This is a genomic window from Kribbella sp. NPDC051936, from assembly GCF_040680955.1.
In the GTDB taxonomy this organism is placed as follows: domain Bacteria; phylum Actinomycetota; class Actinomycetes; order Propionibacteriales; family Kribbellaceae; genus Kribbella.
In genome coordinates this window covers 220,810-333,104 of sequence record NZ_JBFAXS010000001.1, presented here as the reverse complement: position 1 = coordinate 333,104, position 112,295 = coordinate 220,810, and the positions used below count along the sequence as shown (strand labels likewise).

110 protein-coding genes and 1 pseudogene (1 of these 111 running past the window's edge) are annotated in these 112,295 nt (G+C 68.9%); 56 read left to right on the top strand and 55 right to left on the bottom strand.

What is annotated here, in order from left to right:
- Positions 1-2,150, bottom strand: the 5' portion of a protein-coding gene (gene gyrA, locus AB0L64_RS01720) for a DNA gyrase subunit A (RefSeq protein ID WP_359934921.1). It extends 508 nt beyond the left edge of the window; 2,150 of the gene's 2,658 nt are visible here — the first part of the coding sequence; it begins with the start codon at positions 2,148-2,150; its stop codon lies beyond the left edge, outside the window.
- A gap of 45 nt (positions 2,151-2,195) precedes the next feature.
- The gene (gene gyrB / locus AB0L64_RS01715) at positions 2,196-4,247 is read right to left on the bottom strand and encodes a DNA topoisomerase (ATP-hydrolyzing) subunit B (RefSeq protein WP_363706655.1); all 2,052 of its coding nucleotides are present in this window, start codon (positions 4,245-4,247) and stop codon (positions 2,196-2,198) included.
- A gap of 342 nt (positions 4,248-4,589) precedes the next feature.
- On the opposite strand from gyrB, the gene AB0L64_RS01710 reads away from it, so the two are divergent.
- The 3 genes from AB0L64_RS01710 to AB0L64_RS01700 are packed head-to-tail and all read left to right on the top strand — an operon-like array spanning position 4,590 to position 6,387.
- Positions 4,590-5,228 (top strand): hypothetical protein, encoded by a 639-nt coding sequence (locus AB0L64_RS01710; protein WP_363706653.1) that lies wholly within the window; start codon positions 4,590-4,592, stop codon positions 5,226-5,228.
- On the top strand, positions 5,225-5,833 hold the full coding sequence (locus AB0L64_RS01705) for a hypothetical protein (protein ID WP_363706651.1): 609 nt from the start codon (positions 5,225-5,227) through the stop codon (positions 5,831-5,833). The genes AB0L64_RS01710 and AB0L64_RS01705 overlap by 4 nt, the downstream gene beginning before the upstream one ends.
- Positions 5,830-6,387 carry a hypothetical protein gene (locus tag AB0L64_RS01700; RefSeq protein ID WP_363706649.1) on the top strand — a complete coding sequence of 186 codons (558 nt, stop codon included), beginning with the start codon at positions 5,830-5,832 and terminating at the stop codon, positions 6,385-6,387. The genes AB0L64_RS01705 and AB0L64_RS01700 overlap by 4 nt, the downstream gene beginning before the upstream one ends.
- A gap of 10 nt (positions 6,388-6,397) precedes the next feature.
- Here the strand turns inward: AB0L64_RS01700 and AB0L64_RS01695 are convergent, their stop codons facing one another.
- From AB0L64_RS01695 to dnaA, 6 genes are all read right to left on the bottom strand, one after another.
- Positions 6,398-7,744, bottom strand: coding sequence for a hypothetical protein (locus tag AB0L64_RS01695; RefSeq protein ID WP_363706647.1), 1,347 nt, complete (start codon positions 7,742-7,744; stop codon positions 6,398-6,400).
- A 48-nt stretch (positions 7,745-7,792) separates the two neighbouring features.
- Positions 7,793-8,341: a DciA family protein gene (locus AB0L64_RS01690; protein WP_355693690.1), complete on the bottom strand. Its 549-nt coding sequence runs from the start codon at positions 8,339-8,341 to the stop codon at positions 7,793-7,795.
- Positions 8,334-9,473 (bottom strand): DNA replication/repair protein RecF, encoded by a 1,140-nt coding sequence (gene recF / locus AB0L64_RS01685; protein ID WP_363706644.1) that lies wholly within the window; start codon positions 9,471-9,473, stop codon positions 8,334-8,336. The genes AB0L64_RS01690 and recF overlap by 8 nt, the downstream gene beginning before the upstream one ends.
- A 1-nt stretch (position 9,474) precedes the next feature.
- Positions 9,475-10,395, bottom strand: a complete 921-nt coding sequence (gene gnd / locus AB0L64_RS01680; protein WP_355475611.1) for a phosphogluconate dehydrogenase (NAD(+)-dependent, decarboxylating) — start codon at positions 10,393-10,395, stop codon at positions 9,475-9,477.
- Positions 10,396-10,421: 26 nt separating this feature from the next.
- Positions 10,422-11,567 (bottom strand): DNA polymerase III subunit beta, encoded by a 1,146-nt coding sequence (gene dnaN / locus AB0L64_RS01675; protein WP_363706641.1) that lies wholly within the window; start codon positions 11,565-11,567, stop codon positions 10,422-10,424.
- 451 nt (positions 11,568-12,018) lie between these two features.
- Positions 12,019-13,719 (bottom strand): chromosomal replication initiator protein DnaA, encoded by a 1,701-nt coding sequence (dnaA, locus tag AB0L64_RS01670; RefSeq protein ID WP_363706639.1) that lies wholly within the window; start codon positions 13,717-13,719, stop codon positions 12,019-12,021.
- Between dnaA and AB0L64_RS01665 the strand changes: the two genes are divergently transcribed.
- From AB0L64_RS01665 to AB0L64_RS01610, 12 genes and pseudogenes are all read left to right on the top strand, one after another.
- The gene (locus tag AB0L64_RS01665) at positions 13,714-13,935 is read left to right on the top strand and encodes a hypothetical protein (RefSeq protein WP_363706637.1); all 222 of its coding nucleotides are present in this window, start codon (positions 13,714-13,716) and stop codon (positions 13,933-13,935) included. The genes dnaA and AB0L64_RS01665 overlap by 6 nt on opposite strands.
- Positions 13,936-13,947: 12 nt before the next feature.
- Entirely contained in the window at positions 13,948-14,148 is a 201-nt protein-coding gene (locus AB0L64_RS01660; RefSeq protein WP_363706635.1) for a hypothetical protein, read from the top strand.
- Between the two features lie 9 nt (positions 14,149-14,157).
- Positions 14,158-14,442: a hypothetical protein gene (locus AB0L64_RS01655; RefSeq protein WP_363706633.1), complete on the top strand. Its 285-nt coding sequence runs from the start codon at positions 14,158-14,160 to the stop codon at positions 14,440-14,442.
- Between the two features lie 1,132 nt (positions 14,443-15,574).
- A complete protein-coding gene (gene rpmH, locus AB0L64_RS01650) occupies positions 15,575-15,712 on the top strand; it encodes a 50S ribosomal protein L34 (protein ID WP_130386492.1) in 138 nt (45 codons plus the stop codon).
- 26 nt (positions 15,713-15,738) lie between these two features.
- Complete coding sequence (gene rnpA / locus AB0L64_RS01645) at positions 15,739-16,089, top strand: ribonuclease P protein component (RefSeq protein ID WP_363706631.1); 351 nt, start codon at positions 15,739-15,741, stop codon at positions 16,087-16,089.
- Positions 16,086-16,400: a membrane protein insertion efficiency factor YidD gene (yidD, locus tag AB0L64_RS01640; RefSeq protein ID WP_359934942.1), complete on the top strand. Its 315-nt coding sequence runs from the start codon at positions 16,086-16,088 to the stop codon at positions 16,398-16,400. Before rnpA ends, yidD begins: the two co-directional genes overlap by 4 nt.
- A gap of 9 nt (positions 16,401-16,409) precedes the next feature.
- Positions 16,410-17,390, top strand: a pseudogene (gene yidC / locus AB0L64_RS01635) (membrane protein insertase YidC); the annotation flags it as partial.
- A 312-nt stretch (positions 17,391-17,702) separates the two neighbouring features.
- A complete protein-coding gene (locus AB0L64_RS01630; RefSeq protein WP_363708074.1) occupies positions 17,703-18,212 on the top strand; it encodes a R3H domain-containing nucleic acid-binding protein in 510 nt (169 codons plus the stop codon).
- A 10-nt stretch (positions 18,213-18,222) separates the two neighbouring features.
- Positions 18,223-18,894 (top strand): 16S rRNA (guanine(527)-N(7))-methyltransferase RsmG, encoded by a 672-nt coding sequence (rsmG, locus tag AB0L64_RS01625; RefSeq protein ID WP_363706628.1) that lies wholly within the window; start codon positions 18,223-18,225, stop codon positions 18,892-18,894.
- Positions 18,895-19,412: 518 nt separating this feature from the next.
- Positions 19,413-20,348 carry an AAA family ATPase gene (locus AB0L64_RS01620; protein ID WP_363706626.1) on the top strand — a complete coding sequence of 312 codons (936 nt, stop codon included), beginning with the start codon at positions 19,413-19,415 and terminating at the stop codon, positions 20,346-20,348.
- Positions 20,349-20,505: 157 nt separating this feature from the next.
- Positions 20,506-21,480: a ParB/RepB/Spo0J family partition protein gene (locus tag AB0L64_RS01615; RefSeq protein ID WP_363706624.1), complete on the top strand. Its 975-nt coding sequence runs from the start codon at positions 20,506-20,508 to the stop codon at positions 21,478-21,480.
- Positions 21,481-21,564: 84 nt separating this feature from the next.
- A complete protein-coding gene (locus AB0L64_RS01610; RefSeq protein WP_363706622.1) occupies positions 21,565-22,326 on the top strand; it encodes a RibD family protein in 762 nt (253 codons plus the stop codon).
- A 183-nt stretch (positions 22,327-22,509) separates the two neighbouring features.
- On the opposite strand, the gene AB0L64_RS01605 is transcribed toward AB0L64_RS01610, so the two are convergent.
- From AB0L64_RS01605 to AB0L64_RS01590, 4 genes are all read right to left on the bottom strand, one after another.
- Complete coding sequence (locus AB0L64_RS01605; protein ID WP_363706620.1) at positions 22,510-22,866, bottom strand: DUF3817 domain-containing protein; 357 nt, start codon at positions 22,864-22,866, stop codon at positions 22,510-22,512.
- A complete protein-coding gene (locus tag AB0L64_RS01600) occupies positions 22,863-23,687 on the bottom strand; it encodes an SURF1 family protein (protein ID WP_363706618.1) in 825 nt (274 codons plus the stop codon). The genes AB0L64_RS01605 and AB0L64_RS01600 overlap by 4 nt, the downstream gene beginning before the upstream one ends.
- 15 nt (positions 23,688-23,702) lie before the next feature.
- Positions 23,703-24,650 (bottom strand): D-alanine--D-alanine ligase, encoded by a 948-nt coding sequence (locus tag AB0L64_RS01595; RefSeq protein ID WP_359934954.1) that lies wholly within the window; start codon positions 24,648-24,650, stop codon positions 23,703-23,705.
- 144 nt (positions 24,651-24,794) lie between these two features.
- The gene (locus AB0L64_RS01590; protein WP_359934956.1) at positions 24,795-26,105 is read right to left on the bottom strand and encodes a PLP-dependent aminotransferase family protein; all 1,311 of its coding nucleotides are present in this window, start codon (positions 26,103-26,105) and stop codon (positions 24,795-24,797) included.
- Positions 26,106-26,300: 195 nt separating this feature from the next.
- On the opposite strand from AB0L64_RS01590, the gene AB0L64_RS01585 reads away from it, so the two are divergent.
- The 4 genes from AB0L64_RS01585 to AB0L64_RS01570 are packed head-to-tail and all read left to right on the top strand — an operon-like array spanning position 26,301 to position 28,265.
- Positions 26,301-26,501, top strand: coding sequence for a hypothetical protein (locus tag AB0L64_RS01585; RefSeq protein WP_363706616.1), 201 nt, complete (start codon positions 26,301-26,303; stop codon positions 26,499-26,501).
- Between the two features lie 47 nt (positions 26,502-26,548).
- A complete protein-coding gene (locus tag AB0L64_RS01580) occupies positions 26,549-27,202 on the top strand; it encodes a GNAT family N-acetyltransferase (protein WP_363706614.1) in 654 nt (217 codons plus the stop codon).
- Between the two features lie 2 nt (positions 27,203-27,204).
- Positions 27,205-27,597, top strand: coding sequence for a DUF2784 domain-containing protein (locus AB0L64_RS01575; RefSeq protein WP_363706612.1), 393 nt, complete (start codon positions 27,205-27,207; stop codon positions 27,595-27,597).
- A 29-nt stretch (positions 27,598-27,626) separates the two neighbouring features.
- Positions 27,627-28,265: a permease prefix domain 1-containing protein gene (locus tag AB0L64_RS01570; RefSeq protein ID WP_363706610.1), complete on the top strand. Its 639-nt coding sequence runs from the start codon at positions 27,627-27,629 to the stop codon at positions 28,263-28,265.
- On the opposite strand, the gene AB0L64_RS01565 is transcribed toward AB0L64_RS01570, so the two are convergent.
- Positions 28,245-28,571 (bottom strand): helix-turn-helix transcriptional regulator, encoded by a 327-nt coding sequence (locus AB0L64_RS01565; RefSeq protein WP_363706608.1) that lies wholly within the window; start codon positions 28,569-28,571, stop codon positions 28,245-28,247. The two genes, AB0L64_RS01570 and AB0L64_RS01565, sit on opposite strands and share 21 nt — an antisense overlap.
- A 73-nt stretch (positions 28,572-28,644) precedes the next feature.
- Between AB0L64_RS01565 and AB0L64_RS01560 the strand changes: the two genes are divergently transcribed.
- A complete protein-coding gene (locus AB0L64_RS01560; protein ID WP_363706606.1) occupies positions 28,645-30,774 on the top strand; it encodes an MMPL family transporter in 2,130 nt (709 codons plus the stop codon).
- Here the strand turns inward: AB0L64_RS01560 and AB0L64_RS01555 are convergent.
- The 10 genes from AB0L64_RS01555 to AB0L64_RS01510 all read right to left on the bottom strand — a co-directional run bounded on the left by AB0L64_RS01555 (position 30,752) and on the right by AB0L64_RS01510 (position 41,502).
- Positions 30,752-31,207: a type II toxin-antitoxin system VapC family toxin gene (locus AB0L64_RS01555; RefSeq protein WP_363706604.1), complete on the bottom strand. Its 456-nt coding sequence runs from the start codon at positions 31,205-31,207 to the stop codon at positions 30,752-30,754. The genes AB0L64_RS01560 and AB0L64_RS01555 overlap by 23 nt on opposite strands.
- Positions 31,204-31,458: a type II toxin-antitoxin system prevent-host-death family antitoxin gene (locus tag AB0L64_RS01550; RefSeq protein ID WP_363706602.1), complete on the bottom strand. Its 255-nt coding sequence runs from the start codon at positions 31,456-31,458 to the stop codon at positions 31,204-31,206. Before AB0L64_RS01550 ends, AB0L64_RS01555 begins: the two co-directional genes overlap by 4 nt.
- Positions 31,459-31,543: 85 nt before the next feature.
- On the bottom strand, positions 31,544-32,668 hold the full coding sequence (locus AB0L64_RS01545; protein ID WP_355693729.1) for an N-acetylmuramoyl-L-alanine amidase: 1,125 nt from the start codon (positions 32,666-32,668) through the stop codon (positions 31,544-31,546).
- A gap of 43 nt (positions 32,669-32,711) precedes the next feature.
- Positions 32,712-33,029, bottom strand: a complete 318-nt coding sequence (gene trxA / locus AB0L64_RS01540; protein WP_355475881.1) for a thioredoxin — start codon at positions 33,027-33,029, stop codon at positions 32,712-32,714.
- Positions 33,030-33,076: 47 nt separating this feature from the next.
- Complete coding sequence (gene trxB, locus AB0L64_RS01535) at positions 33,077-34,066, bottom strand: thioredoxin-disulfide reductase (RefSeq protein ID WP_363706599.1); 990 nt, start codon at positions 34,064-34,066, stop codon at positions 33,077-33,079.
- 118 nt (positions 34,067-34,184) lie between these two features.
- Positions 34,185-34,946: a hypothetical protein gene (locus tag AB0L64_RS01530; RefSeq protein WP_363706597.1), complete on the bottom strand. Its 762-nt coding sequence runs from the start codon at positions 34,944-34,946 to the stop codon at positions 34,185-34,187.
- Between the two features lie 124 nt (positions 34,947-35,070).
- Positions 35,071-35,799, bottom strand: coding sequence for an RNA polymerase sigma factor SigM (gene sigM, locus AB0L64_RS01525; RefSeq protein ID WP_363706595.1), 729 nt, complete (start codon positions 35,797-35,799; stop codon positions 35,071-35,073).
- A complete protein-coding gene (locus AB0L64_RS01520) occupies positions 35,796-37,463 on the bottom strand; it encodes a protein kinase family protein (RefSeq protein WP_363706593.1) in 1,668 nt (555 codons plus the stop codon). The genes sigM and AB0L64_RS01520 overlap by 4 nt, the downstream gene beginning before the upstream one ends.
- Before the next feature lie 102 nt (positions 37,464-37,565).
- Positions 37,566-39,212 carry a murein biosynthesis integral membrane protein MurJ gene (murJ, locus tag AB0L64_RS01515; RefSeq protein WP_363706591.1) on the bottom strand — a complete coding sequence of 549 codons (1,647 nt, stop codon included), beginning with the start codon at positions 39,210-39,212 and terminating at the stop codon, positions 37,566-37,568.
- Positions 39,205-41,502 carry a hypothetical protein gene (locus AB0L64_RS01510; RefSeq protein ID WP_363706589.1) on the bottom strand — a complete coding sequence of 766 codons (2,298 nt, stop codon included), beginning with the start codon at positions 41,500-41,502 and terminating at the stop codon, positions 39,205-39,207. Before AB0L64_RS01510 ends, murJ begins: the two co-directional genes overlap by 8 nt.
- Before the next feature lie 63 nt (positions 41,503-41,565).
- Between AB0L64_RS01510 and AB0L64_RS01505 the strand changes: the two genes are divergently transcribed.
- Positions 41,566-42,987: a CCA tRNA nucleotidyltransferase gene (locus tag AB0L64_RS01505; protein ID WP_363706587.1), complete on the top strand. Its 1,422-nt coding sequence runs from the start codon at positions 41,566-41,568 to the stop codon at positions 42,985-42,987.
- Here the strand turns inward: AB0L64_RS01505 and AB0L64_RS01500 are convergent.
- Positions 42,962-43,756: an aminotransferase class IV gene (locus tag AB0L64_RS01500; protein ID WP_363706585.1), complete on the bottom strand. Its 795-nt coding sequence runs from the start codon at positions 43,754-43,756 to the stop codon at positions 42,962-42,964. The two genes, AB0L64_RS01505 and AB0L64_RS01500, sit on opposite strands and share 26 nt — an antisense overlap.
- A gap of 18 nt (positions 43,757-43,774) precedes the next feature.
- On the opposite strand from AB0L64_RS01500, the gene AB0L64_RS01495 reads away from it, so the two are divergent.
- Entirely contained in the window at positions 43,775-44,386 is a 612-nt protein-coding gene (locus AB0L64_RS01495; protein WP_363706583.1) for a hypothetical protein, read from the top strand.
- On the opposite strand, the gene AB0L64_RS01490 is transcribed toward AB0L64_RS01495, so the two are convergent.
- Positions 44,383-44,832, bottom strand: coding sequence for a GNAT family N-acetyltransferase (locus AB0L64_RS01490; RefSeq protein ID WP_363706581.1), 450 nt, complete (start codon positions 44,830-44,832; stop codon positions 44,383-44,385). The genes AB0L64_RS01495 and AB0L64_RS01490 overlap by 4 nt on opposite strands.
- 68 nt (positions 44,833-44,900) lie before the next feature.
- On the opposite strand from AB0L64_RS01490, the gene AB0L64_RS01485 reads away from it, so the two are divergent.
- Positions 44,901-46,130: an amidase gene (locus AB0L64_RS01485; protein ID WP_363706579.1), complete on the top strand. Its 1,230-nt coding sequence runs from the start codon at positions 44,901-44,903 to the stop codon at positions 46,128-46,130.
- On the opposite strand, the gene AB0L64_RS01480 is transcribed toward AB0L64_RS01485, so the two are convergent.
- Positions 46,121-48,016, bottom strand: coding sequence for a discoidin domain-containing protein (locus AB0L64_RS01480; RefSeq protein ID WP_363706576.1), 1,896 nt, complete (start codon positions 48,014-48,016; stop codon positions 46,121-46,123). The genes AB0L64_RS01485 and AB0L64_RS01480 overlap by 10 nt on opposite strands.
- A 113-nt stretch (positions 48,017-48,129) precedes the next feature.
- Between AB0L64_RS01480 and AB0L64_RS01475 the strand changes: the two genes are divergently transcribed.
- The 3 genes from AB0L64_RS01475 to AB0L64_RS01465 all read left to right on the top strand — a co-directional run bounded on the left by AB0L64_RS01475 (position 48,130) and on the right by AB0L64_RS01465 (position 53,336).
- On the top strand, positions 48,130-49,152 hold the full coding sequence (locus tag AB0L64_RS01475) for a LacI family DNA-binding transcriptional regulator (RefSeq protein WP_363706574.1): 1,023 nt from the start codon (positions 48,130-48,132) through the stop codon (positions 49,150-49,152).
- Positions 49,153-49,216: 64 nt separating this feature from the next.
- Positions 49,217-50,668: a M81 family metallopeptidase gene (locus AB0L64_RS01470; RefSeq protein WP_363706572.1), complete on the top strand. Its 1,452-nt coding sequence runs from the start codon at positions 49,217-49,219 to the stop codon at positions 50,666-50,668.
- A gap of 736 nt (positions 50,669-51,404) precedes the next feature.
- Positions 51,405-53,336: a hypothetical protein gene (locus AB0L64_RS01465; RefSeq protein WP_363706570.1), complete on the top strand. Its 1,932-nt coding sequence runs from the start codon at positions 51,405-51,407 to the stop codon at positions 53,334-53,336.
- A 38-nt stretch (positions 53,337-53,374) separates the two neighbouring features.
- Here AB0L64_RS01465 and AB0L64_RS01460 read toward each other — a convergent pair whose 3' ends face one another.
- The gene (locus AB0L64_RS01460; protein WP_363706568.1) at positions 53,375-53,962 is read right to left on the bottom strand and encodes a TetR/AcrR family transcriptional regulator; all 588 of its coding nucleotides are present in this window, start codon (positions 53,960-53,962) and stop codon (positions 53,375-53,377) included.
- Positions 53,963-54,018: 56 nt separating this feature from the next.
- Here AB0L64_RS01460 and AB0L64_RS01455 point away from each other — a divergent pair, with 56 nt between their 5' ends.
- The 6 genes from AB0L64_RS01455 to AB0L64_RS01430 are packed head-to-tail and all read left to right on the top strand — an operon-like array spanning position 54,019 to position 59,469.
- A complete protein-coding gene (locus tag AB0L64_RS01455; protein WP_363706566.1) occupies positions 54,019-55,260 on the top strand; it encodes an acyl-CoA dehydrogenase family protein in 1,242 nt (413 codons plus the stop codon).
- Positions 55,257-56,060 (top strand): SDR family NAD(P)-dependent oxidoreductase, encoded by an 804-nt coding sequence (locus AB0L64_RS01450; RefSeq protein WP_363706565.1) that lies wholly within the window; start codon positions 55,257-55,259, stop codon positions 56,058-56,060. The genes AB0L64_RS01455 and AB0L64_RS01450 overlap by 4 nt, the downstream gene beginning before the upstream one ends.
- Positions 56,057-57,115 (top strand): phosphotransferase family protein, encoded by a 1,059-nt coding sequence (locus tag AB0L64_RS01445; RefSeq protein WP_363706563.1) that lies wholly within the window; start codon positions 56,057-56,059, stop codon positions 57,113-57,115. The genes AB0L64_RS01450 and AB0L64_RS01445 overlap by 4 nt, the downstream gene beginning before the upstream one ends.
- On the top strand, positions 57,116-57,769 hold the full coding sequence (locus AB0L64_RS01440; RefSeq protein ID WP_363706561.1) for a histidine phosphatase family protein: 654 nt from the start codon (positions 57,116-57,118) through the stop codon (positions 57,767-57,769).
- An 8-nt stretch (positions 57,770-57,777) separates the two neighbouring features.
- Positions 57,778-58,521: an SDR family oxidoreductase gene (locus AB0L64_RS01435; RefSeq protein WP_363706559.1), complete on the top strand. Its 744-nt coding sequence runs from the start codon at positions 57,778-57,780 to the stop codon at positions 58,519-58,521.
- On the top strand, positions 58,522-59,469 hold the full coding sequence (locus tag AB0L64_RS01430) for an LLM class F420-dependent oxidoreductase (protein WP_363706557.1): 948 nt from the start codon (positions 58,522-58,524) through the stop codon (positions 59,467-59,469).
- Between the two features lie 14 nt (positions 59,470-59,483).
- Here the strand turns inward: AB0L64_RS01430 and AB0L64_RS01425 are convergent, their stop codons facing one another.
- From AB0L64_RS01425 to AB0L64_RS01415, 3 genes are all read right to left on the bottom strand, one after another.
- Positions 59,484-59,906, bottom strand: a complete 423-nt coding sequence (locus tag AB0L64_RS01425) for an MmcQ/YjbR family DNA-binding protein (RefSeq protein WP_363706555.1) — start codon at positions 59,904-59,906, stop codon at positions 59,484-59,486.
- Positions 59,907-59,993: 87 nt separating this feature from the next.
- Complete coding sequence (locus AB0L64_RS01420; protein ID WP_363706553.1) at positions 59,994-61,883, bottom strand: HAMP domain-containing sensor histidine kinase; 1,890 nt, start codon at positions 61,881-61,883, stop codon at positions 59,994-59,996.
- A complete protein-coding gene (locus tag AB0L64_RS01415) occupies positions 61,873-62,571 on the bottom strand; it encodes a response regulator transcription factor (protein ID WP_355475692.1) in 699 nt (232 codons plus the stop codon). Before AB0L64_RS01415 ends, AB0L64_RS01420 begins: the two co-directional genes overlap by 11 nt.
- 113 nt (positions 62,572-62,684) lie before the next feature.
- Here AB0L64_RS01415 and AB0L64_RS01410 point away from each other — a divergent pair, with 113 nt between their 5' ends.
- From AB0L64_RS01410 to AB0L64_RS01395, 4 genes are all read left to right on the top strand, one after another.
- Positions 62,685-63,731: a hypothetical protein gene (locus tag AB0L64_RS01410; protein ID WP_363706550.1), complete on the top strand. Its 1,047-nt coding sequence runs from the start codon at positions 62,685-62,687 to the stop codon at positions 63,729-63,731.
- On the top strand, positions 63,728-65,023 hold the full coding sequence (locus AB0L64_RS01405; protein WP_363706548.1) for a peptidoglycan-binding protein: 1,296 nt from the start codon (positions 63,728-63,730) through the stop codon (positions 65,021-65,023). Before AB0L64_RS01410 ends, AB0L64_RS01405 begins: the two co-directional genes overlap by 4 nt.
- Positions 65,020-65,709: an ABC transporter ATP-binding protein gene (locus tag AB0L64_RS01400; protein ID WP_363706546.1), complete on the top strand. Its 690-nt coding sequence runs from the start codon at positions 65,020-65,022 to the stop codon at positions 65,707-65,709. Before AB0L64_RS01405 ends, AB0L64_RS01400 begins: the two co-directional genes overlap by 4 nt.
- Before the next feature lie 164 nt (positions 65,710-65,873).
- On the top strand, positions 65,874-67,061 hold the full coding sequence (locus AB0L64_RS01395) for an ABC transporter permease (RefSeq protein WP_363706545.1): 1,188 nt from the start codon (positions 65,874-65,876) through the stop codon (positions 67,059-67,061).
- Here AB0L64_RS01395 and AB0L64_RS01390 read toward each other — a convergent pair.
- Positions 66,963-68,300 (bottom strand): MFS transporter, encoded by a 1,338-nt coding sequence (locus AB0L64_RS01390; protein WP_363706543.1) that lies wholly within the window; start codon positions 68,298-68,300, stop codon positions 66,963-66,965. The genes AB0L64_RS01395 and AB0L64_RS01390 overlap by 99 nt on opposite strands.
- Positions 68,301-68,313: 13 nt before the next feature.
- Positions 68,314-68,793, bottom strand: coding sequence for a DUF4188 domain-containing protein (locus tag AB0L64_RS01385; RefSeq protein WP_363706541.1), 480 nt, complete (start codon positions 68,791-68,793; stop codon positions 68,314-68,316).
- A gap of 186 nt (positions 68,794-68,979) precedes the next feature.
- Here AB0L64_RS01385 and AB0L64_RS01380 point away from each other — a divergent pair, with 186 nt between their 5' ends.
- The 3 genes from AB0L64_RS01380 to AB0L64_RS01370 are packed head-to-tail and all read left to right on the top strand — an operon-like array spanning position 68,980 to position 71,359.
- Positions 68,980-69,825, top strand: coding sequence for an SAM-dependent methyltransferase (locus tag AB0L64_RS01380; protein WP_363706539.1), 846 nt, complete (start codon positions 68,980-68,982; stop codon positions 69,823-69,825).
- Positions 69,822-70,238, top strand: a complete 417-nt coding sequence (locus AB0L64_RS01375) for a thioesterase family protein (protein WP_363706537.1) — start codon at positions 69,822-69,824, stop codon at positions 70,236-70,238. Before AB0L64_RS01380 ends, AB0L64_RS01375 begins: the two co-directional genes overlap by 4 nt.
- A complete protein-coding gene (locus AB0L64_RS01370) occupies positions 70,235-71,359 on the top strand; it encodes a zinc-dependent alcohol dehydrogenase family protein (RefSeq protein ID WP_363706535.1) in 1,125 nt (374 codons plus the stop codon). Before AB0L64_RS01375 ends, AB0L64_RS01370 begins: the two co-directional genes overlap by 4 nt.
- Here AB0L64_RS01370 and AB0L64_RS01365 read toward each other — a convergent pair.
- The gene (locus AB0L64_RS01365) at positions 71,341-71,802 is read right to left on the bottom strand and encodes a YciI family protein (RefSeq protein ID WP_359935040.1); all 462 of its coding nucleotides are present in this window, start codon (positions 71,800-71,802) and stop codon (positions 71,341-71,343) included. The genes AB0L64_RS01370 and AB0L64_RS01365 overlap by 19 nt on opposite strands.
- A 147-nt stretch (positions 71,803-71,949) precedes the next feature.
- On the opposite strand from AB0L64_RS01365, the gene AB0L64_RS01360 reads away from it, so the two are divergent.
- Both AB0L64_RS01360 and AB0L64_RS01355 read left to right on the top strand, forming a co-directional pair.
- On the top strand, positions 71,950-73,407 hold the full coding sequence (locus tag AB0L64_RS01360) for a M12 family metallo-peptidase (protein ID WP_363706532.1): 1,458 nt from the start codon (positions 71,950-71,952) through the stop codon (positions 73,405-73,407).
- Between the two features lie 105 nt (positions 73,408-73,512).
- Positions 73,513-74,943, top strand: coding sequence for a pre-peptidase C-terminal domain-containing protein (locus AB0L64_RS01355; RefSeq protein ID WP_363706530.1), 1,431 nt, complete (start codon positions 73,513-73,515; stop codon positions 74,941-74,943).
- 51 nt (positions 74,944-74,994) lie between these two features.
- On the opposite strand, the gene AB0L64_RS01350 is transcribed toward AB0L64_RS01355, so the two are convergent.
- Positions 74,995-75,417, bottom strand: a complete 423-nt coding sequence (locus AB0L64_RS01350; RefSeq protein WP_363706528.1) for a nuclear transport factor 2 family protein — start codon at positions 75,415-75,417, stop codon at positions 74,995-74,997.
- Between the two features lie 95 nt (positions 75,418-75,512).
- Between AB0L64_RS01350 and AB0L64_RS01345 the strand changes: the two genes are divergently transcribed.
- Positions 75,513-76,016, top strand: a complete 504-nt coding sequence (locus tag AB0L64_RS01345; protein WP_363706526.1) for a MarR family winged helix-turn-helix transcriptional regulator — start codon at positions 75,513-75,515, stop codon at positions 76,014-76,016.
- 62 nt (positions 76,017-76,078) lie between these two features.
- On the opposite strand, the gene AB0L64_RS01340 is transcribed toward AB0L64_RS01345, so the two are convergent.
- The 12 genes from AB0L64_RS01340 to AB0L64_RS01285 all read right to left on the bottom strand — a co-directional run bounded on the left by AB0L64_RS01340 (position 76,079) and on the right by AB0L64_RS01285 (position 85,801).
- The gene (locus AB0L64_RS01340) at positions 76,079-77,803 is read right to left on the bottom strand and encodes a SulP family inorganic anion transporter (protein WP_363708071.1); all 1,725 of its coding nucleotides are present in this window, start codon (positions 77,801-77,803) and stop codon (positions 76,079-76,081) included.
- Positions 77,804-77,899: 96 nt separating this feature from the next.
- Positions 77,900-78,247 (bottom strand): metalloregulator ArsR/SmtB family transcription factor, encoded by a 348-nt coding sequence (locus AB0L64_RS01335; RefSeq protein ID WP_363706524.1) that lies wholly within the window; start codon positions 78,245-78,247, stop codon positions 77,900-77,902.
- A complete protein-coding gene (locus tag AB0L64_RS01330) occupies positions 78,244-78,453 on the bottom strand; it encodes a hypothetical protein (RefSeq protein ID WP_359936169.1) in 210 nt (69 codons plus the stop codon). Before AB0L64_RS01330 ends, AB0L64_RS01335 begins: the two co-directional genes overlap by 4 nt.
- Before the next feature lie 130 nt (positions 78,454-78,583).
- A complete protein-coding gene (locus AB0L64_RS01325) occupies positions 78,584-79,771 on the bottom strand; it encodes a M20 family metallopeptidase (protein ID WP_363706521.1) in 1,188 nt (395 codons plus the stop codon).
- Between the two features lie 118 nt (positions 79,772-79,889).
- On the bottom strand, positions 79,890-80,936 hold the full coding sequence (locus AB0L64_RS01320; protein ID WP_363706519.1) for a hypothetical protein: 1,047 nt from the start codon (positions 80,934-80,936) through the stop codon (positions 79,890-79,892).
- Between the two features lie 15 nt (positions 80,937-80,951).
- The gene (locus AB0L64_RS01315) at positions 80,952-81,395 is read right to left on the bottom strand and encodes a hypothetical protein (RefSeq protein WP_363706517.1); all 444 of its coding nucleotides are present in this window, start codon (positions 81,393-81,395) and stop codon (positions 80,952-80,954) included.
- Positions 81,376-82,398, bottom strand: coding sequence for a hypothetical protein (locus tag AB0L64_RS01310; RefSeq protein WP_363706515.1), 1,023 nt, complete (start codon positions 82,396-82,398; stop codon positions 81,376-81,378). Before AB0L64_RS01310 ends, AB0L64_RS01315 begins: the two co-directional genes overlap by 20 nt.
- Positions 82,395-82,616 (bottom strand): hypothetical protein, encoded by a 222-nt coding sequence (locus tag AB0L64_RS01305; RefSeq protein ID WP_363706513.1) that lies wholly within the window; start codon positions 82,614-82,616, stop codon positions 82,395-82,397. Before AB0L64_RS01305 ends, AB0L64_RS01310 begins: the two co-directional genes overlap by 4 nt.
- A 114-nt stretch (positions 82,617-82,730) precedes the next feature.
- The gene (locus tag AB0L64_RS01300) at positions 82,731-83,141 is read right to left on the bottom strand and encodes a nuclear transport factor 2 family protein (protein ID WP_363706511.1); all 411 of its coding nucleotides are present in this window, start codon (positions 83,139-83,141) and stop codon (positions 82,731-82,733) included.
- A 146-nt stretch (positions 83,142-83,287) separates the two neighbouring features.
- Positions 83,288-84,118 carry a DUF72 domain-containing protein gene (locus AB0L64_RS01295; protein WP_363706509.1) on the bottom strand — a complete coding sequence of 277 codons (831 nt, stop codon included), beginning with the start codon at positions 84,116-84,118 and terminating at the stop codon, positions 83,288-83,290.
- A 22-nt stretch (positions 84,119-84,140) separates the two neighbouring features.
- The gene (locus AB0L64_RS01290) at positions 84,141-85,220 is read right to left on the bottom strand and encodes an inositol-3-phosphate synthase (protein ID WP_355475737.1); all 1,080 of its coding nucleotides are present in this window, start codon (positions 85,218-85,220) and stop codon (positions 84,141-84,143) included.
- A complete protein-coding gene (locus AB0L64_RS01285; protein ID WP_131284360.1) occupies positions 85,217-85,801 on the bottom strand; it encodes a PadR family transcriptional regulator in 585 nt (194 codons plus the stop codon). The genes AB0L64_RS01290 and AB0L64_RS01285 overlap by 4 nt, the downstream gene beginning before the upstream one ends.
- A 215-nt stretch (positions 85,802-86,016) precedes the next feature.
- Here AB0L64_RS01285 and AB0L64_RS01280 point away from each other — a divergent pair, with 215 nt between their 5' ends.
- The 4 genes from AB0L64_RS01280 to AB0L64_RS01265 all read left to right on the top strand — a co-directional run bounded on the left by AB0L64_RS01280 (position 86,017) and on the right by AB0L64_RS01265 (position 91,494).
- Entirely contained in the window at positions 86,017-87,498 is a 1,482-nt protein-coding gene (locus tag AB0L64_RS01280; RefSeq protein ID WP_363706506.1) for a TIGR00366 family protein, read from the top strand.
- 126 nt (positions 87,499-87,624) lie between these two features.
- Complete coding sequence (locus AB0L64_RS01275) at positions 87,625-89,856, top strand: transglycosylase domain-containing protein (protein ID WP_363706504.1); 2,232 nt, start codon at positions 87,625-87,627, stop codon at positions 89,854-89,856.
- A gap of 82 nt (positions 89,857-89,938) precedes the next feature.
- Entirely contained in the window at positions 89,939-91,132 is a 1,194-nt protein-coding gene (locus AB0L64_RS01270) for a mannosyltransferase family protein (RefSeq protein ID WP_363706502.1), read from the top strand.
- Positions 91,133-91,179: 47 nt separating this feature from the next.
- Positions 91,180-91,494: a hypothetical protein gene (locus tag AB0L64_RS01265; RefSeq protein WP_363706500.1), complete on the top strand. Its 315-nt coding sequence runs from the start codon at positions 91,180-91,182 to the stop codon at positions 91,492-91,494.
- Positions 91,495-91,654: 160 nt separating this feature from the next.
- On the opposite strand, the gene AB0L64_RS01260 is transcribed toward AB0L64_RS01265, so the two are convergent.
- On the bottom strand, positions 91,655-95,605 hold the full coding sequence (locus tag AB0L64_RS01260; RefSeq protein WP_363706498.1) for a GH92 family glycosyl hydrolase: 3,951 nt from the start codon (positions 95,603-95,605) through the stop codon (positions 91,655-91,657).
- A gap of 260 nt (positions 95,606-95,865) precedes the next feature.
- On the opposite strand from AB0L64_RS01260, the gene AB0L64_RS01255 reads away from it, so the two are divergent.
- Positions 95,866-96,765 (top strand): NAD-dependent epimerase/dehydratase family protein, encoded by a 900-nt coding sequence (locus tag AB0L64_RS01255; RefSeq protein WP_363706496.1) that lies wholly within the window; start codon positions 95,866-95,868, stop codon positions 96,763-96,765.
- Positions 96,762-98,927, top strand: a complete 2,166-nt coding sequence (locus AB0L64_RS01250; protein ID WP_363706494.1) for a glycosyltransferase family 2 protein — start codon at positions 96,762-96,764, stop codon at positions 98,925-98,927. Before AB0L64_RS01255 ends, AB0L64_RS01250 begins: the two co-directional genes overlap by 4 nt.
- On the opposite strand, the gene AB0L64_RS01245 is transcribed toward AB0L64_RS01250, so the two are convergent.
- On the bottom strand, positions 98,827-99,300 hold the full coding sequence (locus AB0L64_RS01245; RefSeq protein WP_363706492.1) for a GtrA family protein: 474 nt from the start codon (positions 99,298-99,300) through the stop codon (positions 98,827-98,829). The genes AB0L64_RS01250 and AB0L64_RS01245 overlap by 101 nt on opposite strands.
- A 156-nt stretch (positions 99,301-99,456) precedes the next feature.
- On the opposite strand from AB0L64_RS01245, the gene AB0L64_RS01240 reads away from it, so the two are divergent.
- Positions 99,457-100,614, top strand: coding sequence for an NAD-dependent epimerase/dehydratase family protein (locus AB0L64_RS01240; protein ID WP_363706490.1), 1,158 nt, complete (start codon positions 99,457-99,459; stop codon positions 100,612-100,614).
- 52 nt (positions 100,615-100,666) lie between these two features.
- On the opposite strand, the gene AB0L64_RS01235 is transcribed toward AB0L64_RS01240, so the two are convergent.
- The 4 genes from AB0L64_RS01235 to AB0L64_RS01220 all read right to left on the bottom strand — a co-directional run bounded on the left by AB0L64_RS01235 (position 100,667) and on the right by AB0L64_RS01220 (position 104,605).
- Positions 100,667-101,389 (bottom strand): methyltransferase domain-containing protein, encoded by a 723-nt coding sequence (locus tag AB0L64_RS01235; RefSeq protein ID WP_363706488.1) that lies wholly within the window; start codon positions 101,387-101,389, stop codon positions 100,667-100,669.
- A gap of 34 nt (positions 101,390-101,423) precedes the next feature.
- The gene (locus tag AB0L64_RS01230) at positions 101,424-102,425 is read right to left on the bottom strand and encodes an alanine racemase (RefSeq protein WP_363706487.1); all 1,002 of its coding nucleotides are present in this window, start codon (positions 102,423-102,425) and stop codon (positions 101,424-101,426) included.
- Between the two features lie 4 nt (positions 102,426-102,429).
- Entirely contained in the window at positions 102,430-103,560 is a 1,131-nt protein-coding gene (locus tag AB0L64_RS01225) for a peptidoglycan bridge formation glycyltransferase FemA/FemB family protein (RefSeq protein WP_363706485.1), read from the bottom strand.
- Positions 103,561-103,687: 127 nt separating this feature from the next.
- On the bottom strand, positions 103,688-104,605 hold the full coding sequence (locus tag AB0L64_RS01220; protein ID WP_363706483.1) for an SDR family NAD(P)-dependent oxidoreductase: 918 nt from the start codon (positions 104,603-104,605) through the stop codon (positions 103,688-103,690).
- 121 nt (positions 104,606-104,726) lie between these two features.
- Between AB0L64_RS01220 and AB0L64_RS01215 the strand changes: the two genes are divergently transcribed.
- From AB0L64_RS01215 to AB0L64_RS01205, 3 genes are read left to right on the top strand one after another with little or no spacing between them, the layout of a single operon-like run.
- Entirely contained in the window at positions 104,727-105,290 is a 564-nt protein-coding gene (locus AB0L64_RS01215; protein WP_359936115.1) for a TetR/AcrR family transcriptional regulator, read from the top strand.
- Entirely contained in the window at positions 105,287-106,000 is a 714-nt protein-coding gene (locus AB0L64_RS01210; RefSeq protein ID WP_359936113.1) for an SDR family oxidoreductase, read from the top strand. The genes AB0L64_RS01215 and AB0L64_RS01210 overlap by 4 nt, the downstream gene beginning before the upstream one ends.
- A 31-nt stretch (positions 106,001-106,031) precedes the next feature.
- A complete protein-coding gene (locus AB0L64_RS01205) occupies positions 106,032-107,375 on the top strand; it encodes an MFS transporter (RefSeq protein ID WP_363706480.1) in 1,344 nt (447 codons plus the stop codon).
- On the opposite strand, the gene AB0L64_RS01200 is transcribed toward AB0L64_RS01205, so the two are convergent.
- Positions 107,372-107,902, bottom strand: coding sequence for an NUDIX domain-containing protein (locus AB0L64_RS01200; protein WP_363706478.1), 531 nt, complete (start codon positions 107,900-107,902; stop codon positions 107,372-107,374). The genes AB0L64_RS01205 and AB0L64_RS01200 overlap by 4 nt on opposite strands.
- Positions 107,903-108,050: 148 nt before the next feature.
- Here AB0L64_RS01200 and AB0L64_RS01195 point away from each other — a divergent pair, with 148 nt between their 5' ends.
- Positions 108,051-108,569, top strand: coding sequence for a hypothetical protein (locus tag AB0L64_RS01195; protein WP_363706476.1), 519 nt, complete (start codon positions 108,051-108,053; stop codon positions 108,567-108,569).
- On the opposite strand, the gene AB0L64_RS01190 is transcribed toward AB0L64_RS01195, so the two are convergent.
- Both AB0L64_RS01190 and AB0L64_RS01185 read right to left on the bottom strand, forming a co-directional pair.
- Complete coding sequence (locus AB0L64_RS01190) at positions 108,559-109,365, bottom strand: deoxyribonuclease IV (RefSeq protein ID WP_359936105.1); 807 nt, start codon at positions 109,363-109,365, stop codon at positions 108,559-108,561. The genes AB0L64_RS01195 and AB0L64_RS01190 overlap by 11 nt on opposite strands.
- Before the next feature lie 31 nt (positions 109,366-109,396).
- Complete coding sequence (locus tag AB0L64_RS01185) at positions 109,397-109,897, bottom strand: Lrp/AsnC family transcriptional regulator (RefSeq protein ID WP_359936103.1); 501 nt, start codon at positions 109,895-109,897, stop codon at positions 109,397-109,399.
- Positions 109,898-109,991: 94 nt separating this feature from the next.
- Between AB0L64_RS01185 and AB0L64_RS01180 the strand changes: the two genes are divergently transcribed.
- The 3 genes from AB0L64_RS01180 (at position 109,992) to AB0L64_RS01170 (ending at position 112,293) form a co-directional block, all read left to right on the top strand.
- Entirely contained in the window at positions 109,992-111,125 is a 1,134-nt protein-coding gene (locus AB0L64_RS01180; protein WP_363706473.1) for an MFS transporter, read from the top strand.
- A gap of 197 nt (positions 111,126-111,322) precedes the next feature.
- Positions 111,323-111,613, top strand: a complete 291-nt coding sequence (gene rpsF, locus AB0L64_RS01175) for a 30S ribosomal protein S6 (RefSeq protein ID WP_130386399.1) — start codon at positions 111,323-111,325, stop codon at positions 111,611-111,613.
- A gap of 92 nt (positions 111,614-111,705) precedes the next feature.
- Positions 111,706-112,293 carry a single-stranded DNA-binding protein gene (locus AB0L64_RS01170; protein WP_363706471.1) on the top strand — a complete coding sequence of 196 codons (588 nt, stop codon included), beginning with the start codon at positions 111,706-111,708 and terminating at the stop codon, positions 112,291-112,293.
- The last annotated feature ends 2 nt before the right edge of the window (positions 112,294-112,295 follow it).

The window sequence follows — 112,295 nt, the reverse complement described above, 5'->3', positions numbered from 1 at the left end:
CGGATCACCGACATCGACAGCAGTTCGTCGCCGTCGCGGAACTTCATGCCGGTGACGCCGGAGGTGGCCCGGCCCATCGGCCGCAGTTGCTCGTCGTTCGCGGTGAAGCGGATCGACTGGCCCTTGCGGGACACCAGCAGCAGGTCGTCCTCGGCGGTGGCCAGGTCGGCGCCGATCAGCTCGTCGTCCTCCTCGCGGAAGTTGACCGCGATGATGCCGCTCTGCCGGGCCGAGTCGTAGTCGCCCAGCGCCGTCTTCTTGACCAGGCCCTTCTTGGTCGCGAGCACCAGGTAATCCGACTGTCCGTAGTCGCGCAGCGTCAGCACCTGCGCGATCTGCTCGTCCGGCTGGAACGAGAGCAGACCGGCCACGTGCGAACCCTTGGCGTCCCGGGCCGACTCGGGCAGCTGCCACACCTTGGCCCGGTAGACCCGGCCCTTGGTGGTGAAGAACAGCATCCAGTGGTGGTTCGTGGTGGCGAAGAAGTGGCTGATCTCGTCCTCGGCCCGCAGCGCGGCGCCGCGGACGCCCTTACCGCCGCGGTTCTGCGTCCGGTAGAGGTCGGTCTTGGTCCGCTTCGCGTACCCGCCGCGGGAGATCGTGACGACGACGTCCTCGTCCGGCACCAGGTCCTGCACCGACAGGTCGCCGTCGGCCGCGATGATCTCGGTCCGCCGCTCGTCGCCGTACCGCTCGACGATCTCGGCGAGCTCGTCCTTGACGATGCTGCGCTGCCGCTCGGGGCTGGCCAGGATGTCCTCGAGGTCGGCGATGATCGCCTCGAGCTCCTGCAACCGCTCGATGATCTTCTGCCGCTCCAGGGCGGCCAGCCGGCGCAGCTGCATGTCGAGGATGGCCTGCGCCTGGATCTCGTCGATCTCGAGCAGCTGGATCAGGCCGGTGCGCGCCTCGTCCACGTCGGGGCTGCGCCGGATCAGCGCGATCACCTCGTCGAGCGCGTCCAGCGCCTTCACGTACCCGCGGTAGATGTGCGCGTTCTTCTCCGCCTCACGCAGCCGGAAGCGGGTGCGCCGCTGGATGACCTCGATCTGGTGGTCGATCCAGTGGCTGATGAACAGGTTCACGCTGAGCGTGCGCGGTACTCCGTCGACGAGCGCCAGCATGTTGCAGCCGAAGGTGTCCTGCAGCTGGGTGTGCTTGTAGAGGTTGTTCAGCACGACGCGCGGCTGGGCGTCCCGCTTCAGCACGATGACGAGCCGCTGACCGGTCCGCGACGAGCTGTCGTCACGGATGTCGGCGATGCCGTTCACCTTGCCGGTGTTCACCAGCTCGGCGATCTTCTGCGCCAGGTTGTCCGGGTTCACCATGTACGGCAGCTCGGTGACGACCAGGCTGGTACGGCCCTTGGCGTCCTCCTCGATGTCGACCACCGCGCGCATCGTGACCGAGCCGCGGCCGGTGCGGTACGCGTCGTCGATGCCCTTGTAGCCGACGATCAGCGCGCCGTTCGGGAAGTCCGGGCCCTTGATGTGCTGCAGGCAGGCCTCGAGCAGCTCCTCCTGCGTCGCGTCCGGGTGCTCCAGCGCCCAGTCGACCGCGGCCGCGACCTCGCGCAGGTTGTGCGGCGGGATCTGGGTCGCCATCCCGACCGCGATCCCGGATGAGCCGTTGACCAGCAGGTTCGGGAAGCGGGCCGGCAGGATCACCGGCTCCTGCGACTTGCCGTCGTAGTTCGGCCGGAAGTCGACGGTCTCCTGGTCGATGTCGCGGACCATCTCCATCGCCAGCGGCGCCATCCGGCACTCGGTGTACCGCATGGCAGCCGCCGGGTCGTTACCGGGCGAGCCGAAGTTGCCCTGGCCCTGGATCAGCGGCGCCCGCATCACCCACGGCTGCGCCAGCCGGACCAGGGTGTCGTAGATCGCCGAGTCGCCGTGCGGGTGGTACTGACCCATGACGTCACCGACGACGCGGGAGCACTTGTTGAAACCGCGGTCCGGCCGGTAGCCGCCGTCGTACATCGCGTAGAGGATCCGGCGGTGCACCGGCTTCAGGCCGTCGCGAACCTCCGGCAGCGCGCGGCCGACGATGACGGCCATCGCGTAGTCGAGGTACGACTGCTGCATCTCGGTCTGCAGGTCGAGCGGCTCGACCCGGTCGTGGCCCGGCGTGGTGGGGGTCTCGGTCATGAAAAAGTCCCGTTCAGATCAGGTACGTCGGTGTGGGGCGAGAACTCAGATGTCGAGGAACCGGACATCGCGGGCGTTGCGCTGGATGAAGCTGCGCCGTGCCTCGATGTCGTCGCCCATCAGCGTCTGGAACGTCTCGTCGGCGCGCACCGCGTCGTCGAGGGTGATCTGCAGCAGCACCCGGTTGGCCGGGTCCATCGTGGTCTCCCACAGCTCGTTCGCGTTCATCTCGCCCAGACCCTTGTAGCGCTGGATCGGGTTCTCCTTGGGTAGCTTCTTGCCTGCCTCGAGGCCGGCTTCGAGCAGTCCGTCGCGCTCGCGGTCGTTGTAGGCCAACTCGTGCGGCTGGTTGCTCCAGCGGATCTTGTACAGCGGCGGCTGCGCGGCGTACACGTGCCCGCGCTCGATCAGCGGCCGCATGAACCGGAACAGCAGGGTCAGCAGCAGGGTCCGGATGTGCTGGCCGTCGACGTCGGCGTCGGCCATGATCACGATCTTGTGGTACCGGAGCTTCTCTTCGTCGAAGTCCTCGTGGATGCCGGTGCCGAGCGCCGAGATGATCGCCTGGACCTCGTTGTTCTGCAGGACCTTGTCGATCCGGGCCTTCTCGACGTTCAGGATCTTGCCGCGGATCGGCAGGATGGCCTGGAACTTCGGGTCCCGGCCGCCCTTCGCGGAGCCGCCCGCCGAGTCACCCTCGACGATGTAGACCTCGCACTCCTCCGGGTTGGTCGACTGGCAGTCGGCCAGCTTGCCCGGGAGGCCGCCGCCGCCGAGCAGGCCCTTGCGGTTGCGGGCCAGGTCGCGGGCCTTGCGGGCCGCGATCCGGGCGCTGGCCGCGGCGGTCGCCTTGCGGATGATCTCGCGGCCCTCGGCCGGGTTCTGCTCGAACCAGGCGCCGAGCCGGTCGTTCACGACCCGCTGGACGAAGCCCTTGACCTCGGTGTTGCCGAGCTTGGTCTTGGTCTGGCCCTCGAACTGCGGCTCGGCGAGCTTGACCGAGATGATCGCGGTCAGGCCTTCCCGGATGTCGTCACCGGTGAGCCTGTCCTCCTTCTTCTTGATCATCCCCTGGTCCTCGCCGAAGCCGTTCACCAGCGAGGTGAGCGCGGCCCGGAAGCCCTCTTCGTGGGTGCCGCCCTCGTGGGTGTTGATCGCGTTCGCGAAAGTGTGCACGGACTCCTGGAAGGAGCCGCTCCACTGCAGCGCGACCTCGAGGCTCATCGTGTCGTCGGCGGCCGCCGCCTCGAACGAGATGACGTCGCGGTGCACGGTCTCGCGGATCCCGGTCAGGTACTTCACGTAGTCGACCAGGCCGTCGGCGTACCGGAAGGACTGCTCGAGCGGCTTGCCGTCCTCGTCGATGTGGTCGGGGCGCTCGTCCCGGATCACCAGCTCGAGGCCCTTGTTCAGGAACGCGTACTCGCGGAAGCGGGTGGCCAGCGTCTCGTACGAGTACGTCGTGGTCTCGAAGACGTCCGGGCTGGCCCAGAACGTGATCGTCGTACCGTTCGACGTCGAGGTGCCGATCTCGGCCAGGTCCTCGTCCGGGGCGCCCATCGTGAAGGACTGTGTGTACAGCTTGCCGCCGGTCTTCACGTCGACCTTGAGCCGGGTGGACAGCGCGTTCACGACCGAGACGCCGACGCCGTGCAGACCGCCGGACACCTTGTAACCGCCGCCGCCGAACTTGCCGCCGGCGTGCAGCACGGTCAGTACGACGGTGACGGCCGGCTTGCCCTCGGACTCGACGATGCCGACCGGGATGCCACGGCCGTTGTCCTCGACCCGGACCCCGCCGTCGGCGAGCAGCGTCACCACGATGCGGTCGCCGTACCCGGCCATCGCCTCGTCGACCGCGTTGTCGACCACCTCGGTGACCAGATGGTGCAGACCCCGCTCGCCGGTGGACCCGATGTACATACCGGGACGCTTCCGGACCGCGTCCAGACCCTCCAGGACCTGGATGGCGCTCGCGTCGTACTCGCGCTCGACGACCGAGGAGCGAATCTCGTGCAGATCGGCTGCGGCGGTATCACTGAGGCCGATGGGGTCGGCGGACTGGTTGGCGTCGATCTCGGTCGGCTCGTCGGTCACCGGTGGTTGTCCTCCTCGGACCCCGCGTTCGCGAGGCATCGCGGCACAGTTGAGCCGCCCTCCACGGTGATGGCAGAGGTGCGGCTCGCTCTACACGGTCCATTCTACCCGTCGACCGAAGCAGAACCGGCCACCAGCCGCCTGAAACTCATGCCAGGGCGTCTTTTCTCCCTCATTGCCATGTCCCCTCTCGCGGGAGGGGGGCCAGAAAGCGCTCACGGCCTCTCAGTGGCCTCCGGGTGTTTCGCCACTGACCACTCCGGCGGCTACCGGTCCAGACCGCACAGTCCGGCCGGGGAGCGTGTGCCCGGCGCGCACCCACGGCCCTCTAGGATCGCAGCCGTGGAAAGTCTCGACGAGGTCATCGATGCGATGATCGCCGACCGGGTGATTCACCGGCACCGGCGGATCTGGTTGCTGCTGATCGCCCTCGTCGTGGTGGCGGCGCTGGTCGTGCTGGCCACCGGCGGCTGGAAAGAGAAGACGGGCCGCACGGTCCCGACCCTGGACGCGCCGGCGACGGTGACCGCCGGCCGGTTCGAGTTCAACTTCACCAAGGCCGAGATCATCCGCAAGCCCAAGGGCGAGTACAGCGACGCCGAGACCACGCTCCGGGTCTACTTCACCGCGAAGAACATCGACTCCGAGGAATACACCAGTGAGTCGATCCAGGGCGACCTGCTCAGGTTCGTCCCGGGCGGGGGCCAGGACCTGATCAAGTCGAACGGCGGCTCCTGCCGCGGCGACAACCTCAACTGGGTGCTCGTCTACGGGCTCCCGCCGGAGGAGTGCAGCACGAAGTTCGACGTCGAACCGGACTTCGCCGCCGACGTCGTCGAGATCGGCGTCCTGCAGGAGCACTACGACAGCGACAACGGGGCCCTCGGTGTGAACGAGAAGCCGTACTGGCACAACGAGGATCCGGCCGCCGTCGTCCGGCTGAAGCCGACCGTTGTCATCGACGACGGGAAGAACAAGTGAAGCTCTACCGCCCCGCGACCATCCTGGTCGGTCTGCTGTTCATCTTGATCGGCGGCGTGGCCCGGCTGGCCGGCCCCGACCAGGTGTACGGCGACGACTCGAACCTGAAGGTCGTGCACGGCACCATCGGCGAGGCCCTCCCGTACGCGGGCAGCGGGTCGACGATCAAGGTGACCCGGATCAAGTTCGCCCGCAAGATCCTCAGCGGGGACGGGGGCTCCGACGACAAGCCGATCGACACCAACGGCATCTTCGTCGCGGTCGAGTGGGACGCCGTGCGCGGCGTGAAGGACCCCGACACCTTCACGCCGACGCTGATCACCGACGGCGACAGTGTGTACGAGAAGGTCAGCGATCCGAACGAGAGCGAGATGAGCTTCCCCGATGCGGGCTTCGCCAGCACGGGAGCCATCGTCTTCGAGGTCAACCCGACCGACCTGAAGGGCCTGACCCTGAGACTCAAGCCGAGCATGCTCTGGAACGTCTACAACTCCGAGGTGCGCGTCGACCTGGGTGTCCCGACCGAGGACATCGCCCAGCAGATGGTCGACCACGCCGACGACCAGTACGTCGTCAACGACTCGGTCACCCGGGTGGCGTCGTGAACCTCGCGAGCCGGGCGAGCCGGCTGGTCGTACAGGCGTCGCTGATGGTCGGCCTGCTGGGCCTCGGATCGTTCACCCTGCTGCACCCGTACCTGAGCGACGACGAGCAGCTGTACAAGCAGGGCCGGGTCGACGAGGTCGTCAGCCAAGGCCCGGTGACGGTCCAGAGCATCGAGTGGAAGCTGGACTCGCTGAAGGCCTACACCTCGATCCTGAACGAGGACGGCGAGGCGATCGAGCTCGACGCACCGGCCGGGTCCATCTTCATGCTGGCCACGCTCACCGTGACCCCGCGGAAGGGGATCATGCTCAAGGACCAGGGCTTCAGCTGTGACGCGCTGCTGCGCGACAGCAAGGGCAACACCTGGGACGACACACTGGCGACCGGTTACCCGCTGCCGACGTTCTGCGGTGACGACGACCATCCGTTCACGATGGACAAGCCGGCCAAGATCGCGAAGGTGTACATCGTCCCGAAGAGCGCCGTACCGAACCTGGTCGGCCTGACCGTCGAGGACTTCTACATCCACCGCCGGGTCCTGATCACTCCCTGACGGGCAGCGGTCAGACGGTCGCGGGAGCGGGCTCCTTGACCTCGCGCGGCGCCTTGGCCTGGGCGATCGCCGCGGCCTCGGCCCGGCGCTCGTTGCCGACCGAGATGCACAGGTCGAACGCGGCGGCCAGGAGCGCGATCCGCAGCGGCTCGAAGAGCAGCCCCTGGATCAGGTTCGCGATCTCGTGGTTCATCAGGCCCCAGTACTGCCCATGGATGCCGAGCAACCGCTGGAAGGCGACGAACGCCCAGTCGTTGCCGAGCAGCCAGAACGTGTAGACCAGGCAGACCACGCCGAGGAACACCGGGCCGACCCGGACCAGCAGCCGGAACGCGTTGATCGCGGGGTAGAACTTCTCCCGGACACCTGCCAGCAGCAGGTCCGGTGCCTTGTAGGTCAAGCCGACGATCCGGCCCCGCTGCGGCGCCTGCTGCGCCTCGGTCTGCGCGCCGAGCCGGCGCTCCAGCCGCGTCCCGCGGAAGACGCCTCCGCTGGACAGCACCCGGTGGCCGAAGACGACCGTGGTGATCGCCAGCCAGGTCAGCGGCTCGGCGATGCCCAGCTTGAACATCGGCCAGAGCGTCTCCCACAGGAAGCCCCAGAGGAACTCGATACCGGCCGGGATCGGGATGTGGATCTTGTCGAAGAAGCCCTTGACGCCGTCCCACCAGTCCAGCGACCAGTACCAGAAGCTGCGGTCCTTGAACCACTCCTTGCCCTCGTCGATCGCGTACGGCGTGATGACGAAGGTGAGCAGCACGAAGAAGGCCTCGGCCCAGACCTGGGTCAGCTTGACCGGCCGGCTCGGCCAGCGGTCGTCGACGGACTGGAGGACGCGGCGCAGCACCAGGAGGACGGCAAGCGCGGGCAGGTAGTTGTGCCAGCTGTGGATTCCCACCTTGAAGAACCCCGAGCCGGGCTGCAGTCCGTTCTGGACGAGGTACGTGGCGCTCAACTGGCTGACCTGCTGGTCGAAGAATCCCCACGCCGACCAGACCGCGACCAGCGGCAGCAGCGTGACGGCCAGCAGTTCGAGCAGGCCGCGCTGGGTCGGGTCGGACGTCTCCTCGGCCTCGTCGCTCGCCGCGTCGCGCCACCGGTACAGCGACATCGCGCAGGTCCGGATCATGCCGACGGCGGCGATGATCTGCAGCAGCACGCCGACCGCGAACAACCCCGTGCCGAGACTGGAGTGCAGGTGCTCGGCCAGCCAGATCGCGCCCTGCGAGCACACCGTGAAGCCGACGAACCCGGCCACCCACCAGGTGGTCATGGGCAGCAGGTTCTTCCACCAGAGCCGGAACGTATCCCCGATCAGGTGGACCATCTCGCGAAAGCCGTCGACGAGCGTGCGCATCGCGCCTGATCCTAGGGGAGGGCCGGGTCCTCCCAGCAATTCAGTCCGTCATCCGTAGGTGTCGCGGGGGCCGCGGCCGCCGCGGATGGTGCGGGGGCCCTTGCGCCAGGTGTAGGTGTTGGGGCCGAGGACCTTGACCTGGGAGACGGTGCCTTCGCCGAGTTCGGCGTTCAGGCGGAAGAGCAGTTGCGGGACGAGCAGGTCGAGCTGGACCTTCCACGCGGTCGACGACGTACGGACGGTGAGGACGGTGTCGTCGTACGACTCCGGCTTGCAGTGTTCGGCCATCTCGGGGCCGACGATGGACGGCCAGCGCGCCATCACGCCGTGAACGGCGACGTCGACCTCCCAGCCCTGGTCGCGCATCAGCCGGCCGAGCGTGTTGGTCAGGCGCTGGGGATCGCGGTCGTCGGGGCGGGCGCTGCTGATCTGGGCTCCGAGCCGCGGCCGGCGGCGGCGCTTGACCGGCTTGATCCCGCCCTTCGCCGCCTGCTGCTTCAGCCGCGCCGCCAGGGATTTGGCGAGCTCCAGGCCCTGCTTGTCGTGCTCGGCCTCGCTCTCGGGGACGCTCTCGGAGGAATCCGGGGGTTCAGGCACGCTGAACGACCCCCTCACCCACCTCGAAGCGCGCTCCGCTGAGCTCGGCGGGCACGTCCGCGCCGACCGCCGCGGTCACCAGCACCTGCTCGGCCGGCGCGACCAGCTCGGCCAGCCGGTCCCGGCGCTGCGAGTCGAGCTCGGCGAACACGTCGTCGAGGATCAGCACCGGTTCACCCCCGTCCGCACGGAGCAGGTCGTACGACGCCAGTCGCAGCGCGAGCGCGAACGACCAGGACTCACCGTGACTCGCGTACCCCTTAGCGGGCAAGTCCCCGAGCCCGAGCAGTACGTCGTCGCGGTGCGGGCCGACCAGCGACACGCCGCGGTCGAGCTCGTCCTGCCGCTTCTCCCGCACCGCCGCGAGCAGCACCTCCTCGAGCTGCTCCCGAGACGCCACCCCGGGCTCGAGCAGGACCGACGACTTGTACTCGAGCCGCGCGTCACCCTTGCCGCGGGCAACAGCGTCGTACGCCGTCGAGACCAGCGGGCGGAGCGACTCCAGCAACTCCAGGCGGGTGGCCAGCAGCTCGGACCCGGAGCGGGCGAGATGCGAGTCCCAGACCTCGAGCGTCCGGAGCTGCCCCTCAGCGGCACTCGTCCGGTTCTGCCGGCGCGCCTGCGACGCGCTCCGCAGCAACGAGTTCCGCTGCTTGAGCACCCGGTCGTAGTCCTGCCGTACGCCGGCCATCCGCGGCGCTCGCAGCGTCAGCAGTTCGTCGAGGAACCGCCGGCGCTCGGACGGATCGCCCTTCACCAGCGCGAGGTCCTCCGGCGCGAACAGCACCGTGCGCAGCAGACCGAGCACTTCCCGTGGCCGCGGTACCGGCGACCGGTTGATCCGGGCCCGGTTTGCCTTCCCAGGATTGATTTCCAGCTCGACCACCACGTCGCGGTCGTACTGGCTGCGGATCTCCGTCCGCACGATCGCCCGGGTGGCGCCGGCCCGCACCAGCGGTGCGTCGTTGGCCACCCGGTGCGAACCGAGCGTCGCGGTGTAGTGGATCGCCTCGACCAGGTTGGTCTTGCCGTGGCCGTTCGGCCCGACGAAGGCCGTCACGCCCGGAGCGAGCTGGACCTCCGCCTGCTGGTAGGACCGGAAGTCGAGCAGACCCAGGGCGGTGACGTACACCTCAGTTCTTGGGCGGGGTCGCGTACGACGGATCGGCGGCCTCGGCACCCTTCACCGCGTGTCCGCCGAACTGGTTGCGCATCGCGGCGATCGCCTTCATCGCCGGCGAGTCCTCCTGCCGGGACGCGAACCGCGCGAACAGCGCGGCCGAAATGGCCGGCATCGGTACCGCGTGGTCGATCGCGGCCTCGACCGTCCAGCGGCCCTCGCCGGAGTCGTCGGCGTACCCGCGGATCTTGGCCAGGTGGCTGTCGTCCTTCAGCGAGGCGACCAGCAGATCGAGCAGCCAGGACCGGATCACGGTGCCCTCGCGCCAGGACTCGAAGGCCTCCGGCACGTTCTCCACGACGTCCGCGGCCTCGAGCAGCTCGTAGCCCTCGGCGTACGCCTGCATGATCCCGTACTCGATGCCGTTGTGGACCATCTTCGAGAAGTGCCCGGCGCCGACCTTGCCGGCGTGCACGAAGCCGAACTCACCCTCGGGCTTCAGCGCCTCGAAGATCGGCATCACCTGCTCGACGGTCTCCTTGTCGCCGCCGCACATCAGCGCGTAGCCGTTCTCCAGGCCCCAGACACCGCCGGACACGCCGCAGTCGACGAAGCGGATGCCCTTCTCGGCGAGCTGCGCGGCGCGCCGGGTGTCGTCGGTCCAGCGGCTGTTGCCGCCGTCGATCACGATGTCGCCGGGGGACAGGAGCTCGGCCAACTCGGTGACGACCGGGTCGATCGCCTGCACCGGCACCATGATCCAGACCACCTTGGGCTGGTCGGAGGCGGTGAGCTTGCCGACCATGCCGGCCAGGTCCTTGGCGTCGGAGATGTCCTGGTTGTGATCGAACCCGACCACCGTGTGACCGGCGTTCCGGATCCGCTGGCGCATGTTGCCGCCCATCTTGCCGAGACCGACAAGGCCGAGCTCCATCGTGAATCCCCTTGTTCTGTTGGTGTTCAGCTGTTCAGGCGGACCGGCATCAGGACGTAGCGGAACTCGCTGATCGGTTCACCGTCGAAGTCCGTCACACCGGTCAGTTCGGCCGGCTTCGTCGCCTGCGTGAACGCCAGGTGCGCGACCGGCGTACCGATCGCGCCGAGACCGTCGAGCAGGTACGTCGGGTTGAAGCCTACGGTCACCGGATCGCCGACCACCCGGGCCTCGAGCGACTCCGACGCCTGCGCCTCGTCACCGCTGCCCGCGTCGAGGGTGACGCTGTCCTCTTCGAAGGTCAGCCGGACCGGAGCGTTGCGCTCAGCGACCAGTGCGACGCGCTTCACGGCTTCGACCAGGGTCGCCGTGTCGATCCGCACCCGGGTCGCGATCGCCGCGTCGGTGGGGATGATGCCGCGCACCTTCGGGAACTCGCCGTCCAGCAACCGGGTGGTGGCGCGCCGGTTGCCACCGGACACCTCGCCCTCGAAGCCGACGATGCCGTCACCGCTGCCAGGGGCGGCCAGCGACACGATCACGTCGGAGCCGGTCATCGCCTTGGCGGTCTCCGACAGCACCCGGGCCGGTACCAGCGCGGCCGCGGAGGCGTCGGGGGACTGCGGGTTCCACTGCAGCTCGCGGATGGCCAGCCGGTAGCGGTCGGTGGCCAGCAGCGAGATCGTGGAGCCCTCGATCTCGACCCGGACACCGGTCAGCACCGGCAGCGTGTCCTCGCGGCCGGCCGCGATCACCACCTGGGAGACGGCCTGGGCGAACACGTCGGCCTTGACCGTCCCGCTGGCCGCCGGAAGCTCCGGGAGTGCCGGATATTCCTCTGTGGGAAGCGTCTGGAGCGTGAACCGCGAGCTGCCACAGGTGACCTGTGCCTTCGCGCCGTCCACAGCGACGTCCACGGGCTGGTTCGGAAGGCTCTTGGAGATGTCGGCAACGAGCCGGCCGGAGATCAGGCACTTCCCCGAGTCGGCCACCTGCGCGGGCACCGTGACCCGCACCGACGTCTCGTAGTCGAAGCCGGACAGGGTGATCTGCCCGTCCTCGGCTTCGACGAGAAGGCCGGCAAGGATCGGGACGCTGGGACGACTGGGCAAACTGCGCGCGGCCCAGGCCACCGACTCGGCCAGTACGTCGCGCTCGACGCGAAACTTCACCGCTGGGTGCCTCCTGATTCGGCTGTGTGCCAGGCAGATCCTGCCACGGACAAGTGTGCTGTGCGCCCATCGGGCCTGACGTGGCGCTTCGGGCGGGTCGCGTCGGCGTCGTTCCGGTGCTGCTGCGAGTACTTCCGAGAACAGCCTGACAGGTCCCGCAAGCCGGCGCGAGATCGGGGTTTTCCCCAGATCGGGCCGCTCGATCGTTTTGTGGCCTTCGAGCTCTCTACAGATTCCATAGTGTTCTTCGCACCGGTGGATACTGTGGAAAAGCGGCGACTTCCCAGGTCAGAGGCCGAATCGGGGTGGGGACGCCGTGTGGACGACGCTCGCTTGTGCTGAGGACGACGGTGGACGGCGAAATCTGTCCCCACAGCCAATCCACACCACAGACGAGGCTTTCCACGGCGATACCCACACTTTTCCACAGCTGTGTCCCCAGCCTGTGTGGTTACTGCTGCTTGGCTTGGTGCTTGATCCGGTTGGTCAGTTCGGTGACCTGGTTGAAGACGCTGCGCCGCTCCGACATCAGTTGCCGGATCTTCCGTTCGGCGTGCATCACCGTCGTGTGGTCGCGGCCTCCGAACTGCTGACCGATCTTCGGCAGCGACAGGTCGGTCAGCTCGCGGCACAGATACATGGCGATCTGCCGGGCGGTGACCAGCACGCGGCTCCGGCTCGAGCCGCACAGGTCGTCGATCGACAGACCGAAGTACGACGCCGTCTGGCCCATGATCATGCTCGCGGTCACCTCGGGCTTGCTGCCTTCGGGGATCAGGTCCTTCAGCACGATCTCGGCCAGGCTCAGGTCGACCGGCTGCCGGTTCAGGCTGGCGAACGCGGTGACCCGGATCAGCGCGCCCTCGAGCTCGCGGATGTTGGTCTGCACCTTCGACGCGATGAACTCCAGCACCTCCGGCGGCGCCGTCAGCCGCTCGGTCGCGGCCTTCTTCCGCAGGATCGCGATCCGGGTCTCGAGGTCCGGCGGCTGGATGTCGGTGATCAGGCCCCACTCGAACCGGTTCCGCAGCCGGTCCTCCAGCGCCTCCAGGCGTTTCGGCGCGCGGTCGGAGCTGATCACGATCTGCTTGTTCGCGTTGTGCAGCGTGTTGAAGGTGTGGAAGAACTCTTCCTGGGTCTGGATCTTGCCTTCCAGGAACTGGATGTCGTCGATCAGCAGCACGTCGACGTCGCGGTACCGGCGCTGGAACTGGGACGCCTTGTCGTCGCGGATCGCGTTGATGAAGTCGTTGGTGAACTCTTCGCTGGACACATACCGCACGCGGGCTCCGGTGTAGAGGCTGCGGACGTAGTGCCCGATCGCGTGCAGCAGGTGGGTCTTGCCCAGACCCGAGTCGCCGTAGATCAGCTGCGGGTTGTACGCCTTGCCCGGTGCTTCGGCGACGGCGACGGCCGCTGCGTGCGCGAACCGGTTCGAGCTGCCGATGACGAAGGTTTCGAAGGTGTACTTCGGGTTCAGCCGCGCTTCACCCTGCGCCTCGGTGGCCGGCTGCGACGAACCGTTCGGCGGCGGGGCGACCGATCCGAGCGGCTGACCGAACGACGACTGCTGCTGCGGGGCCGGCTGCTGCTCGTAGTGCTGCGGAGCCGGCGGCGCGCTGAAATGGTTGTCCGGATCGGTCAGCGCGGACTGGATGGTCGGCTGGAAGGCACCGTCGGTGCGCAGCGGCTCGCGGACGGGCGGCGGCTGCTGCATCGGCTGCTGCGGCGCGTGCTGTTGGGGCACATGCTGCTGCGGCGCGGGTTGTTGTGGAGGCTGCTGTGTGTACTGCGGTTGCGGCGGAGCTTGCTGTTCGCGGAGCTCCGGATCGAGGGACGGGTCGACGGTGACAGCGATCCGGATGTCACGTCCGAAGCTCTCGGTGAGGATCCGCTCGAGGTCCGGACGGAGGCGGGTCTCGAGCTGTCCGCGGGTGAAGTCGTCAGGCACCGCGACGATCGCCGTGCTTTCGTGCAGCGTGACCGGACGCGAGTTGGTCAGCCAGGCCCGCTGGTTCGGCGGCAGCCCGGCAAGCACGCGAGCCCACGCCTCACCCAGGTCCGTCGCGGCCGGAGCCGCCGTCTGTGCCTGCACCGGCGGCTGCAACTGCTGCGCTTGCGGCGGCTGCGGTTGCGGGTGCTGCGGGTGCATCTGCTGTGGCTGCACCTGGTGAGTCGGCTGTGGCTGCGACTGCTGCGGCTGCGACTGGTGGTGCTGCGACTGGTGGTGCTGCGGCTGCTGGTGCTGCGGCTGCTGGGGTGGCGACTGCTGGGGTGGCGACTGCTGGGGTGGCGACTGCTGGGGTGGCGACTGCTGCGGCTGCTGCGCTGGCGTGTGCTGCTGCGCCTGCGGTTGCGTCGGCTGTAGCACTGCCGGCTGTTGCGCCTGCGCCTGTGGCTGCTGCGCCGCGTGCGCCTGCGGTTGCTGTTCCGCCGGCTGTGGTTGCTGCGTCGGTCGCTGCGCCTGCGGTTGCTGCTCCGCGGACTGCTGCTGCGGTGTGCCCTGTTGGGCGGCGGGGTGTTGCGGCAGCTGCTCCTGTGGGTGTTGTGGAGCGCTCTGCTGTGCGACCGGAGGCTGTAGCGGTTGCAGGTGCGGTTGCAGGGGCAGGTGCTGGTTGAGGTGGAGCTGTGGGGCCAGGTGGTGCTGCTGTGCGTCCTGGTGCGGGGCCTGCACGTCAGTGGACCGCGGCTCGGCCGGCTGGTGCTCAGCTGCTCGCTCGTCGGGCGTGCGCTCGGCGGCCACCGGCTGCTGCGGTGCCTGCTGGTCGGAGACGGCCTGCTCGGGCGTCTGCTCTACCTGGGGCAGCTCCGCGGACGTTTGCTCCGCGGTTGGTGGCGCGGCCGCGCTCTGCTGAGCCGGTCTGCCGTCGGGTGACCACTGGTTGGTGGCTGCGTCGTCCACACGTGCCTCCCCCTCGATCGGTGCCGCTCCTGCTGCAGTGCCGCCAGTACCCCAATCGTCGGCACCCCAGGCGTTGCCCGCGCCGGGGTGTTGATTCACGGCCGGTGCCGCACCGAAGTACGACGTACCTGCCGTGGACTGGGGTGGGCCGGACGGAAGATCGGTGGCCGCGCGCTCGAGGTCGGAGCGGTAGCCGTACGGACCCGGGGGTGGCGCGGGCCGGTAACCGGCGGCCGGGGGCTCGGGCATCGGGATCGGGAGCGACGGGCTCAGATAGTCACCGGGATCCATCCGCGGCATCGGCGTCTCCGCGCGCGGACCGGGTGTGGTCTCGGTCCGGGGCAGCGGTTCCGGCGCGGGCGGCACCTCGGTGCGGAAGTTGGCCTCGGGCTCGGGCCGGAGACCGGCGTCGGGTTCGGGCCGGAGGTCCTGCCGGCCGTCAGCGCTGTGGTCCGTCCGGTGCTCGGCCGGGCTGAATTCCACCGGTGTGAATTCCGCCCTGGCGGAATGGTCCTCGACCACGCGTTGCTCCCCGAATCCATCGCTGCGGTGGCCGGCGCGTTCCGGACTGATCCGGGCTGCGCGACCATTCGACCCGACCACCGTGCGGGCCGCTGTCCACACGGTTGTCCACAGTTGTGAACGACCGCCGGAGCAGGTTGGTTACCGATCGCGGGGTGTGGGACCTCTGGTGTGAAGAAGTGACGCTAACAAGTCCGCCCACACGGCTTCAAGCCGTCATCCACAGGCTATGAACAGGAAATTGGGGGCAACTTGCGGCGTGTCGGGTAGACGCCGGAGCGTAGTCATGGTTACGAGATCGCTCTCTGTCGCCGATCCGACCGGACAGTGACGAGTACTCGACCGACCGCTCGCCCACTATCCTGTCCACAAGTCTGTGGAAAACCTTGGGGATACCTGGTTTGACCTGTCCACAAGGAGCCACGTACCGTGGATCGGTCGGTGTTGAGCCGGCCGTTTCGTGCTGCGCTCCCTGCGGGACCATCCCTGGTTCTCCGACGGTGTGCAGGATGCACCAACGGGCAGATCCGAATCAGTGGATTTGTCGACAAATTTGTGTTCTCGAGTAACCGGAGTCATTCCAGTGAGCAAGCGGACGTTCCAGCCGAACAACCGTCGTCGGCACAAGAAGCACGGCTTCCGTCTTCGGATGCGCACCCGCGCGGGTCGCGCGATCATCGCCGCCCGCCGTGGCAAGGGTCGTCAGCGCCTCGCGGCCTGAGCGACCCGTCGGACGGTGACCACCTCGTGTTGCCCGCGTCGCACCGGTTGCGCCGGTCCGACGACTTCCGTCGCGCCGTCCGGTCCGGTCGGCGCGCGGCGCGACGCGCGGTGGTCCTGCATGTGCTGGCGCAGGCCGACACAGGCGATGCTGTCGGCCCGGCGCGCGTCGGGTTCGTTGTGAACAAGGCGGTGGGCAACGCGGTTCTGCGGAACCGGGTCCACCGCCGTCTGCGTGCGGTCCTGGCGACGCGGTTGCCCGATCTGCCGGCCGGCAGCCTGACCGTCGTCCGCGCCCTCCCGTCCTCCGCCGCGGCGTCGTACGACGAGTTGGCGGCCGACGTCGACGGCGCCCTGGGCCGGGTGCTGCGGCCATGATGCGGATCAATCCCGTGCGGAGCGGGATCATCGGTTTCCTGAAGTTGTACCGGCTGCTGATCAGCCCGCTGTACGGGCAGGTCTGCAGGTTCTACCCGAGTTGTTCGGCGTATGCCTTGGAAGCGGTCGAACGCCACGGTGCGGTGCGCGGTAGCTGGCTGGCGATGAGGCGACTCATCCGCTGCCACCCGTGGAACCCCGGAGGCTACGACCCCGTTCCTCCCAGAGATGTCGACCAGCGCGGAGAGTCTTTCTCCGCCAACCAGCCCGGACCGTCGGCCGACGCCGGGCCTGCGCAGCGAGGTGTGTGAGTGACTCTTCTGGCCATCCCCGGACTCGCGGTGTGGGACGGGATCGTAGACCTGTTCAACACGGTGATGACCCCGCTCTACTGGGCCGTGTCGGCGCTGCTCGTCGGCTGGCACTGGTTGTTCAGCCAGGTGCTCGACCCGAACAGCGGCTGGGCGTGGGCGCTGTCCATCGTCGGTCTGACCGTCACCATCCGGACGCTGCTGATCCCGCTGTTCGTCCGGCAGATCCGCTCCAGCCGGAACATGCAGCTGCTGCAGCCGAAGATGAAGGAGCTGCAGAAGAAGTACGGCCATGACCGGGAGAAGCTCGGTCAGGAGATGATGAAGCTGTACAAGGAGACCGGGACCAACCCGTTCTCCTCGTGCCTGCCGCTGCTGCTGCAGTCGCCGATCTTCCTGGCCCTGTTCCGGGTGCTCGACTACGCGGCGAACGGCAAGGCGCACAGCGCGATCATGGAGCCGTACGTCTACTCGCTGCAGCACGCGAAGATCTTCGGCGCGGAGATCTCGCAGACCTTCCTGAAGGCCAGCGGCCCCGGCGCCAACAACGTCAAGGTCGTCGCGATCGTCCTCATCATCCTGATGACGACGACGATGTTCATCACTCAGCTGCAGCTGATGCGGAAGAACATGCCGAAGGAGGCCCTCACCGGCCAGGCCGCGCAGATGCAGAAGATCATGCTGTACGTCTTCCCGATCTTCTTCCTCATCGGTGGCTTCAACTTCCCGATCGGTGTGTTGATCTACTGGTTCGTCTCCAACGTGTGGACGATGGGTCAGCAGTTCTACGTGATCCGCCGCAACCCCGCCCCGGGCACCCCGGCGTACGACGCGATGCAGGCCCGCAAGCGCGAGCACAACCTGCGCCACGGCCGGGCGGCCGACGAGGGTGTCCCGGGCGCCGTCGGCACCGCGACCGAGACCGAGACGACGGACCGTCGCCCTGCGCAGCGCCAGCAGCCGAAGCGGCAGTCGCGCAGTGACCGGAGGACCGGCGGACCGGCAGCCGGCGGCGCGGACGCCTCGAGCAACGGACAGCCGTCCTCGGGCAGGCCGCAGGACACGGCGCCGAAGCAGGACGCACCGAAGAAGACTCAGGCCGCAGCTGCCAAGAAGCAGCCGGCCGGCAAGAAGGGCACCGGAGCCAAGCGCCAGCCCGCGGCGAAGTCGGCCGCGCAGAAGAAGGCGGCGCAGAAGCGCTCCGGCGGTTCGCGCTGACCCGGCGCACCCCTGATTGCCCCGAGCCCCGGGTCCCCGTGAGGCGGATCCCGACACTGTGAAGGAGTGGCCGTGACCGACGGCATGCAGAATACCGACACGGCGGAGCAGTCCGCCGGCACGAACTCCGCCGAGGATCGCCTGAAGGCCCTCGAGGCGGAGAGCGACATCGCGGCGGACTACCTCGAGGAACTGCTCGATATCGCCGATCTCGACGGCGACATCGACATGGACATCGACGGGGACCGGGCCGCGGTCTCGATCGTCGGCGCCGAGCTGAACAACCTCGTCGGTGAGAAGGGGAAGGTCCTGGAGGCGCTCCAGGAGCTGACCCGGCTCGCGGTGTACCGGGAGACCGGTGAGCGGTCGCGGCTGATGCTCGACGTGTCGAACTACCGGGCGAACCGAAAGGCGGAGCTCGAAGAGGTCGGCCGGAAGGCCGTCGAGGAGGCGAAGGCGACCGGCACCCCGGTGCGGCTGGACCCGATGACGCCGTTCGAGCGCAAGGTCGTGCACGACGTCGTCGCGGCCGCCGGCCTGACGTCGGAGTCCGAGGGCGAGGAGCCCCGCCGCCGCGTGGTGGTTCAGCCATGACAGCGCACCGATGACCGAACACGTTTCACGTGAAACACCGCCGCTCGTGGACAAGCTGTTTCCACGGGCGGCGGTCCGGCTTTCGGCGTACGCCGAGTTGCTGGCGACCGAGGGGACGCTGCGCGGCCTGATCGGACCGCGGGAGGTTCCACGGTTGTGGGACCGCCACCTGCTGAACTGCGCCGTGGTCGAGCGGCTGATCCCGGAGGGCGCGTCGGTCGCCGATGTGGGCACCGGCGCCGGCCTGCCCGGCATCGTGCTCGCGATCGTCCGGCCCGACCTCCAGGTGGATCTGGTTGAGCCCCTGCTCCGGCGCACGACCTTTCTCCAGGAGGCGGTCGATTCCCTGGAGCTCGCCAACGCGACGGTCGTCCGCGCGCGGGCCGAAGATCTCCCGCCGGCGTCGTACGACGTCGTCACCTCGCGGGCGGTCGCACCGCTCGGGAAACTGGCCCGCTGGTGTCTGCCGCTCTGTGTCGAGGGCGGACTGATGCTGGCCATGAAAGGGGCGTCCGCAGAGGAGGAACTGGACGCCTCAGAACGCGAGTTGATGAAGCTTGGCGCAGAGGTTTGTCATATTCACGAACTTGGCGGCGATGAACTGGCCAACCCCACGACTGTGGTGAGTATTGTGGCCGGACGTGCTGCAGGGGGATCCCGGCACGCAAGACACGGGAGGTGAGCGGGTTGGTGAGTCGTGCCCTCGGATGGCCCGAGAAGAGCACCGGTGAGCCAGGGGCGTCCCAGGGGATCGGCTGGCCGACCGAACCGGACTCCGCCGTCCGTGTGGTGACTCAGGAACCCGCTCCCAGCTCGGCGCCCGCGCCGGCATCCCCTGTCCAGACCTCTTCGACCCCGGCCGCCGAGCAGCCGTACCTCGCGCCGCCGATCGACACCTCAAGACTCCAGGCCGCTGCCGCGGTCGGTCTCGGCAGTCTCGCGGACGGCGACCAGGCGTCTGTTTCACGTGAAACGCCTGAGATGCGGGATGATGGTCCCGGGTCCGATTCGGCGTCACTGGTGGACGTCGAGCCGGACTTCTCCGAGTCTCCACCGCCTGTGGATGACCACCGCATGAAACTGCCCCCGCACACGGGAATTCGTCCACAGAAGCCTGTGGACGGAGCTGAGGGCAGACCCGCCCCGACCCCTACAGACATCCTCTTCGGGCCAAGTCCCGCACCTATCGGAATGGGCGCTATGACTGCCGCACAGATCGCCGCGCGGGCCACGTCGGACGAGCTTCAGCGACGACTCCTGGAGACTCCGATCGCCGCCGCCACCGAACGGACCCTGCTGGTGAATGAAGGACGCACGATGGGCCGCGAGTTCCCGCTGCCTGCCGAGACCCGAGTCTTCGTCGTCGCCAACCAGAAGGGTGGCGTGGGCAAGACCACGACGACGGTGAACGTCGCGGCCGGCCTCGCCCTCTACGGCGCGAAGATCCTCGTCATCGACCTCGACCCACAGGGCAACGCGTCGACGGCCCTCGGCATCGACCACGCCGAAGGCACGCCGGGTGTGTACGAGGCGATCATCGAAGGCGAGCCGCTGAGAAAATTGATCCAGCCGTGCGCCGAACACCCCGGCATCCAGGTGATCCCGGCGACCATCGACCTGGCGGGCGCCGAGATCGAGCTCGTCAGCCTGGTGGCCCGGGAGAGCCGGCTGAAGAGTGTGCTCGAGGCCTACCTGACCGAGACCGAGACCGCGGGGGAGAAGTACGACTACGTCTTCATCGACTGCCCGCCGTCGCTCGGCCTGCTGACCGTGAACGCCCTGACCGCCGCCCGCGAGGTCCTGGTCCCGATCCAGAGCGAGTACTACGCGCTCGAGGGTCTGTCGCAGTTGCTGCGGCACATCGACATGGTGAAGTCGCACCTCAACCCGTCGCTGGACGTATCGACGATCCTGCTGACCATGTACGACGCCCGGACGAAGCTGGCCGGCGAGGTCGCGGCCGAGGTCCGCGGTCACTTCAAGGACGCCGTCCTGCGCACCGCCGTACCGCGGTCGGTGCGGATCTCGGAGGCCCCGAGCCACGGGCAGACCGTGCTCGCGTACGACCCGGCGTCGGCCGGTGCGCTGTCGTACCTGGAGGCGTCGCGCGAGATCGCGATGCGGAACAACTCCTGAGCCAGACGGAGCGGCGTGGCAGTGTTTCACGTGGAACGGGCCCGGCTCGTTTCACGTGAAACAGGACACGCAGGCTGCGGTGACGGCCGCGGTCGTCGGTCAGCGTTGTGATTAGGTCAGCAGTAGCTCAGCAGGCAGTCGAACTCGAGGGAGCGCGATGAACACCCGACTCGGACGCGGACTTGGTGCGCTGATCCCCAGCTCGCCGGCGCCTGGCACCACCACCCTCGGCAGCAAATCGAACTCGATCCCGGGGGCGCCGCCGGTCACGACGCCGACCGCGCCGCAGGGACCGCAGGAGCCGGAGCTGGCCGCGGTACCGGGTGCGTCGTTCGCGGAGATCGAGGTCGACAAGATCACGCCGAACCCGAAGCAGCCGCGGACGGTCTTCGACGAGGACGCGATGGAGGAGCTCGTCCACTCGGTCAAGGAGATCGGCCTGCTGCAGCCGATCGTCGTCCGCCGGCTCGAGGACGACACGTACGAACTCGTCATGGGCGAGCGCCGTTGGCGCGCGACGCAGGCCGCCGGCCTGACGACGATCCCCGCGATCGTGCGGGAGACGTCGGACGATGCGATGCTCCGGGACGCTCTGCTGGAGAACCTGCACCGCAGCCAGCTGAACCCGCTGGAAGAGGCCGCGGCGTACCAGCAGATGCTCGACGACTTCGGGTGCACGCAGGAGGTGCTCGCGACGCGGATCGGGCGGTCACGCCCGCAGATCTCCAACACGCTGCGACTGCTGAAGCTGCCGGCATCCGTTCAGCGCCGGGTCGCGGCCGGGGTGCTGTCGGCCGGTCACGCGCGGGCACTGCTCGGCCTGCCCAGCGGTGACGCCATCGAGCGGCTCGCGCAGCGGATCGTCGCCGAAGGGCTCTCGGTGCGGACGGTCGAGGAGATCGTCGCGCTCGGGGACATGCACGGCGACGATACGGCCGCGCCGCGCCGCCGGAACAAGCCGGTCGCACCGCGGCTGGTCGACCTTGCCGATCGGCTGTCGGACCGCTTCGAGACGCGCGTCAAGGTCGACCTCGGAAAGACCAAGGGCAAGATCACCGTCGAGTTCGCCTCCCTCGACGACCTCGAGCGCATCGTCACGCTGATGGACCCGAACAAGGCCACCGAGGCCTGACGCCGATCACCCAGACGAACGCCCGCCGAATTTGTCGGCGGGCGTTGGTATGTCTGGGGGCCTCTCGAGCCCGAGGAGGCCCAGGTGCAGAACCGACCGCGCGTGGTGGTCAGCGTAGGAGCAAGTGCCGACGGGAAGGTCGCACTCGTCCGGGATGCCCTCCTGATGCGTGAGCCCAGCTCGCGGCTGTGGGAGGCGATGACTCCATCGGCGCCGGTCGCGATCGATGTCGTCGAGCTGGTCAGGCAGCAGTACGGCTGCAGCGCCGTTCTCGAGGGGAGTGGCAGCCTGGTCGCCGAGGACGAGACGCCCGACGAGCTGCCGGCGTACGACGGTGATCCGGCCGGGCTCTACGACCACTTCCTCCCGGCCGACGTGATCGGACAGCCGGCGCCGCCGCACATGTGGTTCACGGTGGTCGACAGCCGCGGACGGGTGCGGTGGACCGAGAAGCATGAAGGCTGGGATGTGCTGGTTCTGGTGGCGCGATCGACGCCGGCGAACTATCTGGCCTATCTCCGCCGGGAGCGCATCTGCTACCTCGTCGCCGGCGAGGAGCGCGTCGACCTGGCGGAGGCGATCGCCGCGATGGGTGCCGAGCTGGGAATCAGCTGCGTGTTGTCGATGGCAGGCGGCGGTTTGAATGGCACGCTCTTGCGAGCAGATCTGATCGACGAGCTGCACCTGACGGTGGCGCCCGCTCTGGTCGGTGGGCTGGGCACGCCGTCGATCATGGACGGCGCTCCGCTCGCGATCGGCGAGGCTCCGACCCGGCTGCAGCTGCTCTCGATGCGAGCGGATGCCGGCGGCAGCGTTCGGCTCCACTACGCCGTCCTGCGGACCTGAAACGGCCGCTGTTCTGCGGCGTAGGGCCCAGAAATCACACGGATGTAAGTCTGGCGAGGCGGCTTAGGATCGCGCTGACAGAGCTAGTTAACGGCACGAACTGTCGGGATTCATCACCAGAGAGACATGTCGACAAATCCATGTCGCCACCTCCCGCGAATGTTTCATGTGAAACATCGACGACTAGCGACCGAGAAGCTCGTGCGACGTCTTGCGCTCGGCGTAGAACGAGAGGAACGGGATGGTGCCGGCGACCGCCATCAGGACCAGCCGGGGGAAGGACCAGCGGACCCGGCGGAACAGGTCGAACGTGCCGAGGAGGTACACGACGTACAGGAAGCCGTGCATCGGGCCGATCACGTTCATCGCGCCCGGGTCGTCGGCCAGGTACTTCAGCGGCATCGCCACGAACAGCAGCAGGAGCAGCATCACGCCGACCACGTACGCGATCACGCGGTAGCGCATCAGGGCGCCGCGGACGGCCGGGGTGAGCGGCTGCGGGCCGGCGGCGGAAGTGGCGGGGTCAGCAGGGGAAGTCACGCTGAAACGGTACCGCTTGACTCCACAGGCTCTCCGACCTGGTCGCCCGTCCCGGCGTCCGGCGGCGTGTGGTGCGCATCCAGCACCATCCGGGCCCACATCCACAGCGTGAACGCCGCGAAGATCCACCACTGCACGGCGTACGCCACGTTCCGCAGGCCGGCGTGATCCGTCGGCGGCGGAGGCGGCACGACAGCGGCCGGTGCCGGTGACGGTACGGCACCTGCGTCGACAGCGGTCTGTACGACGAACGCGTCATACACCCGGTACTTCACCAGGTGCACGATCGTCGGGATCCGCAGCGACGACAGGACCCGCCCCTTGGCGGCGTCGGCCGACGAGTCCTCGGCCTCGGACGCCACCACCGAGCCGGTCAGCCGCACCGGACCGGTAGGTGCCTGCGCGGCGGCGTCGGTCACGACAGGCACCCAGCCGCGGACGACCATCACAGCGCCGGAGTCGGGGAGCATGAGCGGCGAAAGCACCCAGAAGCCGTTCTTGCCGTCCTGGGCGCGATCCGCGATGAACACCTGGTCGGCGGCCGGCCCCCAGGTGCCTTCGATGGTGACGCGCCGACCGACGGCCTTCGACGGCAGTCCCTCGTCGATGGAGAAGAGTGACTGCAGGGCGACCGGCGGAGCGGCAGCGCGCTGAGCGGTCGCGTCCGCCGTCTTCGACTGGTACACGCTCAACTGCCACACACCCATGGCGGTCATGACACCGGCGAGCGCCAAAGCGAGCACCAGGAGACCGGACCACTGCGGCGTCAGCACGGTCCGCCACAGCGGCCGAGCGGGCTCCGGAGAGCGGGGGTCTGGCATTGCTACGTCCGGCGCTCAGCGGGCTGCTGCGGTGGCAAGCAGATCGCGGCAGAGGACGCCGAGCTCGATCCCGGCCGCCTCGGCGGCCAGCGGGACCAGCGACGTCTCGGTCATCCCCGGAGCCACGTTCACCTCGAGGAACCACGGCACGCCGGCCGCGTCGACCACGAGGTCGGTCCTGGACAGATCGCGCAGTCCCAGCGCCTGGTGCGCCTGGACGGCGGCCGCGGCGCAGGCGCCGGCGGCCTCAGGCTCCAACCGAGCAGGTACGACGAACTGCGTCGCGCCTGCGGTGTACCGGGCCTCGTAGTCGTAGAACCCCGAGTCGGGGCGGATCTCGACGGCAGGCAGCGCCCGCGGCCCGTCGCCGGTGTCGACGACCGTGACGGCCACCTCGGTCCCGTCGACGTACTGCTCGATCAACGCGACCGGCCCGTAGGCGTAGCAGTTCACCATCGCCGACGGCAGCTCCTCGACCGAGCGCACGATCGAAGCACCCAGCGCCGACCCGCCCCGGGCCGGCTTCACGACGAGCGGCAGCCCGACCTGCTGGATCACTGCCTCCATCAGTGCCGCGGCGCCGAGCTCGCGGAACGTGTCGTGCCCGAGCACGACCGAGGCAGGCGTGTGCAGTCCCGCAGCGCCGACGACCGTCGCGGCGACCGGCTTGTCGAACGCCGTACGGCACGCGGCCGCGTCGGCCCCGACGTACGGAACGCCGTACAGGTCGAGGACCTGGCGGAGGGCGCCGTCCTCGCCGGTGACGCCGTGCAGGACGGGGAAGACCGCGTCCGGGGGATCGTCGCGCAGCCGGTCGACCAGCGAGGCGTCGACGTCGCGCTGTTCGACCTCGACGCCGACACTGCGCAGCGCGTCCGCCACCCGGCGGCCGGATCGCAGCGAGACGTCCCGCTCGTGCGACAGCCCACCTGCCAGTACCAGCACCCGACCCAGATCACTCATCACAAATATCCCGATCACTCGTGGGCGACTCCGGCACGGCCGCCGGTCCCGAGGCCCACTCGAACGGTACCCCTACCGATTCCCGCACCCCCGGCCGCCCGCAGCTCCCTTGCGCAACCTTTGCGAAGCGGAGCGGTGAAAAATCTACGAAAGCTCCGGCCCCGGAGCGTCGTACTCACGGCCGGCGCCGGGTGGCAGCGGGCCGAACGTCTGGCGGAGCTCGAGCTCCTCGTGGATCACCGCGGCGAGCCGGCCGACTCCCTCGGTGATCCGCTCCGGCGTCGGATGACAGTACGACAGCCGCATGCACTGGGAGCCGAAACCGTCCGAGAAGAAGGCCGTTCCGGGCACGTAGGCGACGCGTGCGGTGACCGCCCGGGGCAGCATCGCCTTCGCGTCCAGCCCGTCCGGCAACGTCAGCCAGACGTAGAACCCGCCCCGCGGCCGTGTCCAGGTGGTTGCCGCTGGCATCTTTTCGGCCAGCGCCGCGAGCATCGCATCGCGGCGTTCGCGGTACATCTCCCGGAACTGCTTCACCTGCCCCATCCAGTCGTGCCGGACCAGGTACGACGAGATGGCGAGCTGGCTGAAGGTCGGCGGGCACAGGGTCGCGGACTCCTGTGCCAGCACGAGTTTCTCGCGGACGGCGTGCGGCGCGACCGCCCAGCCGACCCGGAAGCCGGGGGCGAACGTCTTCGAGAAGGAGCCGAGGTAGATGACCCCTTCCCGGTCCGCGGCGCGCAACGCCTGCTGCGGCTCACCTTCGAATCCGAGCAGTCCGTACGGATTGTCCTCGAGGATCAGCAACTCCGCCCGCTGGCAGATCTCCAGCACCCGCGCCCGCCGCTCGTCGGACAGCGAGACCCCGGCGGGGTTGTGGAAGTTCGGGATCGTGTAGAAGAACTTGATCCGCTTGCCGGCCGCCCGGACCGACGCGATCGCCTGCTCCAGCGCCTCCGGCACCACGCCGTCGTCGTCCATCGCGACGTGGACGACCTCGCACTGGTACGCGCGGAACACGCCGAGGGCGCCGACGTACGACGGCGCCTCGCAGATCACGACGTCGCCCGGATCGCAGAAGACCCGAGTCACCAGGTCGACGGCCTGCTGGCTGCCGACCGTGACGACGACGTCGTCGGGATGGGCCTCGATGCCCTCCAGCCGCATGATGTCGCAGATCTGGTCGCGCAGCGCCGGATCGCCCTGGCCGGAGCCGTACTGCATCGCGGTCGCGCCGCTCTCGATCACCAGGTCGCGGACCGCGCCGCCGACCACGTCGAGCGGCAGGCCGCCGATGTTCGGCATACCGCCCGCGAGCGAGACCACCTCGGGGCGGCTGGCGACCGAGAACAGCGCCCGGATCTCCGATGCGGTCATGCCCTTCGTCCGGGCTGCGTACGCCTCGACGTAGTTGTCGAGACGGGTCTGCCGGACATCGGGCACGTCAGCACTCACGAGGGCCACTCCAACGGTGATCGAGGGGGAAGTCACCAGGTTACGTCGACAGACCCAGGTCGGGACTGGGGATCGGCGTGACCTCTCACTACCATGCCTTATAGGGGCAGGTTCGACCATGCCGGAATCTGGCTGCTGAGACAGCCGGAGGGTGCGGTGCGGCCTGAGAGGTGGAACCGGAAGGCGGAATCAGGGATGAGCGTGGGCAGGACAGCCGGATGGGCGCTCGGCGGCCTGGCGCTGGGCGTACTGGCCGGGTTCGCCGGCGAGCTGTTCCGGCGGCAACCGGCCGCGAAGGTGCAACAGCGGTACGTCGCCCCGGAGGCGACCCGCACGCCGGACGCGCGGACCCCGGCCCCGGTCCCCGAACCGGCGGCCGAACCGGTCATCCGCTGACGGATGGTGACGAAGCCAACAGCACGTAGCGCTGAACGGATGCATTGATGGCCCGACGGCTGGAACCGCTGACGCTCGCCAACCTCGGCGAGTTGCCGGTCCCGTGCCGTGACTGCGTGTTCTGGGAGCTCGATCCGGTGGCGGCGCGGCAGGCCGATCGCAACGGCGACACCGGGCTGGAGAAGGAAGCCTGGCTGTCCCAGTTGCTGCTGGATTGGGGGACTGCCGGCATCGTGCTGTACGTCGACGACGAGCCGGCCGGCTTCGCGGTGTACGCCCCGGCGACGTACCTGCCCCGGATCCAGGCGTTCCCGACGGCACCCGTGAGCCCGGACGCCGTCGTCCTCGCGACCGGCCGGATCCTGCCGCGGTACCTGGGCCTCGGGCTCGGCAAGATCCTCGTCCAGGCGGTGGCCAAGGACGTGCTGAAGCGAGGTTTCCGCGCGGTCGAGGCGTTCGGCGACTCGCGCTGGGACGGGCCGGGCTGCGTGTGGCCGACCGACTTCCTGCGTGCGGTCGGGTTCGGGGTGGTGCGCGAGCACCCGCGCAATCCCCGGCTGCGGCTGGACCTGCGGTCGGCGATCACCTGGCGCAGTGAGATGGAGGCCGCCGTCGAGCGCCTGATGGGCGCCATCCGTCCGGAGCAGGCCCCGGCGGCGCCGGTGACGGTCCGCGACGCGCTGCGGTCGGGCCCGGAGTAGCTGTGATCTATCGGGTGCTGGCGGACGTGGTGATGCTCGTGCACGGCGCCCTGCTCCTGTTCTTCGTGGTCGGCGCCTTCCTCGCCTGGCGCTGGCCGAAGCTGATCTGGTACCACCTCGCGATCGTGGTGTGGAACCTGGTGATCGTGTTGGTCGACTTCGGCTGCCCGGTGACGGCGACCGAGAAGTTCTTCCGCCGGGAGGGCGGCGAGAGCGTCTACGCGGGCGGATACATACAGCACTACCTCAACGGCTGGTTGTGGCCCGACGGCGCGACTCCCGTCGCAGAGAAGGTCGGCTTCGCGCTCGTCGTGATCGGGTACATCGGATTCTTCGTCCTCCAGCACCGGCGCCGCGCCAAGCTCAGGGGTGAGTCAGTGGGACCCCGGACGTGAGCCGGGGACGCGCTCCTCATACTGGAGAAGTGCCTATCGACGACTACCTCGCGGCCCTGAGCAAGCAGCTCCGGGGACCCAGGCGCCGCAAGGCGGACCTGCTGGCTGAGGCGCGGGACCACCTGACCGACGCCGCCGAGGCCTTCGAGGCGGACGGTATGGACAGGCGCGCCGCCGAGAAGCACGCGGTGGCCGACTTCGGGACCCTCGAGGAGGTCGCGCCGGGCTATCGCGCGGATCTTGCCGTCAGTCAGAGCCGGCGTACGGCGGTGCTGCTGTTCGCGGCGCTGATCATCCAGCCCATCGTGTGGCGGGAAGGCGTCTGGAGCTGGAACAGCGGACCGGACGACCCCAACCCGCTGAACGACCTGCTGCAGGCGCTGGTCCGCGACGTCGGCACGATCGCCATCGCCGGCGCCGTCCTCGCAGTCGTTGCCGCCGGCATCGGCCTGCGGTATCCGCTGGTCCGGGACCACCTGGCCGGCGTGACGACGGTCTTCGCGCTCGCGAACGCGGCGGCGATCGGCGCGATCAGCCTCCTGATGGCTCTGACCAGCCCGCATCCCAACGGCCTGCTCGCCCTCGGCGTGGTCTGCGGCTTCGTCGTGCTGCCGCTGCTTCTGGTCGCCCAGCAGGCCACGCGCGGCCTACGCCTCGCTTGGGCGTAGCACCCCTTCCACCACCGCCCGGAAGGTCACCCACTCCTGCTTGCCGGCGGCAAGCATCTTCGCACCCGCACTGGTGAGCTGGTACGTCCGCCGTTTGCGGCCGCCGACCGTGCTCCACTCGCTGGCCAGGTAGCCGGCCCGCTCCAGGCGGCGCAGCGCCGGGTAGAGCGTGCCGGTCGGCAGGTCGAGCTCGCCGCCGCTGCGCTCCAGCAACGCCTCCATGATCGCGTAGCCGTGCAGCGGTTCGTGCTCGACGACCGCCAGGATCATCGGGTCGAGGTGTCCACGCAGCGCATCCGCCTTCATATAGCCAGTCTACTCATGTGTCTGTTAATGTCGAGAGGCAACATGTAGCCGATCTACTTATTAGGGACCTGCGATGAGTGTGGACACCCCGATCCGACCAGCGACCCGGCCCGGCGTACTGCACCGGGTTTCCGGCTGGGCCATGCGGCACGCCGGCCCGGCACTCGTGCTCTGGGTGCTCGCGCTGGCCGCGGTCACCGTCGCGTCGACCGTGGTCGGCGCGAACTACAAGAACGACAACTCCTTGCCGGGGACCGACTCCCAGCGGGTCACGGACATCTTCGCGGCGCACCAGCCCCAGGGCGACACCGCGAGCGTGCAGCTCGTGTTCCGGGCCGAGGGCGGTCTCGCGGCGGAGAAGTCCAGGGTCACGTCGATGCTGGCCGCGGTGCGCGACCTCCCGCACGTCGCATCGGTCGCCGATCCGTTCACGGCGCCGGGCGCAATGTCGACAGATCGACGTACGGCCTACGCCACGGTCGGGCTGGACGTCGCCGCCGCGGACATGCCGGTGGAGGACGTCCGGACGATCATCCACCGTGCGCAGGACTTCGCCCGGCCGGCATTCCAGGTCGAGGCCGGCGGTGATCTGGCCCGGAACGCCGCCGAGAGTTCGGGCGGCGCGTCCGAGGGCGCGGGCATCCTGGCCGCGCTGGTGATCCTCGTGTTCCTGTTCGGGTCGTTGCTGGCGGCAACACTTCCGCTGCTGACCGCCGTGTTCGCGGTCGGCAGCACGGTCGCGTTGCTGATGCTCGCCTCGCACTTCTTCACCGTGCCGGAGTACACGACGCCGGTGATGATGCTGGTCGGGCTCGGCGTCGGCATCGACTACGCGTTGCTGATCTTCTCGCGCTATCGGCACGAGCTCTTGAAGGGCACGGCCGACCCGAAGGCCGTCGCTCTGGACACTGCAGGCCGTTCGGTGATGTTCGCCGGCTGCACGGTGGTGATCGCGTTGCTCGGCCTGCTCGCGCTGGGACTCGGCTCACTGCAGGGCGTCGCACTCGGTGTCACGTTGACCGTCCTGATGACGATGCTCGCGGCGGTGACCTTGCTGCCGTCGTTGCTGACACTGTTCGGGAAGCGGATCGAGCGGAGCGTACGCAAGCATGCCGCGAAGCAGCGGCGTACGCCGGGCGACGGGTGGCGGCGGTTGGCCGGGATGGTGCAGCGCGGGCCGTGGGTGCCGTTGGTGCTCGGCATCGTCGCGTTGGTGGCGCTGTCGCTGCCCGCGCTCGGCATGCGGCTCGGGTTCGCGGATGCGGGCACGGACGATCCGGCCAAGACGAGCCGGAAGGCGTACGACCTGCTGGCGGACGGATTCGGGCCCGGCTTCAACGGTCCGCTCGTCGTGGTCTCGGAGGGCGACTCGGCCGCGGCGCAGGCGCTGGGCCGGACGCTGGCCGCCGATCCTGGGGTCGCCGCGGTGACGCCGCCGCAGCTGACGCCGGACGGCAAGATCGCGACCGTGCTGGCGTTCCCGAAGTCGGCTCCGCAGGACGCGGCGACGAGCGACCTCGTCGAGCGGTTGCGGGACGACACGTTGCCGGCACTGGAGGGGCGGACGGGGGCGACGTACCTGATCGGCGGGTCGACGGCGGCCGCGGACGACTTCGCGGCGGCGGTGAGCAAGCGGCTGCCGATCTTCGTGCTGGTCGTCGTCGGGTTGTCGGCACTGCTGCTGATGGCGGTGTTCCGGTCGGTGCTGATCCCGCTGAAGGCCGCCGTCCTCAACCTGCTCAGCATCGGCGCCTCGCTCGGTGCCATCACCCTGGTGTTCCAGCAAGGCTGGTTCGGTGCGCAGGCCGGGCCGATCGAGGCGTTCGTACCGGTGATGATCTTCGCGATCGTGTTCGGGCTGTCGATGGACTACGAGGTGTTCCTGGTCTCCCGGATCCACGAGGAGTGGCGGCGAACCGGCGACGCCCGGGTGGCGGTCCGCGAAGGGCTGGCGACGACCGGCAGCGTGATCACCGCGGCGGCCGCGATCATGATCGTGGTGTTCGGCGCTTTCCTGCTCAGCCCGGACCGGATGCTCAAGCAGTTCGGTCTCGGCCTGGCCACCGCGGTGCTGCTCGACGCCGTGCTGATCCGCTGCGTCATCGTCCCCGCGGTCCTGCGCCTGCTCGGCAACCGCGCCTGGTGGCTACCGAGCGGGCTCGACCGGATCCTCCCGAAGATCAAGCTCGAGGATCACTCGTAGCGTCGTCGGGCGTATTGGTGTCGAACGTGGCCAGTCCCAAAGACTTCCATGCATCGAGGAGGCGCTTGTCGCCCGATGCGACGACAACTTCGGCGTCCTCCAGCTGTTCGGCCGAAGCGCAGTGGACGGCGTCGTACCCGCGCAGCGCGAGAAGGTCCGCGAGTTCCGCCGCGCGCTGGATCAATGCCTCGTCAAGCTCGGTGATCTCGAGTTGCGGCCAGAATTGGTCCAGCAGCCGGCGACACGACGAATACGCCTGGTCGTCGAGGCGCGCCATGCGATGTGCCTGCGCGAGTGCGGCCGCGGTCTCCACATAGAGAAGTCGACTCGACACCACGGCGTCCGCGTCATCCCAGAATCGCCGACAAGCCGCACTGCTCGGCTCGCTGACCAGCAGCGGTACGAAAGCCGATGTGTCGAGATAGCCGATCACCGGCGCTGCTCGTCGATGAGCTCGCCGACCAAGCCCTCGGCATGAATCGGGTCGGGCGCGGGCTGCTTCCTCTGGCGGGCGGGCTGCACGCGCCCTTCGGCGCGAAGTCGCTCCAGTCGCGTCGGTTGCCCGACGGGCACAATGCGGGCGACCGGTTGCCCATGGTCTGTCACTGTCACCGTGCGTCCGGAGCGGACCTCGGCCAGGTGGCGACTGAGGTTGTCGCGCAGTTCCCGAATGCCGACGTCCATGCTGCTCTCCCTTAGGTGGCTACTTACCTCAAGAGCATTGTAGCCACTTTCTTCCGGGATACACCCGACGATCGCCGAACTGTGGTCAGACGGTAAGTTGCCCGAAGCGGAGCATCCCGGTGGCGGCGTCCTGCTCCGGCGGCAGGTACACCCGCTGGATCGCGACCACGATCGCCTCGGCGATCACGTCGCGGAACGCCGGGTCGGCCAGCCGGGCGGAGTCGTGCGGGTTCGTCACGTAGCCGATCTCGAGCCGCACCGCGGGCATCTTGGTCCGCCGCAGCAGGTCCCAGGTCTTGGCGTGCGTCCGGCAGTTCAGCAGGTCGGTCCGGGCGACGATCTCGCGCTGCACCAGGCCGGCGAACTGCTCGCCGACGCTCGACGAGGCGCCGTGCAGGTCGTTGCCGTAGTAGTACGTCGCGACGCCCTGCGCCTGCGGGTTCATCGACCCGTCGGTGTGCAGCGAGACGCACAGGTTCGCGTCCGTCTCGTTCGCGAACGCGGCCCGGGCCAGCTCGTCCGGCCCCTGGTCGCGGCCGCGGGACAGGTACGCCCGGACGCCGGTGGCGCCGAGACGACCCTCGATCCGGGCGGCAAGGTCGTACGCGATGTCGGACTCGCGCAGGCCGAAGCCCTCCCAGCCGTAGTCGAAACCGCCGTGGCCCGGATCGATCACCACGGTCTTGCCGGACAGTCGCGGTCCGGCGGCGCGGACGGCCTCGCGGGCGCGCAACGCATCCGGGCGGCCGCCGGTCGCCATCGGGCGGATGCGCTCGAGGGCCTTGAACGTGGACGGGCCGCAGGTGCCGTCGGCCGGCAGGCCCATGTTGCGCTGGAACTCGGTCACCGCACGCTGGGTGTCCGCGGCGAAGATCCCGTCGATCCGGGCGACCGCGAACCCGAGCTCCTGCAGCTTGGCCTGCAGGCTCAGGACGTCGTCACCGCTCAGCGGATGCGACGGCACGTAGGTCAACAGCCGGTCGCCCAGCCGCCAGCGCGCGTCGTCGATCGCCCGGTAGGTCTGCGGGCCGACGACACCGTCGATCATCAGCCCGCGTTGCTGCTGGAAGCCCCGGACGGCGTGCGCGGTCGCTTCGTCGTAGACGTCGTGACCGCCGGTCAGCAGCCCGAGCCGCTGCAGCTTGCCGACGATCTCGGCGACCGCCTCACCGCTGTCGCCGATCCTGTACACGCCGTGGGGGGCTTCCATCAACTGGCTCCTCTTACCGTGGCGGACGGGGTTGTCCTGCTTCTCAGCCAGTGAAGTCGGCCAGCTCCTTGAGCAGCGCCGCCTTCGGCTTGGCGCCGACGATGGACTTGGCCAGCTCACCGTTCACGTAGACGTTGATCGTAGGGATACCGGTAACGCGGTAGTTGCTCGGGGTGACCGGGTTCTCGTCGACGTTCATCTTCAGGAACGTGATCTTGTCGCCGTGGTCCTGGTTCAGCTCTTCCAGGATGGGGGACACCTGGCGGCACGGGCCACACCACTCGGCCCAGAAATCGACCAGGACCGGCTTGTCGCTCTTCAGCACCGTCTGGTCGAACTCGGCGTCGGTGACAGCGTTCATCTTCTCGCCCACGGGCGTATCTCCTTCAGTGAGGTGTGAGGTTCAGGTCAGACAGAGACGGGCTGGGTGGCCGCGGCGGCGGCCGCGGTGGCCGCGTCCTCGAGGGTGGCCAGGAAGCGCTCGGCGTCCAGGGCGGCCGCACAACCGGTGCCGGCCGCGGTGATCGCCTGCCGGTACGTGTGGTCCACCAAGTCACCCGCGGCGAACACGCCCGGCAGGTTGGTCTCGGTGCTGTTCGGCTTGACCAGCACGTAGCCCTCCGCGTCCAGGTCGACCTGGCCCTTCACCAGCTCCGAGCGCGGGTCGTGGCCGATCGCGATGAACAGGCCGGTGGCCGGCAGCTCGCGGGTCTCGCCGGTGACGGTGTCCTTCAGCGTCAGGTGCGTCAGCTTGTCCTCGCCGTGGATCGTGTCGACGGCCGAGTTCCAGTGGAACTCGATCTTGTCATTGGCGTACGCCCGGTCGGCCATGATCTTCGAGGCCCGCAGCTCGTCGCGGCGGTGCACCAGGTGCACCTTCTTCGCGAACTTGGTCAGGAAGGTGGCCTCCTCGACGGCCGAGTCGCCGCCGCCGACGACCGCGATCTCGTGGTCGCGGAAGAAGAAGCCGTCACAGGTCGCACACCAGGACACGCCGTGACCGGACATCCGCTCCTCGTCGGCCAGGCCCAGCTTCCGGTAGCCCGAACCCATCGCCAGGATGACGGACTTGGCGCGGTGCTCGGTGCCCGCGGAGTCGGTGACCACCTTGATGTCGCCGGTCAGGTCGACCTTGATCACGTCGTCCGGCACCAGCTCGGCGCCGAACCGCTCGGCCTGCGTGCGCATCTCGTCCATCAGCGCGGGGCCCATGATGCCCTGCGAGAAACCGGGGAAGTTCTCCACCTCGGTGGTGTTCATCAGCGCGCCGCCGGCGGTGACGGAACCCTCGAAGACCAGTGGCTCCAGCGCCGCGCGCGCGGCGTACACGGCGGCGGTGTAACCGGCCGGGCCGGAGCCGACGATGATGACGTTGCGGACTGTGGTGGAGTCGCTCATGCAGGCGTTCCTCGTGTCGTCGAGACAGTGACGTCGTACTCAACGGATCCTAGAGGCCGACCATTCCCACGGTACCCATCACGGGGCCGGGGCACCGCATCGACGGACGGTCGTGGACTCAGCGGTTGCGCAGCGTCACCGTGGTCTCGTAGAACGAGCTGGGCGAGCCGCCCGGAACGCTACATCCGGTGACCGCGAACACCTCGATCTGACTCGGCTGCGCACCCTGCAGGCCGATGATCGTGGCCCGCTTGCCGTCCACCTTGGCGGGCTGGACGAGCCGGACGTCCGAGTTCGGGCGGGAGGCCGCGAACGACCGTGCACACGACTGCTCGTCGGCCGATCCGTGCAGGATCGCGCTCGGGGTGTGGTCCAGCCAGCGCTTCGTCGACGGACCGATGTCCTTCGAGCTGACCGCGACCGTGTCGGCGGGCGGGGTGTTCTGGTCGGCGGACGCGGTGCCGTCGCCTCCCTGGTCCTTGGTGGCGAACACCACACCGACGCCGAGCGCGGCGATCAGCACCACACCCGCCGCGGCGCCGAGCAGCTTCGGCAGGTGCCGGCGCGGCTCCTCGCGGATCTGGGCCAGCGAGTGCACACCGACCGTGGACGCGCGCAGCACCGACTCGGACACGATCACCGCGTCCAGGTGCTCGGCGACGTCGGTCGGCATCGGAATGTCGGCGCGCCCCTCCTCGGCCAGGTCCCTGGTCAGCTCCAGGAGGGCGTCGTACGTCTGCTGGCACTCGGGGCAGGCCTTCACATGCTCACGAGCGCGGTGCGCCTCGGTCGCGGGCAGCAGGTTCTCGATCAGGTCGGCGATCGTGTCCGTGTCCAGGTGCTCGAGGTGCTCACTGGTCGGCAGACCGGGGTCGGTCATCGGGGGCTCGCCTCCTCACGGGAGGTGCGCAGCCGTAGCCACAGGGTCATAGGAAGAACTCCGTCAAAGGCGTCGGTCGTCCGGTCGCCAGAGGCAGGCGACTTCGCTTCGACGGGGGACCTGGTCATTCGGTTCCCACCGCTTCCGCGGCGGACTTGTCCGGTACGTCGGACTCCCGGGTCGTCTGCCAATGACGCAGCAGCGGGAGCAGCTTGGCGCGGCCGCGGGCGCAGCGCGACTTGACCGTGCCGGGGGCGCAATCGAGGATCGCGGCCGCCTCCTCGATCGAGTAGCCCTCCATGTCGACCAGGACCAGCGCGGCGCGCTGGTCCTCGTTGATCTGCTTGAGTGCGTTCAGCACGTCCAGCCGGCGCTCCCGCACCTCGGCCGGATCGTCCTCGGCCGGCCCGGCCAGCTCGGCGGCGCGGTCCTCGTCCTCGGGCAGCGGGTCGGCGGCGCGCACCTGGCGGCGGCGGATCCGGTCCAGACAGGCATTCACCACGATCCGGTGCAGCCAGGTGGTCACCTTCGCGTCCCCGCGGAACGAGTCCGCCCGCCGGAACGCCGAGATGAACGCCTCCTGCAGCGCGTCCGCCGCCTCCTCGGGCTCGCCGAGGGTGCGGATCGCCACCGCCCACATCCGGTCCCGGTGCCGCTTGACCAGGAACCCGAACGAGTCCGGGTTACCGGCCACGTGCATCCGGAGCAGCTCGTGGTCGTCCAGCTGGTCGTAGCTCACCGGACCGCCGGCCGCGGCAGGCTGCACCGCGCCCTGCGCCACCGGATCGCCCGCGTCGATGCGCGGGACGTCCGGCCGGGGCGGCGGGTTGCCCGAGTCCACGTGAGCGGTCATTTCTGGATCGTGACCTCCGAGATCGTGCCCCGGTACTTGCCGCCGTCGTCCTTCGGCAGCTTCGTCAGCCAGACGAGCACGTACTGCGTCTCGGTCGGTGCCGAGGGGGTAAGGGTCACCGTACCCTCCGGCTGGTCCTCCTGCTCGGCGACCGGCTTCCAGCCGTCCACCGTGCTCGGCGCGGCGCCGTCGGCGCTCTTCGGCACGAGCAGCTGGACGCTGGTGCCGTCGCCCTGCAGTGCGACCTGGACCTTCGACACGCTGGTGGGCGCGCCGAGGTCGTAGTAGATGCCGACGCCGGGCTTCTGGCCGCCAAGGTTCGCCCGGCTGTACGACATCGTCGTCCAGGTCGTCGACGCCTTGCCGTCGTAGGTGTTCTTCACGTCCTCGGAGTGCTCGTTGCCGTTGCCGGCCGGCTCCGGATCGAAGTCCTTGGCGCCGACGATCTTCGCCACGCCGCCGGTCGACGACGGAGTGGTGCTGGTCTGCGGCGGGGCACTGCTCTTGGTTCCGCCGCCGTCACCGCTGCCCTGGTCGTTGTTCATCGCGCCCTTGAGCAGGAACTGGGCCATCGCGATCACCGACAGCAGCGCGAGGATCGCGAGCAGGATCAGGATCCGGCCGCCCCACGAGCCCTTCGGCTTCGGCTCGTCGTGCCGGCGGCGGCCGTTCCCGTTCGACGGCGGGGGCGGCTGGCGGCGCACCGGACGCGTCTCGGCCGCTTGGTTGTACGCCGGTTGCGGCGCGCCGTACCCGTTCTGCTCGGCTTCGTACGACGGCTGCGGCGTCGGATCGAGCGCGGGCGGCGGGGGCTGCGGCACCACCTGGGTGGCGTCGTCGATGCTGCCGTTCTGACGGGCGACCTGGACCGTCTCGTCCATCTGGTTCGGCGGCTCGTGCGAGCTGCCGACGACACCGGACAGCGCCGCGGACAGGCCGGCCGCGCTGGTGATCGGCGGCGCGTGATGCCGCGGCGGGTCACCGAGCAGGCGGTCGCTGATGTCGTCCAGCGAGCGCGGCACGCCGGCGCGCACCTGGCGCGGGCTCAGCAGGCGGCCGTGCTCGACCGGCGCGGGCTGCAGGCCCCAGGCGGGAGCCGGGCCGGGCCAGCGGCCGGTCAGCGAGGCGTAGAGCAACTCGCCGAGCGAGTGGACGTCCTCCTCCGGTGAACCGGCGCCGGACGACCGCAGCGCCGCCTCGGTGGAGACGCCGATGACCTTGATCGCGCCCGCGTCGGTGACCACGACGGTGGCCGGGCTGATCGCGCCGTGCGCGTAGCCGGTGCGGTGCAGGTTCTCGAGGGCCTCGGACACCTCGCGGGCCAGCCACCCGGCCTGCTGCCCGGTGAGCGGGCCGCTGCTGAGCATCCGCTCCAGCGACCGGCCGCCGGCCCACTCGCGCACGCAGTACGTCACGCCGTCGTGCATGTCGCAGTCGAGCACCCGCAGGAACCGCGGGTCGTTCGCCGCGGCGGCCCGGCGGGCGGCGTCGAAGAGCAGGTTGGTCCGCGGGTCACCGACCGGCAGGACGTCGACGACGACCGCGCGGCTGAGCACCTCGTCGACGGCACGCCAGACTCGGGCGCCGTCGATCTCCGCGAGCAGCTCGGCGATCCGGTACCGCCCGGCCAGGAGGGCACCAGGACTCACGGTCTGGTTCGACACGGTGTCTCTCGCCCTCCTTGATGCCCAGCGGCCTGATCGCAGGCCCCATCGTAGTGCCCCGCTGACCGGACAGGTGGTGCACTAACGCACAAGCGGTCCGGATCAGCGGCGGATCGGCAGCTTCGATGTGACCATGGACACCACGTCGTTCACTTCGTGGATACGGAGTACCCGGGCCACCGCGGCGTACACCGGTAGCATCACGACCGCCGCGACCGCCAGCTCGAGGACCGCGCCGAGCGGGCCGGACCAGTCGATCGCCAGGCCGAGCACCCAGAGCACGACCCGTCCCGCGCCGGCGCCGGCCACCGCGGCGATCACCATCGCGAGCAGCGGCAGCCCGATCCCGGCGCCGGGGACCCGCGGCACCTTGCGGCGCAGCACCGGGCGGGAGATCAGCACGGCGACCAGGTACGCGAGGGCGTACGCCGCGCCGAGGACCACACCGCTGAACCGGAGGTGCGCCTGGTCGAGCAGCACCCGAACCCCGATCACGGCCGCCGCGATGTTGGCCGCCGCGATCACGCACTGCAGGAAGAACGGCGTCCGGGTGTCCTCGAAGGCGTAGAACGTGCGCAGCTGGAAGTACTGGATGGTGAACGGCACGATGCCGAGCGCCAGCGTCATCAGCGTGTACGACATCAGCGTCAGGTTGTTCTTGCCCGAGCCGTAGCCGGCGATGATCGTCACGATCGGGTACGCGAACGCGATCATCGCGGCCGCCGCCGGTACGACGATCGCCAGCGTCTGCCGGATCGACCGGGCGGACAACTGCGCCACCTCGGCCGTGTCGCCGTCGGCCGCGAGCGCCGACATCTGGGGCAGCGCGGCGGTGGCGAGCGAGACCGTGACGATGCCGTGCGGCACCAGGATGATCAGCATCGCGGTGCTGTACGCGAACAGACCGGCCTTCGCGCCCGGGTCGCCCGAGGCGGTACCGGCGATCGCGAGCCGGGTGACGACGACCAGGGTCACCTGGTTGACCGCCACGAACAGCACCGTCCAGATGCCCAATCGGGCAGTGTGTCCCAGACCGGTACCGCGGAGACCGAACTTCGGCCGGTAGAAGTGCCCGCTGGCCCGCAGGTACGGGAGCAGGACCAGGAGCTGGACGGCGATGCCGACCGTGTGCCCGAGACCGAGCAGCAGCTCCTCGCCGTGGCTGTACGTCGAGGGCGGGTCGCCGACGCGGTAGACGAACAGGAAGACCACGATCGAGGCGCACGCGACGATGTTGTTCGCGATCGGCGCCCACATCATCGGACCGAACCGGCGGCGCGCGTTCAGCACCTGCCCGACCAGGACGAACGCGCCGTAGAAGAAGATCTGCGGCAGGCACAGGCGGACGAACATCACCATGTTCGCCTTCTCGATCGCCCGGGACGGCTCGTGCAGCTCCTTCGGCATGTACAGCTCGGCGATTGCCGGCGCTGCCAGCACACAGGCCACCGTGACGACCGCGAGCACGACGAAGCCGAAGGTCAGCAACCGGTTGGTGAAATCCTGGCCGCCGTCGTCGTGGTTCTTGATCGCGCGCACCAGTTGCGGGACCAGCACGGTGTTGAACACGCCGCCGGCGAGCAGGATGTACAGGCTGTTCGGGATGGTGTTCGCGGCGGTGAAGATGTCGCCGCGCAGCGCGGTGCCGATGGCGGCCGCGAGCAGGGCGATCCGGACGAATCCGAGCAGGCGGGACAGCACCGTTCCGGCTGCCATCACCGCCGCGGAGCGCAGGGTGCGGTCAGCCATCCTTCGAACCGACTCCTTCTTTCAGGGACGCGTCCGGGGCTTCGGCGACGCCGTTCGTCCCGGGGCGATCGTGGGCGGGATCAGGGGTGCCGGCCGGACCCGTCGTCTCGGTCGTCTCCGCCGCGTCGGCGGTGCCGGCCGTGGCGCTCGCAGCGGCCGTGGTGCGGCGCTCGGTGCGGACCCGGCGGTAGATGCGGACGAACGACGTACCGAACAGCAGGGCGCAGGCCGCGCCGACCAGGATCCAGCCGACGCTGCCGTACTGGCTGGCCTGGATCAGCAGCTCCTGGGACTTGCCCACCGGCTTGCCGGCCGCGTTCGTCACCTGCGCGTTCGCGCGGATCAGACCGTTCTGCTCGGCGCTCGCGTTGATCCGCGGCGTCCACTTCTGACCGGGACCGAGCACGACGGTCTGCGGCGTCCTGATCTTCAGGTCGGACCGGTTCACCGAGGTGACCACGATGCCGACCCGGACCGACCAGTCGGTCTCGTTGGTGATCGTCAGCGGGAACGTGCCCTTGCTGCCGGCCAGGTTGACCTTGATCTCCTTACGCAGCCCGCGGTCGACGCTCGCGTTCACCAGGTGCACCTTGCCCAGCTGCTGGTTGGCGGAGCCGAGCTCGATCGCGGTGAAGTGCCGTGCCTCATCCGGGTGACCGTTCCAGCCGGAGGACGTGGACCGGAGCAGCGCCTGCGTCATCACCTCGGGCAGCGCGGTCCCGTCGACGAGCAGGTCCTGCATCGTCGTGGTGGCCTCGTCGAGGTCCTTGACGCTCTGCAAGTGGGACTCGGTGAGTACGCCGTTCGTCTTCGGCGCGGCCGGTGCCTTGGTCTCCTGCGGTCGCGGGTTGGCCGCCACTACGCCGGCGACGTCGGTGGCCTTGATCCAGGGCAGCGAGAGGCTGCCCGCGAGCGCGGCGGTCGCGATGCCGTCAACATCCCAGCCGCGCGGCGGCGCGACGACCACCGACGCGGTGCTCTTGCCCGCAGCCGCGATCAGCGCGGTGACGGCCGCGAACCGCTGCCGCACCTGGAGCGGACTCTCGGCGGTCTCCGGGTCGGGGCCGCCGGCGGTCAGGGACGAGTCGGCGATCACCGTGCGCTCTGTGCGATGCGTGCCGCCCGGCGTGAGGACGTTGTACACGGGGGTGGTGGTCAGCACCGGGCGGGTGCCAGCAGACCACGAGGAGCTGCTGACCAGGTTCAGGTCGTCGGGGGTGGAGCCCGGGAACCCGCCGGCCGCGGCAGCCAGGTAGCGGCTCGCGGCGGCGCCGCCTTCGAGCCAGAGGCCGTTGGTGAATCCGGGGGCCAGCTCGCCGCCGGACCGTTCGGTCTTCGTCCGGGCCTGGGCGACCAGCTTCTTCAGCGGGTCGCCGGAGTCCACGAGGCCGGCCACGTCCGGGTCGCCGTACGGCAGCAGCACGATCTGGTTGCCGCGGGCCCGGCCGGCTTCGAACTCCTTGAGCCAGGCGGTCGCGACGGCCTTGCCGCTGCCGGGCGTGGTCTGCCCGTTCTCGCCGACCACCACGTACTCCGTGGCCATCTGCCGGATCTCGTCGAGCATCGCCGGGTCGACCAGCCAGGTCACCTTGTGCTGCCGGCCGAGCGCGAGCAGCCGGCCGAGCGACCCGGACGGAGCCAGGGACCGGGCCAGCGACTCGTTGGCGAAGTTCTTGCCGCCGAGCTGGGTCGGGCGGTGCCGCAGCGGTACGACGAGCGCGGTGTTGACCGATCGGGTCAGCGGCTGCTGGCCGAGCACCGGCATCAGGGTGCGGGCCCGGCCGGCCATCACGCGCTCGCTGTTCGGCGGCTTGCCGCGGAACGTGACGCCGACGACGTACACGCCGGTGTCGTCGGTGATCCGCCATTCCTTCCACGGCACCGTCAAGGTGAACTCGACCGTCTGCTTCGGCGCCAGCGGCTGCTCGAACGGCTGGAAGGTCTGCTCGTCGTTCGTCAGGTTGCGGCAGCTGTCCCGGTCGTTCATCGGGACGTTCTGCTCGGTGGGGATCGCGTCCAGGGCGGCAGTGCTGGCCAGCCGCGTCCGGCCGATACAGGCCAGGGCCTGCGGGTCGTCGAACGTCACCGAGCTGGTGTTCGTCACCCGGCCCTTGATCACGACCTGCTCGCCGACCTTCGGCGCGGTCGGGCCGAACGAGTCGATGGTGACCTGGACGGCCGGCTCGTCGGTCGGCGCGGCCTCGGCCGGAGCGGCCAGGGTCGCTGCCGAAGCAGCAACCAACAGGCAAGCGCCCAGCACCGCTGGGAGCCTCAGTCGCCGTCTGAACACGCCGTCACCGTAACCTAGTTCCCCGTGTCACCCTTTGCCGACCAGTCAGCCTCAGCCGGATCGTTGTCAGCAGTACAGCAGCGCGCCGTCCAGGCCCTGCTGCAACTCGCTCCGGTCGTCGACGAACTGGGATCCCGGTTCACCGCCGCGGGCCACGAGATCGCGCTGGTCGGCGGTCCGGTCCGGGACATTCTCCTCGGCCGGGGGAGCAAGGATCTGGACTTCACCACGTCAGCGCACCCGGACGTGATCGAGCGGTTGCTGTCCGGCTGGGCGGACCATGTCTGGGATATCGGCAAGGCGTTCGGCACCATCGGTTGTCGCAAGGGTGAGTGGGTCCTGGAGATCACGACCTACAGGTCGGAAACCTACGATCCCACCTCGCGCAAACCGGAGGTGGCCTACGGCGACTCCCTGGAGGGCGATCTGGCCCGCCGGGACTTCGCGATGAACGCGATGGCGGTCCGGCTGCCGTCGCGCCAGTTCGTCGACCCGTACGGCGGGATCGAGGACGTCGCGAACCGCCGGATCCGGACGCCCGGGACACCGGAGGACTCGTTCTCCGACGACCCGCTGCGGATGATGCGGGCGGCCCGGTTCGCCGCACAGCTCGGCTTCACGCCGGACCCGGCCGTGGTCGCGGCCATGACCGCGATGGCCGACCGGATCACGATCGTGTCCGCCGAGCGGGTCCGCGACGAGCTGGAGAAGCTGATCTGCTCCGATCACCCGCGGATCGGGCTCGACCTGCTGGTCTCGACCGGCCTGGCCGAGCACGTGCTGCCCGAGCTGCCGGCCCTGAAGCTGCAGGTCGACGAGCACCATCGGCACAAGGACGTCTACCAGCACTCGCTCACCGTCCTCGATCAGGCCATCGATCTGGAGTCCCGTCTCTCTGTTCCGACGCCCGATTTCGTCGTTCGGTTCGCGGCGCTGATCCACGACATCGGTAAACCGAAGACAAAGCGGAACGAAGCCGGCGGCAAGGTGACGTTCCATCACCACGACGTGGTCGGCGCCAAGCTGGCCCGCAAGCGGATGAAGGCGCTGCGGTTCAGCAACGAGCAGATCGACCAGGTCAGCAAGCTGATCGAGCTGCACCTGCGCTTCCACGGATACGGCGACGGCGAGTGGACGGACTCCGCGGTCCGCCGCTACGTCCGCGATGCCGGCGACCAGCTCGACCGGCTGCACATTCTGACCCGGGCGGATTGCACGACCCGCAACCGCCGCAAGGCGGACTCGCTGCGGGCCGCGTACGACGACCTCGAGGAACGCATCGAGCGCTTGCAGGAGCAGGAGGAGCTCGACGCCCTGCGCCCCGACCTCGACGGCAACCAGATCATGGAGATCCTCGGCATCCCGCCGGGCCGCGAGGTCGGCGAGGCCTACAAGTTCCTCATGGACCTCCGCCTCGACCAGGGCCCGCTCGGCGAGGACCGCGCCCGGGAAGAGCTCCTCACCTGGTGGTCGAACCGCTCCTGATCGGTTGGGCGGGGACGGCCGCGTAGGCCTTCGCGATGGTGTCCGCCGAGATCGGGTGCGACTCGTACGTCGTGGTGCCGTCCTGCGTGCTGATCGAGGCGACCGGGAGCGCCGGGTCGATCGAGTTGGTGAGGTACGCGGCGTCGTACGTCGTCAGGTCGGCGAGCGGGACCGGCTTGGTCGTGTAGTCGTCCAGGCCGCGTTGGAGGACCTGCCGGCGGATGCCGGGGAGTGCCGGCGCCGACGGGAAGACGAGGTGTGGCCCGCGGGCGAAGCAGATGTTCCAGATCGAGGCTTCGGAGATCTCGCCGGTCGCGGTGTGGAAGACGGCGTCGTCGTAGCCGGACAGTTCGGCCTTGCGGGCGTAGTAGGTGAGGTCGAAGGTGCCGGTGTGCTTCAGGTGCGGGACACCGCGCTCGTGCTGGAACGCGAGCAGGCGGACCGGCTCGGTGCCGGCCGGGACCGGCGGGCCGACTCGGGTCAGCAGGTGAAGCTCGTCGGTGGCGAAGACGTTGACGCGGATCGAGAGATCGCCGGTACCTGCCTGCTCGAGCGCCGCCTGCAGGTCGCGACGGACCCGATCCTCGGGCAACGGCTGCCCGAAGACCTCCCGCGTGCTGCGGTCCAGGCGCTCGAAGTGCAGGTCCAGCCCGTCGACGCGCCCGTCGCGCACCTGCATCGACGTGAAATGTCCGTACGCCGTTGCTCGCAGCAACGTCGCGTCGACCGCCGGTGACCGGGTGCCGTCCAGCAACAGGAAATCGCTCACAGGCCCTAGTGTCGCCGTGTGGACGTGTGGAGCATCATCGGGTGGGGCGGATCCGCGCTCGTCGTGTTGTCGCTGCTGCAGACCCGGATCCTGCGGCTGCGGGTCCTGAACCTGGTCGGCTGCGTGATCCTGGTCGGGTTCAACGCCGTGGTCGGCGTCTGGCCGATGGTCGGCATGAACGCGGTGCTCGCGGTCATCAACGTCGTGCACCTGTGGCGGCTGCTCCGGCACCGGCACGACGAGAAGGAGTATCAGGTGCTGCAGGTGGACGAGTCCGACGAGTACCTCGGCTACATCCTCGATCGGCACCAGAAGGAGATCACCCGGTTCAACCCCGGTTTCACCCCCGGCACCAGCCAGTACGCGTTCCTGGTGCAGCACGGCGACCGCACCGTCGGCGTCGTCCTCGCACACGACGCCGGCGACGGCCGGGCGCAGATCGATCTCGACTACGCGGTCCCGAAGTACCGCGACTTCACGCCGGGTGAGTTCGTCTACCGGCGCAGTGACGTCTTCACCGATCGCGGGTTCCGCCAGGTCCTCGCGTCACCCCGGATGCGCGACTCCACGCCGTACCTGAAGAACCTCGGCTTCCACCGCGACGGCGACAACCTGGTGCTGAACCTCTAAATGTCCTTCGCGTAGCAGAGCGAGGCGATCTCGTTCTCGAAGGGCGGGTACGGCGGGGTGGGGCGGTAGCCGTGGTTCGTGTAGAGGGCGATCGCTTCGACCTGCTTGGTGCCGGTTTCGAGGCGGAGCCGGGTCATTCCACCGGTGCGGGCCGACGCCTCGACGGCCTCGAGCAGGATGCGGGACAGGCCCCAGCCGCGCGCGGACGGGGCGACGTACATGCGTTTGATCTCGCCGAGGCCCGGCGCGACCGGCTGCAGGCCGACGCAACCGACCGGTGCTCCGTCCAGCGTGAGCAGCGTGAACGCGATGTCGGGATGCAGCGCGACGAGCGGCTGGTCCTCGCCGTACATCGCCGCCAGTTCGGCCTGTTGCGCCGTGGTCAGGGCCAGTACTTCCGCGTCCGTCGGCGGTGCCGGCCGCAGTTCCACTCCCTCGATCACCATGCCATCGGACGGTAGCAACACGGCATGACGCTCCTGTTTCCGTTTCCTCTCCGTGGTCTGATGGTCCAGTGAGGACGTTGGAGGAGACCGCCGCGCTGGTGCGGGCCGGCGTGCTGGATCCGGTGCTGCTGGTCGAGGACGCGTTGACGCGTGCGGCAGCCGTGGCGCACCTGAACGCGATCGTGCACCTCGACGCGGACGGTGCGCGCAAGGCGGCCGCGGTACACGACCGCACGGGTGCGCTCGCCGGGGTGCCCGTGCTGGTGAAGGAGATCGTCGAGGTCAAAGGCCTGCCGTACCGCTGCGGGTCCGCGTCGATGGACGAGGTCGGTCGCCAGGACGCCGACGTCGTACGCCGGTTGCGCGCCGCGGGGGCGATCGTGATCGGCCTCTCGCACACCCATGAGTTCGCGTACGGCTGCACCGGCACGTCGAACCGCGTCGGCCCGTGCCGCAACCCGCACGACCCGTCGCGGATGACCGGCGGCTCCAGTTCGGGCTCAGCAGCCGCGGTGGCGGCCGGGGTCGTCCCGCTGGCGATCGGGACGGACACTGCGGGCTCAGTACGCATCCCGGCCGCGCTGTGTGGAGTCGTCGGCTTCAAACCGACCTACAACACGCTGCCCACCGACCGCGTCTTCCCCCTGTCCCAGACCCTCGACCACGTGGGCGTCCTGACCCGCACTGCCAGGGACGCCACTTACGCACTGACTGCCCTGACCGAAACCACGACCCCCGAGCCCAGCGCTCAGCCGCGCCTCGGCATCGCGACGAACGCTGAGTACCTACACCTCAGTCCCGAGGTTCGTAGTGCCTGGCTGGCGGTTGTGGAGAAACTCGACACCGTTGACGTGCAGCTGCCCGATTGGTCCACAAGCTTCTCCACAGCTGCGAATCTGCAAGGCCCGGAAGCGGTTGCCAACCACAAGGACCGGATTCGGGACAGCTACCAGCCAGACGTCCGCCAGCGCCTGCTCGAAGCCGCGCTGGTGCAGCCGGCCGACTACGAGCGAGCCAAAGAACAAGCAGCAGCGATCACGGCCGAGCTCGACGCGGTGCTGGCCACGGTGGACGCGGTCATTACCCCGACAGTCCTCACCACGGCCCCGCCACTCACCACCCCCGACGCCGACGTACGCCGGCAATTACTGAACAACACCCGCCTGGCGAACCTCACCAGACACGCGGCCGTCAGCCTGCCGATCCCGGCTGACGGCCTTCCCGTGGGCCTGCAGATCATTGCTGCGAGCAATGAGCAGGCGGCCGCGGTCGCGTGCTGGATCGAAGCTCAGCGATAGATCCGCAGATCCGCCAGGCTCCACCAGTTGCCGGCAACGCCGTTCTGTGTGACCCGGATGTACCGTGCCCGCGTAGGCGGCAACTCGACCGTCGTCAGCTGACTGCTCGACGTACCAGTGGCAACCGTCCGCCAGCTGCTCCCGTCGTTGCTGATAGCAACCGTATGGCCGTGCGCGTAGTCACCGATGTTCCCGCCGCTGTCCAATGCGACCTGCCGGAACGTCTGGGCCTTCCCCAGATCCACCTGCACCCACTGACCCGGTGCCTGCGCCGTCTTGCTCTGCCACACGGTCGATCCGTCCGCGTCGATCAGCAGACCGGCATCGGCTCCGTTGGCGCTCGCCGACGCGTTCTGCGGCGTCAACTGCTGCGGCGCGTCCGCTGCCGTCCGTCCCCAGGTGAAGGTCGCGATCGACCCGCCGGGCAGTTCGTACTCGAAGGTCTCGTCTCCGAGCGCCACGGCGAACGAGCGCGGATCGTCGTTCTCGTTGTGGACAAGGAGCGCCGTCGTACCGTCCGGGTTGCGGAACGCGGCCGACATCAGCTGCCCGTTCCACCCGGTCGTCCCGTACGACGTGCTTCCGATCCGCACCGCGCCCGGCTTCACGAACTTCGACAGGTGGCCGATCGTGTAGTACTCCGCGTCCGTCGACACCGTGCCGTCCGCCTGCAACGTCACCAGGCCGGTGCAGGTGTCGCAGCCGCCGAGGTGCGGGCCGCCGGTCGAGTCGAGTGCGATGTTCCAGTTCACGACCGACTTCGCCCAGTTCCGCGTCGTACCGAGCATCAGCGTGCGGGCATGCCAGGTGAGCGTGCCGCGGAAGATCTGCGGCGGGGTGTCGTTCGGCCCGTGCGAGCCGGAGCACTCGGTGAACCAGATCCCCTTCGACGGGAAGGCCTTGTGCAGGTCGGTCTGCTTGGACGGGTCGCCGGAATAGCAGTGGTACGCCGTGCCCGCGATCCACTTCGCCGCCGAGGTCCGCAGCAGTTTGTACGGGTAGTCGGTCTCCGGGTCCTCACCGGGCGGGGTGGAGGCGATGTCGCCGGGGTGCGTGGTCCAGTTGTGGTCGTAGCCGAGGATCTTGGTCCGCGGGCTGACCTTCTGCAGCAGCGGACCCAGAGCGGTGATCACGGCTGCTTCCTGGCGGACCGGCAGATCCGTTCCGGGGTACGCGCTCGGCTTGCGGTTCTGCGGCTCGTTCTGGATCGAGAGGAAGTCGATCGGTACGCCGGCCCGCGTGTACGCCTGCACGAACTCCACCAGGTAGCGCGCGTACGCGTCGTACACCTTCGGGTCGTCCTTGAGGCGGCCGCCGACGAGTGAGTCGCCGGTCTTCATCCAGGCCGGCGGGCTCCACGGCGTGGCCATCACCTTGAGCTGCGGGTTGAGCTGCTTCGCGCGGCGGAGCAGCGGCAGCACCTGCTGCTCGTCGTGGGCGATGCTGAAGTGCCGCAGTCCGAAGTCTGTCTGGCCCGCGGGTACGTCGTCGTACGTGTAGTGCTCGGCCGCTGCCGTGAAGTCGGACGAGCCGACAGGCTGCCGCAGGAAGCTGACGCCGATGCCCTGTCGCGGGTCGAACAGCGACCGCATCGTCTGCTCGCGATCGGCCGGGCTGAGCCGGTACAGCACGTCGGCGGACGAGTCGGTGATCGAGGCGCCGAAGCCGTCCATGGTCTGGTACGTCGTGTGCGGGTCAACTGTGATCGTCGTCCGGTCGCTCGCGCCGTCGTGGAAGGCGACCGGCGCGCGCTCGTGAAACAGCTCGGCGCGATCCGGTGTGGTGACCCAGACCTGGACCTGGGTCGTCGGGGGCTGGGCCTGGGCGGGCCCTGTGAGTGACGCCGCAGCGAGAGCAAGGGCGACGCCGAAGACGGGTGTTCTCATCGCGCTCCTCAGGGATGAAACAAACGGCCACAGAAAACGCTCGCCGCCGAGGACTGTCAAGGTCTGGAAGCGTGGGTTTAGAGTGCTGAGCGTGAAACAAAAGGATGTAACAAATGCCGCGTGCTAAAGCGACCGTTCGGGACGTCGCGGCGGCGACCGGGGTGTCGATCGCGACGGTGTCCCGCGTCCTGAACCAGGCGGGCAGCGTGGCGCCGGAGACGCGGCAGCTCGTCGAGCAGGCGATCGAGGAGCTCGGCCTGCGCGCGCCTGCGCCGCGTGGCGGTACGGCGAAACCGGTCGACGGAGCCGTCTACGTGCGGTGTCCGTACGTGCTCACCGACTACTTCGGGCTGATCGTCTCGTCGATCGCCGAGACGCTCGACCGTCACGGTCGGCAAGTTGTCCTGAACGCCGGCGAGGCCGCGCAGCACGAGCGCGTGCTCGGCCGGCTGCCCGCCCAGCGCTCACTCGCCGGCGCGATCCTGATCCTCCCGCCGGAGCCGAGTGACGAACTGGTTCGGCTGAGCACGCGCCGTTTTCCGTTCGTCGTCGTGGACCCGCGGACGGCGCTTCCGCCCGACATCCCGTCCGTGTCCGCTGCCCACCACTCCGGCGCGCGGCAACTCACGACGTACCTGACCGGGCTGGGCCACACCCGGATCGGCGTGATCGCCGGCCCGCGGGAGTGGCTCGCCGCGGATGCCCGGCTCAGCGGTCATTCCGCGGCCCTCGCCGACGCCGGCATCCTTCCGGACCCGTCGCTGATCCGGCACGACCAGCCGACCACGCAGCACGGCTGTCGCGCCGCTGGCGAACTGCTCGACCTCGATCCCCGCCCGACGGCGCTGGTCGCCTTCAACGACAAGGCCGCCGTCGGAGCGCTCCAAGCCGCTCGTGAGCGCGGCCTGTCAGTGCCCGGCGATGTGTCGATCGCCGGCTTCGACGACCTCGACCTCAGCCGCGCCACGACCCCTCAACTCACCACGGTCCGGCAACCGCTCCAGGAGATGGGCCGAATGGCCGTCAGCCTCCTCATCCGCCTCCTGGACCGCCACGCCCTGGAGGCCCTCCACGTAGAACTGGCCACCACCCTCACCCGCCGGGCCTCAACGGCCCCACCACCCGACCTTCGGTGAACCCGGTGTCCAGATGCGGAGTTAGGCAGTGCGCGAAACGGCTCGGTTGTGGCAGGTTTTAGACATGAACCTTCGGATCGGCATCGCCGGGATCGCCATCGAGTCCAGCACGTTCTCGCCACACCGGGCCGGCCTCGCCGACTTCGACGTCCGCCGCGGTGACCGCATCCTGGAGCGGTACGACTTCCTCGGCAAGGACTGGGCGCAGGGGATCGAGTGGGTCCCGCTGCTGCACGCACGCTCCCTGCCCGGCGGAGCGGTCCTGCCGGAGGTGTACGACGACCTGTCCGCCGAGATCATCACGCGCCTCGAGAGTGCCGGTGAGCTGGACGGGTTCTTCTTCGATATCCACGGCGCGATGAGCGTCGTCGGGCGGCAGGACGCGGAGGCCGACCTGGCCACGCGGATCCGGTCGGTGCTCGGTCCCGACGTGCTGGTGTCCGCCTCGATGGACCTGCACGGCAACGTGTCCCGCGAGCTCGGTACGGCGGTCGATCTGATCACCTGCTACCGGATGGCGCCGCACGAGGACGCGATGGAGAGCCGCGAACGCGCCCTGCGGAACCTGGTCGAGCGGGTCCGGTCCGGGCTCGGGAAGCCGGGGAAGGCGTGGGTGCAGGTGCCGGTGCTGCTGCCGGGTGAGAAGACCTCGACGCGGCTCGAGCCGGCCAAGTCGATCTACCGGCGCGTCGGCGAGATCGCGGACGAACCCGGCGTTCTGGACGCGGCCGTGTGGGTCGGGTACGCGTGGGCCGACGAGCCGCGGTGCCGGGCCGCCGTGGTCGTCACCGGCGACGACGACGCGCTGATCACCGAGCGCGCTGCCGAGTTGGCGAGGGCGTACTGGGACGCCCGGGACGGGTTCGAGTTCGTGGCACCCACCGGAACCCTGCACGAGTGCGTTGCGGCCGGGCTCGCTTCCACCGCGCGGCCGTTCCTGATCAGCGACTCCGGCGACAACCCGACGGCGGGCGGCGCCGGTGACACGTCGTGGACCCTCGGTGAGCTGCTCACCATCGAGGAACTGACCTCCGGCAAGGCCACCGCGATCCACGCCAGCATCGCCGACGCCGAGGCGGTCGCTGCCTGCGTCGCGGCCGGCGTCGGCAACCCGGTCGAGGTCACCGCCGGCGGCAAGGTCGACTCCGGCCCCGCGGGCCCGGTCGCGCTGTCCGGCACCGTGTTCTCGATCTCCGAGGATCCTGTCGGCGGGACTGTCGCGGTGGTTCAGGTCGGTGGTCTGCACTCGATCCTCACCACCCGCCGCAAGCCGTACCACCACATCGCCGACTTCGCCCTCCTCGGCCTCGACCCCGCGACCACCGACCTGGTCATCGTCAAGATCGGCTACCTCGAACCGGAGCTCTACAACCTCGCCGCCGATTGGCTCCTGGCCCTCACCCCCGGCGGCGTCGATCAGGACCTCCTCCGCCTCGTCCACCACGGCGTACTCCGCCCCCTCTTCCCCTTCGACGCGGACATGTCGGACCCCGACCTGAAGCCCGAGAGAATCTGACCCACTCGTCCGTGGCGCTGTGCCTGTGGGTGAACGCGGGCGGTAGTTCGCGACCGCCGGCAGTAGCCGGGAAAGTGCACAGTGCCAAGGCGGGCGCGGTGGCCGGACCGCGGGCTTCATTTCTTGCCCTGGGCATCGGTTCGATGTCTTGCTGGCGGTGAGAGGCGGGTGTAGCTTCATAACGCCTCGTGATCGTGGTGCTGGGGGTAGCGCTTACGTGGGTGACGCTTTTCGTGACGGAGCGTCGCCTGGGGTGGGGACCCGAGGCCGGCGACGTTCCAAGTGGGGGGACCCATGGGACGTCGACGTGTGCCGGACGGTGTCCGGGCGACCGGGCGTGCTCCGCCGTGTTCGCGGCGTACCTCCGGCGATCGCGGGCCCGTCCATGCCGTCCCGCTCAAGCCGCCGATCCGCCGGCCGCCGTTCTGCTGACGGCAGGACCAAGCCGCGTCCGCACGAGTAAGCCTCTCTGTTCCCTATCGCTCCCCGGACACGACCGCAGTACCGCATTTCAGTGCTCAAACAGAAGGGCACACCACCGTGACATCGCGAACTGAGCCGCGGACGCTTCGGCGTTACCGGCGTCCCTTGATCCTGGCCTCTGGCGTCGCGCTGCTGGCGGCGGCCTTGGTGCCGAACGCCAACGCGAACCTGGCCGGAAGCAGCTTCGAAGGCAACGACGGCAACATGATCGTCAACACCGGCGGAAACACCGACTGGGTGAACGCCCCGAACCGTGTCCGCGGCGACGACCTTGACCAGCGGTTCGTCCGACAACTCGTTCGGTCAAGGCACGAAGGAAGACGACCCGAACGTCACCGTGGTGACCGGGTCGATTCCGCCGCAGAAGAGCGATCTGACACGCTTCTACGTCGCCAGCGAAACCGCCTCGAACGGCAAGGTCTACTTGTACCTGGCGTGGGAGCGGTCGAACGTTCTCGGTTCGGCCAACATGGACTTCGAGATCAACAAGAACCTGCAGCCGAACCTGACCACGACAGGTGCCAAGACGCTCAACCGGAGCGCCGGTGATCTACTGATCACCTTCGATTTCACCAACGGTGGCGGCAACCCGGTGCTCGGCCTGCTCAAGTGGACCACCACAGGCGCTGCAAGCCAGTGCTACTCGGCGAACTCCCTGCCGTGCTGGGGCCAGCGGGTCAACCTGAGTGCCGCCGGCTTCGCCGAAGGCGCGGTCAACGCCGGCACCATCACTGATCCGATCGCGGGTGAAACTCTCGCCGGACTGGAGTTCGGTGAGGCAGCCATCAACATGACCGATGCCGGAATCTTCCCGGCCGGTCAGTGCACCGCGTTCGGCAGCGCGTTCCTGAAGAGCCGCTCGTCGGCGTCGTTCCCGGCCGAGGTCAAGGACTTCGTCGCACCGCAGCCGGTGAACATCGCGAACTGCGGCAAGATCATCATCCGCAAGGTCACCGAGAACGGCGACGCCTCGTTCGGCTACACCACAACCGGTGGACTCAGCCCCTCGACGTTCAACCTGTCCAACGGTGGCGTGCAGACCTACAGCAGCGCGACTCAGGTCCAGGCCGGCAACTACAGCGTGACCGAGTCGACCCTGCCGACCGGCTGGACGCTGAAGAACCTCGCCTGCACCGCGACCGGTACCGGGACCAGTTACTCCCTCAGTGGTGCGACAACGAACATCACGATGGCACCTGAGGGCGTGGTCGACTGCACCTACACCAACCACATCAACAGGCAGCCGGCCATCACCACCACACTGTCGGCAGATACGGTCGTGGTCGGAGGTACAGTGCACGACTCCTCGACCCTGACCGGAGCGACGGCGAACGCCGGTGGAACGGTGACCTACACCGTGTACTCCGACTCCACCTGCTCCACGAGCTTCGCGGATGCGGGGACCAAGACGGTGACGAACGGTGTCGTGCCCGACTCCGACGCGGTCACCTTCAACTCGACCGGCGACTTCTACTGGCGGGCCGCCTACAGCGGGGACGCGAACAACGACCCGGCAAACAGCGTGTGCACCAGTGAGCATCTGGTCGTGACCAAGAAGTCGCCGTCGATCGCCACCACCTTGTCGGCCGCGACCGTCGAGGTCGGAGGCAGCGTTCACGACTCCTCGACGCTGAGCAACGCCACGGCGAACGCCGGCGGGACCGTGACCTACACGGTCTACACCGACAGCGCCTGCTCGACCGGTGCGCAGAGTGCCGGCACGGTGAACGTGACGAACGGCGCCGTGCCTGACTCCAACGCGATCACGTTCAACACCGCGGGCGACTACTACTGGCAGGCCGTGTACAGCGGCGACGCCAACAACAACGGGGCGACGAGCGTGTGCACCAGTGAGCACCTCGTCGTGACCAAGAAGAGCCCGGCGATCAGCACCGCACCGAACCTGATCCCGAACGACGACGCCACGATCAGCGGCGCCATCACTCCGACGGGCACGATCACGTTCAAGCTGTTCGCTCCTGCTGACACGACCTGCGCCGGCGCCGGGGCGTACACGCAGACGGTGACCGTGAACGGCAACGGGACGTACAGCACGACCAACACGTCCTTCGTCGCGAGCACGCTCGGGACCTGGCGTTGGCAGGTCACCTACAGCGGCGACGCCAACAACAACCCAGCCACCTCGGCCTGCGGCGTGGAGCGCTTCACTCTCGCCAACGGCTGACAGTCCGATCGGGGCCGGTCGCTACGGCCGGTCCCGATCTACAACTTCCGCAGCATCTGGAGGGCCTCGATCGAGTGGTCGACGAGGTGGTCGGCCGAGTACGGCCGGTCCGCCTCGGGGAGACCGGACCACTCGATCGCCAGGTCCTCGGCGTACGACAGCCAGGCGTGGATGCGGAGGTAATCCTGGGAGGCGGGCTCATCGGCCACATCGGGCGTGCCCAGGTAGGTGAGGACGCGCTTGGTCAGACCCGCGCGCGTCTCGTCGTACACCTTGACGGCGAAGTCGTCGCCGCCGGCGGCGCCGCGGACGAACGAGATGTACGCCGTCCGCCGGCGGGTGATGAACGCGACGAACTGGACGAGCATCTCGCGCAGCTGCTCCTCGGGGGGCAGCGCGTCGTCCGGCTTCGTGACCCGGAGCAGGCGGCGGCCGGCCGCGGAGATGACCGCGAGGTAGTAGTCGCGCTTGCTCGGGAAGTAGTGGAACAGCAGCCCGCGGGAGATTCCGGCCTGGGCGGCGATCGCGTCGATGGACAGCTCATGGATCGGTTGGTCGCGAAGCATCATCAGGCCGATCTTGACCAGTTGCTTCTTGCGGTCTTCCGCTGACAGCCGGTGATCCATGCTATTGAGCATTGCTTAGAGGCCCGCTACGGTCAAGGCGAGGGAGAGGAGTCTTGATGGGGTTCGAACCTTCGGCCCGGGCTCAAGAGCTGATCACCCGCGTGGAAGCCTTCCTGCGGAGCGAGATCGAGCCGGTCGAGGCGGAGCTGCACCATGCGATCCGCACCGCCGGTGACCCGTGGCAGCCGCAGCCGCTGATCAAGGACCTGCAGGCGAAAGCCCGTGACGCAGGCCTGTGGAACCTGTTCCTCCCGCCCGCGGAACCAGGCAACGAGCAGTACGGCGAAGGCCTCAGCAACCTCGATTACGCCCCGATCGCGGAGCTGACCGGCCGGTCCTTCATCGCGCCGTACATCTTCAACTGCAACGCACCGGACACCGGGAACATGGAGGTCCTGCTCCGCTACGGCAACGACGAGCAGAAGAAGCGCTGGCTGGAGCCGCTGCTGGACGGCACGATCCGCTCCGCGTTTTGCATGACCGAGCCGGACGTCGCGTCCTCCGACGCCACGAACATGCAGGCTACGGCGGTCGTCAACGGTGACGACGTCGTGCTGAACGGCCGCAAATGGTGGAGCACCGGCGTCGGTCACCCGGATTGCGAGCTGCTGATCTTCATGGGCCTCACCGCCCCGGACGCGCACCGGTACGAGCGCCACACGATGGTTCTCGTCCCGCGCGACACCCCGGGCGTGAAGGTCGAGCGCCTGCTCCCCGCGATGAGCAGGTACGACGAGCCGCACGGTCACGGCGAGGTGTCCTTCACCGAGGTCCGGGTGCCGGCCGCGAACATCCTGGTCGGACCCGGCCGGGCGTTCGAGATCGCCCAGGGCCGCCTCGGTCCGGGGCGCGTGCACCACTGCATGCGGCTGGTCGGCCTGGCCGAGAAGGCGCTCGAGCTCGCCCTGCAACGCGGCACCAGCCGGACCGCGTTCGGCAAGCCGCTGGTCAACCTCGGCGGCAACCGTGAGCGGATCGCGGACGCACGGATCGCGATCAACCAGGCACGGCTGCTCGTGCTGCAGACGGCGCACCTGCTGGACACGCAGGGGCTCGTCGGGGCGTTGAGCGAGGTCAGCCAGATCAAGGTCGCCGTACCGCGGATGGCGCAGGACGTCATCGACATGGCGATCCAGCTGCACGGCGGCGGTGGGCTGTCCGAGGACTTCCCGCTCGCGGCCGCGTGGACGAGCGCCCGCGCGTTGCGACTGGCCGACGGCCCCGACGAGGTGCATCGTGGCGTGATCGCGAGGATCGAACTCGCGTCGTATCTCGCAGCAGCTCAGGAGGCCAAGTGAGTCGGGTTCTCGTCACCGGTGCCGCGAGCGGGCTGGGCGCCGCCCTGGTCGCCCGGTTCGTTGCTGACGGCCACCAGGTGCTCGGCACCGACGTGTCGCCGGACGCTCCGGGGAGTACGCCGTACCTGAAGCTGGACGTCCGCAGCCCGGAGGACTGGGACGCCGGCGTCGCGTGGTGCGAGGAGAACTGGGGCGGCCTGGACATCCTGGTGAACAACGCCGGCGTCGCGACCGGCGGGCGCATCGACGTCGAGACGCTGGACGAATGGGACCGCGTCGTCGACATCAACCTGATGGGCGTGGTCCGCGGTTGCCGGGCGTTCGTCCCGCTGTTCAAACGGCAGCGCGCCGGTCACATCGTGAACACCGCATCGGCGGCCGGCCTGGTCCATCCGCCGATGATGAGCTCGTACAACACGGTGAAGGCCGGCGTCGTTGCGCTGTCCGAGACGCTGTCGCACGAGCTCCATCCGTACGGCGTGACCGTGTCGGTGGTCTGCCCGTCGTTCTTCCGGACCAACCTCGCGGACTCGATCCGCGGTGCGGACAGCGCGATGGGTGCGACCGCGCGGCAGCTGATCGAGAAGTCGCCGCGGTCCGCGGACGACATCGCGGTCGCTGTCATCGACGGGATCAAGAAGCAGCGGTTCCTGATCGTCCCGGACCGGCCGGCACAGCTCGCCTGGCTGACCAAGCGGTTCGCCCGCCCGCTGTACGACCGCCAGATGCGCAGGATCGCCGCGCGTGCGCACGAACGTGCTGAGCACGGAGCGGAGACACGACCGACGGACGGGCGGTGACGGGCGTGCCGGACGGCGCTCGGCCGGTGCGGGACGAGGACGCGTTCGACGTACCCGCCGTCGACGCCTGGCTGCGGGCGCAGACCGCGGTGCCGGACGGGCTGCCCGAGGTGAAGCAGTTCTCCGGCGGGGCCTCCAACCTCACCTATCTGCTGAGCTATCCGGGACACGACCTGATCCTGCGGCGGCCGCCCGCGGGGACCAAGGCGAAGAGCGCGCACGACATGGGCCGCGAGTTCCGGATCCAGCAGAGCCTGAAGCCGGTCTTCCGGTACGTCCCGGAGATGGTTGCCCACTGCAATGACGAGACGGTGATCGGCTCCGAGTTCTACGTGATGGAGCGAGTCGTCGGGACGATCCCCGGGCATCACCAGTTGGGCGTCGACCTCACTCCGGCGCAGACCCGGCAGCTGGGGTTCACGTTGATCGACACGCTCGCCGAACTGCACGCCGTCGATCCGGTCGCCGCCGGGCTGGCTGATCTCGGGCGCGGTGCCGGGTACGTCGAACGCCAGGTCAACGGCTGGTCCGAGCGCTACCGCAAGGCGAAGACCTGGAACGTGCCGAGCTACGAGAAGGTGATGGCGTGGCTGGCCGCGCATCAGCCGGCCGACGTACGGACCTGCGTCATCCACAACGACTTCCGGCTCGACAACGTCGTCCTGGCGCCGGACGATCCGCTGCGCGTGGTCGGCGTACTCGATTGGGAGCTGGCAACGCTGGGGGATCCGTTGATGGACCTCGGCAGCGCGCTCGCGTATTGGGTGCAGGCCGACGACGACTGGGCGTTCCGCCGCTTCAGGCTGCAGCCCTCCGACGTGCCCGGCATGCTGACCCGGGCGGAGATCGTCGAGTACTACGCGAAGCAGTCAGGGCTCACGGCGGACAACTGGGCGTTCTACGAGGTGTTCGGGCTCTTCCGGCTGGCAGTGATAGCGCAGCAGATCTACTACCGCTATCACCACAAACAGACCCGGAACCCGCGCTTCAAGAACTTCTGGTTGCCCGTGAACCTGCTCGAGCGGCGCTGCCGCAGGATCATCCGGCAGGCGTGAGTGCCCGCCATCTATCTGATCCGGCATGCGCAGGCGTCGTTCGGTGCGCGCGACTACGACAAGCTGTCCGCCCTCGGTGAGCAGCAGGCAGCGCGGCTCGGCGAGACCTTCGCGGGCGTGAAGCCGGCGCTCGTGGTGTCCGGTTCGATGCGCCGGCACCAACAGACCGCGTCGCTCGCGGGATTCACGGCGGACGTGGATCCGGGTTTCGACGAGTTCGATCACCAGGAGGTGATCGTCGCGCACAAACCGGCGTACCGGCGGCACGCGGTGATGGTCGCCGATCTCGCGCGGACCGGCAATCCGCGCCGAGCGTTCCAAGAGGTGTTCAGCGCCGCGACCCAGCGATGGATCGACGGCGGCGACGGGTACACCGAGACCTTCCAGGCGTTCTGCGAACGGTCCGAGGCCGCGGTACGACGGACCGCCGAGCGGCTCGGGAAGGGGGAGACGGCACTCGTCTTCACGTCCGGCGGGCCGATCGCGGCCGTCGTGAGCCGGCTGCTGTCCGGCGGCGACGGGCTGTGGACGAAGCTGAACCCGGTGACGATCAACACCGCGATCACCAAGGTCGTGTCCGGTCGCGGCGGGCTGACCGTGGTGAGCTACAACGAACACGTCCACCTCGGCGCGGACCTGCTCACGTACAGATAGGACACCCGATGCGACGGAACATCCTGATCACCGGCGCCAGTTCCGGCCTCGGTGCGGAGATGGCGCGGCAGTTCGCCGCGAAGGGGCACGACCTTGCGCTGACCGCACGGCGTACCGAACGGCTGGAGGCGCTGCGGACCGAGCTGACCGAGCGCCATCCACAGATCACAGTAGTCATCCACAGTCTGGATGTGACCGATCACGACCAGGTGTTCAAGGTGTTCCGGGCCATCGACGCCGAGCTGCCGCTCGACCGGGTCGTCGTGAACGCCGGCCTGGGCAAGGGCGCGCCGCTCGGCACCGGCAGGTTCGACGCCAACCGCGATACCGCGCTCACCAACTTCGTCGGCGCGCTCGCGCAGGTCGAGGCGGCGCTCGAGCTGTTCCGCGCGCGGAACGCCGGCCACCTGGTGCTGATCGCGTCGATCTCCGCGCTGCGCGGCTTCCCGAAGACGATCACGACGTACGCCGCGACCAAGGCCGGGCTCGCCTCGCTCGGGGAAGGGCTGCGGCTGGAGCTGATGGGCAAGCCGATCAAGGTCAGCACGATCTATCCCGGGTACATCCGGTCCGAGATGAACGAGCACGTGGAGCGCGCGCCGTTCATCGTCGACACCGAGATCGGGGTGCGCGCGATGGTCGCCGCGATCGAGGCGGAGAAGGCGAAGGCGTACGTGCCGGCGCGGCCGTGGTGGCCACTCGCGCAGGTGATGCGGTTCGCGCCGCTGCCGGTGCTGAAGAGGATGATCTGAATGCGCTGGGGCCTGACGGTGCCGCTGACCGGCGTACCACTGCGGGAGCATCGTTCGCTGATCTCGTCGTTGTTCGATCTGGGGTACACGGATCTGTGGTCGGCGGAGGTGGCCGGCGCGGACGCGTTCACGCCGCTCGTGCTCGCGTCCGAGTGGGACTCTTCGCTGCGGCTGGGGACGGCCGTCGTACCGGTGCACACGCGGGGGCCGGCCGCGTTGGCGATGAGCGCGGCGGCGCTGGCGGATCTCGCGCCGGGGCGGTTCGTGCTCGGCATCGGCGCGTCGTCGGAGACGATCGTCACCGGGTGGAACGGGATCACGTACGACCCGCCGCTGGCGCGGACCCGCGACGTGCTGCGGTTCCTGCGGCAGGCGTTCGCGGGGGAGAAGGTCGACGGGGAGTTCGACAGCTTCACGATCCGGCGGTTCCGGCTGGAGAAGGCGCCGGACGTTCCGCCCGCGATCATGCTCGCCGCTCTGCGGCCGCAGATGCTCCGGCTGGCCGCGCGGGAGGCCGACGGGGCGATCACGAACTGGTTGTCCGCGGACGACGTACGCCGGGTGCGCGCCGAGCTCGGCCCGGACAAGGAACTCGCCGCGCGGATCTTCGTGTGCGTCACCGAGGACGCGGAGATGGCGCGCAACATCGGGCGCTATCTGATCGCGACGTACCTGACCGTGCCCGGGTACGCCGCGTTCCACGACTGGCTGGGCCGCGCCGAGCTGATGAAACCGATGCGCGACGCCTGGTCCGCCGGCGACCGCAACGCCGCGATGGCCGCCGTACCCGTCGAGCTCGTCGACGACCTGATCGTCCACGGCACGCCCGCCCAATGCCGGGCCCACATCAACCGCTACGTCGAGAACGGCCTCGACACCCCCATCATCGCGACACTCCCAACCGGCACCAGCCTCCTCGAAACCGCCCGCTCACTGACCCCGAACTAGGGGTGGCAGCGGGATCAGCTCAACCGGTGCTCTCGCAGCCACATCGTTGCGCGGCGGTTCGAGGCTCGGGACAGCCAGGCGTCCTGGATGATCTCGGTGAGCTCCTGCCGGGACAGTTCACCCAGCCGGCCGGCCCGGACGAGGACCGACGGGTGGCCGTCGAAGTGCGGTGTGGTGAAGAACGGGTTGGAGTCGTCCGACACCAGCGCGAGCTTCTCGGTCTCGGACTCGACCCAGATCATGATCACGTCGTCGTACTTCGCGCCGCTCACCGGATCCACGGCGTCCGGGCGCGGCGTCCGGAAGAACACGAACGACTTCCCGCCGACCTGGTACACGGGCCGGTCGGTCCCGTCGTCGCGCTCCCACTTGGTGACGTGCGGCATCCCGGACGCGATCGCGTGTACGTCGGCCACCCGCGCCTTCCTCGCGCCCATGCGTCCGAGTCTAGGAGCGAGGGGCAGCTCGACAGGTAGTGCACCCGCGAGACGCCGTACGCGCGGACGCCATCACGCTCAGGTGCACTAGGGGCTTGCCCGATACCTCCTGTCGACCTGCACATCCGGGCCTGCCGGGATCCAGATGGTGAAGGTGGAGCCGTCGCCTACCTGGCTGGTGACGGTGATGCGGCCGTGGTGGGCTTCGGCGAGGTGTTTGGTGATGGCGAGGCCGAGGCCGCTGCCGCCGGTGGTGCGGGTGCGGGAGACGTCCGCGCGGTAGAAGCGGTCGAAGAGGTGTGGGAGGTGTTCCGCCGCGATGCCGGTGCCGTTGTCACTCACGCTGAGGTTGTAGCCGTTGTCCACAGGCCGTACGCCGACCTGCACTTGACCGCCGGGTGGGGTGTACCGGATGGCGTTCGAGACCAGGTTGCCGAGAGCCTGACGAATGCGTGCGCCGTCGACCACCGCCGGCGCGGGCTCGCCAGCTGTGGACGAGAGCGTGACGGCGGCCTGCTCAGCGGTCGGCCGGTGGGCCGAGACGACCTGCTGCACCAACTCCGACAGGTCGCGCTCGGCGGGGTGCAGGCGGAGCATGCCGGCGTCGGCGAGAGCCAGGTCCTGGAGGTCGGCGACCAGATGTTCGAGCAGAGCCGTTTCCTCCAGCAACGAGGTGACGAGCGCATGATCGAGCGGCACCACGCCGTCCTCCGACGCGACCAGGTAGCCCTTGATGTTCGCCAGCGGTGTCCGCAGCTCGTGCGCCACATCGCTGACCATCGCCTTGCGCTGGAAGTCGTGCCGCTGGATCGCCTCGGCCATGTCGTTGAACGCGTGCCCGAGCCGCGCGACCTCGTCCTTCCCGCTCACCGGGACCCGCGCCGCGTGGTCGCCGTTCCGCATCCGTTGCGCCGCACCGGTCAGCGCCACGATCGGTCGGACCAGCCGGCGCCCCGCGAAGAGCATCACCAGTGCCGCGATCAGCAGCACGCCGAGCGCGGTGGCCGCCGTACGAAGCAGGCCTTCGCCGGAGAAGACGTCGAACGTGCTCTTCGCCCCGAGGTACAGCTTCGCGGGCGGAGCGACGTACGGCGTGAGCGCCTGGACACGGGCCTGCTGGAGACAGTTGCCGAACGTGTCGCCGGCGAGTTCCTTCACCGTCGGGTCGACGGACTTCAGGCCCTGGAACTCGTTGACCTTGTAGTCGATCCCGGCGGCGTCCAGGCAGGCGGTCGAGCGCCTGACCTCGTCGTCGTTGACGATCTTCGCCTTCGCGCTCGGCGCGGTCAGTCCGGGCGGCATGCACTCGTCGTCCGCGAGCGTGTTGGCCTTCTCCACCCGGACGCCGGCCACGGACTGCGTCGACTCGACCATCACCTGGGGGACGGCCCCGGCGATCCGGTTCACGCTCGCCGGCTTGCCCTTGGCGGTGGAGCAGTCCGCCGCCTGCTGCGCGAGCTTGTCACGCTCCTTCAGTTCGTCGTCGGTCAGACCCCATTCCGGGTAGGCGACGAACGGCGGCCCGATCGCGGCGGTTGCGACGAATCCCCCGCTCGCGGCGACGGTCTTCCGCGCGGCGTACACCGTCATCGCGCCGCTCAGCTTCCCCAATCCGGAGGTGCGCACGTCGACGGTTGCCGCCGGCACCGACGGCAGATCCGGCGCGGCGCCGAGCATCCGCGCCGAGTCCGCGATCACCTCGCCGGTCTCACTCGTCACCGCGATCCGCCGGCCGAGCTTGTCGGCCAGGTCGTGCACCAGACGGTCCACACCCGACCAGGTCGGATGATCGGCGGCGTACCGCGTCAGCTCGCCGTAGATCTCGCCGTCGACCTGCAGCTGACCCGTGTTCGCGTCGATCTCGCCCTGGAGCTTCTCCGACGTGCTGTACGTCGCGATCACCGCGGTCGCGATCACGGCGCCGAGCGCGACCGCGAGCGACAGCCCGAGGAACCGGACCAGCACGCTACGACGCATGGCTGACCGCCTTGTCGGCGAGCTTGTAGCCCACGCCGTACACGGTCTTCAGGTACGCCGGGGCGCCCGACGACGGCTCGATCTTCTTCCGCAGGTTCATCACGTGGACGTCGACGGTCCGGTCGAACACGTAGTGGTCGAAGCCGAACGCGTGCTCCAGCAGTTGCTGCCGCGAGAACGCGCGCCCCGGCGACGCGGCCAGGCAGGCGAGGATCTTGAACTCGGCCGGCGTCAGCTCGACCAGGCGGCCCGCCAGCCGGACCTCGTGGCGGGCCGGATCGATCTCCAGTTCGCCGACCCGGTACACCTCGCCCTCGGCGCGGCTGCGGGTACGTCGCAGGACCGTGCGGACCCGGGCGACCAGTTCGCGCGGGTTGTACGGCTTGGTCAGGTAGTCGTCCGCGCCGAGATCGAGGCCGAGCAGCAAATCGTCCTCGGTGGAGCGGGCGGTCAGCATGATGATCGGCACGTCACCGTCTGCTCGGAGGACACGGCAGACGTCCAGGCCGTCGACCTTCGGCATCATCACGTCGAGCACCAGCAGGTCCGGGCTGCGCCGGCGGGCCTCGTCGATCGCCTCCCGGCCGTCGTGCACGACGACGGTCAGGTGCCCTTCCCGCTCGAGGTACCGCCGGATCAGCTCCGCCTGCTTGAGGTCGTCTTCGGCGACCAGGATCCGCGCTGGCATAGTCCTCAATGTCCCTGAACTTGATGAGAATCCGATGAAGATCGGCTGAGAGCATCAGGTGCAAACCGGACCTTCACAGGTTCTTCACCGCCCGGGCGGCACGCTCCACAGCCATGAAGACAACTGCACTCGCCGTGGTGGCGGTCCTGGCGCTGGCCGCCTGCGGGAACGACAAGGCGCCGGTCGCGTCCGACCAGAAGAGCGACAAGAGCCCGCTCGCGGAGTACATGGGCGACGGCTTCGTCAGCTCGTCCGGCGGCGGCGGGTTCAAGATCTCGATGCGGGCCGGCGGCGCGCAGCAGCCGACCGAGGAGGATCTGGCCAAGCAGCGCAAGGTCGAGGACGCGACCGTGACCTGCATGAAGGCGGCGGGCTTCGAATACGTCGCCGTACCGCCGGAGCAGAACGCGAAGAGCAAGTTCGCTGACGCGTTCAACCTGCCGCCGGACAAGTTCGCCGAGCAGTACGGGTACGGGATCAGCACGATCGACTGGTCGAAGGCCGGGGAGGACGACTCGAACCCGAACACCAAGATCCGCGCCGCGCTGTCGCCGGCCGCGCAGAAGGCCTACGACAAGGCGCTCAACGGCCCGAACGCGAACGGGAACGGCGCCGTCGTGATCCAGGGCGGCAAGGACGGCCCGAGCTCGAGCGGCGAGATGGACCTCGGCTGTCGCGGCAAGGCGGTCAAGCAGGTGTACGGCGACGACTCGAACCGGAACGTCGACTTCAAGAAGTTCGACAGCCTGTTCAAGGACATCCAGGCGCTGCAGAAGCGGATCGAGTCCGACCAGCGGGTCGTGGACGCGACCACCGCCTGGACCGACTGCATGGCCGACGCCGGGCATTCGGGGCTCAAGAAGGTCGACGACCCACGGAACCAGATCCAGCAGCAGCTCGACGCCCTGACCGGGAACAAGCCGCCGGCGAAGAACGGCCCGCCCCAGGTCAGCGGCCCGCCGTCGTTCGACAAGGTCGACGCGACCAAGCTGGCCGAGTTGCGCAAGTCCGAGATCGACCTCGCGGTGACGGACCAGAAATGCAAGGCCAAGGGGTACGAGGACGCGTACAAGAAGGTCCAGTACGAGGCCGAGAAGGAGTTCGTCGACCAGCACAAGTCCGAGCTCGAGGCGTACCGCGACGAGATGGCGAACCGGTGACCGCTTCGCCCAAGTCCCGGCGCCGGGTGCTCGTCAGCGTGGCCGGGGTGGCCGTGGCCTCACTGGGAATCGGGGTGGTGGCGGGCAGCCGGATCAGCTCGCCGGAGGACGCCGCCGCCAAGACCGCGGCCCCGAAGGCCTCCCAGATCACGGTGCCGGTGGCGAAGAAGGCCTTGTCCAGCAAGGTGGTCGGCCGGGGTGACGCGTCGTTCGACGGCGCGGTGAACATCCGGGTCGAGACCAGCGGGATCAAGACCGCGCCGATCGTGACCGGCAAGGTGCCCGCGGTCGGCTCGACCCTCACCGAGGGCAAGGCGCTGCTCGAGATCACCGGGCGGCCGGTGATCGGGCTGGCCGGCGTCCTGCCGATGTACCGGACGCTGTCGCCCGGAAGCAAGGGACCCGACGTGCTGCAGCTGGAGCAGACGCTCGACAGGCTGGGGCTCGACCCCGGGGACGTCGACGACGAGTACGACCTGGACACCTCGGCGGCCGTGGAGCGGCTGTACGAGAACGCCGGGTACGACGCCCCGGCGGCGGACGAGCAGTTCACCCAGGCCGTCGACCAGGCGAAGAAGCAGGTCGACGCCGCGAAGAAGCAGCTCCGGCAGGCGCAGTCGCAGCTGAAGGCGGCCAAGGACGCCAAGGCGAAGGACACATCAGTTCAGCAAGGCGCTGTGGACGACGCCGAAGAGAACCTCGCCGACGCGAAGGACGCGCAGAACGAGGCCGAGTTCAAGGCCGGTACGCCGCTGCCGGTGTCCGAGGTGGTCTACGTGAAGACGCTGCCGCGCCGCGTCGACGACGTGAAGGTCGAGCGCGGCGGGACGGTGAACGGTGTGGTGATGTCGGCCAGCGGCGCGTCGCTGGTCGTCACGGTCAAGGTCGACGCCGAAACCGCGCAGCGGCTGAAGGCGGGGATGGCGGCGACGCTGGATCTCGGCGACAGCGTCTCGGTCGCCGGAAAGGTTCGCCGGGTCGCGAAGAACGGCAATCAGTACGACGTGGTGGTCGCGCCGAACACGCTGACCGCCGGCCAGTTGGCGCTGCTGCGGGATGCGAACGTGCGGGTCACGATCCCGGTGAAGAACACCAGCGGCAAGGTTCTCGCCGTCCCGGTGGCCGCGCTGTCGTCCGGATCGGACGGTGCGTCGCGCGTCGAGGTCCTGCGGAACGGGAAGGTCGAGCTGGTTCCGGTCGCGGTCGGGCTGACCGCGGACGGATTCGCGCAGGTCACGCCCAAGGGCGACGCGAAGCTGACCGAGGGCGACCAGGTGGTGGTCGGGCGATGAGTACCGCAGTGGCATTGCCGGCGCCGGTCGTCGAGATGATCGGCGTACGGCGGTTCTTCCCGGGACCTCCCGAGGTACGGGCGATCGCGGGCGTCGACCTGACCATCCGGCAGGGGGAGTACCTGTCGATCGTCGGACCGTCCGGGTCGGGGAAGTCGACGCTGCTGCACCTGCTCGGCTTGCTGGACAACCCGACGGGCGGGATCTACCGGCTCGACGGCGTGGACACGATGAGCCTGCGGGAGCGGCGGCGCGCCGTACTGCGTGGGGAGCGGATCGGATTCGTGTTCCAGTCCTTCCACCTGCTCGACCACCGGACCGTGCTGGAGAACGTGGCGCTGTCGATGGTGTACGTCGGGGTGCCGCGTCGGCAGCGGATGGCGCGCGCCCGGGTCGCACTCGAGCGGGTCGGGCTGTCGCATCGGATGGAGTTCGCCCCGACCACGCTGTCCGGCGGTGAGCGGCAGCGCGTCGCGATCGCGCGGGCGCTGGTCGCCGAACCCAGCCTGCTGCTCGCCGACGAGCCGACCGGCAACCTGGACAGCGCGAACGCGGAGGCGATCCTGCAAGTGTTCGACGAACTGCACGCCGAGGGCATGACGCTGGCCGTCATCACCCACGACGACCACGTCAGCCGCCGGGCTCAGCGCCAGGTGCGCATCGTCGACGGGACCCTCCAGTGGTAACCCAAGCAGGCCCCCCGGACCCGACCGGCGGGCCGTCCACCTCACCCGGCGCCGGCGCGGCGCGGCGGCGCGCACGTCCGCGGGTTGCGCTCGCGCGGCTCATCGGGCGTGCGTCCGGCAGCCGAGCTGCCTCGCCGCGCCCCCGGGGAAGATCCCGCCCGGCCGTGCGGGATCTGCTCGACGAGGCCCTCGCGGGTGTCGCCGCCCGGCCCACCCGGCTGATCCTCACCACGCTCGGCACCGTGCTCGGTGTCGCCGCGCTGGTGGGGACGGTCGGGCTCGGTCAGACAGCCGCCGGGCAGATCACGCAGCGGTTCGACCTGGCGGCTGCGACGCGCGTAGTGGTGCAACCCGACGACAAGGGCGGACAGGAAGGGGAAGCGGCGACCCAGCTCCCGTGGGACGCGCCGGACCGGATCAAGCGGCTGAACGGCGTGGAAGCGGTCGGTACCGTCAGCAACCTGGAGATCGGTGACGACCTGGTCCAGAACGTGACGGGCCTGGACGGCGGTACAGGGAAGGCCCTCCAGGTGATGGCCGGATCCTCAGGTCTGTGGGACGCGGTCCGCGCGGTGCTCAAGACCGGCCGGTTCTTCGACGACGGTCACGACCAGCGCGCCGACAAGGTGGTTGTCCTGGGCAAGCACGCGGCGGAGCGGCTCGGCATCAACCGGGTCGACTCGCAGCCGGCAGTGTTCATCGGCGACGAGCCGTACACGGTGATCGGCATCCTCGACTCGGTCAGCGGCCGCGCCGAGCTGAACGACGCGGTGATCATGCCGAACGGTACGGCGCGCCAGGCGTACGACCTCGAGTCGCCGGATGCGGTCGAGATCCGTACGGCGGTCGGCGCCGCGCAACTGATCGCGGAGCAGGCCCCGATCGCGATCGAGCCGAACAACCCGAGCACCCTGACCGTCGACGCTCCGCCGAAACAGGGCGCCGTACGGAAAGGGGTCGAGTCCGACCTGAACGCGTTGTTCCTGCTGCTCGGCGCGGTCGCGCTGCTCGTCGGAGGGCTCGGCATCGCCAACGTCACGCTGCTGTCGGTGCTGGAGCGGATCTCGGAGATCGGCCTCCGCCGGGCCCTCGGCGCAGCGCGACGACATATCGCCGTTCAGTTCCTGGTGGAGAGTGTGATCGTCGGCTTCCTCGGCGGACTGCTCGGCACGGCGGTCGGCGTCATCCTGACCGTCGGCGTCTCGTGGGTCCGGGACTGGACGCCGATCCTCGACAACCGGCTGGCGTTCGGTTCACCCCTGCTGGGTGCGTTCATCGGCCTGGTCGCCGGTACCTACCCCGCCTGGAAGGCCTCCGCCATCCAGCCGATCACCGCGCTGCGAGGCACGTGAGTACAGCACCGCGGTGATCGCGAAGCCGGCCACGACCAGCGCGAGCACCAGGTACGACTTCCCGCTGTCGGGCAGGATCGCCGCGCCGAGCGCGGCCGCGGAGACCTGCCCGACGTTGAAGATCATGTCGTACAGCGCGAACACGCGACCGCGGTACACGTCGTCGACACCCGTCTGGACGAGGGTGTCGACGCTGATCTTGATCCCCTGCGCGCAGATCCCGAGCAGGAACCCGCCGATCACCATCGCGGGCTGCGTGTAGAGCCCGATCGGTACGGCGCTCACGACCGCGGCGGACGCGAACAGCAGCGTGATCCATCGGCGCAGCGCCATCACCCGCGTGCCCCACGGCGTGATGAGCGCGGCGACGAACAGGCCGGCGCCGACCGCACCGGTCGCGATCGCGAGTCCACCGAACGCTTGATCCAGCTGGCCTGGACCGTAGAAGTAGTTCCGGTACAGCAGGATCATCGCGACCGTCAGCAGCCCGAAGAAGAACCGCAGCGAGCCGATCGCGGCGAGTCCGAGCGCGGCCTGCCGGCGTTCGCGGAGATGCCGGCCGCCGTCCACAAGACCGGCTGCGATGCTGCGGAGTGCTTCCACGATGCCTGGTTCGTCGCCGCCCAGGTCCGGGCCGAGCTGGTCGCGCCGCAGCCGGAGGGCGAGCAGGGCGGCGGCTGTGTAGATGAAGACCGTCAGCCCGAGGACGGCGAGGTCCGAGTCGACCAGCAGTTTCACCCCGGCCCCGATCCCGCCGCCGACCAGGAAGGCCGCCGTACCGGACGTCGGGGTGACCGCGTTCGCCATCACCAGCTCGTCGCGGTCGACGACGTGCGGGAGGCCGGCGGACAGTCCGGAGAGCAGGAAGCGGTTGACGCCGAGCGTGAGCAGGACGGCCAGGTAGAACAACGCGCCCGCGTTACCGGCCGCGACGATCGCGCCGACGCCGATCACGAGCGCGGCGCGGGTCAGGTTCGCACCGAACAGGATCTGGCGGCGCGACCACCGGTCCAGGAGTACGCCGGTGAACGGGCCGAGGATCGAGTACGGCAGCAGCGAGACCGCGAACAGCCCGGCGATCGCCGCCGCGTCGGGCGCCCGCTCCGGCGAGAACAGCACGTACGACGCGAGCGCGACCTGGAACACCCCGTCGCCGCACTGCGACGTCAGCCGAACCGCGAACAACCGCCGGAAATCGCGCCGCCGAAGCAACGTCGCCAGATCCCGGATGAACCGCACGCTTGCACTGTAACTAGTCGCTCTGGCGCAGGCGTTCGGCGGCGGTGTCGCCGCGTTTGCCGACCGGCTCGACGCCGCGGACGCGGCCGAGGCCGAGCAGCGGCATGTTGCCGTAGATCGTCTCGGTGTTTCCGGCCGGTACGACGTACGTCTCGTGCCAGATGCCGACAGCTCCGCCCTGGTACGAGGCGCGGAAGAAGTCGACCCAGGCTGGCCGGTGCGTCCGGCCGGAGTCGTTCGCGAACGCCTGCAGCTTCTCCACGGACTCCCAGTACTGGATCAGCGTGACGCCACGCCACGTCGGCAACGTACGGAACCCGAGCAACCCACTGTCCTCGTCGTTGCTCAGCTCCCGCAGCATCGGCCCCATCGCCCGCGCCACCGGGACCCATTCCCGCACCTTGCGCACCGAGTTCACCCGCATCCCGATCAGGAACACGACCAGCTCCCCGTCGTACGCCGCGGTCTGCCGCCCCTGGATCACGCCGCTCATGTCCGCCCCCTCACGTCAGTACCGAACAGGCTCGATTCAATCCTCTGTAAAGGCCATGAGATGGCGCGCCGGAGCTGATGGCAAGGCGGCCGGTGCGGGGTAGTGTCGTGCTGCCGGTGTCACAGTCCGTTGTGTACCGGCTACGATGGCTCCTCAGTTCTGAGCCGCAGCGCGGATGGGATTTTCATGACTGAATCGCAGGATGCCGACGTCGACCCGCGGATGTACGAGCAGTTGAAGCTCGACCGCCCGCACGGCGCCCGGGTGTACGACTACTTCCTTGGTGGGAAGGACAACTTCGCGATCGACCGGCAGGCCGCCGAGCACTTGCTGCAGGCCTTCCCCGGTTTCCGCACCGCCGCGCTGTCGAACCGGATGTGGATGCACCGCGCGGCGAAGTACGCCGCCGAGCAGGGCATCACGCAGTTCCTGGACGTCGGCACCGGCATCCCGACCGAGCCGAACCTGCACGAGGTCGTCCAGGAGATCGTCCCGTCGGCGCACGTGGTGTACGCCGACAACGACCCGATCGTCCTCGCGCACTCCCGCGCGCTGCTGGTCAGCACGCCGGAGGGCCGGACGGCGTACCTCGAGGCCGACGTCACCGACCCGCAGTCGATCCTGCAGTCGGACGAGGTCCGGGAGCTGATCGACTTCAGCAAGCCGGTCGCGCTCAGCATCGTCGGCGTCTTCCACTACCTGCCGGACCACCTGAAGCCGTACGACCTGGTCCGTCAGCTCGTCGAGCCGCTCGCCTCCGGCTCGCTGCTGATCTTCTCGCACTGCACCCCGGACTTCGCGCCGGAGCTGTGGGAGCGGGCCATGGTGGTTTACAAGGCCGACGGCGGCGACGCGCAGGTGCGCAGCAAGGAAGAGGTCACCGAGTTCTTCGAGGGCACCGAGCTGATCGAGCCGGGCGTCGTGTCGCCGTTCCGCTGGTATCCCGACGCGGAGACCCAGCGCCTGGTCGACAAGGGTGAGTTCACCGACGTCATGTGCAGCCTGTGGGTGGGTGTCGGCCGCAAGCCGTGAGCCGCAGCGAGTATCCGCACCACCTGGCGATCACGCTGCGGTGGAAGGACAACGACGTCTACGGGCACGTCAACAACGTCGAGTACTACAGCTTCTTCGACACGGTCATCAACGACTTCCTGATCCGCCGCGGTGGGCTCGACATCCACCGCGGCGAGGTGATCGGCTTGTGCGTTGACTCGCAGTGCACGTTCAAGCAGCCGCTCGAGTTCCCCGGTGTCGTCGACGCCGGGTTGCGGTGCGGGCAGCTCGGCACCTCCAGCGTGCGGTACGAGATCGCCTTGTTCCGTGAGGATGCGGACGAGCCGGCCGCGACCGGCCGGTTCGTGCACGTGTTCGTCGGACGGCACGACCGTCGCCCGATCCCGGTCCCGGACGGGATCCGCGCGGCCCTCGAAGGGATCACGCGATGATCGTGCGCGGCGCCGTCCTGCGGGAGATGGGCCGGCCGGCGCCGTACGCCGCGTCGCGGCCGCTGCGGGTGGAAGACGTCGAACTCGCGCCGCCGGGACCGGGGGAGTTGCTGATCCGGATCCGCGCGGCCGGGCTGTGTCACTCGGACCTGTCGGTGATCGACGGCTCACGCCCACGGGTGATGCCGATGCTTCTCGGTCACGAGGCGACCGGCGAGGTCGTGCACTCCGAGGCTCCCGGTTTCGCGCCGGGCGATGTCGTGGTCTGCGCCTTCGTCCCCGCCTGCGGCAACTGCGCGCCCTGCGCCGAGGGCCGCCCCGCCTTGTGTGAATCGGGTGCCGCCGCGAACACCGCCGGCACCCTCCTCACCGGCACGCGCCGCCTCACCACCACCGACCGTCCCGGGGAGCTGCACCACCATCTCGGGGTGTCCGGGTTTGCGGATCATGCGGTGATCTCGGCGCATTCGGCCGTGAAGATCGATCCAACTCTGCCGCCGGAGATCGCGGCCCTCTTCGGCTGCGCGGTCATGACCGGCGTCGGCGCGGTGGTCAACACCGCCCAGGTCCGCGCAGGCCGCAGTACCGCAGTCTTCGGTCTCGGCGGCGTCGGCCTGTCCGCGCTCCTCGGCGCCGTCCTCGCCGGAGCGCACCCGATCGTCGCCGTGGACGTCGTTCCCGCCAAACTCCAGCTCGCGCAGGAGCTCGGCGCGACCGCGGTGGTGGACGCCCGCGCGCCCGATGCGGTCGACCAGGTGCGGGAGGCGACGGCGGGCGGCGCGGAGTACGCGTTCGAGACCGTCGGCAGCGCGAAGGTGCTCGAGCAGGCGTACGCCGTCACCCGCCGCGGCGGCACCACGATCACGGTCGGCCTGCCGCACCCGTCGCAGGCCTTCACCGTGCCGGCGGTCAGCCTGGTCGCGGAAGAGCGCACGGTGAAGGGCTCGTACCTCGGTTCGTCCGTGCCGTCCCGCGACATCCCGCGGTACGTCGCCCTGTACCGAGCCGGGCGGCTACCCGTCGACCGGCTGCTGACCGCGACCGTCGGACTCGACGACCTCAACCAGGCCTTCGACGATCTCGCCGCCGGTACGCCGATCCGTCAGGTGCTGCTGTTCTGAAGGTTCTCGGCGGCCTTCTGGAACGTGTGGTCGTTGCGGTCCTGTGCCTCGTCGGTGTAGTTGTCACCGAAGAACTCGGCGGTGGCAACCGGCCGAATCTCCAGCAACCCGGACGTCTCGGGATTGCCGCCGGCGGTCGCGTCCGCCGCGATACAGCGCCAGCCCCACTCCATCGCCTCCTCGCGGGACGCGACCTCGATCAGGCAGAACCCGGCGATCAGCTCTTTGGTCTCGGCGAACGGCCCGTCGACCACCCGGCGCTTGCCCTCGTCGAGTTGCAGCCGGAAGCCGTGCGAGCTCGGCAGCAGCCCGTCGCCCGCGAGCAGGACGCCCTTCTCCGCCATCTCGGCCATCACCAGACCCATCGCGGTCAGGCCCTCCTCGGTCGGAGGCTGCCCGGCCTCGGACGCGTCGTTGGCCTTGAACACCATCATGAACCGCATCGAACCCTCCCAAGTCGACGTTAAATCCCGAGACGAATCTATACAGCGGCGGGGACCATCCGGCAGGCTACGCTCAGTACGTTCGCGTACACCGCTCGTGAGAATGTCAAGTGAGGCACGCCGGAGTACCTGAGGAGTTCCCGCCCCATGCCCAACCGCCCCCGCCCCACATCGCGCCGGATCGCAGGTCTCGCCTGCGCCGGCGCCGTCGTTTTCGGATCCCTGGCCGTCGCGCTCGGCAACCAGGCCGACGCCCAGCAGCCCGCTCCGCTCCCGATCGACCAGCTGCTCGGCCAGGAGCTGCAGGGCAAGGCCGCGCTCGGCCGCGTCCAGTCCCGGCTCACCGAGATCGCCGCGCAGAACAAGTTGTCCACAGACCACCTCCGGCAGATCCTGGCGACTGACCGGACCGCTTGGCTCGACCGTGGCGGCAAGCTGTTCTACCGCGAGCCGGTCGCCACCAAGAGCGAGCTGAAGGCCGCTGCCGCCCCGTCGCCGCGCTGGGCGACCCGCGCCGTCGCCGGTGCGACCGGTCCGGCCTTCGAGCTGCACAGCAAGCCGGGGTCGAACAGGGTCATCTACCTCGACTTCGACGGCCACACCATCACCGGCACGGCCTGGAACACCGGCGGCAAGCCGGCCACCGTCAACGTCACGCCGTACGACACCGACGGCAACACGAGCAACTGGAGCACGGCCGAGCAGGACGTCGTCCGGGACGTCTGGGCCCGGATCGCCGAGGACTACGCGCCGTTCGACGTCGACGTGACCACGCAGGAGCCGGCCGCGTCCGCGATCACGCGGAGCGGTTCGTCCGACCAGCAGTACGGGACACGCGTGCTGATCGACCCGACCACCTGGTACCTGTCGGGCTGCGGGTGCGGCGGCGTCGCGTACGTCGGTGTCTACGACAACACCAGCAACCACTCGTACTACCAGCCCGCTCTGGTCTTCACCAAGGGCGTCGGCACCGGCGCGAAGAACATCGCCGAGGCCGCCTCGCACGAGGCAGGGCATAACGTCGGCCTCTCGCACGACGGCACCTCGTCCGTCGGGTACTACGCCGGTCACGGCGCCTGGGCGCCGATCATGGGCGTCGGCTACTCGAAGGCGATCAGCCAGTGGAGCAAGGGCGAGTACTCCGGCGCCAACAACAAGGAAGACGACTTCGCGGTGATCGGCCAGAACGGGCTGGCGCTGCGGGGCGACGACCACGGCAACGGCACCGGTGACGCCACCGCGCTCACGCTCGGCACGAGCGTGCAGGGTGTCTACGCCAACGACTCCGACGTCGACACCTTCCGGATCGACCTCGCGGCCGGTACGTTCACGTTCGCCGCGTCGGCGGCCGCGTCCGGCGCGGACCTGGACATCAAGCTCCAGCTGCTGAACTCGTCGGGCGGCGTCGTCGCCACCGCGGACCCAGCGTCCGGGCAGTCCAACTCGGCCACACCGACCGGGCTGAGCGCGAGCATCAACCGCCAGGTCGCGGCCGGCCGCTACTACCTGCGGATCGAGAACACCGGGTACGGCAACCCGCTGAACACCGGCTACTCGACGTATGGCAGCCGCGGCGCCTACACCGTCCGCGTCACCGCGGGCTGACACCCTCTGGCCACCCCGGGGCCGCCGATCCCACCGAGATCGACGGCCCCAGGGTCTTGTTCGGGGGGATCCGCCCACCCGGGGGGACGTGAGGAGGAACCCGTAGTGAACAGAATCCGCCGCACCGGCGCACTCGCGTGTGCCGGTGCTGTCGTTCTCGGAGGCCTGGCCGTCGCACTCGGCGCCCAGGCCGATGCGCAACAGACTCCGGTGGACCAGTTGCTGTCCACACCCTTGGCCGGCACCTCGGCTCTCGGAAAGGTGCAGTCGCGGCTCGCCGAGGTTGCCGCGCACAACGGCGTACCGACGGACCAGTTGCGGCAGATCCTTGCCACCGACAAGACCGCGTGGCTCGATGCCGACAGCAAACTGTTCTTCCGCGAGCCCGGCCTACCGGCCGCGCAGAAGGCTCCTTCGGCATCACCCCGGTGGGCTCGTACGGCGACCGAGGGCGCGACCGGTCCGGCGTTCGAGCTGCACAGCAAGCCGGGCTCGAACCGGGTCATCTACCTGGACTTCGACGGTCACACCATCACCGGAACGGCGTGGAACGCGTCGAAGGGTATCGACCCCGTCAACGTCTCGGCGTACGACACCGATGGCGATCCGGCCGGTTGGAGCACCGCCGAGCAGGACGTCGTCCACGAGGTCTGGGCTCGCGTCGCCGAGGACTACGCGCCGTTCGACGTGGACGTGACGACGCAGGAGCCACCGCAGTCCGCGATCGACCGGTCGGGCGCGTCGGACCTCGCGTACGGAACGCGGGTGTTGATCGATCCGGACACCTGGTACCAGTCCGGGTGCGGTTGCGGCGGGGTCGCGTACGTCGGCGTGTACGACAGCACCAGCCAGCACGACTACTACCAGCCGGCGCTCGTGTTCACGAAGGGCGTCGGCACTGGTGCGAAGAACCTCGCCGAGGCCGCGTCGCACGAGGCAGGCCACAACGTCGGCCTCTCGCACGACGGTACGTCGACGGTCGGGTACTACCAGGGCCACGGCGCCTGGGCGCCGATCATGGGCGTGGGGTATTACCGCGGCATCAGCCAATGGAGCAAGGGCGAGTACGCCGACGCGAACAACAAGGAAGACGACTTCGCGGTCGTCGGCTCGCACGGCCTCGCACTGCGCGCGGACGAAGCCGGTGACACCGTCGGCGCCGCCGCCGCACTGACCGTCGGTACGCCGCTGTCGGGGGTCATCGCGGCCGAGGAGGACACTGACGTCTACGGTTTCGCTGTCAGTGCTGCCGGCAACTACACCGCGACGGCGAGCGCCGCTGCGAGCGGTGGCAACCTCGACATCAAGCTGGACCTGCTGGACAGCGCCGGCGCGGTCGTTGCCTCGAACGACCCGGCATCAGGGCAGACCGACGCCGGTACGCCGATGGGGCTCGGCGCGAGTGTTAGCGGCAGCTTGCAGCCGGGTAGGTACTACCTGCGGATCGACAACGTGGGCTACGGCGACCCGCTGAACACGGGCTACTCGACGTACGGAAGTCGCGGCGTCTACACCCTCGGCATCTCGCCCTCCTGATCCCTGTGGCTGGTCGGCCTCTGGCGGGCCGACCAGCCACAGGCCTCGTTCCTAGAGCGCACGCTCGAGCGCCGCGGTCAGTGCGACCGGGCGTACTTCGAGTCCGTCGAAGCGCCAGCCCTTGTCGGTGCGGCGTGCGCGGTACAGGTGGACGGCGGCCGCGATCGCCTCGGTGTTGTCGTCGAGGACGTAGACCGCGGTGTCGTGCGCGCGCACGGTCGCGGTGTCGCCGTCGACCTCGATCACGAGGTTCGACTTGTTGTGCAGAGTGCGGACGTAGTCGTCGTGACGCGCTCGCGCCATGGCGATGATCGCCTCGACGCCCTTGGCCTCGCCGCGGCGGGACCTGACGACGACGTCTTTAGTGAACAGGCGGTCGCTCTCGTCGTACCGGTGCTCGTCGATCCACAGGCTGTGGCGGGCGACCAGGTCGGCCAGTTCGGTGCGGTCGATGAGTTCTTGCAGGTCGGTCATGGCGGACTCCTGAATGGTTAGTCTGTCTAACGTTGGCTGTGCCAATGAATATAGATCGTTAGTCCGACTAACGCAAGCGGCGTATGCTGGCTCTCATGGAGCCGGGTGAGCTGCGTTTCGACCACGGCGACGAGACGCCGGAGCGCCTCAAGGTGCAGCTGTCACGCCTGCTCGGGATGACCGCGGGCCAGACCCAACGCGTCGCGGCGGACGCGCTCCGTGCCGTCGGCGCACACAAGGACCACTTCGTGGTGCTGGCCGCGCTAGACGAGTTCGGCCCCGCGAGCCAGGCCGCCGTCGCCGGTCGCGCCCGCGTCTACAAGAGCGACCTTGTAGCAGTCCTCAACGAACTCGAAGCCGGCGGCTGGATCCGTCGCACCCCCGACCCCGCCGACAAACGCCGCAACGTCATCACCCTGACGCCCGCCGGCCAAGACCGCCTCGCAGAGCTAGACCGCATCCTAACAACCGTCAACGCCCACATCACCGCACCCCTGACCACCGAGGAACGCACCCAACTCTTCGCCCTCCTCAACCGAATCAACACCCACCTGTCCCCCGGACAACCGCCCCCACGAGGCTGTCGCCCCGGCGGCTAGCCGCCTCTAACTGCCGCTCCGCCTGCTTGCCGCGCTGACGCCGGCTCGCCGGTGGGTCGGTGTCAGGGCGCTTGGTGGGTGTCTGGGTTGGTGGGTGACTTCGGGGCGTCTGAGGTGCCGGTGGTCTGCAGGACGCCGGTGTGGTGGAGATGTGAGCGGGCAGCTTGGATCGCCTCGGGCGTACTGGCGAAGACCCGGCCTGCCGCGTACAGGTCGTGGATCACCTCGAGCGCGTCCAGCGTGCGGTGGTGACCGGCGCGGATTCCGGACATGAGAACCGTGATGCCACGACGCTGGAGTTTCTCGATGGCGTCTTTGAGCACCAGCGCACCGCTGGCGTCGATCGCGCTGACCGCCGACATACGCAAGATGACGACGGAGACGTGCGCGACCTCGGACAGTTCGAGCAGGAACCGGTGCGCGGCGAACAGCAGCGGCCCATCGATGCGGTAGGCAACGATGTGCTCGTCCAGCAGGGCACGTTCCTCGACGGTGTGGTCACCGGGCAGATCCGGGTGGAGAGGCATCTTCCGCAGGCGGGCGCTGCGCGCGACTGCTCGCAACGCGAGCGCGCCGGCGACGACGAGTCCGAGCAGGACGGCCTTGACCAGGTCCAGGGCGAGGGTCGCGACAGCAGTCAGAACCAGTACGACGGCGTCGGATCGTGTCGCGCGCGCCATTGCCCGGATCGAGCCGACTTCGACCATACGGATCGCGGTCGCCAGCAGCACCCCGGCCAGCGCCGCGAGCGGGATTCGCGCGACGAGCGGCGCCGCGGTGTAGACGATCGCCGCGAGCAGCGCGGCGTGGACGAGCGCGGCCAAGCGCGAGCCTGCTCCGGAGCGGACATTGACGGCGGTCCGGGCGATCGCGCCGGTGGCGGGTACACCCCCGAACAGTGGTGCGGCCAGGTTGGCCAGTCCCTGGCCGAACAGTTCGCGGTCCGGGTCATGTTTGTGGTTCACGCCCATTCCGTCGGCGACCGCCGCCGACAGCAGTGACTCCAGCGCCGCCAGCGCCGCGACTGCAACCGCTGCCCCGGCGAGCGACCCGAGCGCCGACAGATCGAGGAACGACAGCGACGGTGCGGCGAGTCCGTCCGGCAAGCTGCCGATCCGCGCGACGTCCAGACCGGCGACCTCGGCGATGACCGTTACCGCCACAACCGCGACGATCGACAACGGAACCGTCGGCTGGATCCGGGCGCCGACCAGAATGATCACCGCGACACCGATCGCGATCGCGGCGGCCACCCAGTGCGGGTGTGCCGCGAACGCCGCGACCGCGCGAGCGGCCACCACGGCGACCTGGTCACCATGTGGCGTCGCAACACCCAGCGCGGCCGGCAGTTGCTGCAACCCGATGACACACGCGATGCCGAGCGTGAACCCTTCAACCACCGACGCGGGAACGAAGGCCATGTAGCGCCCGGCCTTGGCAATCGCCAGACCGACCAGAATCAGCCCGGCCATCAGTCCAACCGTCAGCACCCCGCTCGCGCCGTGCGCATGCATGATCGGCACCAGCACAACAGTCATCGCGCCGGTAGGTCCCGACACCTGCAGACCGGACCCACCAAACGCAGCCGCCACCGCCCCAGCCACCACGGCCGTCGTCAGACCCGCAGCCGCCCCCAACCCGGACGAGATCCCGAACCCAAGCGCGAGCGGAAGCGCAACAATCGCCACCGTCACCCCCGCAACAAGATCACGCCGCGGCTGCCGCACCATCGCAGCCAGGTCCTCCCTCCCCGGAAGCAACGACCCCGCAAGCCTCCAAACGACCACCACCGACCTCACCAAGCCACCTTCTCGTCCGCACGCACTACCGACCCCACACTCACCGGGCTGCCTCGTCGGGCTCGGGCGGTGTCGGCGCCGAGATCACGGAGTTGCCTCTTCGGCTTCGCGTAGTTCGGCCAGGAGTTCGCTTTGGCCGGTGAGCATCTCGGTCAGGAATCGGCGTGCGATTCTCAGCAGCTCGGCGATGTCTCCGCCGGCGAGCTCGTAGATCACTGTCGACGCCTCGCGGTGCGAGGTCACGATGCCGTAGCGGCGCAGTACCGCCAGTTGCTGGGACAGGTTGGACGGCTCGATCCCGATCTCGGCCAGCAGATCCCGCACCGGCCGGGGCCGATCCTGCAGCAACTCCAGTACCCGGATCCGAACCGGGTGCCCCAACACCCGAAAGAACTCAGCCTTCGCCTGATACAGCGGAACGCCCGCCGTCATCGCCGCTCCCCGGAGTCGCCCGCAGCGCCAAGCCCGCCTTCATCGACATCGACGTCGTGCTCGAGTGCCAGCCTCAGCAGACTCTCGAGTTCACCGGTGCGGACATCCACGGCGTAGAAGTCCCCAGCCGCCTTCGCCGCGTCCAGCGCCTCGCGCGCCTCACGCACCCGCCGTCGCAAATCACTCGCGAACTCACTGCTGCCCACAACACCTCCACCGCGGCTCCGCCCTGACGGCTTCAGAATGTAGCGAATTGAAGAATTTTGCAAATCATCAAGACTCCGAGCCCACGCCGACCACCAGCGTGCAGTCGCTGGGCGGCGGGGTGGTGTGGGGTTAGGCGGGGATCAGGTGGTGGGTGGCTAGGTGGGCCAGGGCGGCGGAGGTGTCGGCGAGGACCGCGTCGTCGAAGCGGACGAGGCTGGAGTGGTTGGAGGGGGCTTCTTCGGGCGTGACGTCGTCGGGGCGTGCGCCGACCATCGCGAAGGTGCCTGGTACCTCGCGGAGGACCATCGAGAAGTCTTCCGCGCCCATCAGGGGGTTCTCCAAACGCTGCACCCGGTCCGCGCCGAACACGTCGGTGAGCAGCTCGGTGGTTTCCGCCGTGCGTCCGGCGTCGTTGACCGTCACCGGGTACTGCGGGTCGAGGCGCGCGTCGACCGTGCAGCCGTGCGCGGCCGCGATTCGCTCCGCCAACGCCGGCAGTTCACGGGTCAGCTGCTCCAGCATCGCGTCGGACAGCGTGCGGACGGTGGCGCCGAGACGGGCCGTGTTCGGGATGACGTTGATCGCGACGCCCGCCTCGAGTTGCGTCACCGTGATCACCACCGGGTCGAACACGTTCACCCGCCGCGTGGTGTACGCCTGCAACGCCAGCACGATCTCCGCGACCACCGGCACCGGGTCCACGGTGCGATCCGGCATCGACCCGTGCCCGCCCTTGCCGCGCACCGTGATGTGGAGCTGGTTCGAGCTCGCCATGATCGTCCCCGGGCGCAGCTGGAACGTCCCCTTCGGTGCCTGCGACCAGACGTGCAACGCGTACGCCGCCGTCGGCTTGTCGCCGGTTGCCTCCAGAAGACCCTCGCGCAGCATGTATCCCGCGCCGCCGAGGCCCTCCTCGCCCGGCTGGAACATGAAGATGACGTTCCCGTGCAGTTCCTCTCGGTGCTCGCTCAGCAAGCGTGCCGCTCCGATCAGCCCCGCGGTGTGCAGATCGTGGCCGCAGGCATGCATGTTGCCGTTCTCGGCGGCGTACTCGAGGCCGGTCTCTTCCACCACCGGCAACGCATCCATGTCGCCGCGCAACAGCACGGTCGGCCCCGGCGCACCGCCGCGCAGGACCGCCACCACCGACGTCACCTCCGTGCCCGTGGTGATTTCCAGCGGCAATCCCGCCAGAGCATCCATCACGACGGCCTGAGTCCGAGGCAGGATCAATCCGACCTCGGGCTCCCGATGGAGCACCCGCCGTACCTCGACCAGTTCGGCCAACCTCTCGGCACCCTCAGCAACCAGGTCCACCGATACTCCTCTCGTCGCGGGCACTTCATCCGCGCCTCCTGCCGGCGTCCAGTCACCGTACCCGGCCTCGGCGCCGTGGCTGCGCCCCGGGCACGTCGCCCAACCTTGTTGCGTTGCGTCAGTCCCGCGACAACCTGGCAGGTCCAGACGCCGACCGTCGGTGCCCGCCAGGCGCAGAGCTCCAGCTCGGCGGCTGAGTCGAGCCCTGGCCCCCCTGCTCCGGACCGTCAGAGCCCTGACCGCCGGAGTGCGGGCCGTCGGAAGCTCGGCTGCCCTGCTGTGTCCGATCCGGTGTTCGATGTGGTGTCGTCGTGGGGCCGAGACCAGCGTCAAGTGCCCGGCGCAGGTCCTGGTTGCCGGCCCAGTGCTCGGCGATCGTCTGGATCTCCGCAGTTGCGCTCCGGAATGCGCTCCGTCCCGCGAGACCGGCCATGCGAAGGTCCGAAGGGTCGTTCTTGTCGTAGTCGTAGACAGCGGCGAACGGTCCGTGCATGGCCTCGGCGATGCGGCTGATCGCGTCGGCCCTCGCGGTCTCCGGAACCAGTTGACTCAGATGCTTCGTGTACAGGAGCTCCGCGGCGACCTTGAACTTCTCAGCGGTGTTCACCACCGCTATTCGGTGGATGACCTCGGCGGGCTCCAGGCCGACGTCCGCGCCGACCGCGGTACTGAATGCGTCGACTGCAGGGGTGTAGGCCGCATAGGCCTGCACGCTCTGCCCCTTCCTGATGCCGGGAGCGATCTGCTCGAGACCGAGCTCGTCGATGAAGTTGTCGAGCTCGTTCTGTGTCGCTCGCTCGGTGACTCCCTCCTCGAAGACCTTGTATGCCCTGCCCTCGTACGCATCGAGCGGGAAAGCCAACGACGTACCTGGCCCGGCCAGTAGATGGATGTTCTCGTGGAACAGGGTGCGCAGAGCTTCGCGGTACCTGTCGAGTGTCTCGTCGTCGTGCTGCAGGTAGGCACGATCGAACATGTCCTGCAGCGGCTCGATGACGTCCTGCGGGTGGTACAGGATCGTGCCGTCCCAGGTCACCTTGGACACTTGGTCGTCGCCGCGCGGGAGCACCCGGTAACGATTGTTCCAGGCAGAGTGGTGCGCGCGCATCACTGCCACGGTGAGGTCCGCTTGGAGCCGCATCAGCTCCGCGAAGCTCGTGATCACGGTCGACGGTCCGCGCTATTCGGCGTTCCTCGGAGCGTCTCGTAGGTCCGGGTTGTTGAAGCGGATGCCCTCGATGTCCATCGCGAGCGGCTCGCCGAGCCGGCGGATCCGGGTTGCCTCGACTCCTGCCGCGGTCTTGGCGATCCGGCCGATCTCGGCGATCGCAGCCTGGAGGAGCTCGATGCGCTCTGCCGGGGTGCCTGTGGAGCCGAGCCCCCGCGACTGCACCTTGAGCGCTGCTGCCATCTCGTCGGACATCGGGGGGACCTTGTAGTTCAGCACGTACTCCAGTGAGGACAGGCTCCGCTCGGCACGCTCCCGATCCGCCGCCGGCTCCACCGTCGGGACCAGGCTCCGCAGTCGTTCAACTTCGATCGGCAGCCGCTCCTCGGGGATCTCCTTGGCCATCATTGCCTCGACAAGCCGCTGCTCCTCTGCGTCATACGCCGCGTAGTCCATGCCCCTCAGTATCCCGGCGGCTGGGGGGCTCCCGGTGCTGGGCGAACTGACGGTGCGCGCGGTGGGGCCGGGTGGGCGGTGTGTGAGTGGCTGCCGGATGTCTGAGTGTTGGGGTGGCGAGTCCGGACAGGGCCGATTCGTAGGGTGACGGCGCACTGCGGATCGGGGCTGGCGGTGGGAGGGCGCAGTCGTCGAGGTGTCTGGCGGAGTCGGTGGTGTGAGTTTCGCGGCGGAGGTCGGCGAGGATCTGAGTGGCGGTTGCCAGGGAGTGCTTGCCGGCGACGCCGGGTGGGTCCAGTTCATAGGTGTCGAGGTGGGCGAGGCCGGACCGGAGCATCGCTTCGAGGCGGGCGCGGGTGTCGGTGTCGGGGAGATCGTGGGACTTGCAGACGAGGTCGACGAGTAGGGGGAACTGACCGGCTGCGGTCTGGCGGTTGAGCAGCGCCAGGGTTTCGCCGGGGGAGAGGGCGTTGCGGGCGTCGAGGTCCGTGGTGAGCTTGCGGACGGCGGGGACGAAGGCGGCGTAGTACCCGGTGGACCGGACGGAATCGATGCCTGGCGCAACCTTGTCGATGCCGAGCCGGCGGAGGAAATCGTCGAGGTGGTCCTGGGCCCAGGCCTCGGTGACGCCTTCCTCCAGTTGGCGGCTGCCGGGTTTGGTGAAGGCTTCGCGGGCCGCTTCCTGGGTGGCGCCGTCCGGGCCGAGGAAGTGGGCATGCTCGTGGAGCAGCGTTGCCAGGGACTCGCGGTAGGCGACGAGGGTCGGTGTCGGACGTGTCGTGCCGGCGTGTTCGTAGAGATGGCGGAGCGGGTCGACGATCGACTCGCGGTCGAGGTAGAGGGTGCCGTCCCAGTGGGCGAGGCCGAGCATCGCGCTGGACGATTCGATGATGTGGCCGTTCCACGCGGACCGGTCGGCGCCGGCGAGTTCGCGAGCGGTGTCCCCGCTCGCCGCCAGCAACTCCGGGACCGAGGTCGGGTGGGCCGCCAGAGCCGTCGTCACGAGCGCAGCGCGGACGAGAGCCGGACCAGCGAGTCCGCCGTGCGGCGCAGCCGCGCGCGATCCTCCGGATCGTCGGCCTGGGCCGCGAGGCGGACGAGTTCGGTGATCAGCCAGTCGGCCCGGGCCTGCCGCTCGGCGCGCGGGGTGAGTCCGGCCGGCGGCAGGGCGGGTGGTGCGAGGGGTGTCGGGCTGGGCGGCGTACCGATCGAATGCTGCATGAGATGTCCTCCCGAGTTGTGAAGTCGGCGGAGAACATACGGAGATCGGCCCCGGAATCCACGGCGGATTTCGGAACTGTGGATAACCCAGGCACCGGCGAACCGATGGGCCTACTAGTGTGCGGACTCCTGCAGTTCGTGGATCAGCGCTGACATCGGGAAGTACGCCCGAAGCGCCGTGATGCGATCGCCGTCGACGTCGTAGAAGACGGTGTACGGCAGGCGGACCGTGGTGCCTGTCGCCGGTACGCCGGCGAACTCGGCCGTGTGCTTTCCGACGAAGACGGCTTCCAGCGCCGCCACGCCGTCGCCGGACGCGACGTTCCTGACTTCCGGTGACGCGTCGAACAGCTGGGTGTGCAGCGCGAGGATGAAGTCGCGAACGGCCTCCCGGCCACGCACCTCGTCCCCGGTTTCCATCGTCGTCCACACGATGTCGTCGCTGAAGAACGACGCGAAGTCGCCGCCGTTCAACAGCGCCGCCAAGTAGTCGCGCAGTGTGGATTCGGTCTGTGCCACGGACATCAGGAGCCCCCTTTCAACGGAAGGCCGCGGCCCGAGGTCGCGGCCTCTGGACCGGCATCCCGGTCCCCCCACCGGTCAGTCAAGCACCGCGCCGATACGCGGGAAAGGGGCTCCGAGGCTGAGCGCGAAGGTCAAACGCATGACGTTCAGAACAGGGTCGGAGGCTCGCTCGGGATCGGCTCGGGGAGCGGTGCGAGGTCGGGTACGGCCGCCGTGACAGTCGCGTAGAAGCGGCGGGCGAGGTCGAGGGACTCGGCGTTGTCCGGGGTGTGCAGGAAGATCGTCGGGGAGCGCCCCTCGGACAGCCAGGTGACGACCAATTCGACGAGGTACGCCCAGCCTTCGACGGTCTCGTCCACGGAGTCGCGGCCGATGTAGCGGACGATCGGATGACCGGTCAGGGCGTGGGTCCGGCGGGAGACGCGCGGCTTCTTCATCCAGGCGTCGCGCTCAGCCAGGCTGGTGGGACGGCGCGCGAACAGTGTGCCGGTGTCGAACGGGATCCACTCCGCGTTCGCGCGGGCCAGGACGCGTTCCAGGTTCGCGGCGGCTCGGGGGTCGTCGAAGAAGTCGCGGTGCCGGACCTCGACGGCGTACCGGTGTTCGCGGGGCGCCTGGTGCAGGAAGGCGGCGAGGGTGCCGAGGCCGGTCGGCGAGAAGGCGGCGGGAAGCTGGATCCAGATTGCGTGGTTACGCGCGCCGAGCGGCTCGATCGCCGCGAGGAAAGCGCGAAATTCCGCGTCGACGTTCGTCAGCCGGCGCTCGTGGGTGACGACCTGCGGCAGCTTCACCACGAACCGGAAGTGAGGCGGCGTCTGCGCGGCCCACGACGCCACCGTCGACACGGACGGCGTCCCGTAGAACGTGGTGTTGCTCTCCACCGCGTTGCACCACGAGGCGTACGAACGCAGCTTCTCCCGACCGGGCTGCGGCCACGCGGGATGTGTCCATTGGGCACATCCCACGTGGAGCCGCATCGTCACAATCTAGCGAGGAACCTCAGCGCTCGATCTCGCCGCGGATGAACTTCTCCACCTGCTCGCGGGCGACGTCGTCGGCGTACTGCTCCGGCGGAGACTTCATGAAGTACGACGACGCGGACAGGATCGGGCCGCCGATGCCGCGGTCCTTGGCGATCTTCGCGGCGCGGATGGCGTCGATGATGATGCCGGCCGAGTTCGGCGAGTCCCAGACCTCGAGCTTGTACTCCAGGGACAGCGGGACGTCGCCGAAGTTGCGGCCCTCGAGGCGGATGAACGCCCACTTGCGGTCGTCCAGCCAGGCCACGTAGTCCGACGGGCCGATGTGCACGTTGCGGTCGTCGATCTCGTCGCGCAGCTGCGAGGTGACGGACTGGGTCTTGCTGATCTTCTTGGACTCCAGCCGCTCGCGCTCGAGCATGTTCTTGAAGTCCATGTTGCCGCCGACGTTCAGCTGGTACGTGCGGTCCACGGTCACACCGCGGTCCTCGAACAGCTTGGTCAGCACCCGGTGCGTGATGGTGGCGCCGATCTGCGACTTGATGTCGTCACCGACGATCGGCAGGCCGGCAGCGGTGAACTTGTCCGCCCACTCCTTGGTGCCGGCGATGAAGACCGGCAGCGCGTTGACGAAGGCGACACCGGCGTCGATGGCGCACTGCGCGTAGAACTTCGCAGCCTGCTCCGAACCCACCGGCAGGTAGCAGACCAGGACGTCGACGGCCGCCTCGCGCAGCGCCGCCACGACGTCGACCGGCGCGGCGTCCGACTCGGTGATGGTCTCGCGGTAGTACTTGCCGAGGCCGTCGAGGGTGTGACCGCGCTGCACCGTGATGCCGGTCGGCGGCACGTCGCAGATCTTGATCGTGTTGTTCTCGCTGGCGCCGATCGCGTCGGCGAGGTCCAGGCCGACCTTCTTGCCGTCGACGTCGAACGCGGCCACGAACTCCACGTCCCGGACGTGGTAGTCGCCGAACTGGACGTGCATCAGACCGGGGACGCGCTCCTCGGGCTTCGCGTCGCGGTAGTAGTGCACGCCCTGGACGAGCGAGCTGGCGCAGTTGCCGACGCCGACGATCGCTACGCGGATCGAGGTCATCTGGAATCTCCTTGGGTAGGCGGGTGGTGCTGGTCAGGGGGCCGCTGTTGCCGCCGCTCGCCGTCGATCAGCTCGTTCAGCCAGCGGACCTCGCGCTCGGCCGACTCCAGGCCGTGCCGTTGCAGCTCGAGGGTGTAGGCGTCGACTCGCTCCGCCGTCCGGCTCATCGCCGCCCGGAAGTTGGCCAGCCGCTCCTCCATCCGGGCCCTGCGGCCCTCGAGGATGCGCAACCGGGTGGCCGGGTCGGTCCGGCCGAAGAACGAGAAGCGGACGCCGAACGTGTCGTCCTCCCAGGCCGACGGCCCGGCTTCGTGCATCGCGTGCGCGAAGTAGTCCTTGCCGTCGGCGGTGATCGTGTACACGATCTTGGGCCGCCGGCCCGACTCCGGTGTCCCGGGGTCGGCCGTGATCAGCCCGTTGCGGAGCATCGCTTTCAGGCACGGGTACAGCGAACCGAACGACAGCACGCGTCCCCACCCGAACTGGGCGTTGACGCGCTTGCGGAGCTCGTAACCGTGCATCGGCGCTTCGTGCAGCAGACCGAGTACGGCGAGCTCGAGGACACCACTGCGGTTTCCCATGAGCCACCTCCCTCGGTCTAGTTTGTCATGACGTGATGTATCGACTCGATACATCGTTCCGCCACTGTAAGCAGACCTGGCACCTGTGGACAACCCCTGACAAAGAAGACCTTTGTCACCCGCGCCGCACGGCACGCCCGGGGAACCTGTTACGTCAGGCGCCGATCTGCGTTAATCGAATGACACTCAGCGTCGTAGCTCGGGAGCGGACAGTAATGACCGACAGTCATGCGAAGCACGCCAGGCCCGACATCGCCGCCGAGGGGGTGCTCGCCCGGCTGGCGCTGCGGTTCACCGCGTTCACCGAGAAGTGGCTGCCGGACGCGTTCGGCTTCGTCCTGGTCGGCACGTTCGTGGTGCTGCTGTTCGGCCTGGTCACCGGTGAGCCGCTGCTGAAGCGCCCCGACGACCCGGCCGCGACCAAGGGCTTCGGGTTGGTCGATGCCTGGGGCATCGGGTTCTGGTCGCTGATCACGTTCACCCTGCAGATGGCGATGATCATCATCGGCGGGTACGCCGTCGCGACCAGCGGGCCGGTCGCGCGGTTGATCACCCGCCTGGCGCGGCTCCCGCAGACGCCGCGCTCCGCCGTCGCGTTCGTCGCCGCGATCGCGATGCCGGCGTCGTACCTGAACTGGGCGTTCAGCCTGATCTTCGCGGCGATCCTCGCGCGGGAGGTCGCGCGCAACGTGCCGAAGGCGGACTACCGCGCGCTCGGTGCGATGGCGTTCCTCGGGCTCGGTACGGTGTGGGCGCAAGGACTGTCCGGCTCGGCGGCGTTGCAGGTGGCGAGTGCCAGCAGCAGCCCGCCGCCGGTGCAGGAGGTGATCAAGGCCGGCGGTCACGCCGGCGGGCTCATCCCGCTCAGCGACACGATCTTCACCTGGCAGGCGCTGGTGGCGACGCTGATCGTGTACGTCGTGGGCGTCGCGATGGCGTGGTTCGTCGCACCGGGCGAGGGCAACGCGCGGACCGCTGAGCAGATCGGCATCGAGCTCAAGCCGCTCATCGGGCGCGGCTCGGTGTACAACGGTCAGCGGCAGGAGACGCGCAGACCCGGCGACTGGCTCGAGCACTCGCCGCTGTTCAGTCTGCTGATCGTCCTGCTCGGCGTGACCTACCTGGTGCGCTACTTCAGCGGGAAGAGCTTCTTCAACGCGCTGGACCTCAACACGGTCAACCTGATCCTGTTCCTGCTCGCGCTGCTCCTGCACTGGCGGCCGTGGCGGATGGCGCGCGCGGTGCGCGACGGCGCGCCCGCGGCGGCCGGCGTACTGCTCCAGTTCCCCTTGTACGGCGGCATCTTCGGCATGATCGCCTACACCGGGATCTCCGCGCGCCTCGCCGGGTGGCTGGTGCAGGCGAGCAACCAATTCCTGTTCCCGCCGCTGGTCGCGATCTACTCGTGCGTGCTCGGCATCTTCGTCCCGAGCGGCGGCAGCAAGTGGGTTATCGAGGCGCCGTACGTGCTGCAGGCCGCGAACGAGCTGCGCGTCGACGCCGGGTGGATGGTCGTCGTGTACGACCTGGGGGAGGCGAGCGCGAACCTGCTGCAACCGTTCTGGATGCTGCCGACGCTCGCCATCCTCGGCCTCAAGGCGCGCGACATCATGGGCTACACGTTCACGATGTTCCTGGCCTGTTTCCCGGCGGCGCTGATCGCCGTGACCTTGCTCGCACCGCACGTGACGGGGTAACCGCTTGCATCGGCTTTGAGCCCCGCCGGACCTGCTTGCTACTATCCGGAGCGGATTCGGGCGTATTACCACACCCACCGTAGTCTGTGGGGCAATGACTTCCGCGAGATCGTCGAGGATTGCACAGTGAGTGAAGCTCGTAGAAAGGCCGCCCCGCCACCCCGGCGGAAGAAACACTGGGCGGTCCGGGTGCTCGGTTGGCTGGCCGCACTCGCCTTCCTCGGCATCATCGGCTCGGTCGCCGCGTTCTTCGTCGTCTACCAGACCACGAAGATCCCGGACCCGAACAAGGAGTTCGCCACCAACACCACCACGGTGACGTACGCCGACGGCCGCAACCCGCTGGGCACCTTCTACGAGCAGAACCGGCACACGGTGCCGCTGGCGCAGATCCCGAAGCACGTCCAGGACTCGGTGATCGCGGCCGAGGACCGGACCTTCTGGACCAACCCCGGCATCTCCCCGAGCGGCATGGTGCGGGCCGCGGTCAACATCGCGCGCGGCGAGCAGCTCCAGGGTGGTTCGACGATCACCCAGCAGTACGTGAAGATCATGTACCTGACCCAGGAGCGGACGGTCTCCCGGAAGTTCAAGGAACTGTTCATCGCGACCAAGCTCGGCCGGCAGCAGGACAAGAGCAAGACCCTCGAGGGTTACATGAACACCATCTACTTCGGCCAGGGCGCCTACGGCATCGCGGCCGCCGGTGACACCTACTTCGGCGTCAAGGATCCGAAGGATCTGTCGGTCCCGCAGGCGGCCCTGCTCGCGACCGTGCTGAACAACCCGACGCTGTTCGACGTCACCGACACGGATCCGCGCACCAAGGCCCGGATCATCGAGCGGTACAAGTACGTCCTCGACGGCATGCAGCAGATGGGCACCATCACGCAGGCCCAGGAGACGCAGTACGCCAACCGGCTGCCGAGCCTGGCCAAGATGAAGAAAAAGAGCAGCCGCTACGCGGGGCCGAACGGGTTCCTGCTCGACATGGCCCGTAAGGAACTGGCCCAGCGCGGCTTCGACGAGGACGAGATCACCGGCGGCGGTCTCAAGGTGACCACCACGTTCAATGCCACCCAGCAGCTCAAGATGCTGGACGCCGCCAAGGAACAGCCGAAGAAGAACGCCGGACTGCATGTCGGGATGGCCGCCGTGCAGCCAGGCACGGGCCGGTTGCTGGCGATGTACGGCGGGCCGGACTTCCTCAAGAGTCAGCTGAACTGGGCGACGACGAAGGCGAGACCGGGTTCGTCGTTCAAGCCCTTCGCGCTGGCCGCGGCACTCCAGCAGGGCAAGTCGCTCTGGGACGTCTATCAAGGCGACAGCCCGATCGTGGTGCAAGGGCAGAAGTTCGGCAACGAACTCAGCACCGACTACGGCGACGTCACGCTGATGAAGGCGACCGAGCAGTCGATCAACACCGCGTTCTACGACCTGGTCGACAACGACATGGAGGACGGCCCGTCGAAGGTCGTCGACGCGGCCGAGGCCGCCGGCATCCCGGCGTCGAAGACGCTGGAGAAGGACCGGCAGGCGCCGGCGACCGTGCTCGGCCCGGACGCGTACGCGTCGCCGGTCGACATGGCGAACGCCTACGCGACGTTCGCTGCCGAGGGCAAGTTCACGCCGCTGCACGTGATCAAGGAGGTCCGCGGCCCGGACGGAAAGGTCCTCTGGTCGGACGCGACTGTCCTGAAGCAGCAGAAGCAGGCCTTCACGCCGGAGATCGCGAACCTGGTCAACTACGCCCTGCAGAACGTGGTCGAGAAAGGCACCGGTGAGGGCGCCAAGGATCTCGACCGTGCGGTGGCCGGCAAGACCGGCACCGCCGGTGGTGTCGCGGTCGAGGACCGCAAGGAGAACGAGGCGTGCGACGGCTGTAAGAACGGCTCGGCGACGCTGACCTCGTGGTGGACCGGGTACACGCCGGAGGAGTCCACGTCCGTGTTGTACCGGGCCGGTGCGACCGGTGAGTCGGACCTCGACCCGTACAGCGACGACCCGGCGTTCTTCGGTGGCAACTGGCCGCTGAAGACCTGGCTGGCGTTCATGAAGTCCGCTCTCGACGGCGTACCCGAGTCCGAGTTCAACGAGCCGGACAAGGAACAGATCAAGGACACGTCGACCCCGACGTACACCCCGCCGCCGAGCACGCCCCCGCCCAGCACCCCGCCGCCCAGCACCCCGCCCCCGAGCACGCCTCCGCCGAGCACCCCGCCGCCGAACACGCCGACGGGCAAGCCGACGAAAACCAAGCCGACGCAGACGACGACCACCCCGGTCATCCCGACGCTGCCGACCGGTGGGCCGACGCAACCCACCGACACGCCGCGAACACCGGGCGGGGGTCAATAGCGTCCACCATCGGGGACTGCTACCCGGATGGGGGACGATAGGGCTGTGACTCGGGCGGACTGTGGTGTGCGGCGGTGCGGGCGTGTTTGAGCGTTCGGCCGCCGACGAGTCACGGCCGGGTCGGGCCCGGCGGGCCCGGGTCGACGGGGTCGGGTGGCAGCGGTGGATGCCGGCGGCGATGACCCGGGAGGTGCTCGGGTGGTGGCTGGTCAGCCGGGTCGCGCTGTTCGTGCTGTCGGTGTCGGCGCCGTTGCTGTTCAACCGGGGCAGCGACTACCCGAACGTGTGGCGGGCCTGGCTGCAGTGGGACGTCTGGCACCTGAAGGCGGTCGCCGAGTTCGGCTACAACCACGGTGAGCCGTCCGGAGCGCCGCTGGCCGCGTTCTTCCCCGGCTTCCCGTTGCTGGTGCGGCTGGTCAGCTACACGGGCATCGGTTACGTCGCCGCCGGCATCGTGGTGTCGGCGGTCGCGAGCGCCGTCGCGGGCGTGTATCTCGCGCGCCTGGCGCAGTACGAGTTCCCGGAGCTGAAAGGCCTCGGCCCGAACGCGGCGATGATCTGGTACTGCGCTCCGGTCGGCGTCTTCCTGGCGGCCGGATACACCGAGGCGCTGTTCTGCGCGTTCGCGTTCCCCGCCTGGCTGGCCGCGCGGCAGGGCCGCTGGGCGCGCGCCGCGATCTTCGTCGCGCTGGCGTCGACCGTGCGAGTGTCCGGAATCTTCCTGATCTTCGCCCTGCTCGTCGAGTTCGTCACCTCGAAGAAGCGGGACTGGTTGTCGCTGCCGTGGCTGGCGCTGCCCGCCGTACCGGTGCTCGGCTTCATGGCGTACCTGAAGCAGATCCACGGCTCCTGGTTCGCCTGGCAGGAGGCGCAGGAGAAGGGCTGGGCGCGCGAGTTCACCTGGCCGTGGACCTCGCTGGTGCACACTTTCGAGGCCGCGAGCAAGGGCCACTTCGCGCCCGACCGCAGCGACTGGACCTGGATGTTCCGGGCCGAGCTGGTCGCGCTGTTCATCGGGCTGCTGCTGCTCGCCTGGCTGTTCTGGCGCCGCTCTTGGGGTGAGGCCGCCTGGGTCGCGGCCACGATCGGCGCCTTCTGTACCTCGTTCTGGATCTACTCGCTCACCCGCGCCACCCTGCTCATGTGGCCGCTGTGGATCGGGCTCGCGGTGCTCGCCAGACGCAGACCGTGGATCGGCCGCCTGTATCTGGCCGTAGCGATACCGCTCGCCGCGGTCTGGGCGGCCGGCTTCTTCACCGGCCGCTGGTCCGGCTGAGTAGTTCTGCTCATGCCCTGAACCCGCCGCGTGCTTAGCGTGATCCTATGGAAGCCCGGACGATCGGCAGGGTCGCCCTGCAGGCGGTGCTCGTCGGTGTGCTGGCCGGCGCCGCGTACGCGTTGATGCGGCAGTTCGGCGCCCCACTGTGCCCGCCGACCGGGGTGAGCTGTGCGGTGGAGCACGGCGGCGCGTTGTTCGCCGTACAACTCGGCGGTTTGGCGACGGCTCTGGCGCTGCCGGTGCTGGCGCTGCGGGCCGGTCTCGGATGGGTGTTCGCGGTCGCCGCGACGGCCGGTGTCCTGGTCGTGAACATGGCCTGGTTCGTGGCGTTGTCCGACATGTGGACAGTTCTGGGCTGAGGCAACCCTCGACGGGGTTCGAACGTCGATACAAGTGAAGGGGTGGCAGTCCGGGCGGGGACCGCCACCCCTCCTTCACCTTCCGGCGGAACCTTTCAGGGGCAGGCTCCGCCGGTGACGGTACCGAGGGCGACGGCAGCAGCCGTCGCCCTCAGTCATGTCAGCCGTAGTTGCGGTCGATCGACTGCGAGGGTGTCGGGCTCGGTTTCGTCTCGGCGACGCGCTTGTCGCTCGGGTGGATGCCGGTCTCGATGCCCTTCAGTGTGCCGAGCAGTTCGATCTCGGACAGCGTGACGCCGTCGGCGCCGGCCGCCGGTGTGAGAACCAGGCGGTACTGCGTGTAGGCCTTCGGCGAGGCGATGCTGAAGGACCTGGTGTACGACGTCCAGGCCCACGTCTCGCCGGTACGCCGATCCACCGTGCTCCACGTCGTACCGTCGTTCGATCCCTCGAGCGTCCACGCCGACGGCGCCGTACCGGTGGCACCGCTCGTCAGCGTGTACATGCCGACCGGACGACCCTGCGGCAGGGCCACGGTGACGGTCGGCCGTGCACCGGTCAGCGTGACCTGCGTCTTCGTGTCGTTGTCGATCAGCGCGGAGACGTCCGTGCTGCCCGCACCGATCACCGCGCCGGTGTCGGACGTCGAGTCACGCCACGTCATCGGGTCCTCGCCCGGCTTGGTGATCGACGGCGGCGCGTCGTTGCGGCCGGTGCCCCACTTGCTCGGCTGGTCGGTCATCTCGAACTCGATCTTGCCGCCGCCGGCGATCAGGTGGTGCGGCAGCGCGGTCGAGGTCCAGTTCTTGCCGTTGACCTTGACGCTCTTCACGTAGACGTTGCGCGAGCTGTTGTTCGGAGCGCTGATCACCAGCTTCTTGCCGCCGGCCAGCCGAACCGTCGCCTTGGTGAACAGCGGCGAGCCGATCGCGTACGACGGCGACCCGACCTGCAGCGGGTAGAAGCCGAGCGCGCTGAACAGGAACCACGACGACATCTCGCCGTTGTCCTCGTCACCCGGGTACCCCTGCCCGATCTCGGAGCCGAGGTACAACCGCGACAGCACCTCGCGGACCTTCTCCTGCGTCTTCCACGGCTGCCCCGCCACGTCGTACATGTAGGTGATGTGGTGTGACGGCTGGTTGCTGTGGCCGTACTGTCCCATCCGGACGTCGCGCGCCTCGAGCATCTCGTGGATCGTGCCGCCGTACCCGCCGGTGTGCAGCGCGTCCTCCGGCGTACTGAAGAACTCGTCCAGCTTCTTCGCCAGCCCGTCCCGCCCGCCGTAGATCGCGGCCAGGCCGGCGCCGTCCTGCGGCGTCGAGAACGCCATGTTCCAGGCGTTGGTCTCGGTGTAGTCGTGGCCCCAGTCCTGCGGGTCGAAGGTGCTCGGGGAGTTGCCCCAGACACCGTCCGGGCCCTTGCCCTGGAAGAAGCCGACCGTCGGGTCGTACAGCGTGACGTAGTTGCGGGCCCGGTTCAGGAAGTACTTGGAGTTGTCCAGGTACTCCTGCTTGCGCGGGTCGTTCTTCTTCGCCTTGTCGTACAGCGCCTTCGACAGGTTCGCGATGCCGAAGTCGTTGATGTAGCCGTCCATCGACCAGCTGAAGCCTTCACCGGTGGTGTTGGCTGTGTAGCCGTTGAAGGTGGCCAGGTCCATGCCCTTGCGGCCGACGTTCTGCGACGGCGGTACGACGGACGCGTTCTTCACCGCCGCGTCGTACATCGCCTGGACGTCGATCCCCTTGATGCCCTTCAGGTACGCGTCCGCGAAGGCGACGTCGGACGACGTACCGACCATCAGGTTCGCGTAGCCGGGGGAGGACCAGCGGGAGATCCAGCCGCCGTCCTTGTACTGCTGGACGAACCCGTTCACCAGCTGCGCCGCCTCGTCCTGGGCGAACAGCGAGTACGCCGGCCACACGGTCCGGTACGTGTCCCAGAAGCCGTTGTTCACGTACGTCTGGCCGGCCACGATCTTCGAGCCGGTCGTGGTCGGGGTGTCGGTGCCTACCTTCGGCGAGGTCGGCGAGGCGTACTTGATCACCGGGTCCTTCGTGGTGCCGGTGTTCTCGGAGCCGTTGTTCGGGTAGAGGAACAGCCGGTAGAGGTTCGAGTACAGGCTGGTCAGCTGGTCGGCCGTGGCACCCTCGACCTGGATGGTGCTCAACTTGGCATCCCAGGCGGCCTGTGCGGCGTCCTTGACCTTGCTGAACTTGGAGTCCGCCGGGAGCTCCTGCTCCAGGTTCTTCTGGGCCTGCTCCGTGCCGATCAGCGAGGTGGCGAGTCGCAGCTGGACCTGGGTCACCTTGGGGTCGAACGAGAAGAAGCCGCCGACGTTCGCGCCGCCGCCGTTCGACAGCTTGCCCGAGGCAAGCACCTTTTGGTCGACCACGCCGTACACGAACAGCCGGCCGGCGCCCGTGGACAGTCCGCTCTTGACGTCGGAGTACCCCGTGACCACTCCGGTCGCCGGGTCGAGCGTCAGGCCGCCGTTGTTGTTCACGTTGTCGAACACCAGCGACGCCTTGCCGGCCGGGAAGCTGAACCGCAGCAGCGCGGCGTGGTCGGTCGGCGCGATCTCGGCTGCGTTGCCGTTGTCGAACGTGACGCCGTAGTAGTACGGACGCGCGATCTCGTTGTCGTGACTGAACGCCCAGGCGCGGGCCTTGCGGTCCGCGGTCGGCGTCGCCGCGATCGACGGCATCACCTGGAACGTCTGCCGGTCACCCATCCACGGGCTCGGCTCGTGGCTGATCGACAGCGCCTGCATGGTCGGCCGGTTCGCTTCGTTGTTGCCCTTGGCGTAGTCGTACAGCCAGGAGGTCGACCCGGCGTTCGTGACCGGCGTCCAGAAGTTGAAGCCGTGCGGTACGGCGGTGGCCGGGAAGTTGTTGCCCCGCGAGAAGCCGCCGGTGGCGTTCGTGCCGCGGGTGGTCAGCGCCAGGTCCGACGGGTGCTTGGCCGCGGTCTTCTGTGCCGCGCGGTCCGGGTTGATTGCGGCGGCGATCCGGATGTCGTCGAGCCAGCCGCGGAAGTCGGCTGGTCCGGACGGCTTGTCGTACCCGACCAGGATCCGCTTGATCGTCTTGCCGGCGGCCACCGTGCCGAGATCCGCCTCGACGTTGTTCCATTGGTTCGTGTAAAGCGCCTTGGAGTCGCCCTGGCCACGCGGGCTCAGCTCGAAGCCGTGGTGATCGCGAGCCTTCAGGTCGCTCAGGTAGGTGCCGTCGTCGAACGCCAGGTCGACCGCGGCGTACGTGCTCGGGTAGCTCAGGTCGCCCTCGACGTGCTCCGGGAAGATCTTGTACGACAGGCGGGTGTCCTTACCCACCTGCAGATCGACGTCGGAGATCTTGTTCCACGTGTAGCCGCGGCCCTCGGCGTCCTGGTGCCCGGCGTACCGGAAGGACTTGACGCCGGTGAAGCCGACGCGGGCGCGGGCGTTGTAGGCACTGGTCGGGCCGGAGTCCAGCCGCGACTCGGCGACCGGACCGGGCGGCGGCAGCGGGGCGCCGTTCGAGAGGTACCAGTCGGCCAGCTGGACGATGTTCTCGCCGTGGTTCAGCGTGATGTCCAGCTTGAAGTACGTGTACGCCGTGTCGTTTGCGAAGCTGTACTCCTTGGTCTGGAACCGGTTCTCGAAGCTCTGGCCCGTCTGGGTGTCCAGCGTGGTCCAGGTGCTGCCGTCGTTCGACCCGGACACGGTCCAGTTCTGCGGGTCGCGGCCGTCGGCGTCGTTCGCCGAGGTGAGCGCGTACTTCTTGATCACCACCGGGGCCGAGGTCTGGTAGACCAGCCAGCCGGTCTTCTCGAACACCAGCCACTTGGTGAACTTGTCACCGTCGGCGGCGTTGGTGGCGATCTCGCCGCCACCGGTGTTCTCACCGTTCGCGGTCACCTTGGTGACCTTGTCCATCTCGCTGCCGCCGATCCCGGTCGGCGTCGGCCCCCGCACCCCCTCGGTACGCGGCTTCCCGTCCGGACCGGTCTCGACCGTGTCGGTGTAGCCCGGCTGCGGTTGCCCGGGCTCGAACGAGGTGAAGTACGACGAACCGCTCACCACCGGCTGCTCGGAGGCAGCAGGCGACGCGGCATGCGCTGGCGTCATGGCAACAGACATTGTCACAACCAGCGCGAGAGACGTGACGAGCCCCAGTGGGCGGCGGAGATTCATCCACGCTCCTTGCACATCCGGCCGGCACCACGGGACGCCCCCGTCCACCGGTGTGGGTACGCGGCCCCGATGACAAGGTTGTCAGCCCGCGTTCGGGGTCGATCCTGCCCAGCGATGTCACCGCGGGTCAATAGTTCGTAGCGCACTGTCGACCCATGGTGGTGGATCGACACCCCGGAGGTAGGTTGAAGCACATGGACGAACGTGTGCTGGTCACCGGGGCCTCGGGGTTCATCGGGCGGGCTGTGGTGGGGGCTTTGCGGGGGCGTGGGGTGGCGGTCACTGCTGTGGATCGGGAGCCGCCGGATGCTTCCTGGGACGGCGGGGTGCACGTGGTGACGGGGGATCTGGCGGAGCAGGAGACGTGTGTCGCGGCGTTCGAGACGCGGCCTACGAGTGTGGTGCATCTGGCGGCGTTGACGTCGGTGTTGCGGTCGGTGGACGCGCCGATGCAGACGTTCGCGCAGAACGTGACGATCACTCAGGTGCTGCTGGAGCTGAGTCGCGGTAGCGGGGTCGAGGCGTTCGTGCTGGCGTCGACCAACGCGGTGGTGGGGAACGTCGGTACGTCGGTGATCAACGTCGACCTGCCGCTGCGGCCGCTGACGCCGTACGGCGCGACCAAGGCGGCGTGCGAGATGTTGCTGTCGGCGTACTCGGGGAGTTACGGGATGGCGACCGCGGCGCTGCGGTTCACGAACGTGTACGGGCCGGGGATGTCGCACAAGGACAGCTTCGTGCCGCGGATGATGCGGGCGGCGCTGAGTGGCACGGGCGTGAAGGTGTACGGCGACGGGCAGCAGCGGCGGGACCTGGTGTTCATCGACGACGTGGTGAGCGGCGTCCTGCGGGCGCTCGACACCAGGTACGACGGTCGCGCGATCATCGGCTCCGGGCGGTCCGTCTCGGTGCTGGAGATGATCGACACGGTGCGCGCGGTGACCGGGCAGCCGGTGCCGGCCGAGCACATCGAGGCGCCGGCGGGCGAGATGCCGGCGGTGGTCGTGGACGTCGCCAACGATCTCGGCTACCAGCCGACGGTCTCGCTCGAAGACGGTCTGGCCCGGACGTGGCGGTACTTCGAAAAGCAGTGAGGAAGCACTGGCTGCTCGCCGTCTTCCTCACGCTGGGTCTGGTACTGCGGGTCCTCGCGACCGTCGCCTACACGCCCGCGATCGTCTACACCGACTCCGTCCAGTACCTGACGAACATGGGCAAGCTGAGCCCGGACCAGCTCAACCCCATCGGGTACGACTTCGTGCTCGGCCCGCTGGTCGCGATCGGCGGGCTCACCTTCGTCGTCATCGTTCAGCACCTCACCGGACTGCTCCTCGGTGTCGCCATCTACGCCCTCGCGCGCAGGCTCACCGTCTATCGCTGGCTGGCGGCGCTCGCCGCCGCGCCGATCCTGCTCGACGCGTACCAGGTGCAGATCGAACAGAACATCATGGCCGAGACCACGTTCGACGTGATCCTGGTGGCGATCCTCTGGCTGCTCCTCGGCAAGAAGGAGCTGCCGGGCTGGCGGCGCGCGGCCGTCGTCGGTGTGCTCGTGGGCGCCGCGTTCACGGTCCGCGCGATCGGCATGGTCCTGCTGCTCGCCGTGGTGCTCTACCTGATGGTGGCCGGGCGCAAGCGACTACGCCGTACCGCTGCCGCCGTGGCCGGCTTCGCTGTCGTGTTCGCGGCGTACGTCGGCTACTACCACGCGGAAACGGGCCGCTGGGGCTTCACCGGCGCCGAGAACCAGATTCTGTACGGGCGGACCGCCACGGTCGCCAACTGCGACAAGCTGCCGCTCGACGAGGGCACCCGGCTGTTCTGCCCGAAGGAACCGCTCGGTCAGCGTCTTGGCGTCGACAAGTACGCCCATAACCACTACGGCGACCCGAACTGGCCCGGTCCGCTCCCGCCGGGGACGACGAAGCGTCAGCTGGCGACCGAGTTCGCGCATCTGGTGATCAAGCACCAGCCGCTGGACGTCACGTGGGCGGCGCTGAAGGACTTCGCGAAGGGGTTCGCGCCGACGCGCACGAGCTCGCCCAACGACGTGCCGCTGGACCGGTGGCAGTTCCAGCTCACCTATCCGAACCTCAAAGACCCGAACATCACCAAGGCCGCAGTGAAATGGGGAGGGTCCGAGCCGCACGTCTCTCACACGCCTGCTGTCATCCTGCGCGCCTACCAGCTCCACGGCGGCTACACATCCGGCATACTGCTCGCCCTGTGCGTACTGATCGCTCTTGTTGCGGCCGTACGTGCAAGAGAGCTCCGAGCGGCTGCACTGTTCCCGGCAGCGGCCGGTGTGATCCTCCTGCTCGGCTCAGCCGCATTCGAGTTCTCCTGGCGCTACCAGCTGCCAGGGCTGATCTTCTTCCCACTGGCTGGTGCCATAGGCCTCCGTGCCCTGCTCGGCAAGGACCAGGCGCGCCCTGCGATGGCGGACTATCCGGACGCCGTCGATTCGGAGGCCGTAAAGGCCTTCAAGCACGCGGACTTCGCACCGGTCGTCGTCGTCATCGCCGCGTACAACGAGGCCGGCGGCATCGGCCCGGTCCTCACCGACATGCCGCGAACCTGCGCCGGCCTCCCGGTCGACGTCCTCGTCGTCGTGGACGGTGCCACCGACAACACCGCCGAGATCGCCCGTGAGCACGGGGCGTCCGTGTGCGTTGCCCCGAGCAACCGCGGGCAGGGCGCCGCGCTCCGGCTCGGGTACCACCTGGCCGCGGCGGGCGGGGCCAAGTACATCGTCACGACCGACGCCGACGGTCAGTACGACAACGACGAGCTGGAGACGCTGCTGGAGCCGATCCTGCTCGACCGGGCCGATTTCGTCACCGGATCGCGCCGGCTCGGAGCGGAGGACGCGGACAGCCGGCTGCGCTGGGTCGGCGTGCGCGTGTTCGCCGTACTCGCGTCGATCCTGACCCGGCGGAAGCTGACCGACACGTCGTTCGGCTTCCGCGCGATGCGGGCCGAGCTCGCGACCGCCGTCACGTTGCGTGAACCGCAGTACCAGTCGTCGGAGCTGCTGCTCGGTGCGCTCGCGCTCGGCGCCCGCGTGGTCGAGCTGCCGATGACGATGCGCCGGCGCGGCGACGGGAGCAGCAAGAAGGGTCCGGGCGTCGTGTACGGCGCGAACTACGGCCGGGTCATGACGACGACGTGGTTACGGGAGTACGTGCTGCGCCGGCGGCGGCAGGCTGGCTCTTGGCGAACACCAGCCGATCGAACAGCACGAACTTCACGATGAACAGCACCGCGTAGGTCCCGAAGTACGAACCGGTCACCAGCAGCGTCTTCAGCGCGTGTGAGTCGACCGGCTGCACCAGGTGATCGGTCACCGAGGTGACCACGGCGGCCGTGACCGCGGAGCCGATCACGATCATTGTGTACGGCAACTTCTGACCGCTGCGGCCCCAGGTCCAGCGGCGGTTCAGCACGTAGTTCGGGACCGCACCGGCCAGCCACGCGACCAGGGTCGCGACCAGGGCCGCCGTACCGAACCAGTAACAGAGAGCGAACGCGAGCTGGCTGACCACGGTGGCGACCACGGAGGACGCCGAGTACCTCGCCCAGAGCAACAATCGGGCGCGAGTGAGCTTGACCTTGGTGAGAGCGCGCATCGCGGCCTATTCTGCACCTCCGGACCAGCCGGCGGCAGTCCGGCGGGAATTCTCAGCCGATTACCAGCCAATAGGTGGGACCGATCACGTTACGGGAGCGGGTACTCGGGATAGGAAGGACTGTGACGACTTTCCCCGACGGAAGGCGGCCGAGCCGTGCGCGTACTCGTCCTGGGCGGTGACGGCTACCTAGGGTGGCCGACAGCCCTGCACCTCTCCGACCGCGGCCACCACACGGCCGTGCTCGACAACATGGCCCGCCGCGGTTACGACCGTGAGCTGGGCGTCCAGAGTCTGGTCCCGATCGAGGATCTCGAAGCTCGGGTAGCCGCCTGGAAGGAGGTCTCCGGCCAGGAGATCCCGGCGTACGTCGGTGATCTGCTCGACGCCGACTTCGTCTACCGGGTGGTGCGCGAGTTCGCGCCGGACGCGATCGTGCACTTCGCCGAGCAGCGCGCCGCGCCGTACTCGATGATCGACCGCGAGCACGCCGTCTACACCCAGCACAACAACGTGGTCGGCACGCTGAACCTGATGTACGCGATCGCGGAGACCAACCCGGACATCCACCTGGTCAAGCTCGGCACGATGGGTGAGTACGGCACGCCCAACATCGACATCGAGGAAGGCTGGCTGGAGGTCGAGCACAACGGCCGCAAGGACCGGATGCTCTACCCGAAGAAGCCGGGCTCGTTCTACCACCTCAGCAAGGTGCACGACTCGCACAACCTCGAGTTCGGCTGCCGGATCTGGGGGATGCGCGTCACCGACCTCAACCAGGGTGTGGTGTACGGGCAGCAGACCGAGCAGACCGTGCGGGACTCCCGGCTGGCGACCCGGTTCGACTACGACGCCGTGTTCGGCACCGTTCTCAACCGGTTCTGCATCCAGGCCGTGCTGGGCGAGCCGCTGACCGTGTACGGCGCCGGCGGTCAGACGCGAGGCTTCCTGGACATCCGGGACACCGTCGAGTGCATCCGGCTCGCGGTCGAGAACCCGGCGGACGCCGGCGAGTTCCGGGTCTTCAACCAGATGACCGAGAGTTACTCGGTGGCGCAGCTCGCCGACCTGGTCGCGGAATGCTTCCCGGGCCCGGTGCAGGTCGAGCACCTGGACAACCCGCGCATCGAGCAGGCCGAGCACTACTACAACGTGAAGCACACCGGCCTCGTCGGCCTGGGCCTCGAGCCGCACCTGCTCTCGGAGACCCTGATCGAGTCGATGTTCGACATCGTCTCCGCCAACAAGGATCGCGTCGACCCGGCCGCGCTACTCCCGACCGTGCGCTGGCAGGGCCACCTCAAGCAGAACTGACCTGCGACGCCGGGCACGGCTGGACGATCAGTCGCGCCCGGCGTCCGGCACGCTAACGTCGTGCGCCGACAAGAAGTGTCGGGAGTACGGCGAGGAAGCGGTTGCGGCGGCCGCGGTCGGATTGTTCGGCGAGCCAGGTGTCGGCGTCGCCCTGGGTGATCAAAGCCTTCTCGACCGCGGCGCCGGCGGCTGCGCTCAGCTGCGGCGCCATCAGCGCGTAGTCGGTAACGACCTCGGTGTGGACGGCGACCTCGACGTCGTGGAAGCCGGCGTCGAGCAGGAGGTCACGCAGCGTACGAGTCGCGCGCGGCGACGCCGTACGGGACTCGAGGCCGAGGCGGATGACGTCGGTCAGGTCCTGGTCGGAGCTGTCGATCAGGACGAACCCGTAGTCCTGCCCGCCCAGCACGATCCGCCCGCCGGGACGCAGCACCCGGTGGGCTTCGGCGATCGTCGGCACCGGATCCTCGAGCAGGTGGAACAGCCGCAGCGCGCGGTACCCGTCCACTGACTCGCTCTCGAGCGGCAGCTCGCCGGAATGTGCCACGTGAAACATTGCCCCCGGCGCCCGCTCCCGGGCCGCCTCGATCGCCTCGGGGTCGGCATCGATCCCGGTCACCTTCAGGCCCTTGCGCGCCAGTTCGGCGACCGCGTGCCCCGCTCCGCAGCCGACGTCGACGCAGGTCGCGCCACGTTTGAGCGCCAGCATCCGGTACGACGTCGCGCGCAGCTCCGCCGCACCGGGCCCTTCCTCGATCCGTTCCAGAAACCTCATACGGTCCACGCTGCAACTTCAGGTGGACCTGAAGTCAATCCATCGACACCTTGTCGAACGTCGTCGTGGTGTAGCGGACGTCCAGGTCGATCTCGTCGCCGACCGCGGGCGGGGCCACGGACGACGGCAGGAACAGCATGCTGGCCTGCATGTGCGGCGGTTCGGCGAACCAGCGCTGCTTGCCTTCGATGCTGAACGGCGACAGGGCCATCCCGGCCGCGTCCAGGCTGCCCTTGGCCATCGCGATCGCACGCTGCCGCACGGTCGCCGCCGCGGTCGGCGCCTCAAGGCCGACGCCGTGCGCCGTACCGCCGGAGACGATCAGGATGTGGCCGTCACCGCTGACGCGGCGCTGCCGGTAGCCGACGCGTTCGCCCCGGCGGACCGAGTGCACGTCGAGGACGGTCGCCTTGACCGACAATGCGCCGCGGTCGCCGAGCCACAGGCCGGTGCCCATCCGCAGCTTCACGTCGTCGCCGATGTCGCCCAGCTTCTGCGCCGGCACGTGTGACACCCACAACGTGTTCTTCCGGACGTCGAGCGCCGCCTTCGCCAGCTGCTGCGCCTCGCGGAGGTTGGCCGACGTACCGCCGGCGCCCATCGGGAAGTGCAGCGACCAGCCCTCGAAGCGGATCCGGTCGAGCGCGTTCAGCAGCATCGTGTGCCGCAGTTCGCGGGCGCCGATACCGTGCCGGCGCATCGAGGTCATCACCTCGATCAGCACCCGGCTGCCGGCCGGGATCGAGACCAGGTCGGCCAGCCGGCTGACCGTGTGGATCACGTTCTTGCTCTGCGGCACCTCGAGGAACGGCCGCCACGGCGACAGCACCACGACGTCCTCGCGGGGGTCCGCGGGGACCTCGAAGTACGTGCCGACCGCGACCGTGCGGGCACCGAGCGCGCGCGCTTCGGCGAACAGCCGGTGGTTGCCGAACCCGTATCCGTTGCCCTTGGCGACCGGGACGATGTCGGGGTTCCACGTGGAACGCAGGTGTTCACGCCATCGATCGGAATCGACGTGCAGGACTAGGGGCATGGTGTCAACGCCGTCTCATGTAGAGGTCGAATGCGGTGTAGAGCGCCTTGTTCAACGGCAGGTCCCACTCACCGACGTACTCGACGGCCTCGCCGCCGGTGCCGGTCTTGAACTGGATCAGCCCGACGTGCGGGTCGTTCGGGTCCAAGGTGTCGGTGATGCCCCGTAGGTCGTACACGGACGCGCCCGCCGCGAGCGCGTCCGTCATCATGCGCCACTGGATCGCGTTCGATCCGCGCACGTCGCGTTTGGCGGTCGAGCTGGCTCCGTAGGAGTACCAGGAATGACCGCCGACCCGGACCCAGATCGTCGACGCGACCAGGTCGCCCTCGTGATGGGCGTTGTAGATCCGGAAGTCACAGCAATCGGCCGGCTGGTTGGCCATCGCGGCGTACATCTTCTCGAAGTACGGCAGCGGGCGCGGCGTGAAGTGGTCGCGCTGCGCGGTCTCGACGTACAGCGCGTGGAACGCTTTGATGTCCTCGGTCCCGCCCTGCGTCACCTCGACGCCGGCCTTGCCGGCCTTCTTGATGTTGCGCCGCCACAGCTGGTTCATGCCCTTGAGCAGGTCGTCCTCGGTGCGGCCGGCCAGCGGCACCTGGAAGACGTACTGCGGTTGCCCGGCCGCGAAACCCTCCGCGATCCGGGGTGCCTTCCAGCCGAGCTTGTGGAGCTTGTCGACGACCGTGGCGCCGGACGGCTCGATCACGTCCGGCCGGACGTCGCCGAGCCGCGGCTGCTGCCCGCCGGCGATGGCGTCCTTGATCGTCTGCGCGGTCCACCGCCGGGTCGCCACCGGCGGACCCATTCGGATGCCGAACGCGCCGCGCTCCTGCAGGTGCGCCGCCAATGGACGCAGGTAGCTGCCGAGGTCGATCGCGTCCCAGTCGATCACCGGGCCCTCGGGCAGGTAGGCGAGGTACCGCTTCACCTTCGGCATCTGCCGGTACAGCACCAGCCCGACGCCGACGAGGGTGCCGGGGGTGCCCGGTTCGTACCAGCCGAGCGACTCCGCCTTCCACTCGCTCTTCACCGCCGCCCACCCCGGGGTCTGCAGGAAGCTCGCCGACGGCTGGGCCGCGATGTAGGCCGCATGCTCGTCCGTCGAGATGGTCCGGATGCTCAAGTCACTCACGGTCGGTCAGGTTACCGGCCCAGCCCCGGGAACCGTAGCTGAGCCGGTGTCTGATCAAAGCCACCTTGAGCACCCACCAACCATTTTCCGTCGCGGAGAATGGTTGATCCGTGCTCAAGGTCGGATTTCAGTCGACGAGCAGGCTTTCTGACAGCTCCCACAACCGAGTGGCTGACTCCGGATCTAGGGCGTAGTCCGCGACGCCGCCTTCCTGCCCTTCGGCGTGCGGCAGGGCCTCGTTGTTGTCCTCGAAGTACTTACCGGTGACACCGGCGACCAGCGGGGACGCGGCCAGCAGCACCGACGTGGAGGCGCCTTGCTCGGTCGTCTTCCACGGGAAGTGCTCCCACTGCTGGAGGAGTTCGTCCGGGACGTGCCGCTGCAGAGGTGTCCGGATGCCGCCCGGCATCAGCGCGTTGGCGACGATCCCGTCGCTCGCCCAGCGCTTGGCCGCCTCGACCGCGAACAGCACGTTCGCCGTCTTCGACTGGCCGTACGCCGCCCACTCGTCGTACGGACGGTTCTCGAAGTGGATGTCGTCGAAGTGCACGTCCGAGCGCAGGTGTGCGCTCGAGCTGACCGAGACGACCCGCGCGTCGCCGGCTGCGGCGAGTGCGCCGTGCAGGCCGAGGGCGAGCCCGAAGTGGCCGAGGTGATTGGTCGCGAACTGGTGCTCCCAGCCCTCCGGCGTCCGGGTCAGCGGCTCTGCCATCACACCGGCGTTGTTCACCAGAATGTGCAGCGGCCCGTCCCAGGTGGCGGCGAAGGCGCGCACCGAGGCGCGGTCGGCGAGTTCGATCGGCGCGACGAAGACGTGGTTGTTGCCGGTGGCGTCGATGATCTGGGCCGCGACCCGTTCGCCGGCGGCGGTGTTGCGGACAGCGAGGGTGACCTCGGCGCCCGCCGCGGCGAGAGCCCGGACGGTCTCGACACCGATCCCGGAAGCGCCGCCGGTGACGACGGCCCGGCGACCGGTCAGATCGACGCCGGCGACGACCTCGGCCGCGGTGGAGTCATGCGTGAAAGGAGTGGTGATCCTGCTCATCAGGTTCGGTCCTGTTCTACGAGCTACGCTGTAACCGGAGGATCCTCCGGTAATTCCAGTTAACCGGAGGCCCCTCCGGTTATCAAGTCCGCTAGGTTGTGAGGCCACGGAGGGAGGGGAGATGAGTACCAGTGAGCGCCCGCTGCGCGCGGACGCCCAGCGCAACCGGGACCAGATCGTGGCGGCCGCGGGACGCGCGTTCACCAAGTGCGGCCTGGAGGCCACGCTGGAGGGGATCGCGAAGGACGCCGGCGTCGGCATCGGCACGCTCTACCGGCACTTCCCGACCCGTGAGCTGCTGATCGAGGCGGCGTACCGGAACGAGTTGGCAGCGGTCTGCGACGCGTCCCCGGAGCTCCTGGCGAAGCTGCCGCCGGACCAGGCGCTGCGCGCGTGGATGGACCGCTTCATCGACTACATGGCCCGCAAGCGGGGCATGGCCGACGCGCTGCGAGCGGTCTTCGCCTCCGGTGCGAACCCGTACGCCCAGAGCTTCGAGCTCCTCGTCGGAGCGGTCCAGCCGCTGCTCGACGCCGGCGCGGCCGCCGGCCAGATCCGCTCGGACATCTCGGCCAAGGACCTGCTCGCCAGCATCGGCGGCGTCGGCGGTGCCGCGGCCGACGACCGCGACCAGGCGGGCCGGCTGCTCGACCTGCTGATGGACGGCCTGCGGTACGGCGCATGAAGGTTGCTCTGGTGACCGGATCCGCGTCCGGTATCGGAGCCGCGACCGTACGGCGGCTGGCCGCGGACGGGATGACCGTCGCGGTGCACTCGCGGTCCAGCCGCGCTGCCGGGCAGGCCTTGGCGGCGGAGTTGGGCGGCTCGTACCACCAGGCTGATCTGTCGGACGACGCCGCGGCGCAGGCGCTGGTGCCGGAAGTGGTGCGTGAGCACGGGCGCCTCGACGTACTCGTGAACAACGCCGGTATCAGCTGGCCGGTGCCGCACGCGGATCTCGACGGCTTGACCGCCGACGACTGGCGGCGGTTGCTCGACGTGAACCTGATCGCGCCGTGGCTGCTGTGTACGGCGGCGCTCCCGGCGCTCCGCGAATCCGGCGGATGCATCGTCAACGTGACCAGCCACGCGGGCGTCCGGCCCAAGGGCAGCTCGATCGCGTACGCCGCGTCGAAGGCGGCGCTCAATCACGTGACGAAGTTGCTCGCCGCCGCGCTCGGACCGGACGTCCGGGTCAACGCGGTCGCCCCCGGTCTCGTCGACACGCCGCTCACCGAGTCATGGACCGCGGCCCAGGACCTGTGGAAAACCTCGAGCCCGATGCGCCGCGCCGCCCAGCCGGCGGATGTCGCCGATCTGATCTCGGCCGTTGTCCACAACGGCTACCTGACCGGTGAGGTCATCCTGCTCGACGGCGGCCTCAACCTGCGCTGATTCTGTCGGTGCCGGTCCCTACGATCGCGGGATGTCTTTGGGTCGAGACTTCCGGCGGTTGTGGATTGCGTTCACGGTCAGTGCGTTCGGATCGGCGGTCGGGCTCGGCGCCTTACCGCTGGTCGCCGTGCTGGCTCTGGACTCCAGCACCTTCCAGGTCTCGATGCTCGCCGCGCTGTCCGCGGTGGCCGGTGCGGCGCTCGCGTTGCCGATGGGGGACTTCATCGAGCAGCGGCGGAAACGGCCGGTGATGATCGCCTCCGACCTGGTGCGGTTCGCGGCGCTGGTCTCGGTGCCGGTCGCCGCGGCGTTCGGCGTGCTGACGTACGCGCACCTGTGCGTGGCGGGAGTGTTCCAGGCGGCCGGGACGATCGCGTTCCAGTCGGCGAGCGGCGCGCATCTGAAGGCGCTCGTCCCGGCCGAGGGACGGGCGGAGGCGAACAGCCGCTTCGAGCAGACGAACTGGGTGTCGCTGAGCGTCGGGCCGGCGCTCGGCGGTGTGCTGGTCGGGCTGGTGGGCGCGACCGTCACGTTGGCGGTCGACGCGGTCTCGTTCCTCGGGTCGGCGCTCGGGATCCGGCGGATCCAGCAACCCGAGCCGGAGCCGGTGAAGCGGGAAGGCAAGCGCGACATCACCGCGGGCTGGCGCTACATCCTGCGGCACCGCGGGCTGCGCATCCTGTTCTGGAACTCGCAGCTGTTCGGCGGTCCGGTGATGATGACCTCGCCGCTGCTGACCGTCTTCATGTTGCGCGACCTGGGGCTGTCGGCGTGGAGCTACGGCGTCTTCCTCGGTATCTCCTGCATCGGCGGCGTGATCGGTGCACGGATGGCGCCGCGGCTGACCCGGAAGTACGGGCTGCACTGGATGCTGCTGGTGTTCGGCGTACTGCGGGCGCCGTGGCTCCTCCTGTTCCCGCTGGCACCACACGGGTGGGCCGGTTTCGTGCTGCTCACGGTGGCGGAGACCGGACTGCTTGTGGGCGCGGGGGCGTTCAATCCGTCGTTCGCGACGTACCGCATGGAGGTGACCGAGGACGGGTTCATGGCGCGCGTGGTCGGGTCCTGGTCGATCAGCTCACGGTGCGTGCAGCCCGCGTTCATGGCGCTCGGTGGCGTGCTCGCGACGCTGGTCGGGATGCGCGGCGCCCTGTGGGTCGCGGGCATCTGCTGCACGCTGAGCGCCGTACTGCTGCCCTGGCGCTCCGGGCGGTGTCTGACGGCTCCGCGCCTACTGCGCGGCACTCGGCACGGCACCTCGCCGCACTGGAGCAAAGGCCACGATGAACCCACATCGAGGCCTTCACTCCAGCACGCCGAGGCACCGCACCGAGCACCTGCTCGCGACGGCGCGGAGCCGTCAGACACCGCCTAAACCAGCTCCATTGCCTGAGCCAGTCTGACGATCGAGCCCACCTCTTCGGGCCGGCCGTCGAGGTACTCGGCGGCCTTCTCCGGCGGCAGCACCAGCACTTCGGTCACCTGCTCGCCGTCGTCGGGATTGGTCGGCTCCTGCTCGACGACGACGTCCGCGACGTAGTTCGCCCAGTACGAGACCGGATGCGGCAGATGCGGACGGTACGGCGTTTCGCGGCGATGGTCGGCGCGATGGGCGCCGAGCCAGGTGAGGGGTCCGGTCAGCCGGGCGCCGGCCTCCTCGAGCAGCTCACGCCGGACGAGCTCTTCGATCGACTCGCCGGGCTCACGGGTTCCGCCCGGCAGGAAACGCCAGCCGAGGTCGTTGGTACACACAACGATTCCGCCGGCGGACCGGCAGACGACGTGGACGTTGCTGATCAGCTCGTCCGGCGGTTCCTCGACGGTGTAACGGACGTCGAGCTCGCCCCACTCCCAGAAGCCCGGTGCGAACAGGTCGGGAAACCGCTCCGCCCAGGTCTGCATAACCTCATTCTGCGCTACCGTCGCTGCCATGGCAGTGCAATTGGCCAGGCCTCCGGCGCGGCGGGTCATGGGGCTGTAACTCCCGGCCTTCCCTCGTCGCTTCAGTCGCTTCGCTCCCTCCGCTCCTCAGTCCAGGCCGGGAGGCCCCATGACCAGGTCAGACCCCGAGCCCGAGCCCACCGCGGCCGCCGACGCCGCAGTGGAAGCCGAGGCCGCCCGAGACAGCGGGGACAGCGGGGCCACCAGGGAGAGTGCGGACGAGGCCGAACCGACCCCGGATCCCGAGAAGGCCGAGCGGACCGTCGAGCGGCTCATGTGGTCCAGCGCCTGGCTCACCGTTCTGGTCGGCGTGTTCCTGGTCGTGGGCATCGCCCGGTCCGACAGCGACTACAGCGCCTACGCCTGGCTCGGTGCGGTGGTGGCGTTCCTCGGCCTGCTCGCGCTGGCCGCGACGTACTTCGCGTGTGCCCGGAAACGCATCACGCTGCGGACCCGCCTGCGCGGTCCCATCGACGTGTTCAAGGGCAGCACGGTGGTCATGGTGATCGTCGTGATCTGCGGCCTGCTCGTGCCGACCGACAACACCCCGGCGCTCGCCGTCCTGCTTCCGTGGGCCGTGACCTACTGGCTCTACGGCCTGGAGAAGACCGAGGCGCCTACGCCGTGAGGTGCGCCCGCAGGTAGTCGAGGTCGGCCTTCTGGCCGTTGTCCGCATTCGGCGTCTCGACGACGACCGGGGCGCCGGCGGCCTGCACGACCGCGACGATGTCGGCCGGGTCGATGTGGCCCTCCTCGAAGTTGCTGTGCCGGTCCGCGCCGGAGCCGAACTCGTCGCGGGAGCCGTTCGCGTGCACGAGGTCGATCCGGCCGGTGATCGCGAGCACCTTCTCGACGATCGTCGGCAGCTCCTCGCCGGCCGCGTGGAAGTGGCAGGTGTCGAGGCAGAAGCCGACGTTCTCCAGGCGGTCGTTGCCGGACGCCTGCACCGCGTCCCAGAGCCGCGCGATCCGGTCCAGCTGGCGGGCCATCGCGTTCTCGCCGCCGGCCGTGTTCTCGATCAGCAGCGGGACCGGCAGCTCGGCGCGCTCGATGCACTTGCGCCAGTTGTCGAAGCCGGCCTCCGGGTCGTCCTCGTCGCCGACGTGCCCGCCGTGCACGATCACGCCCTTGACGTCGATCTCGGCGGCCTTGTCCAGCGTCTGCTGCAGCAGCTTCCGGCTCGGGATCCGGATCCGGTTGTTCGTGTTCGCGACGTTCAGCCGGTAGGGGGCGTGCACATAGAGGTCGACGCCCGCGGCGGCGGCGCGCTCCTTCAGCGCCTCCTCGCCGTCGGCGTACGCGAGCTTGGGCGCCTTGTAGTCCTGCGGGTTCCCCAGGAAGAACTGCACCAGATCGGCGCCCCGGTCGGCCGCCTCGGCCAGCGGGTCTTCCTGGTCCACGTGCGCACCGAGCTTCACAGTCATACCCACCACCCTAGAACCGTCCGCCGACAGTTCAGGAACCCCATCCGGCCGACCGTGTCACCGTGCGGTGCTCGGCGGCCGGCGGCTGCACCGGGCGGCCCTCGAACTCCGTGGACAGCACGATGTGGGTGTTCATCTCGCCGTGCTCGCCGAGCCGTTCGAAGAGCCCTTCGAGGTGGCGCATCGAGGTGACGCGGACGCGCAGCATCGAGCACGAGTTGCCGCTCAGCTTGTGGATCTCCAGCACTTCGGGGAAGTCCTCGGCCCGGGTGGTCTTGAGCAGGCAGCGGCCCGTCGTGCACCGCATCTGGACGAACGCCGACAGCGGCTGTCCCGCCCTGGCCGGATCCACGTCGGCCCGGTAGCCGGTGATCACCCCGGCCTCCTCCAGCCGCCGGACCCGGTCGGCGACCGCCGGCGGCGACAGGTTGACCCGCTTGCCGAGCTGGTTGAACGACAGCCGCCCGTCGGACTGCAGCTCTGCCAGGATCTGCCAGTCCGTCGAGTCCAGTTCGCGCTCCTGAAAGGTCATCACCCCAGAACACCTTCGATGTCGGCCGTCCGCAAGGCCGCACGCCTTACATCGTGCCTTCAGCCGGGCCACTCGCCTTCCTACCGTGGTGGCCATGCTGCTTCCCGTCGTTCTCGCCGCCGCGCTGATGAACGCGGCGATGGTCGCCGCGAGCGCGGTGAGCACCATCCTGACCGCCGACGAACTCGGCTCCAGCCTGGCCGGCGTCCCGAACACGGCCGGCGTGCTCGGCACCGCGGCCGGAGCGATCGCCGTCGGCCGGTGGACCACTCGCCTCGGCCGCGCACACGCCCTCCGTCTCGGGTACGGCGTGGGCGTCGCCGGCGCGGCGTTGACCGTCGTGGCCGCGGTGGGCGCGCCGGTCGGGCTGCTGGTCGCCGGCATGTTCCTGCTCGGCGCCGGGAACGCGGCGAGCCTGCTGTCCAGGTACGCCGCCGGCGAGGCGGTACCCGAAGCGCGCCGGGCGTCGGCCATGAGTGCCGTCGTGTGGGCCAGTACGGCGGGCGCCTCGGGCGGGCCGTTCCTGATGGCGCCGTCCCAGTCCTTCGCCTCGTGGCTGGGGCTGCCTGCGGTCGCGGGCCCGTTCCTGCTCGCCGTCGCGGCCGTGTTCGGCGCGCTGGTCGCGTCGACGTACATCCGAACCGTCCACATCGCCGAGCAGCCGGCACAACCGCAGCACGAGGAGCCGGCAGGCCCCCGGCGTACGTCGGTCCTCTTGGCCGCCGGCGTGATGGTCGCCGGGCACCTGGTGATGGTCGCGCTCATGTCGGCGGTCCCTGTACACACGCACAGTCACGGCGAGGGACTTGGGCTCCTGGGCGTGATGCTGTCCGCGCACACGCTCGGCATGTTCGCCTTGTCGCCGCTGACCGGCTGGTGGATCGACCGAACTGGTCCGCGGCCGGTGATGCTGACCGGTCTGCTCCTGCTGGTCGTTGCCGCCGTCCTGACCACACAGTCCGGACCGGCCTTCACCCCGGCGCTCTTCCTGCTCGGCTACGCGTGGAATCTCTGCTACCTGGGCGGGAGCGCCCGGCTGCTCGGCACGCCGTTCGAGAGCAAGGTCGAGTCGTCCATCTGGGCGATCTCGGCGCTTGCTGCCGCCACGTCGCCGTGGCTCTACACGCTCGGCGGCTACCTGTTGTTGGCGGTGATCTCGTGCGTTCTCGCCGTACCGTTGCTGCTGCTCGTGCTGCGGCGTACCGCTCTGCGGGTCACTCAGCGGTGACGGAGAGTCATCGCAACAGGCCTGTGGATATGGTCAAGTGGCCGTCCGAACGCTGGTACTCTTTTGGATGTGGCCCGGTCCATCGACCGGGCTCGTTGCTTGGCGACGGCGGCAAGTGCCGTCGCGGAGCAGACCGCATCGCCCTCCTGCCACGGAGAGACCGTGGCCGCCAAGTCCGAAGGAGGTGGAGTTCGCGCATGCGTCGTTACGAAGTCATGGTGATCCTCGACCCGGAGCTCGATGAGCGCACCGTGGAGCCGTCCATCGACCAGTACCTGAACATCGTCCGCAAGGAAGGTGGCACGGTCGAGAAGCTCGACATCTGGGGTCGTCGCAAGCTTGCCTATGACGTGAAGAAGAAGTCCGAAGGCATTTACGCCGTCGTCGACCTGACCGCCGAGCCGGCGGTTGTGAAGGAGCTCGACCGTCAGCTCACGCTGAACGAGTCGATCCTGCGCACGAAGGTCATCCGGCCGGACCAGCACTGAACCTGGGGTCGTCAGCAGTCATCGGAACTGTCGGCTCCGGCCGATACCACTAGCTGCAGACGCAGTCACACCCGATAGCAGGAGGAACGGCAATGGCAGGCGAACCACCCATCACCCTGATCGGCAACCTGACGGGTGATCCGGAACTGCGGTTCACACCCTCGGGCGCCGCGGTGGCGAATTTCACCGTCGCGTGTACCCCGCGGACGCTGGACCGCCAATCCAACGAGTGGAAGGACGGGGAAACCCTCTTCATCTCGTGCGCGGTGTGGCGCCAGGTGGCCGAGAACGTTGCCGAGTCCCTGACCCGGGGTTCCCGGGTGGTCGTGACCGGGCGCCTGAAGGCGCGCAGCTACGACGACCGCGACGGGAACAAGCGGACCGTCTTCGAGTGTGACGTCGAGGAGATCGGCGCCAGCATGCGGTATGCGACGCTGAAGATCTCCAAGACCTCCCGCTCCGACGGCGGCGGTTTCGGTGGCGGCGGCAACCAGGGTGGCGGCGGTTACCAAGGTGGCGGCAACCAGGGCGGCGGCTACGGCGGCGGCCAGGGTGGCAACCAGGGTGGCCAGCAGAACGACCCCTGGGCGACCCCGCAGGGCGGTGGCGGCCAGTCCGCCCCGCAGAACGACCCCTGGGCCAGCCAGGGCGGCGGCTCGATGGAGGAGCCCCCGTTCTGATC

Bases quoted from the DNA above. Each gene is read 5' to 3' on its own strand.
- AB0L64_RS01695 (WP_363706647.1), bottom strand. From the start codon at position 7,744: ATGCGCACGCTCGTCGACGGCTTTCGCGAGATGGTCCACCTGATCGGG.
- gnd (WP_355475611.1), bottom strand. From the start codon at position 10,395: ATGGAGCTCGGCCTTGTCGGTCTCGGCAAGATGGGCGGCAACATGCGC.
- dnaA (WP_363706639.1), bottom strand. From the start codon at position 13,719: ATGCACCCGCAGCACCCGCAACCGCAGCCGCCGCAAGCGCAGCAGTTG.
- yidD (WP_359934942.1), top strand. From the start codon at position 16,086: ATGATGCGGATCAATCCCGTGCGGAGCGGGATCATCGGTTTCCTGAAG.
- AB0L64_RS01630 (WP_363708074.1), top strand. From the start codon at position 17,703: ATGCAGAATACCGACACGGCGGAGCAGTCCGCCGGCACGAACTCCGCC.
- rsmG (WP_363706628.1), top strand. From the start codon at position 18,223: ATGACCGAACACGTTTCACGTGAAACACCGCCGCTCGTGGACAAGCTG.
- AB0L64_RS01620 (WP_363706626.1), top strand. From the start codon at position 19,413: ATGACTGCCGCACAGATCGCCGCGCGGGCCACGTCGGACGAGCTTCAG.
- AB0L64_RS01615 (WP_363706624.1), top strand. From the start codon at position 20,506: ATGAACACCCGACTCGGACGCGGACTTGGTGCGCTGATCCCCAGCTCG.
- AB0L64_RS01600 (WP_363706618.1), bottom strand. From the start codon at position 23,687: ATGCCAGACCCCCGCTCTCCGGAGCCCGCTCGGCCGCTGTGGCGGACC.
- AB0L64_RS01595 (WP_359934954.1), bottom strand. From the start codon at position 24,650: ATGAGTGATCTGGGTCGGGTGCTGGTACTGGCAGGTGGGCTGTCGCAC.
- AB0L64_RS01585 (WP_363706616.1), top strand. From the start codon at position 26,301: ATGAGCGTGGGCAGGACAGCCGGATGGGCGCTCGGCGGCCTGGCGCTG.
- AB0L64_RS01580 (WP_363706614.1), top strand. From the start codon at position 26,549: ATGGCCCGACGGCTGGAACCGCTGACGCTCGCCAACCTCGGCGAGTTG.
- AB0L64_RS01565 (WP_363706608.1), bottom strand. From the start codon at position 28,571: ATGAAGGCGGATGCGCTGCGTGGACACCTCGACCCGATGATCCTGGCG.
- AB0L64_RS01560 (WP_363706606.1), top strand. From the start codon at position 28,645: ATGAGTGTGGACACCCCGATCCGACCAGCGACCCGGCCCGGCGTACTG.
- AB0L64_RS01550 (WP_363706602.1), bottom strand. From the start codon at position 31,458: ATGGACGTCGGCATTCGGGAACTGCGCGACAACCTCAGTCGCCACCTG.
- AB0L64_RS01545 (WP_355693729.1), bottom strand. From the start codon at position 32,668: ATGGAAGCCCCCCACGGCGTGTACAGGATCGGCGACAGCGGTGAGGCG.
- trxA (WP_355475881.1), bottom strand. From the start codon at position 33,029: ATGAACGCTGTCACCGACGCCGAGTTCGACCAGACGGTGCTGAAGAGC.
- trxB (WP_363706599.1), bottom strand. From the start codon at position 34,066: ATGAGCGACTCCACCACAGTCCGCAACGTCATCATCGTCGGCTCCGGC.
- AB0L64_RS01530 (WP_363706597.1), bottom strand. From the start codon at position 34,946: ATGACCGACCCCGGTCTGCCGACCAGTGAGCACCTCGAGCACCTGGAC.
- sigM (WP_363706595.1), bottom strand. From the start codon at position 35,799: ATGACCGCTCACGTGGACTCGGGCAACCCGCCGCCCCGGCCGGACGTC.
- murJ (WP_363706591.1), bottom strand. From the start codon at position 39,212: ATGGCTGACCGCACCCTGCGCTCCGCGGCGGTGATGGCAGCCGGAACG.
- AB0L64_RS01490 (WP_363706581.1), bottom strand. From the start codon at position 44,832: ATGGTGATCGAGGGAGTGGAACTGCGGCCGGCACCGCCGACGGACGCG.
- AB0L64_RS01480 (WP_363706576.1), bottom strand. From the start codon at position 48,016: ATGAGAACACCCGTCTTCGGCGTCGCCCTTGCTCTCGCTGCGGCGTCA.
- AB0L64_RS01475 (WP_363706574.1), top strand. From the start codon at position 48,130: ATGCCGCGTGCTAAAGCGACCGTTCGGGACGTCGCGGCGGCGACCGGG.
- AB0L64_RS01470 (WP_363706572.1), top strand. From the start codon at position 49,217: ATGAACCTTCGGATCGGCATCGCCGGGATCGCCATCGAGTCCAGCACG.
- AB0L64_RS01460 (WP_363706568.1), bottom strand. From the start codon at position 53,962: ATGGATCACCGGCTGTCAGCGGAAGACCGCAAGAAGCAACTGGTCAAG.
- AB0L64_RS01455 (WP_363706566.1), top strand. From the start codon at position 54,019: ATGGGGTTCGAACCTTCGGCCCGGGCTCAAGAGCTGATCACCCGCGTG.
- AB0L64_RS01435 (WP_363706559.1), top strand. From the start codon at position 57,778: ATGCGACGGAACATCCTGATCACCGGCGCCAGTTCCGGCCTCGGTGCG.
- AB0L64_RS01430 (WP_363706557.1), top strand. From the start codon at position 58,522: ATGCGCTGGGGCCTGACGGTGCCGCTGACCGGCGTACCACTGCGGGAG.
- AB0L64_RS01425 (WP_363706555.1), bottom strand. From the start codon at position 59,906: ATGGGCGCGAGGAAGGCGCGGGTGGCCGACGTACACGCGATCGCGTCC.
- AB0L64_RS01420 (WP_363706553.1), bottom strand. From the start codon at position 61,883: ATGCGTCGTAGCGTGCTGGTCCGGTTCCTCGGGCTGTCGCTCGCGGTC.
- AB0L64_RS01415 (WP_355475692.1), bottom strand. From the start codon at position 62,571: ATGCCAGCGCGGATCCTGGTCGCCGAAGACGACCTCAAGCAGGCGGAG.
- AB0L64_RS01410 (WP_363706550.1), top strand. From the start codon at position 62,685: ATGAAGACAACTGCACTCGCCGTGGTGGCGGTCCTGGCGCTGGCCGCC.
- AB0L64_RS01400 (WP_363706546.1), top strand. From the start codon at position 65,020: ATGAGTACCGCAGTGGCATTGCCGGCGCCGGTCGTCGAGATGATCGGC.
- AB0L64_RS01385 (WP_363706541.1), bottom strand. From the start codon at position 68,793: ATGAGCGGCGTGATCCAGGGGCGGCAGACCGCGGCGTACGACGGGGAG.
- AB0L64_RS01380 (WP_363706539.1), top strand. From the start codon at position 68,980: ATGACTGAATCGCAGGATGCCGACGTCGACCCGCGGATGTACGAGCAG.
- AB0L64_RS01370 (WP_363706535.1), top strand. From the start codon at position 70,235: ATGATCGTGCGCGGCGCCGTCCTGCGGGAGATGGGCCGGCCGGCGCCG.
- AB0L64_RS01365 (WP_359935040.1), bottom strand. From the start codon at position 71,802: ATGCGGTTCATGATGGTGTTCAAGGCCAACGACGCGTCCGAGGCCGGG.
- AB0L64_RS01360 (WP_363706532.1), top strand. From the start codon at position 71,950: ATGCCCAACCGCCCCCGCCCCACATCGCGCCGGATCGCAGGTCTCGCC.
- AB0L64_RS01350 (WP_363706528.1), bottom strand. From the start codon at position 75,417: ATGACCGACCTGCAAGAACTCATCGACCGCACCGAACTGGCCGACCTG.
- AB0L64_RS01345 (WP_363706526.1), top strand. From the start codon at position 75,513: ATGGAGCCGGGTGAGCTGCGTTTCGACCACGGCGACGAGACGCCGGAG.
- AB0L64_RS01335 (WP_363706524.1), bottom strand. From the start codon at position 78,247: ATGACGGCGGGCGTTCCGCTGTATCAGGCGAAGGCTGAGTTCTTTCGG.
- AB0L64_RS01315 (WP_363706517.1), bottom strand. From the start codon at position 81,395: ATGGACTACGCGGCGTATGACGCAGAGGAGCAGCGGCTTGTCGAGGCA.
- AB0L64_RS01305 (WP_363706513.1), bottom strand. From the start codon at position 82,616: ATGCAGCATTCGATCGGTACGCCGCCCAGCCCGACACCCCTCGCACCA.
- AB0L64_RS01300 (WP_363706511.1), bottom strand. From the start codon at position 83,141: ATGTCCGTGGCACAGACCGAATCCACACTGCGCGACTACTTGGCGGCG.
- AB0L64_RS01295 (WP_363706509.1), bottom strand. From the start codon at position 84,118: ATGCGGCTCCACGTGGGATGTGCCCAATGGACACATCCCGCGTGGCCG.
- AB0L64_RS01290 (WP_355475737.1), bottom strand. From the start codon at position 85,220: ATGACCTCGATCCGCGTAGCGATCGTCGGCGTCGGCAACTGCGCCAGC.
- AB0L64_RS01285 (WP_131284360.1), bottom strand. From the start codon at position 85,801: ATGGGAAACCGCAGTGGTGTCCTCGAGCTCGCCGTACTCGGTCTGCTG.
- AB0L64_RS01280 (WP_363706506.1), top strand. From the start codon at position 86,017: ATGACCGACAGTCATGCGAAGCACGCCAGGCCCGACATCGCCGCCGAG.
- AB0L64_RS01265 (WP_363706500.1), top strand. From the start codon at position 91,180: ATGGAAGCCCGGACGATCGGCAGGGTCGCCCTGCAGGCGGTGCTCGTC.
- AB0L64_RS01260 (WP_363706498.1), bottom strand. From the start codon at position 95,605: ATGACGCCAGCGCATGCCGCGTCGCCTGCTGCCTCCGAGCAGCCGGTG.
- AB0L64_RS01255 (WP_363706496.1), top strand. From the start codon at position 95,866: ATGGACGAACGTGTGCTGGTCACCGGGGCCTCGGGGTTCATCGGGCGG.
- AB0L64_RS01245 (WP_363706492.1), bottom strand. From the start codon at position 99,300: ATGCGCGCTCTCACCAAGGTCAAGCTCACTCGCGCCCGATTGTTGCTC.
- AB0L64_RS01235 (WP_363706488.1), bottom strand. From the start codon at position 101,389: ATGAGGTTTCTGGAACGGATCGAGGAAGGGCCCGGTGCGGCGGAGCTG.
- AB0L64_RS01230 (WP_363706487.1), bottom strand. From the start codon at position 102,425: ATGCCCCTAGTCCTGCACGTCGATTCCGATCGATGGCGTGAACACCTG.
- AB0L64_RS01220 (WP_363706483.1), bottom strand. From the start codon at position 104,605: ATGAGCAGGATCACCACTCCTTTCACGCATGACTCCACCGCGGCCGAG.
- AB0L64_RS01215 (WP_359936115.1), top strand. From the start codon at position 104,727: ATGAGTACCAGTGAGCGCCCGCTGCGCGCGGACGCCCAGCGCAACCGG.
- AB0L64_RS01210 (WP_359936113.1), top strand. From the start codon at position 105,287: ATGAAGGTTGCTCTGGTGACCGGATCCGCGTCCGGTATCGGAGCCGCG.
- AB0L64_RS01205 (WP_363706480.1), top strand. From the start codon at position 106,032: ATGTCTTTGGGTCGAGACTTCCGGCGGTTGTGGATTGCGTTCACGGTC.
- AB0L64_RS01200 (WP_363706478.1), bottom strand. From the start codon at position 107,902: ATGCAGACCTGGGCGGAGCGGTTTCCCGACCTGTTCGCACCGGGCTTC.
- AB0L64_RS01195 (WP_363706476.1), top strand. From the start codon at position 108,051: ATGACCAGGTCAGACCCCGAGCCCGAGCCCACCGCGGCCGCCGACGCC.
- AB0L64_RS01190 (WP_359936105.1), bottom strand. From the start codon at position 109,365: ATGACTGTGAAGCTCGGTGCGCACGTGGACCAGGAAGACCCGCTGGCC.
- AB0L64_RS01185 (WP_359936103.1), bottom strand. From the start codon at position 109,897: ATGACCTTTCAGGAGCGCGAACTGGACTCGACGGACTGGCAGATCCTG.
- AB0L64_RS01180 (WP_363706473.1), top strand. From the start codon at position 109,992: ATGCTGCTTCCCGTCGTTCTCGCCGCCGCGCTGATGAACGCGGCGATG.
- rpsF (WP_130386399.1), top strand. From the start codon at position 111,323: ATGCGTCGTTACGAAGTCATGGTGATCCTCGACCCGGAGCTCGATGAG.
- AB0L64_RS01170 (WP_363706471.1), top strand. From the start codon at position 111,706: ATGGCAGGCGAACCACCCATCACCCTGATCGGCAACCTGACGGGTGAT.